Source organism: Acinetobacter sp. GW821-FHT09D10, assembly GCF_059416285.1.
The window spans coordinates 115,344-230,686 of record NZ_JBWKOW010000006.1 but is presented as its reverse complement, the minus strand read 5'-3'; the positions used below and the strand labels follow the sequence as shown (position 1 = coordinate 230,686).

The 115,343-nt window shown below is 38.6% G+C and carries 109 protein-coding genes, 1 tRNA gene and 3 pseudogenes (1 of these 113 only partly in view); 55 read left to right on the top strand and 58 right to left on the bottom strand.

Features of this window, described 5'->3' with window-relative positions; translation table 11 throughout:
* Together AC07M3_RS14630 and AC07M3_RS14625 are read right to left on the bottom strand one after the other, a co-directional pair.
* Positions 1-1,199, bottom strand: partial view of a pyridoxal phosphate-dependent decarboxylase family protein gene (locus tag AC07M3_RS14630; RefSeq protein WP_307011497.1) — the 5' portion only. 334 nt of this gene lie to the left of the window's left edge; the window shows 1,199 of its 1,533 coding nt (coding positions 1-1,199); the start codon lies at positions 1,197-1,199; its stop codon lies off the left edge, out of view.
* A gap of 2 nt (positions 1,200-1,201) precedes the next feature.
* Complete coding sequence (locus AC07M3_RS14625) at positions 1,202-2,575, bottom strand: diaminobutyrate--2-oxoglutarate transaminase (RefSeq protein ID WP_017391890.1); 1,374 nt, start codon at positions 2,573-2,575, stop codon at positions 1,202-1,204.
* 466 nt (positions 2,576-3,041) lie between these two features.
* On the opposite strand from AC07M3_RS14625, the gene AC07M3_RS14620 reads away from it, so the two are divergent.
* Positions 3,042-3,743 (top strand): SIMPL domain-containing protein, encoded by a 702-nt coding sequence (locus AC07M3_RS14620; protein WP_494567627.1) that lies wholly within the window; start codon positions 3,042-3,044, stop codon positions 3,741-3,743.
* 62 nt (positions 3,744-3,805) lie between these two features.
* Here AC07M3_RS14620 and AC07M3_RS14615 read toward each other — a convergent pair whose 3' ends face one another.
* Positions 3,806-4,429, bottom strand: coding sequence for a TetR/AcrR family transcriptional regulator (locus tag AC07M3_RS14615; RefSeq protein WP_494567626.1), 624 nt, complete (start codon positions 4,427-4,429; stop codon positions 3,806-3,808).
* A 117-nt stretch (positions 4,430-4,546) separates the two neighbouring features.
* On the opposite strand from AC07M3_RS14615, the gene AC07M3_RS14610 reads away from it, so the two are divergent.
* The gene (locus tag AC07M3_RS14610) at positions 4,547-5,011 is read left to right on the top strand and encodes a hotdog fold domain-containing protein (protein WP_199990387.1); all 465 of its coding nucleotides are present in this window, start codon (positions 4,547-4,549) and stop codon (positions 5,009-5,011) included.
* 35 nt (positions 5,012-5,046) lie between these two features.
* Here the strand turns inward: AC07M3_RS14610 and AC07M3_RS14605 are convergent, their stop codons facing one another.
* Together AC07M3_RS14605 and AC07M3_RS14600 are read right to left on the bottom strand one after the other, a co-directional pair.
* Complete coding sequence (locus tag AC07M3_RS14605; RefSeq protein WP_494567625.1) at positions 5,047-6,141, bottom strand: fatty acid desaturase family protein; 1,095 nt, start codon at positions 6,139-6,141, stop codon at positions 5,047-5,049.
* A 12-nt stretch (positions 6,142-6,153) separates the two neighbouring features.
* On the bottom strand, positions 6,154-7,221 hold the full coding sequence (locus AC07M3_RS14600; RefSeq protein ID WP_494567624.1) for a ferredoxin reductase: 1,068 nt from the start codon (positions 7,219-7,221) through the stop codon (positions 6,154-6,156).
* Positions 7,222-7,362: 141 nt separating this feature from the next.
* Between AC07M3_RS14600 and fabR the strand changes: the two genes are divergently transcribed.
* Both fabR and AC07M3_RS14590 read left to right on the top strand, forming a co-directional pair.
* Positions 7,363-8,058, top strand: a complete 696-nt coding sequence (fabR, locus tag AC07M3_RS14595) for an HTH-type transcriptional repressor FabR (RefSeq protein ID WP_005038992.1) — start codon at positions 7,363-7,365, stop codon at positions 8,056-8,058.
* Positions 8,059-8,224: 166 nt separating this feature from the next.
* A complete protein-coding gene (locus AC07M3_RS14590; protein ID WP_494567623.1) occupies positions 8,225-9,241 on the top strand; it encodes an AI-2E family transporter in 1,017 nt (338 codons plus the stop codon).
* A 57-nt stretch (positions 9,242-9,298) separates the two neighbouring features.
* Here AC07M3_RS14590 and rapA read toward each other — a convergent pair whose 3' ends face one another.
* The 6 genes and pseudogenes from rapA to AC07M3_RS14560 form a co-directional block, all read right to left on the bottom strand.
* A complete protein-coding gene (rapA, locus tag AC07M3_RS14585; protein WP_004643602.1) occupies positions 9,299-12,136 on the bottom strand; it encodes an RNA polymerase-associated protein RapA in 2,838 nt (945 codons plus the stop codon).
* Between the two features lie 145 nt (positions 12,137-12,281).
* Entirely contained in the window at positions 12,282-12,920 is a 639-nt protein-coding gene (locus tag AC07M3_RS14580) for an RluA family pseudouridine synthase (RefSeq protein WP_045125816.1), read from the bottom strand.
* 132 nt (positions 12,921-13,052) lie between these two features.
* Positions 13,053-13,757: pseudogene (locus AC07M3_RS14575) on the bottom strand (acyl carrier protein).
* A gap of 61 nt (positions 13,758-13,818) precedes the next feature.
* The gene (gene hemL / locus AC07M3_RS14570; protein WP_045125817.1) at positions 13,819-15,117 is read right to left on the bottom strand and encodes a glutamate-1-semialdehyde 2,1-aminomutase; all 1,299 of its coding nucleotides are present in this window, start codon (positions 15,115-15,117) and stop codon (positions 13,819-13,821) included.
* 42 nt (positions 15,118-15,159) lie between these two features.
* Entirely contained in the window at positions 15,160-15,771 is a 612-nt protein-coding gene (gene thiE / locus AC07M3_RS14565) for a thiamine phosphate synthase (protein ID WP_494567622.1), read from the bottom strand.
* A gap of 116 nt (positions 15,772-15,887) precedes the next feature.
* Complete coding sequence (locus AC07M3_RS14560; protein ID WP_017387907.1) at positions 15,888-16,271, bottom strand: Mpo1-like protein; 384 nt, start codon at positions 16,269-16,271, stop codon at positions 15,888-15,890.
* A 165-nt stretch (positions 16,272-16,436) separates the two neighbouring features.
* On the opposite strand from AC07M3_RS14560, the gene AC07M3_RS14555 reads away from it, so the two are divergent.
* Positions 16,437-17,900 (top strand): CYTH and CHAD domain-containing protein, encoded by a 1,464-nt coding sequence (locus AC07M3_RS14555; RefSeq protein ID WP_494567621.1) that lies wholly within the window; start codon positions 16,437-16,439, stop codon positions 17,898-17,900.
* Between the two features lie 35 nt (positions 17,901-17,935).
* On the opposite strand, the gene AC07M3_RS14550 is transcribed toward AC07M3_RS14555, so the two are convergent.
* On the bottom strand, positions 17,936-18,568 hold the full coding sequence (locus AC07M3_RS14550; protein ID WP_092706471.1) for a hypothetical protein: 633 nt from the start codon (positions 18,566-18,568) through the stop codon (positions 17,936-17,938).
* Positions 18,569-18,671: 103 nt separating this feature from the next.
* Here AC07M3_RS14550 and AC07M3_RS14545 point away from each other — a divergent pair, with 103 nt between their 5' ends.
* Positions 18,672-19,055: a DUF3144 domain-containing protein gene (locus tag AC07M3_RS14545; RefSeq protein WP_004643612.1), complete on the top strand. Its 384-nt coding sequence runs from the start codon at positions 18,672-18,674 to the stop codon at positions 19,053-19,055.
* A gap of 62 nt (positions 19,056-19,117) precedes the next feature.
* On the opposite strand, the gene AC07M3_RS14540 is transcribed toward AC07M3_RS14545, so the two are convergent.
* The 4 genes from AC07M3_RS14540 to AC07M3_RS14525 all read right to left on the bottom strand — a co-directional run bounded on the left by AC07M3_RS14540 (position 19,118) and on the right by AC07M3_RS14525 (position 25,450).
* Positions 19,118-21,880 (bottom strand): M16 family metallopeptidase, encoded by a 2,763-nt coding sequence (locus AC07M3_RS14540; RefSeq protein WP_494567620.1) that lies wholly within the window; start codon positions 21,878-21,880, stop codon positions 19,118-19,120.
* Positions 21,881-22,002: 122 nt separating this feature from the next.
* The gene (locus tag AC07M3_RS14535) at positions 22,003-22,821 is read right to left on the bottom strand and encodes a PhzF family phenazine biosynthesis protein (RefSeq protein ID WP_494567619.1); all 819 of its coding nucleotides are present in this window, start codon (positions 22,819-22,821) and stop codon (positions 22,003-22,005) included.
* Positions 22,822-22,968: 147 nt separating this feature from the next.
* A complete protein-coding gene (locus AC07M3_RS14530) occupies positions 22,969-24,360 on the bottom strand; it encodes an L-cystine transporter (RefSeq protein ID WP_004643616.1) in 1,392 nt (463 codons plus the stop codon).
* Positions 24,361-24,568: 208 nt separating this feature from the next.
* On the bottom strand, positions 24,569-25,450 hold the full coding sequence (locus tag AC07M3_RS14525; protein ID WP_494567618.1) for a LysR family transcriptional regulator: 882 nt from the start codon (positions 25,448-25,450) through the stop codon (positions 24,569-24,571).
* Positions 25,451-25,498: 48 nt separating this feature from the next.
* Between AC07M3_RS14525 and AC07M3_RS14520 the strand changes: the two genes are divergently transcribed.
* A complete protein-coding gene (locus AC07M3_RS14520) occupies positions 25,499-26,725 on the top strand; it encodes a YbfB/YjiJ family MFS transporter (protein ID WP_494567617.1) in 1,227 nt (408 codons plus the stop codon).
* Positions 26,722-26,847, top strand: coding sequence for a hypothetical protein (locus AC07M3_RS14515; protein WP_494567616.1), 126 nt, complete (start codon positions 26,722-26,724; stop codon positions 26,845-26,847). The genes AC07M3_RS14520 and AC07M3_RS14515 overlap by 4 nt, the downstream gene beginning before the upstream one ends.
* A gap of 35 nt (positions 26,848-26,882) precedes the next feature.
* On the opposite strand, the gene icd is transcribed toward AC07M3_RS14515, so the two are convergent.
* Complete coding sequence (icd, locus tag AC07M3_RS14510; RefSeq protein WP_494567615.1) at positions 26,883-28,139, bottom strand: NADP-dependent isocitrate dehydrogenase; 1,257 nt, start codon at positions 28,137-28,139, stop codon at positions 26,883-26,885.
* 196 nt (positions 28,140-28,335) lie between these two features.
* Here icd and AC07M3_RS14505 point away from each other — a divergent pair, with 196 nt between their 5' ends.
* On the top strand, positions 28,336-29,124 hold the full coding sequence (locus AC07M3_RS14505; RefSeq protein ID WP_003650388.1) for an rRNA large subunit pseudouridine synthase E: 789 nt from the start codon (positions 28,336-28,338) through the stop codon (positions 29,122-29,124).
* A gap of 112 nt (positions 29,125-29,236) precedes the next feature.
* Here the strand turns inward: AC07M3_RS14505 and AC07M3_RS14500 are convergent, their stop codons facing one another.
* A complete protein-coding gene (locus AC07M3_RS14500) occupies positions 29,237-31,474 on the bottom strand; it encodes an NADP-dependent isocitrate dehydrogenase (protein ID WP_017391874.1) in 2,238 nt (745 codons plus the stop codon).
* Positions 31,475-31,872: 398 nt separating this feature from the next.
* Positions 31,873-33,576: a M61 family metallopeptidase gene (locus tag AC07M3_RS14495; protein ID WP_494567614.1), complete on the bottom strand. Its 1,704-nt coding sequence runs from the start codon at positions 33,574-33,576 to the stop codon at positions 31,873-31,875.
* Between the two features lie 170 nt (positions 33,577-33,746).
* On the opposite strand from AC07M3_RS14495, the gene AC07M3_RS14490 reads away from it, so the two are divergent.
* The 9 genes from AC07M3_RS14490 (at position 33,747) to AC07M3_RS14450 (ending at position 44,442) form a co-directional block, all read left to right on the top strand.
* Positions 33,747-35,066, top strand: coding sequence for a D-alanyl-D-alanine carboxypeptidase PBP6B (locus AC07M3_RS14490; protein ID WP_494567613.1), 1,320 nt, complete (start codon positions 33,747-33,749; stop codon positions 35,064-35,066).
* Positions 35,067-35,165: 99 nt separating this feature from the next.
* On the top strand, positions 35,166-36,452 hold the full coding sequence (locus AC07M3_RS14485; protein ID WP_092706488.1) for an NAD(P)/FAD-dependent oxidoreductase: 1,287 nt from the start codon (positions 35,166-35,168) through the stop codon (positions 36,450-36,452).
* A 136-nt stretch (positions 36,453-36,588) separates the two neighbouring features.
* Positions 36,589-37,071 (top strand): FKBP-type peptidyl-prolyl cis-trans isomerase, encoded by a 483-nt coding sequence (locus AC07M3_RS14480; protein ID WP_003650377.1) that lies wholly within the window; start codon positions 36,589-36,591, stop codon positions 37,069-37,071.
* 116 nt (positions 37,072-37,187) lie between these two features.
* Complete coding sequence (locus AC07M3_RS14475; RefSeq protein WP_494567612.1) at positions 37,188-38,630, top strand: cryptochrome/photolyase family protein; 1,443 nt, start codon at positions 37,188-37,190, stop codon at positions 38,628-38,630.
* 193 nt (positions 38,631-38,823) lie between these two features.
* A complete protein-coding gene (locus AC07M3_RS14470; RefSeq protein ID WP_494567611.1) occupies positions 38,824-39,567 on the top strand; it encodes a hypothetical protein in 744 nt (247 codons plus the stop codon).
* Positions 39,567-40,463, top strand: a complete 897-nt coding sequence (locus AC07M3_RS14465) for a hypothetical protein (RefSeq protein ID WP_092706494.1) — start codon at positions 39,567-39,569, stop codon at positions 40,461-40,463. The genes AC07M3_RS14470 and AC07M3_RS14465 overlap by 1 nt, the downstream gene beginning before the upstream one ends.
* Positions 40,450-41,703 carry a glycosyltransferase family 2 protein gene (locus AC07M3_RS14460; protein WP_198495337.1) on the top strand — a complete coding sequence of 418 codons (1,254 nt, stop codon included), beginning with the start codon at positions 40,450-40,452 and terminating at the stop codon, positions 41,701-41,703. The genes AC07M3_RS14465 and AC07M3_RS14460 overlap by 14 nt, the downstream gene beginning before the upstream one ends.
* A complete protein-coding gene (locus AC07M3_RS14455; protein WP_494567610.1) occupies positions 41,700-43,544 on the top strand; it encodes a hypothetical protein in 1,845 nt (614 codons plus the stop codon). The genes AC07M3_RS14460 and AC07M3_RS14455 overlap by 4 nt, the downstream gene beginning before the upstream one ends.
* Positions 43,522-44,442, top strand: a complete 921-nt coding sequence (locus AC07M3_RS14450) for an alpha-amylase family protein (RefSeq protein ID WP_494567609.1) — start codon at positions 43,522-43,524, stop codon at positions 44,440-44,442. The genes AC07M3_RS14455 and AC07M3_RS14450 overlap by 23 nt, the downstream gene beginning before the upstream one ends.
* On the opposite strand, the gene wecB is transcribed toward AC07M3_RS14450, so the two are convergent.
* A complete protein-coding gene (gene wecB / locus AC07M3_RS14445; RefSeq protein WP_494567608.1) occupies positions 44,427-45,569 on the bottom strand; it encodes a non-hydrolyzing UDP-N-acetylglucosamine 2-epimerase in 1,143 nt (380 codons plus the stop codon). The two genes, AC07M3_RS14450 and wecB, sit on opposite strands and share 16 nt — an antisense overlap.
* A 1-nt stretch (position 45,570) precedes the next feature.
* Positions 45,571-46,791 carry a tetratricopeptide repeat protein gene (locus tag AC07M3_RS14440; RefSeq protein WP_494567607.1) on the bottom strand — a complete coding sequence of 407 codons (1,221 nt, stop codon included), beginning with the start codon at positions 46,789-46,791 and terminating at the stop codon, positions 45,571-45,573.
* Positions 46,792-47,041: 250 nt separating this feature from the next.
* Between AC07M3_RS14440 and AC07M3_RS14435 the strand changes: the two genes are divergently transcribed.
* Positions 47,042-47,743 carry a VIT1/CCC1 transporter family protein gene (locus AC07M3_RS14435; protein ID WP_133747112.1) on the top strand — a complete coding sequence of 234 codons (702 nt, stop codon included), beginning with the start codon at positions 47,042-47,044 and terminating at the stop codon, positions 47,741-47,743.
* Between the two features lie 117 nt (positions 47,744-47,860).
* Entirely contained in the window at positions 47,861-48,907 is a 1,047-nt protein-coding gene (locus tag AC07M3_RS14430; RefSeq protein WP_494567606.1) for an NAD(P)H-dependent flavin oxidoreductase, read from the top strand.
* Between the two features lie 37 nt (positions 48,908-48,944).
* Here the strand turns inward: AC07M3_RS14430 and dusB are convergent, their stop codons facing one another.
* The gene (dusB, locus tag AC07M3_RS14425; RefSeq protein WP_307011442.1) at positions 48,945-49,970 is read right to left on the bottom strand and encodes a tRNA dihydrouridine synthase DusB; all 1,026 of its coding nucleotides are present in this window, start codon (positions 49,968-49,970) and stop codon (positions 48,945-48,947) included.
* An 83-nt stretch (positions 49,971-50,053) separates the two neighbouring features.
* Here dusB and AC07M3_RS14420 point away from each other — a divergent pair, with 83 nt between their 5' ends.
* Complete coding sequence (locus tag AC07M3_RS14420; protein ID WP_494567605.1) at positions 50,054-51,262, top strand: DUF1615 domain-containing protein; 1,209 nt, start codon at positions 50,054-50,056, stop codon at positions 51,260-51,262.
* Entirely contained in the window at positions 51,229-51,885 is a 657-nt protein-coding gene (locus tag AC07M3_RS14415; protein WP_494567604.1) for an HAD-IB family hydrolase, read from the top strand. The genes AC07M3_RS14420 and AC07M3_RS14415 overlap by 34 nt, the downstream gene beginning before the upstream one ends.
* A gap of 27 nt (positions 51,886-51,912) precedes the next feature.
* On the opposite strand, the gene proB is transcribed toward AC07M3_RS14415, so the two are convergent.
* The 8 genes from proB to uvrB form a co-directional block, all read right to left on the bottom strand.
* Complete coding sequence (gene proB / locus AC07M3_RS14410; protein ID WP_494567603.1) at positions 51,913-53,046, bottom strand: glutamate 5-kinase; 1,134 nt, start codon at positions 53,044-53,046, stop codon at positions 51,913-51,915.
* A gap of 15 nt (positions 53,047-53,061) precedes the next feature.
* On the bottom strand, positions 53,062-54,282 hold the full coding sequence (gene cgtA / locus AC07M3_RS14405; RefSeq protein WP_494567602.1) for an Obg family GTPase CgtA: 1,221 nt from the start codon (positions 54,280-54,282) through the stop codon (positions 53,062-53,064).
* 182 nt (positions 54,283-54,464) lie between these two features.
* The gene (locus tag AC07M3_RS14400) at positions 54,465-55,139 is read right to left on the bottom strand and encodes a hypothetical protein (protein WP_494567601.1); all 675 of its coding nucleotides are present in this window, start codon (positions 55,137-55,139) and stop codon (positions 54,465-54,467) included.
* A gap of 11 nt (positions 55,140-55,150) precedes the next feature.
* The gene (locus tag AC07M3_RS14395) at positions 55,151-55,876 is read right to left on the bottom strand and encodes a hypothetical protein (protein WP_004643644.1); all 726 of its coding nucleotides are present in this window, start codon (positions 55,874-55,876) and stop codon (positions 55,151-55,153) included.
* Positions 55,877-56,025: 149 nt separating this feature from the next.
* On the bottom strand, positions 56,026-57,483 hold the full coding sequence (locus tag AC07M3_RS14390) for a glyceraldehyde-3-phosphate dehydrogenase (protein WP_003650341.1): 1,458 nt from the start codon (positions 57,481-57,483) through the stop codon (positions 56,026-56,028).
* 216 nt (positions 57,484-57,699) lie between these two features.
* Positions 57,700-58,647 (bottom strand): EamA family transporter RarD, encoded by a 948-nt coding sequence (rarD, locus tag AC07M3_RS14385; protein ID WP_494567600.1) that lies wholly within the window; start codon positions 58,645-58,647, stop codon positions 57,700-57,702.
* A gap of 111 nt (positions 58,648-58,758) precedes the next feature.
* Positions 58,759-59,346 carry a lipocalin family protein gene (locus AC07M3_RS14380; protein WP_005038917.1) on the bottom strand — a complete coding sequence of 196 codons (588 nt, stop codon included), beginning with the start codon at positions 59,344-59,346 and terminating at the stop codon, positions 58,759-58,761.
* A gap of 93 nt (positions 59,347-59,439) precedes the next feature.
* Positions 59,440-61,461 carry an excinuclease ABC subunit UvrB gene (uvrB, locus tag AC07M3_RS14375; protein WP_494567599.1) on the bottom strand — a complete coding sequence of 674 codons (2,022 nt, stop codon included), beginning with the start codon at positions 61,459-61,461 and terminating at the stop codon, positions 59,440-59,442.
* A gap of 180 nt (positions 61,462-61,641) precedes the next feature.
* Between uvrB and AC07M3_RS14370 the strand changes: the two genes are divergently transcribed.
* A complete protein-coding gene (locus AC07M3_RS14370) occupies positions 61,642-62,433 on the top strand; it encodes an A1S_2505 family phage non-structural protein (RefSeq protein WP_494567598.1) in 792 nt (263 codons plus the stop codon).
* A gap of 175 nt (positions 62,434-62,608) precedes the next feature.
* A pseudogene (locus AC07M3_RS14365) lies at positions 62,609-64,045 on the top strand (sensor domain-containing diguanylate cyclase); the annotation flags it as partial.
* A gap of 32 nt (positions 64,046-64,077) precedes the next feature.
* Here AC07M3_RS14365 and AC07M3_RS14360 read toward each other — a convergent pair.
* On the bottom strand, positions 64,078-64,257 hold the full coding sequence (locus tag AC07M3_RS14360) for a hypothetical protein (protein ID WP_005038911.1): 180 nt from the start codon (positions 64,255-64,257) through the stop codon (positions 64,078-64,080).
* Between the two features lie 207 nt (positions 64,258-64,464).
* Here AC07M3_RS14360 and AC07M3_RS14355 point away from each other — a divergent pair, with 207 nt between their 5' ends.
* Positions 64,465-65,700, top strand: a complete 1,236-nt coding sequence (locus tag AC07M3_RS14355) for a pyridoxal phosphate-dependent aminotransferase (protein ID WP_092706516.1) — start codon at positions 64,465-64,467, stop codon at positions 65,698-65,700.
* 89 nt (positions 65,701-65,789) lie between these two features.
* Here the strand turns inward: AC07M3_RS14355 and AC07M3_RS14350 are convergent, their stop codons facing one another.
* Positions 65,790-66,206, bottom strand: coding sequence for a GFA family protein (locus AC07M3_RS14350; protein ID WP_092706518.1), 417 nt, complete (start codon positions 66,204-66,206; stop codon positions 65,790-65,792).
* A gap of 186 nt (positions 66,207-66,392) precedes the next feature.
* Here AC07M3_RS14350 and AC07M3_RS14345 point away from each other — a divergent pair, with 186 nt between their 5' ends.
* Positions 66,393-66,830 (top strand): PaaI family thioesterase, encoded by a 438-nt coding sequence (locus AC07M3_RS14345; RefSeq protein ID WP_005045861.1) that lies wholly within the window; start codon positions 66,393-66,395, stop codon positions 66,828-66,830.
* 15 nt (positions 66,831-66,845) lie between these two features.
* On the opposite strand, the gene AC07M3_RS14340 is transcribed toward AC07M3_RS14345, so the two are convergent.
* Together AC07M3_RS14340 and AC07M3_RS14335 are read right to left on the bottom strand one after the other, a co-directional pair.
* Complete coding sequence (locus tag AC07M3_RS14340; RefSeq protein ID WP_494567597.1) at positions 66,846-67,277, bottom strand: hypothetical protein; 432 nt, start codon at positions 67,275-67,277, stop codon at positions 66,846-66,848.
* 83 nt (positions 67,278-67,360) lie between these two features.
* Positions 67,361-67,459: pseudogene (locus tag AC07M3_RS14335) on the bottom strand (hypothetical protein); the annotation flags it as partial.
* Positions 67,460-67,511: 52 nt separating this feature from the next.
* On the opposite strand from AC07M3_RS14335, the gene AC07M3_RS14330 reads away from it, so the two are divergent.
* Positions 67,512-67,587 (top strand) — tRNA-Asn (locus AC07M3_RS14330).
* Between the two features lie 187 nt (positions 67,588-67,774).
* Here AC07M3_RS14330 and AC07M3_RS14325 read toward each other — a convergent pair.
* The 13 genes from AC07M3_RS14325 to AC07M3_RS14265 all read right to left on the bottom strand — a co-directional run bounded on the left by AC07M3_RS14325 (position 67,775) and on the right by AC07M3_RS14265 (position 78,682).
* Positions 67,775-68,533 carry an SDR family oxidoreductase gene (locus AC07M3_RS14325; RefSeq protein ID WP_494567596.1) on the bottom strand — a complete coding sequence of 253 codons (759 nt, stop codon included), beginning with the start codon at positions 68,531-68,533 and terminating at the stop codon, positions 67,775-67,777.
* A gap of 298 nt (positions 68,534-68,831) precedes the next feature.
* A complete protein-coding gene (locus AC07M3_RS14320) occupies positions 68,832-69,476 on the bottom strand; it encodes a MiaE family protein (protein WP_494567595.1) in 645 nt (214 codons plus the stop codon).
* A 6-nt stretch (positions 69,477-69,482) separates the two neighbouring features.
* Complete coding sequence (pdxJ, locus tag AC07M3_RS14315; protein WP_483901863.1) at positions 69,483-70,208, bottom strand: pyridoxine 5'-phosphate synthase; 726 nt, start codon at positions 70,206-70,208, stop codon at positions 69,483-69,485.
* Between the two features lie 13 nt (positions 70,209-70,221).
* Positions 70,222-70,935, bottom strand: a complete 714-nt coding sequence (gene recO, locus AC07M3_RS14310; RefSeq protein WP_056481428.1) for a DNA repair protein RecO — start codon at positions 70,933-70,935, stop codon at positions 70,222-70,224.
* 9 nt (positions 70,936-70,944) lie between these two features.
* The gene (locus AC07M3_RS14305) at positions 70,945-71,142 is read right to left on the bottom strand and encodes an NF038104 family lipoprotein (RefSeq protein WP_004643661.1); all 198 of its coding nucleotides are present in this window, start codon (positions 71,140-71,142) and stop codon (positions 70,945-70,947) included.
* Positions 71,143-71,159: 17 nt separating this feature from the next.
* Entirely contained in the window at positions 71,160-72,182 is a 1,023-nt protein-coding gene (era, locus tag AC07M3_RS14300) for a GTPase Era (protein ID WP_080028321.1), read from the bottom strand.
* 11 nt (positions 72,183-72,193) lie between these two features.
* Entirely contained in the window at positions 72,194-72,886 is a 693-nt protein-coding gene (gene rnc / locus AC07M3_RS14295) for a ribonuclease III (RefSeq protein WP_004643662.1), read from the bottom strand.
* On the bottom strand, positions 72,858-73,232 hold the full coding sequence (locus AC07M3_RS14290) for a DUF4845 domain-containing protein (RefSeq protein WP_004643664.1): 375 nt from the start codon (positions 73,230-73,232) through the stop codon (positions 72,858-72,860). The genes rnc and AC07M3_RS14290 overlap by 29 nt, the downstream gene beginning before the upstream one ends.
* Before the next feature lie 24 nt (positions 73,233-73,256).
* A complete protein-coding gene (gene lepB / locus AC07M3_RS14285) occupies positions 73,257-74,084 on the bottom strand; it encodes a signal peptidase I (protein ID WP_056481432.1) in 828 nt (275 codons plus the stop codon).
* Positions 74,085-74,159: 75 nt separating this feature from the next.
* On the bottom strand, positions 74,160-75,977 hold the full coding sequence (lepA, locus tag AC07M3_RS14280) for a translation elongation factor 4 (RefSeq protein WP_003650302.1): 1,818 nt from the start codon (positions 75,975-75,977) through the stop codon (positions 74,160-74,162).
* 183 nt (positions 75,978-76,160) lie between these two features.
* Positions 76,161-76,709: a GNAT family N-acetyltransferase gene (locus tag AC07M3_RS14275; protein ID WP_494567594.1), complete on the bottom strand. Its 549-nt coding sequence runs from the start codon at positions 76,707-76,709 to the stop codon at positions 76,161-76,163.
* A 20-nt stretch (positions 76,710-76,729) separates the two neighbouring features.
* On the bottom strand, positions 76,730-77,182 hold the full coding sequence (locus AC07M3_RS14270) for an acyl-CoA thioesterase (protein WP_494567593.1): 453 nt from the start codon (positions 77,180-77,182) through the stop codon (positions 76,730-76,732).
* A gap of 123 nt (positions 77,183-77,305) precedes the next feature.
* Positions 77,306-78,682: a Do family serine endopeptidase gene (locus AC07M3_RS14265; RefSeq protein ID WP_309949390.1), complete on the bottom strand. Its 1,377-nt coding sequence runs from the start codon at positions 78,680-78,682 to the stop codon at positions 77,306-77,308.
* 230 nt (positions 78,683-78,912) lie between these two features.
* Between AC07M3_RS14265 and nadB the strand changes: the two genes are divergently transcribed.
* Entirely contained in the window at positions 78,913-80,556 is a 1,644-nt protein-coding gene (gene nadB / locus AC07M3_RS14260; protein ID WP_133747128.1) for an L-aspartate oxidase, read from the top strand.
* Between the two features lie 57 nt (positions 80,557-80,613).
* Here the strand turns inward: nadB and AC07M3_RS14255 are convergent, their stop codons facing one another.
* The 4 genes from AC07M3_RS14255 to pabC all read right to left on the bottom strand — a co-directional run bounded on the left by AC07M3_RS14255 (position 80,614) and on the right by pabC (position 83,661).
* Entirely contained in the window at positions 80,614-81,030 is a 417-nt protein-coding gene (locus tag AC07M3_RS14255) for a PaaI family thioesterase (protein WP_003650294.1), read from the bottom strand.
* Positions 81,031-81,167: 137 nt separating this feature from the next.
* Positions 81,168-81,767, bottom strand: a complete 600-nt coding sequence (tmk, locus tag AC07M3_RS14250; RefSeq protein ID WP_057106502.1) for a dTMP kinase — start codon at positions 81,765-81,767, stop codon at positions 81,168-81,170.
* Between the two features lie 9 nt (positions 81,768-81,776).
* Positions 81,777-82,847 (bottom strand): endolytic transglycosylase MltG, encoded by a 1,071-nt coding sequence (gene mltG / locus AC07M3_RS14245; protein WP_133747130.1) that lies wholly within the window; start codon positions 82,845-82,847, stop codon positions 81,777-81,779.
* Position 82,848: 1 nt separating this feature from the next.
* Positions 82,849-83,661: an aminodeoxychorismate lyase gene (gene pabC, locus AC07M3_RS14240; protein ID WP_494567592.1), complete on the bottom strand. Its 813-nt coding sequence runs from the start codon at positions 83,659-83,661 to the stop codon at positions 82,849-82,851.
* Between the two features lie 263 nt (positions 83,662-83,924).
* Between pabC and AC07M3_RS14235 the strand changes: the two genes are divergently transcribed.
* The 6 genes from AC07M3_RS14235 to AC07M3_RS14210 all read left to right on the top strand — a co-directional run bounded on the left by AC07M3_RS14235 (position 83,925) and on the right by AC07M3_RS14210 (position 89,391).
* The gene (locus AC07M3_RS14235; RefSeq protein WP_004643674.1) at positions 83,925-84,932 is read left to right on the top strand and encodes a sulfate ABC transporter substrate-binding protein; all 1,008 of its coding nucleotides are present in this window, start codon (positions 83,925-83,927) and stop codon (positions 84,930-84,932) included.
* Positions 84,933-84,962: 30 nt separating this feature from the next.
* Positions 84,963-85,571 carry an alpha/beta hydrolase gene (locus AC07M3_RS14230; RefSeq protein WP_056481452.1) on the top strand — a complete coding sequence of 203 codons (609 nt, stop codon included), beginning with the start codon at positions 84,963-84,965 and terminating at the stop codon, positions 85,569-85,571.
* Between the two features lie 80 nt (positions 85,572-85,651).
* A complete protein-coding gene (gene cysT / locus AC07M3_RS14225; protein WP_003650283.1) occupies positions 85,652-86,485 on the top strand; it encodes a sulfate ABC transporter permease subunit CysT in 834 nt (277 codons plus the stop codon).
* Positions 86,482-87,366 (top strand): sulfate ABC transporter permease subunit CysW, encoded by an 885-nt coding sequence (gene cysW, locus AC07M3_RS14220; RefSeq protein ID WP_133747132.1) that lies wholly within the window; start codon positions 86,482-86,484, stop codon positions 87,364-87,366. Before cysT ends, cysW begins: the two co-directional genes overlap by 4 nt.
* 11 nt (positions 87,367-87,377) lie before the next feature.
* A complete protein-coding gene (locus AC07M3_RS14215; protein ID WP_003650279.1) occupies positions 87,378-88,439 on the top strand; it encodes a sulfate/molybdate ABC transporter ATP-binding protein in 1,062 nt (353 codons plus the stop codon).
* A gap of 28 nt (positions 88,440-88,467) precedes the next feature.
* Positions 88,468-89,391 (top strand): CysB family HTH-type transcriptional regulator, encoded by a 924-nt coding sequence (locus tag AC07M3_RS14210; RefSeq protein ID WP_003650277.1) that lies wholly within the window; start codon positions 88,468-88,470, stop codon positions 89,389-89,391.
* Between the two features lie 92 nt (positions 89,392-89,483).
* Here AC07M3_RS14210 and carO read toward each other — a convergent pair whose 3' ends face one another.
* On the bottom strand, positions 89,484-90,224 hold the full coding sequence (gene carO / locus AC07M3_RS14205; protein WP_307011405.1) for an ornithine uptake porin CarO type 3: 741 nt from the start codon (positions 90,222-90,224) through the stop codon (positions 89,484-89,486).
* Between the two features lie 286 nt (positions 90,225-90,510).
* Here carO and dapD point away from each other — a divergent pair, with 286 nt between their 5' ends.
* The 8 genes from dapD to AC07M3_RS14165 all read left to right on the top strand — a co-directional run bounded on the left by dapD (position 90,511) and on the right by AC07M3_RS14165 (position 95,589).
* Positions 90,511-91,332, top strand: coding sequence for a 2,3,4,5-tetrahydropyridine-2,6-dicarboxylate N-succinyltransferase (gene dapD / locus AC07M3_RS14200; protein WP_307011402.1), 822 nt, complete (start codon positions 90,511-90,513; stop codon positions 91,330-91,332).
* 78 nt (positions 91,333-91,410) lie between these two features.
* Positions 91,411-92,121 carry a 7-carboxy-7-deazaguanine synthase QueE gene (queE, locus tag AC07M3_RS14195; protein ID WP_017387867.1) on the top strand — a complete coding sequence of 237 codons (711 nt, stop codon included), beginning with the start codon at positions 91,411-91,413 and terminating at the stop codon, positions 92,119-92,121.
* Between the two features lie 40 nt (positions 92,122-92,161).
* Positions 92,162-92,830 (top strand): 7-cyano-7-deazaguanine synthase QueC, encoded by a 669-nt coding sequence (queC, locus tag AC07M3_RS14190; RefSeq protein ID WP_004790702.1) that lies wholly within the window; start codon positions 92,162-92,164, stop codon positions 92,828-92,830.
* 16 nt (positions 92,831-92,846) lie between these two features.
* The gene (locus tag AC07M3_RS14185) at positions 92,847-93,263 is read left to right on the top strand and encodes a hypothetical protein (protein ID WP_307011398.1); all 417 of its coding nucleotides are present in this window, start codon (positions 92,847-92,849) and stop codon (positions 93,261-93,263) included.
* A 96-nt stretch (positions 93,264-93,359) separates the two neighbouring features.
* Positions 93,360-94,046 carry a Dph6-related ATP pyrophosphatase gene (locus AC07M3_RS14180; RefSeq protein WP_494567591.1) on the top strand — a complete coding sequence of 229 codons (687 nt, stop codon included), beginning with the start codon at positions 93,360-93,362 and terminating at the stop codon, positions 94,044-94,046.
* Between the two features lie 18 nt (positions 94,047-94,064).
* Positions 94,065-94,526, top strand: a complete 462-nt coding sequence (locus tag AC07M3_RS14175) for a peroxiredoxin (protein ID WP_017387864.1) — start codon at positions 94,065-94,067, stop codon at positions 94,524-94,526.
* A 118-nt stretch (positions 94,527-94,644) separates the two neighbouring features.
* Positions 94,645-95,214 carry a CAP domain-containing protein gene (locus AC07M3_RS14170; protein WP_151743896.1) on the top strand — a complete coding sequence of 190 codons (570 nt, stop codon included), beginning with the start codon at positions 94,645-94,647 and terminating at the stop codon, positions 95,212-95,214.
* 12 nt (positions 95,215-95,226) lie between these two features.
* Positions 95,227-95,589, top strand: a complete 363-nt coding sequence (locus AC07M3_RS14165) for a glyoxalase superfamily protein (protein WP_004643686.1) — start codon at positions 95,227-95,229, stop codon at positions 95,587-95,589.
* A gap of 11 nt (positions 95,590-95,600) precedes the next feature.
* Here the strand turns inward: AC07M3_RS14165 and AC07M3_RS14160 are convergent, their stop codons facing one another.
* Positions 95,601-96,176, bottom strand: coding sequence for a nicotinate-nicotinamide nucleotide adenylyltransferase (locus tag AC07M3_RS14160; protein WP_133747140.1), 576 nt, complete (start codon positions 96,174-96,176; stop codon positions 95,601-95,603).
* A gap of 109 nt (positions 96,177-96,285) precedes the next feature.
* Between AC07M3_RS14160 and AC07M3_RS14155 the strand changes: the two genes are divergently transcribed.
* Positions 96,286-97,086, top strand: a complete 801-nt coding sequence (locus AC07M3_RS14155) for an enoyl-CoA hydratase (RefSeq protein ID WP_198079578.1) — start codon at positions 96,286-96,288, stop codon at positions 97,084-97,086.
* Here the strand turns inward: AC07M3_RS14155 and AC07M3_RS14150 are convergent.
* From AC07M3_RS14150 to purL, 4 genes are all read right to left on the bottom strand, one after another.
* A complete protein-coding gene (locus tag AC07M3_RS14150; protein WP_092706553.1) occupies positions 97,079-97,399 on the bottom strand; it encodes a YqfO family protein in 321 nt (106 codons plus the stop codon). The two genes, AC07M3_RS14155 and AC07M3_RS14150, sit on opposite strands and share 8 nt — an antisense overlap.
* A 69-nt stretch (positions 97,400-97,468) precedes the next feature.
* Positions 97,469-97,594 carry a KGW motif small protein gene (locus tag AC07M3_RS14145; RefSeq protein ID WP_265092361.1) on the bottom strand — a complete coding sequence of 42 codons (126 nt, stop codon included), beginning with the start codon at positions 97,592-97,594 and terminating at the stop codon, positions 97,469-97,471.
* 207 nt (positions 97,595-97,801) lie between these two features.
* Positions 97,802-99,007: a multidrug effflux MFS transporter gene (locus AC07M3_RS14140; RefSeq protein WP_494567590.1), complete on the bottom strand. Its 1,206-nt coding sequence runs from the start codon at positions 99,005-99,007 to the stop codon at positions 97,802-97,804.
* A 76-nt stretch (positions 99,008-99,083) separates the two neighbouring features.
* Complete coding sequence (gene purL / locus AC07M3_RS14135) at positions 99,084-102,917, bottom strand: phosphoribosylformylglycinamidine synthase (RefSeq protein ID WP_494567589.1); 3,834 nt, start codon at positions 102,915-102,917, stop codon at positions 99,084-99,086.
* Between the two features lie 309 nt (positions 102,918-103,226).
* On the opposite strand from purL, the gene AC07M3_RS14130 reads away from it, so the two are divergent.
* The 10 genes from AC07M3_RS14130 to pal all read left to right on the top strand — a co-directional run bounded on the left by AC07M3_RS14130 (position 103,227) and on the right by pal (position 112,948).
* The gene (locus AC07M3_RS14130; RefSeq protein ID WP_003650236.1) at positions 103,227-104,567 is read left to right on the top strand and encodes a deoxyguanosinetriphosphate triphosphohydrolase; all 1,341 of its coding nucleotides are present in this window, start codon (positions 103,227-103,229) and stop codon (positions 104,565-104,567) included.
* A 93-nt stretch (positions 104,568-104,660) separates the two neighbouring features.
* A complete protein-coding gene (gene ruvA, locus AC07M3_RS14125) occupies positions 104,661-105,260 on the top strand; it encodes a Holliday junction branch migration protein RuvA (RefSeq protein ID WP_209734191.1) in 600 nt (199 codons plus the stop codon).
* A gap of 7 nt (positions 105,261-105,267) precedes the next feature.
* Positions 105,268-106,272 carry a Holliday junction branch migration DNA helicase RuvB gene (gene ruvB, locus AC07M3_RS14120; RefSeq protein ID WP_004643694.1) on the top strand — a complete coding sequence of 335 codons (1,005 nt, stop codon included), beginning with the start codon at positions 105,268-105,270 and terminating at the stop codon, positions 106,270-106,272.
* 204 nt (positions 106,273-106,476) lie between these two features.
* Positions 106,477-107,799, top strand: coding sequence for a M20 family metallopeptidase (locus tag AC07M3_RS14115; protein WP_494567588.1), 1,323 nt, complete (start codon positions 106,477-106,479; stop codon positions 107,797-107,799).
* 222 nt (positions 107,800-108,021) lie between these two features.
* Entirely contained in the window at positions 108,022-108,429 is a 408-nt protein-coding gene (gene ybgC, locus AC07M3_RS14110; RefSeq protein WP_004643695.1) for a tol-pal system-associated acyl-CoA thioesterase, read from the top strand.
* Positions 108,430-108,452: 23 nt separating this feature from the next.
* Complete coding sequence (tolQ, locus tag AC07M3_RS14105) at positions 108,453-109,151, top strand: protein TolQ (RefSeq protein ID WP_003650232.1); 699 nt, start codon at positions 108,453-108,455, stop codon at positions 109,149-109,151.
* The gene (tolR, locus tag AC07M3_RS14100; RefSeq protein WP_003650231.1) at positions 109,151-109,603 is read left to right on the top strand and encodes a protein TolR; all 453 of its coding nucleotides are present in this window, start codon (positions 109,151-109,153) and stop codon (positions 109,601-109,603) included. The genes tolQ and tolR overlap by 1 nt, the downstream gene beginning before the upstream one ends.
* Positions 109,604-109,606: 3 nt before the next feature.
* Positions 109,607-110,986 carry a cell envelope integrity protein TolA gene (tolA, locus tag AC07M3_RS14095; protein ID WP_494567587.1) on the top strand — a complete coding sequence of 460 codons (1,380 nt, stop codon included), beginning with the start codon at positions 109,607-109,609 and terminating at the stop codon, positions 110,984-110,986.
* Between the two features lie 93 nt (positions 110,987-111,079).
* On the top strand, positions 111,080-112,360 hold the full coding sequence (tolB, locus tag AC07M3_RS14090; RefSeq protein WP_004643698.1) for a Tol-Pal system beta propeller repeat protein TolB: 1,281 nt from the start codon (positions 111,080-111,082) through the stop codon (positions 112,358-112,360).
* Positions 112,361-112,387: 27 nt separating this feature from the next.
* Positions 112,388-112,948, top strand: coding sequence for a peptidoglycan-associated lipoprotein Pal (gene pal / locus AC07M3_RS14085; RefSeq protein ID WP_009393712.1), 561 nt, complete (start codon positions 112,388-112,390; stop codon positions 112,946-112,948).
* A 58-nt stretch (positions 112,949-113,006) separates the two neighbouring features.
* Here pal and AC07M3_RS14080 read toward each other — a convergent pair whose 3' ends face one another.
* A complete protein-coding gene (locus AC07M3_RS14080; RefSeq protein WP_003650227.1) occupies positions 113,007-113,192 on the bottom strand; it encodes an NF038105 family protein in 186 nt (61 codons plus the stop codon).
* 184 nt (positions 113,193-113,376) lie between these two features.
* Here AC07M3_RS14080 and AC07M3_RS14075 point away from each other — a divergent pair, with 184 nt between their 5' ends.
* A complete protein-coding gene (locus AC07M3_RS14075) occupies positions 113,377-114,348 on the top strand; it encodes a class 1 fructose-bisphosphatase (RefSeq protein ID WP_092706565.1) in 972 nt (323 codons plus the stop codon).
* 59 nt (positions 114,349-114,407) lie between these two features.
* On the top strand, positions 114,408-115,184 hold the full coding sequence (locus AC07M3_RS14070; protein WP_494567586.1) for a TrmH family RNA methyltransferase: 777 nt from the start codon (positions 114,408-114,410) through the stop codon (positions 115,182-115,184).
* Positions 115,185-115,343: the final 159 nt, after the last annotated feature.

Below are 115,343 nucleotides of genomic sequence, written 5' to 3'. Positions count from 1 at the left end.
GTAAGTTTTACACCATGGTCAATCATTGAACCATATAGGTCTTCACCAAGTGATTCGATTGTCATCCACAATTTCAATGCATCAAAACGACGAGTCGTTTGTAATGACTTAGAAACAAGGTTTGGTACACCATGTTCTTCGTCATAAGCAGAGTTCAAATATTCAGCTTCGTAGTGCATAAAGCGATAGTTCGCTTCGTCTTTTAACAAGAACGCGCCACAGCTAATACTTTGGAAATAGTGCTTATGGAAGTCGAGGGTAATCGAATCTGACAATTCAATACCATCAAGCATTGCACGATAGTCTGTTGACAGAATTAATGCACCACCCCATGCCGCATCGATATGCATCCATGAACCATATTTATGGGTAATTTCACGGATTTTTTTCAATGGATCAATTGCACCAGCATCAGTTGTACCTGCTGTCGCAACGACACAAGCAACTACTTTGCCTTCTGATTGCAAATGCGCCATCGTTTTTTCGAGCGCATCTACATCCATCTGTGCATTTTCATTCACAGGAACAGTAACAACTGACTGGAAGCCCATGCCCATCATTGCCATGTTCTTTTGCACAGAGAAATGCGCATTTTCAGAACAAATGACTTTGACGTTTTTCATTGCATCAGCTGGAATACCATCACGCTGTACAGACCACGGATTACCGTTTTCGTCTTTCCAGTTTTTCGAAATGCACCAGTCACGAGCAAGCAATACACCCATTAAGTTAGATTGAGTACCGCCAGAAGTGAAAACACCCGCCTGACCAGAACCATAACCTACTTTTTGGCGTAACCAATCAATAAGCTGAACTTCCATTAATGAACCGGCTGGGCTTTGATCCCATGAGTCCATAGACTGGTTAGTTGCATTGATCAGTACTTCCGCAATCTGGCTCATTACCATCGTTGGACAATGCAAATGTGCCAATGAGTGCGGATGATGTACTTTTAAGCTTTTATTTAAGAAAAGCTCAATCATACGTTGAAGTGATTCTTGTACACCCATACCTTCTTTTGAAGGCTGGAAAGAAATCGCTGAACGCAATTCTTTAATGCTACCGCCTGTGTACATCTTTTCATTTTGCAACCATGCTGAAACGGCTTTTACCGCTTCGCCCATTGCTGACTCATAGTCAGCAATGGATTGTGCATCATTGCAGAGTAACGCTTTACGATGTTCTGCAAAATCCACCATGCTTATGCGCCTCGTACTGCAACCAATGCTTCTGCAATTGCTTTCTTAAAGCGAGCAATTACCTCAACACACTCTTCTTGAGTGATAATAAGCGGACAAAGTAAACGAATTACTGTACCGTTACGGCCACCTTTTTCAAGCAATAGTTTATTGTTGAAACAAGCAGTTTGAATTGCAGCAGCTAATTGTGAATCCGCAGGAAGCGAACCAATACGGTCAGCTTGTTTACGCTCGTCAACAATCTCAACACCGATCATTAAACCACGGCCACGCACGTTACCAATACATGGGAATTCTTGAGCTAATTTTTTAAATTCAGCTTGTAGATAGTCACCACGTTCTTGCGCATTTTGAGCAAGATTTTGTTCAGTAATCGTTTTTAATACGACAAGACCTGTACCCATAGCAAGTTGGTTACCACGGAAAGTACCCGTGTGACCTGCAGGTTGCCAAGCATCAAATTTACGTTTAATACCTAATACTGCAAGTGGTAAACCACCACCCACTGCTTTAGACATTACAACAACATCAGGTTCAATACCTGCATGTTCAAATGCAAACATTTTGCCTGAACGTGCAAAGCCAGCTTGAACTTCGTCTAAAATTAAAACGATGTTGTGCTTTTCAGTCACTTCACGGATTTTTTGCAACCATTTTACTGGAGCTGTAACTACGCCGCCTTCACCTTGAATCGCTTCAAGAATAACAGCAGCCGGTTTTGTTACACCGCTTTCAACATCTTCGATAAAGTTTTCAAAGTAGTAAGTTAAAGCGTCAACGCCAGCTTCACCACCTAAACCAAGTGGGCAGCGGTATTCATGCGGATATGGCATGAATTGTACGCCTGGCATTAAACCGTTAACTGCATTTTTCGCACTTAAATTACCAGTCATAGCAAGTGCACCATGGGTCATACCATGGTAACCGCCAGAGAAACTGATCACTGAACTACGGCCAGTGTAAGTCTTAGCAAGTTTAATTGCTGCTTCAGTTGCGTCTGCACCAGCAGGACCACAGAACTGCAAGCAATATTCTTCTTTACCACCAGGTAAATATGCTAACAATGCTTCAGTGAATGCATCTTTTAAAGGTGTGGTTAAGTCTAAAGTATGCAATGGCAAACCACTTGCCAATGTATCTTGAATACTTTGAATCACCGCAGGATGATTATGACCTAAAGCCAATGTACCTGCCCCAGCTAAACAATCAAGGTACTGTGTACCTTCAACATCAGTAACCCAGCATCCTTGTGCTTTCGCTATCGCTAACGGTAATTTACGTGGATAGCTACGAACATTTGATTCCATTTGACTTTGGCGAGTCAAATAATATTCGTTAGTAGCATTAGTGGCAGGGTTAACGGAAGTAACGCTCATATCGGATTACCATCTCTGATAGGGGTAGAAAGAAATAAGTCTGGTGACGATGGGTCCTTTGACTCGGTGCTTTATAGAACTAGTAAAGACACTTATTTTATATCTTGTAACTAGGAGCGCGATGATACCTAATTTTACAAGAAAAAAAACGTCTTTTATGTACTTTACTCATCTAATCTTATTGAAAAAATGTATCATCCCAATAGTTAAGATGAATTATCATCATACTATGTGACAACCTAAAGAAAATATTCTTTTTTTATATTACTTTGATTTTTTAAGTTACATTGACACACTTTAATTTTAAGTCTTTATTTTTAGAGAACTTTATATTTACCAAAATTTAAAAAACCTGATCTAAATATTACAAATACGCCACAAAATCTGCAAAAGTTATGCACAAGTTATGTTTAACATTTCTTAATGAAAAAAATTAAATTTATATTAATTTTTAAAGGAAAAAATTATGCGTACTTTAGCTGTCTCAACCCTTCTTTTAGGTTCTCTCCTTAGCCCTTTAGTTTTTGCTCAGGATGATAACGCTTTGAACTATAATATTGTGAATGTACAAGCTGAAGCTTCTCGTCAAGTTTCTAATGATGAAATGCATGCAACTTTATATATTGAAAAAAGTAATAAACAACCAGCCGAACTTTCAAATCAAATTAATCAACTCATGAATCATGCACTTGCCGTTTCTCGTAAATATCCGCAAGTAAAAGTGGAAACTGGTGCACAAAGTACTTATCCAATTTACGATAATGACAGTAACAAGCTAAAAGAATGGCGTGGCCGCGCTGAAATTCGTCTTGAAAGTAAAGACTTTAAAGCAGCAAGCCAGTTAGTAAATGAATTACAGCAAGGCTTCCAAACTCAATCAATTAATTTTACAGTTTCAGATGAACAACGTAAAAAAGTTGAAAACGAGTTGATGGTCGAAGCTTCTAAAAACTTTCAACAACGTGCTCAAATGTTGACGCAAGCATGGAATAAAAGCCAATACTCGCTCGTTAACTTAAACTTAAACACTAACAACTATTTCCCACAGCCTGTAATGCGTGCAAGCATGGCTAAGTTTGCTGCTGCCGAAGCGGCTCCTGCTCAAGACATGGCGGCTGGTGAGTCTAAAATTACTGTAAATGCAAACGGTTCAATTCAATTTAAATAATTTCTTTTCATCAAAAAAAGCCGCATGTAATATGCGGCTTTTTTTATTACTGATCAAAATATTCAACTCAAGTTTTGCAAAGAATCCCAAGCCGCTTTTGCCAAAATATCTTTATAAATTTTAGGGTTGGAAGGAACTCGTTGGGACAACCATGCACGACAGTAATTTTCTGTAGATCCAATCACTAATGAAAGTAATAGCTCATGAGGTATAGATTTTAAAAACTCAGAATCTGCATAATTTGAAATTTCGCTAAAGATCTTTTGATTTCTTGATTTATTTTTCTGAACAAGACGTTCTTGGTCTTCACCTTGCATCACACTAAAACGAGCAGATATTAAAAATTTAGCAAACTCTGGCTGTTCACTTACCCAATCAATGTAACTATGAATAAAAGCATATAAAACGTCTTGAAAGGATTCTGTGCCCTCCAGATAGTCATCTCTTCGTGCCGCTTGGTCATCTAAAGCTGCAAAGAATAAAGTCGCAACAATCCCTTCTTTATTTTTAAAGTGATGATAAATAGCTCCTACACTACTGTCAGATTTCGCACGAATCATCTCAATGCTTGTAGTTTCAATTCCATTTTCTAAGAAACAAGACAAAGCATCTAATAAAATCTGTCTTTTTAAAGCAGCCCTTCTGCCTGCATATAACCGTTCTAATAGCTCTTGTGCAGATTGCATTGTTTGTTCCCTAACCAGTTATCGGAGATATTCTGAATGACTTGACTCTCTTTTGTAAACAGAATTATATTCTTTAACAGAACAAAATTCTGTTTTCTTAATATGGAGCTTTAAACCATGGCAACTACTTTAGAACTTTGGAACAAAGTCTCTGCTTTTCCTAAGGGAAAATGGACTTTCTCACGCATGCTATGTTTAAAAGCACCTTATTTCGGCAGTGTTTCACCGCTCTTTATCGATTTAAAACCTAATTATTGTGAAATAGCGATTAAGAAAAAGCGTTCTGTTCTCAACCATATTGGAACAGTTCATGCGATTGCGATGTGTAATATGGCTGAACTCGCAGGTGGCACAATGACAGAAGTTACTGTGCCTTCCACACATCGCTGGATTCCCAAAGGTATGACTGTCGAATATTTAAAAAAGGCAGAAACAGACTTAATTGCAGTTGCAACGCCTGTAGAAAAAAATTATGACTGGGATAAAGCTGGAGAATATTTAGTGAATGTAGAAGTCTATGATTCTCAGAAAGAGAAAGTCTTCCAAGCTACGATTACCATGTGGATTTCTAAAAAGAAGTAATAAAAAAAGCCCTGAACTGATCAGGGCTTTTTTATTTATTTTTTAAATGGTAAGGCATATTTCAAGATACGACCTACAACCTGACCAAACTGTTTGGTCAAACTTGCGTTGTTATAGTTCAGACCATATTTTTTACATACAGCTTCAACTTTTGGAGCCATTTGGCGATAACGGCGCGCTGGAACATCAGGATATAAATGATGCTCAATCTGATGACTCAAATGTCCGCTTAAGATATGTAATGCTTCTGAACCTTTTAAGTTTGAAGAACCACGAATCTGGCGCATATACCAATGACCACGGCTTTCGTCCTGTAAAACAGACTTTGGAAATACTTCTGCATCTTTAGTAAAGTGACCACAGAAAATAATCGTAAACGTCCAAATATTACGAAGGCCATTCGCAACCAGATTGCCAGTAAATACAGGTAAAGCTGCTGGGCCTGCAATTAATGGGAAAAAAACGTAATCTTTGAAGAGCTGAGTACCAATCTTTTTATTCACTGGTTTTAACTCTTCTAAAAACTTTGCTTTGGTCTTACGTTTGTAGAGAACACGACCAATTTCAAGGTTCTGAATGGCTACGCCCCATTGGAACAATAAGCAAAATGGAATGCTATAAACCGGTTGAAGCAAGAAACCTGGTTTCCAACGTTGCTCAGGGAATAAGCGAAGCAAACCATAACCAATGTCATCATCTATACCTTTGATGTTGGTATAAGTGTGATGTTTATAGTTATGAGTTTGACGCCAGTTATCAGAAGTACCAACGGTATCCCATTCGTAAGTTTGACCATTAAATTTAGGGTCGTTCATCCAGTCATACTGGCCATGCATGACATTATGACCCAATTCCATGTTCTCCATAATTTTAGAAAAGCCTAACAGACCTGTTCCTAAAACCCATGCTGGTGGGAACCAACCTGCAAACAAACATGCTCGGCCTAAAAAGCTACTGTAACGAATTGCAGCATAGACACGGCGGATATATTTTGCATCTTTCTCACCTAAATCATCCAATACTTCTTGTTTGATCTGATCGAGCTCTTTTGCAAATGCGTCAAGTTCTGCAGGCGTCAAATCTCGATTTTTAGGATTTTTAAAATATTCGACTTTCACTGGCATATTCATAAGAGTTCTCTCTTAAAGATCAATAACTAGATCGGATTGTGCTGAGTTCACACAAATTTTGAGTAATTGGCTTGGCTCTGTATTTTCACTACCATTGAGTAAGTTACGAGTAAAACCTTGAGCTTTGCTACAAACACACTTATTACAAATTCCCATACGGCAGCCATGTGTTGGCTTAATGCCTTCATGTTCCAGACTCACCAAAATTGATTGGCCTTTTGGAATTGCAATGACCTTATTAGACTGGGTTAATGTGACATTTACATAACCAACTTCAGCCGTACTATCTTGAGTTAAGCTAAAAGCTTCTGTTAATAAAGCGGGCGCTTTTTCAAAAAGCTGTTGCACTGTCGAAACAAAACCTGAAGGCCCACAAGCATATACGGTGCTGTTTTCTAAATCGTCTACTAATGATAAATGCTCTGGATTTAAACGCTCATCATTTGGTGTTTCTTGTGTATAAAAAATCTGATAACTAAAATTTGGGAATTGCTGTGCAACTTGTTCAAAATATTCAATAAAAGCGACATCAGAACGCTGTTTTACCCAATATAGAAGTTGTACTTGAACTTTATCTAACTGCTGACTCTGTTTAATTGCAGTGATTAAGCTCAACATTGGTGTAATACCACTACCCGCAGCAAGCATAATTAATTTTGGTGTTTTGATGTTTTGTTGCATGTCGCCATAAGGCTGACCAAGCTCAAAAACATCACCAATTTGGCTTTCAGTCATAAACCAGTTACTGACAATACCATCAGTCACTTTTTTAATCGTTAAACGTAAATGTTGTTCGTCAATTTGCGTCAAGCTATAAGTACGTTCATAACGACGTCCAGCAATTTCAACAATGACAGGATGATGTTGACCAGCAACACCAATTTTCACTAAACGGTTACATTTTAATGTGAGACTCACCATGTCATGAGCCACAAATTCTTTTTTTACAATTTGAACAAGTCCATGTTTTACGGACCATAAAGGATTAACTTTTTGTAGCCAGAAGTTAGCCGTATCTCTATCAAAGATGGCTTGTGTCAATGAATTGAATAGAGAATTTCTCTTTTCGATTACGTGCATAGCTGGAGGCTCTATCGCTCTTTTTTAATTATTATACACATGTATATATATTTGTATATACACCTGTACTTTTAATTACAATTTCACAAGTTCACCTTCTTAAGGCTATAATCCTGACAGTTTATAAATATATTGAACAGCATGACCCAATCTTCACTTTCTCAGAGCCTGAATGACACATCTCGACAACAAGATGTCATTGAAATTAAAACAGCTACGCGTTCTGTAGGAAGAAAAGCGACGATTACTAAAGAAGAACTTTTTCAGGCTGCTCTGAATCTTATTGGTCCACAAAAAAGTATTGCTTCATTAAGTTTACGTGAAGTAGCACGAGAAGCCGGAATTGCGCCAAACAGTTTCTATCGACATTTTAAAGATATTGATGAGTTAGCGATTTCTTTAATTGATCGTGCTGGTATTGTCTTACGTAAAATTATTCGCCACGCTCGCCTACGCGCATCCTTACAAGAAAGTATTATTCGTAGTTCTGTCGATATTTTTCTTCAGCAGCTCGATGCCGATGAGGGTAATTTAAGTTTATTACTACGTGAAGGTTTTACAGGCTCTGCCTCTTATAAAGCCGCAGTTGAACGTCAATTAAATTTCTTTCAACAAGAGCTACAAGAAGATTTAATTCGGCTGGAGCGCTTAAATAACAATCACCTCTACCACCCTGAACTTGTTGCAAAAGCAATTACTCAACTTGTGTTTCACATGGGCGCAAAAGCGATTGACCTTCCTATTGAGCAAAGGTCAGAACTTGCCGAACAGACCATGATCATGATTCGAATGATTTTAGAGGGTGCACGTCATTTGGATGAAGCAAAAATTCGTTAAAATTATCTACAGAATGGCTTGTTGATGAACAGGCCATTTTTACATCTAACTCCTCTATTTTCCAATAAAAATATAATTCACCGATTGAAGCGAATAGCTTGCGAGAGTATAAATAATTATTCCATTTGCTCTTTCTCCTATATTCCCAACGATCTCAGGGATCAACATGCAAAATTTGAATAATCGTCAAAGTCTGATTGCAAGCTACATTCTTATGGGCATCTTTTTGCTTTCGGTTATCCCATTACATCTATTAGCAAGTTTTTTTGCAGGCTTTCTTATTTATGAAATTATTATTAGCTTAAGCTCGGTTGTAGAACGTTATATTGATGGTCAAAGAGCCCGTATTTTTATTAGTATTTTATTAAGTATTGTCACTATTTCACTTATTGGTTTTTTCATTACGAGTCTGATTAGCTTTGTAGTTCATGATTTAAAAGGTGTAGGCATCCATAATATCAACAGCAAAGTCGATCAAACCCTACTACATTTACAAGCTGAAATTAGCAAATATCTTCCGGGCTATATTCCCGATAGCGTGACAGAACTAAAAGACGAAATCTTTGCGTTTATGAAAGATAACGTGACCATATTAAAAAATACCAGTTCCGATATTTTACATAACTTCGTGACTATGGTGATGGGCCTCATTATCGGTATTTTGGTCGCTATACATGGTTTTCACCACCGTAGGCCGCAGCCTGTTTTTAAATCTCTTCTGATTCAACGTATTCAAAAATTATCAATTTCATTTAAAAATGTTGTTTTTGCACAAATAAAAATTTCAGCAATTAATACCCTGCTCTTTATTTTGTTTGCGTTTATTTTATTACCGCTTTGGGGAGTCCACCTTCCTTTTGCCAAAACTCTCACTATTTTGACCTTTATGTTTGGATTGATTCCAATTTTAGGTAATCTTATTTCCAATACTTTAACGTTCATTGCCGCTCTTACTGTTTCACTCGGACTAGCAGGAGCAGCATTACTTTATCTCGTTCTCGTTCATAAACTTGAATATTTTATTAATGCTAAAATTATTGGCCATAAAATCAATGCAAATGCATGGGAAATTTTATTGGCAATACTGGTATTTGAGTCAATTTTTGGCTTAGGTGGTTTAATCGCGGCTCCAATTTTTTATGCATATTTAAAACTAGAACTAAAAGATGCTGGTCTCATCTAATTCAAAATCGATCTATAAAAAAAGCGCCCTCTAGGCGCTTTTTTTATTTAAAATTAATTATGGCTTAACCACAACTAATACTTGAATTGCTTCTGGTGTAACAGTTAAACCATCCAGCAAGCTCAAGCCTTCTTTTTGCAACTTTTGTAAGCGTTCAATTTCATCTTGACGAATACTTGGGTTGAACTGTTTTAGATAAGTTAAACGGTCAATTTCATATTGCCATTTATTACCATAGTGTTCTTTTGCTTGCTGCTGAAGCTGTGGCAAATCAACTTTCGCGATATCTAACGCTTGTTTATAACGTTCCTCAATGATATCACGGCGAGCTTTAACCACCTGACGACAGCTATTGCCATCTAAATGGTGTAAATATGGTTTTAAGATAGTCGGATCAATTTTCTCAGACAAATCTTGACCATTTTCGCTTAACAGTACACGAATTAATTGCTTAGGTAAGCTCGATGGTAAATTCAATGCCTTAGGCGCCACCACATCGACTTTAAACCACACTTCAATTAATACTGAACCCTGCTTTAATGCATTAGATTTGAGTACAGCAACATTGGTACTACCAAATGATTGTGTACGGATCATTTCCATTACACTTTCAATGAATGGATGTTCCAAAGTTAAATATTGAGCATCTTCACGAAGCTGTGCTTGATCGCGATAGAACGTTGCTGTCATGCCCTCTTCGTCTAATGCTAAACCTTGCACTTGCATCTGGTCTGTTGGACGAATAATCACAGTACCGTTACTTTGCTCATCAAAGTCGATATTGGTTGATGACATGAAACGCTTCACAAACATCGGAAGCGTTGTGTTGTCATCATAATCTTCTAATGCCTGAACAATCTCTTGCGCCACGATAGGACGACATGAGTTATATTCAAGTAAACGATCTCGCCCTGCTTGAAGTTCAGCTTCTAAGGCTTGACGTTGAACATTCACTTCTTCAAGCAAATCTTCAAATGTTTGGCCTTGGTCGGCAAGCAAACAATCTTTTAATTCAACAATAAAGTTTTCTTGCAACGTTTGCGCTGTTGGCGAAATATTGCTGAAAATATTAAGTGCTTCATTGTACCAACGGAACATACGTTCTTGAGCTGTTCCCACAAGATATGGCACATGAATCTGGATTCGGTTTTCTTGACCAATACGGTCTAGACGCCCGATACGTTGCTCTAAAACATCTGGGTTAGCTGGTAGATCAAATAAAATTAGATCACTGGCGAATTGGAAATTACGGCCTTCCGAACCAATTTCCGAACACAGTAGAATTTGTGCGCCATAGCTTTCTTCAGCAAAATAAGCAGCAGCTTGGTCACGTTCAAGTAGGCTCATGCCTTCATGGAACATGGCTGTACGGATGCCCGCATGCAAACGCAACACATTTTCTAAAGCTTCAACAACTGGCCCACTACGCGCAATTAAAAGCACTTTTTTATGCTTGAGATCTTTACGCAGAACTTCCATTACCCATAACACACGTGGGTCATTTTGCATCCATGAACCATCAAGATGTGCTTCTTCTGGCCACATTTGCTCACGCAGCTTTCCATCTTTTGACCAATCTTCTGGTGCTGGTAATGGTGCTGGCTGACAATCACGCCCTGGGAAGCCTTGAATTGCTTCACGCGTATTACGGAATAAAATACGTCCAGTACCGTGACGGTCTAATAATTCGTGAATTGCTCTAAAGCGCTGTTCAGGCTGATCTTCAATACTATGACCTAACAAGCCCTCTAAAGCAGATAAATGCTCAGGCGCTAAAGGCTGATCAGACATCAGCACTTCAGCAATTTTTGCAGTCTGCTGGTACTGAGTTTCTTCATCCAAGAAGCGCTCTAAACTGCTAAAACGCTGCGGATCAAGTAAACGTAAACGTGCGAAATGACTTTCTACACCAAGCTGTTCAGGTGTTGCTGTAAGCAATAACACCCCAGCGGTATTTTCAGCTAGCTCTTCAATTAAATCGTAGCGGTCATTCCCGCCTTCTTCTTCGCTCCACATCAAATGATGTGCTTCATCGACCACGAGTAAATCAAACCCAGCTTCAATGGCTTGCTCGCGCAAATCATCATGGTCAACCATTAAATCAACGCTGGCAATAATGCATTGCTCAGTTAAGAATGGATTGAGTTCTGGATCATGTTCTTTAATAGATGCGGTACGTGTTAAATCAAACAGAGAGAATTGCAAGTTAAAACGACGGCGCATTTCAATCATCCACTGATACTGTAGAGAATCAGGGACTAAAATAAGAATTCGTTCTGAGCGACCGGTTTTAAGCTGTTGGTGGATAATTAAGCCAGCTTCAATTGTTTTACCCAAGCCCACTTCATCGGCAAGTAAAACACGAGGTGCAAAACGCTTACCAACTTCGTGTGCAATATAAAGCTGATGCGGAATTAAACCAACTCGCGCACCAATCATACCGCGTAGAGGGCTATTCTGCATTTGTGCTTGCATGAGCATCGCTTCAATACGCAGGTCATACCACTCTTTATAGTCGACCTGACTTGCAAGCAAACGATCTAGAGGTTTCGACAACTGAATTTGCGCACCGATACGTGTTTCATTCAGCGCTTTACGATCTTGTTCACCATTTTCTAAGGTACGAACAACGTTGTAACGCAAAACGCCATGTCGGTCTTCAACAGATTCAACAATCCACTTCTTGCCTTCTTGATCTTGAACTTCATCATTTGTGTTAAAGATGATACGAGATAGTGGAGCATTATTACGTGCATATACACGTGTCTCATCACTTTTGGGGAATAAAATGCTGACAGATCTTTCATCTACATCAATAAGTACACCTAAACCGAGCTCAGTCTCTGTGTCTGATAGCCAACGTTGACCAATAGCATACTGCTGCAATTTTTCCACCTTTCTCTCAAGTTCGCACTACATATTGTACGATGCAAATTAGCTTATTTTTGCATCTTTTTATGTAGTCTTTAAAGCAAAATTTTGAAGCAAAAACCAATTAAATCGTTTTGCTACAAAAAATCACGCATTAAAATTTTTTACATTAAAACGGTACAGGACAGTCAAAAGTTAATATTTCTGCTGTGACAGGATGATTAAAACTTAACTGTTTGGCATGCAAACACAAACGCGGAACAAGTTGCTGCTCCGGTGTTGCATACAGCGTGTCACCTACAATTGGATGCCCAAGATATTGCATGTGTACACGGAGTTGATGGGATCGACCCGTAATTGGTGTTAATTTCACACGCGTTACAGGTTGTCCCTGAATCTGAAAATTTTCTAGAACCTGCCAATGGGTTAAAGCAGGCTTATTGTGAGAAGCATCGACAATATGTAAAGGTGGTCGGCTTGGATCATAGATAACGGGAATATCTACAGTCCCCTCACCCTCTAAATGACCAGCGACGAGTGCTTCATATATTTTTGAAGTCTGACGGTCTTGGAATTGGCGTGCAATCGCACTTTGACCACGCTTAGATAAACCAAATACCAAAATACCGGAAGTGTCTCGATCTAGACGGTGAATGAGCAAAGTTTTAGGCTCAATCGCAACCAACCTTGTCAGAACGCTATCATGTAAATCACCCTTACCCGGAACACTCAAGATGTCCGAAGGTTTATGAATCACCATAAAATCATCATCACGATAGATCAGATGTTCACTTAGAAAATCACTCAAAGTTGTATTCCCAAGGTAAGATGAAAAACAAGCGGGCAATAATAAAAAGCTTACGTCCGAATTACAATGCCGTTCGGGTAAATTAACAGCATAATTTGCAAATATTATGGCGCACGTTGGGTCTATGGTGAGTCAATGCTTCAATAACTGCATAATATGTTGCAAGGTAGGTGCTTGCATCACCTCTTCAGCGCTCAGGCTTGCACCGTTCGCACGCCATAGGTCGACTAGATAATTCACAGCAGATTGATTTAATTCGTAGTTTCCTAGATCAATTTCAGGGTGAATTTCCATAGGGTGCCGTCCAATCTGTTCAGCAATCACCAATAAAATTCCTTTATCCGACAGAATATATTCAGACGGCGCACTTAAAGACCATGAGCGCATTAAGGTCTGTGTATTTAAATGTTTTATATGGTCAAAACTGATCTTTTCAACCCATTGGATATGTTGCTCTAGATTAGCCGCCAAGATCGCATCATTTACAATAGCTACATAATCGGTAATAGATAAAACAAGCTGCATGACCTGTTTAAAAAGAGGTGACAAATTGCCTGCCATCACAACTTGGGCTTTACTATTTGATGACAGCCGCTGACCAAGCTGCAACATGGTTTGCTGAAGCTGAGATGCATCAATAAAAATAACTGGAATTTCGAGCGCCTGTGCTCATTTACTTAGCAATTCTAAATGATCGGCTAGTGGCTGCCCTGCCCAATCCGGTAAAACTTTAAATTCATTTAGCCCAACCATCAACAAAATACTTTGCGTAGACTCAATTGACCAATTTGAAGTATTTGCTGCTAATTGGATTTTTCGAGGTAAAGGATAAAACATTGTTCTCTACAAATAAAAAATAGCTCAAATTAAAAAGCCCGTTTTAAACGGGCCTTTTTGCTTACTTCATTTCAGCGAATGTTTCTTTTGCAGCCTGAATCGTATATTCGATATCTTCATCAGAATGAGCAGATGAAATAAAACCTGCTTCAAATGCTGACGGTGCCAAGTTTACACCACGCTTTAACATGCCATGGAAAAACTTTTTGAAAGCTTCAATATCACACGCCAACATAGAGTCGAAGCTTGTAATGTCTTCTTGATCGGTAAAATACAATCCGAACATTGCACCAGCTTGCTGAGTTTTAAATGGAATACCCGCCTCATCAGCTGCTGCTTGTAAACCTGCAAGTAACTTTTCAAGTTGAGCTGATAAGTTGCTGTAAAAGTCTGGTTGACGTAAATGTTTGAACATCTCAATACCAGCACGCATAGCGAGTGGATTACCAGATAAAGTACCTGCTTGGTATACGCCACCTAAAGGTGCGATGCATTCCATGATTTCACGTTTACCGCCAAATGCACCTACGGGTAAGCCAGCACCAATAATTTTACCCAAAGTCGTTAAGTCTGGTTTAACGTTATAAACCGATTGAGCGCCACCCAAAGCAACACGGAAACCTGTCATGACTTCATCAATAATAAAGACAGATTTATATTCATCACACACATCACGAATGGCTTGTAAGAAACCGTCAATTGGTTTCACCATATTCATGTTACCTGCGACAGGCTCAATAATTACACCAGCAATTTCATGACCGAACTTAACAAAACATTCTTTTAATGCAGCAATATCGTTGTATGGTAGCGTTAAAGTGTGTTTAGCAAAGTCAACCGGAACACCTTTTGAAGTTGGTTCACCTTCACCCAAAGTGAGTAAACCAGAACCTGCTTTTACTAACAGCGAGTCAGAATGCCCATGGTAGCAACCTTCAAACTTCACAATTTTGTCACGGCCAGTGTAACCACGCGCTAAACGAATAGCCGTCATGGTCGCTTCTGTACCCGAGTTCGTCATACGCACCAATTCAATTGATGGCATGATTTCACAGATAATATCTGCCAATGTTGTTTCGTGTACGGTCGGTGCACCAAAACTTAAACCATCTTCTGCGGCTGTTTGTACTGCTTTAATAATTTCTGGATGAGCATGGCCCAAAATCATTGGTCCCCAAGAACCAACATAGTCAACATAACGCTTACCATCCACATCCCACAAATATGCACCTTTGGCTTTCTCGATGAAAACAGGTGTTCCTCCAACGCCATTAAAGGCACGTACCGGAGAGTTCACACCACCTGGAATGTGTTTGCTGGCTTGTTTAAATAACTGTTCTTGCTTTGGAGATAAACTCATGGAAATGCTCGTCTTAAATATCTAAAAAATAATTTTGAAAGCTTAAGAAAATAATTGTGCCCACGCCTGTACACGGGCAGGAATTTCAGCAGTTGATCGGCCTAATATATCACTAATGACGGCACACAGGTCAGCCCCAGCCTCAATCACAGGTTTTGAGTTTTCAACAGTTAAACCGCCAATAGCACAAATCGGTAGATCATATTGAATCGCTGCCTGCTTAATCACTTCTATGCCAACATTACCTGCTTCAGGTTTTGTAGAGGTCGCATAGACAGCACCAAATGCAATATAAGTTGCACCATCTGCAATCGCCTTTTGGGCAAGCTCTAGAGAGTTCAAGCAAGTACGACCGATAATGACATTATGTGGTAACTGAGATTTTGCATCTGTAATTTCACCGTCACTTTGCCCTAAATGCACACCTAAACCAAACTGAGCAGCCAGTTCTAGGTCATCATTAATCACAAAAGGAACCTGATATTTTTCACATAAAAGTTTGATCTGTTCAACTTCAGCAGGTTGGTTGGATTTTTCTATTTTTTTACGGCGGTACTGTAAAATTGCGACCTGTTTAGTTGCGAGCGCGACATCTAGTTTTTCTAATAATAATTGGATTGGGTCATCGTTGGTAATGAGATATAAACCGCGCATACTCTACTCTTGCTTTAAAAAACTTCGCTAGTATAACGGATTTATGGGTCATCATAAGTACCGATTGATATGGGCTTACCAGTACCAATCGGTCTATTAAGAATAGAAATAAAAAATTAACTTGGAATTTTATCGTGTTTGCGATCAATCAAACTCAAACGACCACGTGCAACATCAGATAACATGCGCCAATCTGAAATAAAGCTATAAAAAGGTTGCTTAAAACTCGCAGGTTTATTTTTTTCAAACACAAAATGTCCAACCCAAGCGTTTGCGTAACCCGCTACCAAACCATAGAGTACATATTTGGCTTGTTTTTTACGAATGGCTTTAGAAAAAAAGTATATGCCAATGCTACTACCCACCACATGTAAGCGTCTGCTCATGATGTTACGGTGTTCAGTTAAGTAAAAACGATAAAATTCCTGATAATTTTTAATCGGTAATTCAAACTCTGGCTGAGCTTCATGATTAAAGTTTATGGGTGCATTCACGATCATCTTCCTGATTTTTATTTGATCAAAACGTCACCTGATTATATACCGAAATAAAAGTGTAGCGTCATATGTTTGATTGTAACTTTCTCTATCAAAACCATTACTTTTAGTACTAAGCTATTATACTCATTCAAGATAGTTTAAATAACTGATTCAGGGAGATACATTATGGTTGAAGTTGAGCTTAAGTTTCAGTTACCTGAATCGAAGAAAAAATCTGTTCAACAATACTTAAAAAAGCATAAAGCACAGCAGATTCATCTACAGGCAAAATATTACGACACCCCCGATCGGTTACTCGCAAAAAATGGCATGGCGCTACGTTTGCGTAAAGAAAATGATCTTTGGGTCCAAACCTTTAAAGCTGCTGGTCAAAGCCATTTACACCGTGTTGAAGAAGAAATTTTTTTAGGCAAATGTGACCAAGAACCTGATTTAAACCTTGAATTATATCAAGACAATAAAGTAGTGACTGATTTACTTAATACAGCCCTAGGCAAAGAAGCTAAAAAATTAAGTTTGCAATTTGAAACGGATGTACAGCGCACTTATCATATGTTTGAAGCAGACAATACAGCGATTGAAGTTTGCCTTGATGACGGTGTAGTAAAAACCGCAACTGCTCAAAGCATAATTTGCGAAGTTGAATTTGAACTCAAGCAAGGCGCAGTGAAAACACTTATTCAGTTTGCACAGCAATGGATTAATCGTTATACGCTTTGGCTTGATGTAAGAAGCAAAGCCGAGCGTGGTAATTTATTAGCGCTGGAGCAAGCTGTTTCACCAGCTGTTCATGCCAAAGCGCTAACATTAAATAAAGATATTACTGCTGAACAGGCCCTCAAAAAGATTGTCGAAAACTGTTTAGGACAATTCTTACCGAATATGGCAGCAATTGCCGATGGCATTGCCGAAGCTGAACATATTCATCAGGCACGTGTGAGTTTGCGCCGTTTACGTAGCGCACTTAAACATTTTTCTAGCTGGTCAAACGAGGTAAATCCTCTTTGGGAAGAACAAATTGCTGAGCTTTTCCGTCAGCTTGGAGACACTCGTGATGAAGATGCTATTCGCACCGAAGTGTTACCAATCATTAAGCAACACGGTTCACCTGAGCTTTTACTACCCGTTTCAGCACAGCCATTAAAAGACCTCTCAATACTCTTTACATCTTCGGACACGATTAAACTATTACTCGATTTATTAGCATTTGCGTATTCAGAAGAAGATCCAAAGTCCAAAACAGGTGGCTTAAAAAAACATATTAAAAAGAGTTTAGATAAGTTACATCATAAAGTGATCAGCAATGCTGAACATTTCTCTGAGCTTGAAGTTGCTGAACAGCACAAAATACGCAAGACAGCTAAGCAATTACGTTATTGTGTTGAGTTTATTTCAAGTCTTTATCCTGACAAAAAAGTACAGCAATATTTAAAACAGCTACAACCTGTACAAAATACTTTAGGTCAATATAACGATTTGTTTATTGCTGAAGGTATTTTTAATAAAGCTGTCGAAAATGACTCGTCTTTCTGGTTTGCATTAGGCTGGGTAAAAGCCAAACAGCCTCACTTACAAAAGCGGTCCGCCAAAGCTTTACAAACTTTTAGTCAGGCTGAAACGTTCTGGTAATTTATAAAAAGTCGCTGTAAACGTGCAGCGACTTTTTATCGATACTTACCAAATACTTTCCATACACCGTTATCTGCTAACGGGTCATTATAGCTATCACTACGTTGCTTTCTTGGCTTATCACGGGCATCGACCAATTTAAAATGCGGCTCAACCCCTAACACAATACCATTGGTATAAAAACGTGAACGGGTATATTCACTTTGGCCATGTTGGAATACATAAGTTCTTAAATCGATAAACTCACGATGAGCTACCAGTGCAGCAGTATCATCACTCTGCAACCATTCTTGCATCGTAAAAATCTGGTCTGTTTCGAACTGCCCACATTTTTCAATTAAGCTTGCAACACCACGGAAAGTCTTAGATTCCTTAGCTCGTGTTTTATTAATCCGAATTCGGTCTACATGAAAAAAGAACAACGGTAAATTTAAATGACTTGGCAAATGAATCGCATCTGGTAATTCATCTTCCATAAATGGCTGAAAAAGTTCTTGTGCCCTTTCAATTAAACCTTGCCATTGTTGATAATAGGTTTCGACTTCTTGTTGTAAACCATAATAGATCGGCAGCCCTTCCACATGTTCTAAATATTGAGGCGGGAAAATATGCTGTCGTAATAAAGCGATATCCGTTTTTAAACTTTGAATAGCAATTGCATCTTGCATATTAAACCTCCCGATACTTAGGCTATTTACAGACTAAGGCAAAGGTTTTGTTTCCGCAAGGCTTTGCCTATAATAAGCAGCTCTATTTTTGCGGGAATAAGTCATGTCTCAAAAGATCAATGCAACAGATGTTACTGAAGAAGAAGCTTTAAATGCGGTTTTCTTTGAGCGTGCGGATGAATTTATCAAACAAGCGAATGATTTTTGTCGCCCGCCAAAAGGTGAAAAACCAGATCCAGCTGAACTCCGTGGTCAAGTAAGTGCGGCAATGTTATTTGCTAGTGCCCGTTTTAACACATGGGTAGCAGCAAATAACTTTAAAGATGGCGATGAAATGCGTGATGCTAAAGATCAAGTCATGTCTTATCTTGTGCAACAATTTCAAATGATGCTTGAAGATAATTTCGATGAATATTGTGAACAATTCGAAAATTATTTACGTTTCCGTAAAAATGAAGATTTTCACGCGCATAAACATGATCATTAATATGATTTAAATACCCAAATAAAAAGCCACGATTGAGTGGCTTTTTATTTATAAAGAAGACTTTATTTTTTTGCTGCCTGACCATATTGGTCAGCCATAACCTCGACTAAATGTTCAGGTTTAATATATTTTTTAATTGCTGCATTTACGTCTGCAACAGTCAGTTTAGTTAACTCTTGGTCATGTCGAACACGGTCTTGTAATGTTTTACCAGACTCAAGCTGGAGATTTAACATACCATGAATATTACGTTCATCTTCTAATGCCGTAACTCGTTTCTTCATGATATCTGCTTTAGCAGCTTCAAGCTCTTGCTCTGTCACACCATTTTTCAACAAGTCATTTAACACTTTATGTATTGAGGCAGAAACTTGCGCTGAGCGACCCGAAGTGTAATTTGCGCTAATGCTTAAAGCCCCAACATTCGTATCACGATCAAGTTGCAACCCACTTCCAAAACCATACACTAATGCATTTTTCTCACGAAGCTCTTGAGCCAAGCGTGATGAAATTTGAGACTCACCTAAAATATAATTCAGTAAAATTAAAGCAGATGCATCTGGATGGTTTTTCCCAACTGGCAGTGAAAGCACGCTTTGGTAACTACCAAATTCGCGCTGCTCAGATAAAACATGAACTTGCTGTGCTGGAAAATCGACATGATTAATCAAGATTTTTTGATAAGGCTGTTTACCATTCCAACGACCAAATTCCTGATTAAGTAATTTCTGCATTTTTTTCGCATCAAACTTGCCCGTAATCGCGATTTGAGCATGGTTCATTGCAAAGAAACGCTCGTACAACTCTTTCACTTGCTCTTGAGTTGCGTTTTTCAATTGCTGTTTTGCCAGTTCAGGTTCAAAGTGATAACGCAAATCACCTGGTTGATATTCTTCAAGCAAACGTGAAAGTGTTAAACCAGCCACGACATCTGGCTCGGTATAAGGACGATCAAGGCTTGATAAACTTTGCGATTTAATTAAATCAAATTGAGATTGCTCAAATTTCGGATTTTTCATCACATCAAGAACAAACTTGAAATACTCATCAAATTTTTCTGATTTAGATTGAATGTTAATGGTCATGCCATTGCCATCGGCACTTGCATAAGCAGCCCCGCCCGCATCAATCGATTTATCGGCAATATCCTGCAAGCTATATTTATCGGAACCACGTAGTAATAAATATGAGGTTAAATCGACTACCGTACCTTTATTAAATAAAGATTTCTCTGTTCCGAAATCCATCGTAATTGTGGCATAAGTACGATCATCACGTGTTTCAACTGGGAATAAAGCATACTTCATTCCATTTTTCAGCTTTCCACGGATAATCTTTTTCTCATTACTTTCTACATACTGTTTTGAAGTTTTTAAAAACTCAGTAACTTCTTGTTGATAGGCTTTCGGGTCTTTTAAAGGTTCTGCCTGTGCTTCCACCTGATCTAAGGTTTTAGGCGCATCTTTTGAGTTTTGTTGTTGAGCTTTCTTCTGGTCTTCAGGTGTTGGCAAAATATCACCGTCAATACGATGCTCAGCAACAAGGAACTGTTTTAAAGTTTGATTCACATCATCTAGCTTAACGTTTTTTACCGAATCTAGATCTTTAAAATATTGATCCCATTGCTCACCAGCGACCGTGTAATCACTTAAACGCGACCCAAGTGCTACCGCATCTTTAGTGATTAAGTCGCCTTGAGTTTTCATTAAACTCTTAACACGATTTAATTCAACTTCAGTAAAAGGCTTTCCTTTTTCAATACCCGCTAGCAAAGAGCTTTCAACTTTTTTAGGGTCATTACTTGGCGCATAAATGGCGCCCAGGAATACCACATTAAAATCTTGGTCTAACCAAGTACTAGCTTCAACATTTGTGGTAATGCCTGTTTCAACCATGTTCTGATATAAATGACCACTTGGTTGCATGGTATATAACAAAGGAGCTAAAGCGAGTGTCGGCTGAATTTTGGTATTTTTACCATTCATATAGATATGGAATTTAGCGAGATCGCTCCCCTTTTTCACCACGAACTGACGATTTTTTATTTTTGTAGAGTCGAGTACAGGAATCTGTACAGCCTTCGGAACTTCTCGTGCCACGATTGGACTAAAATATTGATCAATTGTTTTTAATACATCTGTTTTATCGAATTTACCCGAAACAACCATGACAGCATTATTCGGTGCATACCAGCTACGATAAAAACGGTCTAGCTCAGGCATTTTAATAGATTTAAGCTCAGGTAAATCACCAATCGGTAAACGACCTAAATATTGATTGCCATAAGCCGATTTCCACATTTGGTCCATTAAAACAGCAAAAGGCTGATCCATGCGGACTTCACGTTCACGCTTTACGATTTCAATTTCAGAAGGAACAAATTTTTCTTGTAGAACCAATTTATCCATACGTTCAGATTCAAGATACAACACTTCATTGAGTGCAGTCTTTTCCGGACGAACGATATTGGTATACTTGGTCGAATAATAATCTGTGCTTGCGTTCGTCATCAGCGTATATTGATCTAAACGACGCTGGAATTCTTCCCCTTTAACATTTTTTGTCCCCTTAAAAGCCAAGTGTTCAAGTAAATGAGCTAAGCCGCTTTTACCTTGCGGATCATTTAATGAACCTGTTAAATAAATGGTATTAATAAAGATTTTATTTTCTTTGTCATTCGGTGCAAGTACAATCCGAAAACCGTTATCTAATTTATATTCCTCAATATTTTGCTTGCTTTTTACTAGTGTGGTTTGTGCCCAAGACGCAGCACTTAAACTAAGAATACATAGGGAGAGAGTCAGTTGTTTAAACTGCATAAACATATAAATACCAATTAATTTGAATAATAAAAAATCAATAGTTGTGGGACTATAGTAGGAAATTTAAGCTGACATTAATAGTAAAGTTTTGAAAAAAAAGCCGTTTATTTAAACGGCCTTATATTTTAAAGAAAAATTTCAGCTTGCATATAAAGTTTCCCATATCCTGAAATTTCAATACGTTCTTCAGACAGAACATTGCAATATAAAATGCCTCCACGACTAGAAGCCTGATAAGCCAAAATATTATTTTTCCCAAGCTTTTCTACCCATAACGGCGCTATTGCCGTATGAATTGAACCTGTAACCGGGTCTTCATCGATGCCCGCGACAGGTGCAAAATAGCGAGAGACACAATCATATTGCTGGTCGGCTTTTGATGTTATTGCAACATCCACATCATTTGCTGTAACAGCAGTACGTAACTTACCTAATTTTTTTAGCAAATTCATGTCTGGTTTTTCATCTAATACATCTTGAACTGACTCATATTCAATGACGTAGGCGTAAGGATTTTGATAAACCGCTTTAAAAGGTTTGCTTAAAGCTTGACGTAAAATAGCCGGATAATCTTCAACTTGATGAGCTTTACAAATTGGAAAATTCATTCTAATTTTGCCGTCTTCATCTTGATGAACCACAAAAAGACCTAAGTTTCGTACATGAAAATTAATCGTCTTTTTCTTAGTAAAATCTTTAAATATTACAAAAGCACTTGCAAGGGTGGCATGCCCACAAAAATCAGCTTCAACTGTTGGAGTAAACCAACGGATTTCATAATTTTCAGAGTCTATGATTTTTACAAAAGCAGTTTCAGACAAGTTATTTTCAAGTGCTATCTTCTGCATTAAATCTGTATCTAGCCATTCTTTTTCAACAACCACAGCGGCGGGATTTCCACGAAATAACTCTTTTGTAAAAGCATCGACTTGATACATTTTCATGATATTCAACTCTTTTAAATTAATTCATTGTCTTCAATTTTTTTAAATATAAACAGACACAGATTTTTAAAAATTAGCATTACAGCCATTATTCACACATAAAAAAACGACCCAATCCAATGAGATTGAGTCGTCTCTTACAGTTTATTAATGATGTGTTAATTCAATTTCATCTTCACTGTTTAATATTTCTTTATCTGTCTGGCCCATAAATTGACTGGTAACAACACCCGCAGTCATTGAACCATTTACGTTTAACGCAGTACGTCCCATATCAATTAATGGTTCAATTGAAATAAGAAGCGCAACCAAAGTTACAGGTAAGCCCATTGCAGGAAGTACGATCAGTGCAGCGAAAGTTGCACCACCCCCTACTCCAGCTACACCAATTGAACTTAAAGTCACAATACCGACTAACGATGCAATCCACATTGGATCTAGCGTATTAATTCCCATTGTTGGCGCAACCATTACCGCTAGCATTGCTGGATATAAACCAGCACAACCATTTTGGCCAATTGTCGCACCAAAAGAAGCAGAGAAACTTGCAATAGATTCAGGAATACCTAAACGACGAGTTTGTGCTTCGATACTGAGCGGAATACTTGCAGCGCTTGAACGGCTGGTAAATGCAAACGTTAAAACTGGAGCAACTTTCTTAAAGAATTTAAGTGGAGAAACACCGGTAAGCGTCAAAATAATGGCATGTACGACAAACATAATCGCCAAGCCTAGATAAGACGCCACCAAGAAACCGCCTAAGTTTAAGATATCTGCTACGTTAGAACTTGCCACAACTTTGGTCATGAGTGCAAAAACACCATAAGGTGTAAGCGTCATCACCAAACGAACCAATTTCATTACCCAAGACTGTAAAGTCTGGATTGCAGTTAAAATACGCTGACCTTTTTCTTCATCATCTTTCATTAGGTTGAGTGCTGCTATACCTAAGAAGACGGCAAAGATAACCACACTAATAATTGAAGTTGGGTTGGCACCAGTTAATTCAGCAAATGGATTACTTGGAATAAAGGAAAGAATAAATTGCGGCACACTTAAATCGGTAACTTTGCCTACATAATCTGTATTAATGGCAGTTAAGCGTGCAGTTTCAGCAGCACCTTGCACCAAGCCTTTTGCCGTTAAGCCAAACAGGTTAGTAACAAATACTCCTACGAGTGCAGCAATCAGCGTTGTAAATAGTAAAGTACCAATCGTGTAAAAACTGATTTTGCCTAAAGACGATGCTTGGTGTAATTTTGCAACCGCTCCCAAAATAGACACAAATACCAAAGGCATGACGACCATTTGTAAAAGTTTTACATAGCCATTTCCAACGATATTAAACCAGCTAATAGATTCAGCAAGAATCGGATGGCCACCGCCATAAATCAAATGTAGTCCTAAGCCAAACACCACACCTAGAATTAAGCCAGCCAGAACTTTTTTTGATAAGCTCCAGTCCGTTTTACGTGTTTGGGCGAGTAAAAATATTAACCCGACAAAAACCACAATATTGATGATTAAGGGTATATTCATTCCCAAACTCCAAATTATTGCTTGTGTCATCTTTCAAGGGGGCATATTTGACCATAGCCGGCCTATATAAACTACCCTTTTCAACAATTTTATAGCATCAAGATGATTACAAACCTGCGTGAGAATATAAAATGACTTTTTAATACATATATATCACTTTTAATTTATAAATTACGTAAGATATTTATGTATAAAAATCAGCCTCTACTTAAGCAACCTTTAATTCAAATTGTTGCTCAATAAAATAAATAAATTGCTTTAAATTAGTTCCCCATGTTTCTGGTAACTGGGCAACTAAATATGTAGTGAAAAAAGCAGACTCCGTATTTAGTCCAAAACAATTGATGGACACTTTATCTGCAACTTTTGCCAGATAAGACTTAGGTAATAAAGCAAAACCTACACCCAATTCTACACAACTCACAATTCCGTCAAGACTGCCCATTTCCATAATTTGCGAAGGTGGAATACTAAAGTCATTCAAGAAAAGTTCTATAGCATGTCGATATGAGCAACCTTGCCGAAATGCTATAAACCTTGTTTTTGCAAGGGTTGCCATGTCTGGAAAGCTCTCTTGTTGCTTAGGGCAAACCAGAACCAGCTCTTCATGCCACACAGGAAAACTATATAACTCAGGAATGGAATGTTTAGAAGCCACAAAAGCACAGTCCAATTTCCCCTGATGTACAGCATTTAATAAATAACGTGTCGGATGAGTTTGGAGCTCAATCGGTAAAGTAGGATATTGCTGCATACATTGATTGAGTAACTGTGGCAAACGTATTGCAGCAGTAGTCTCCATACTTCCAAGTCGGATTGATTCAGCAGGATCAATTCCACCTTCTTGAAAGATTTTTTTAGCTTTATGGTGTAGTGCAAGCATTTGAACAGCATAACTATGTAGCTGTTGTCCTGCATTGGTTAGTGTCACTGGGTTATGGCGATTTAATAAAATCACACCCAACTCTTCTTCAAGTTTTTTTATATGGCTCGTGATATTCGATTGAACGGTATACATTTTTTGTGCAGCTAATGAAAAACTTCCACTCTCTGCGACCGCCAAGAAAAACTCTAGTGACTTTAATAACATTACACTATCTCAAAACAAGATAACTATCATCTTATTAAATCATTTTTAATGATGACAAAACTAGCTTTTAATAATAAAAAAATTGAGAGTCTTCTCATGTCTACGTTTTATCGAATGAGCTTACTTGTCTTTTTGGCAACTTGTTTGGGTATTGGAGTGTTCAGATTTTCCTATACTGCGCTCATGCCCATCATGATTGAGCAATATCACTGGACCCATGATTTTGCCAGCTTCTTAGGGAGTGCAAATTTATTGGGATATCTCATTGGTGCCTTATTGGCGTTATTGAGTATTAAAGAAAAGTACATCCCATCCATGATCGTACTCTCAACTATTGCCGGTAGCCTCAGCCTCCTATGCTGCTCATTCCTGGATATGCCTCTAGCATGGTTCATTTTCTGGCGTACGGTTTCTGGTATTGCTGGCGGCTTACTTATGATTTTAGCCCCAAGCTTTGCCATGAAATACATTCCCACCACGCAAAGATTAAAAGTTAATTTTTTAGGATTTAGCGGGATTGGCGTGGGTGTGTTATCTGCCACCATTATTATCCCTGTACTTGAAAATATACCTGTGCATTATGTTTGGGATATTTTTGCGGGCATCTCCATATTAGGAAGCGTACTGCTTTATCAATTATTAAGTCGTAATTCTGCTCAGGTGATTAAGCCGCATTCTACCAACCTGCAAGTCTCACAAAAATCACGTTTAGGTCTTGTCATTATTATTGCCTATATGTGCAGTGCCTTTGCTTATATTCCTCACTCTCTATTCTGGATGGATTATTTATCTGGAACTTTGCATTTTTCATTAGAGCAAAGGAATTTATTTTGGGTTCTCTATGGAGCAGGAAGCTGCATTGGTGCATTTGTCGCTTATTGCTTAAGCCGTCTAATGGGATATTTACACACCATTAAATGGTTATATGCCATTTACTGTCTAGCTGTTGTTTTACCTTTCTTTTCCCAGACCACTTCTTTGCTCGCTTTATCTTCCCTTCTTACAGGATTGCTGACTCCCGCAACGGTGTTTATTAGCTCTTATAGTCTGCTACAGATTTACGAACAGCGTTATCAAAAGCTCTGGAGCCTTGCCACGATTGGATTTGCTAGCACTCAGCTTTTAGGTGGTGTCGTCATTAGTACTTTGCATCATTTGCACTGGTCTTATGCACATCTCTTTCTTCTGGGTGGAATCGTTCTACTCTTTGCAGTTTGCCTTTTACTTCCTGTACGTCCTACTTACATCTCAATTCTCGGAGAAACCGAATCATGAAATCTCTGTTCTTCCCCCTATTTTTAATTGCCTTTATTCTTTTTATTCAGGCCCTAGATCAGAGTTATCAAAAGAAAGTCGGCATCACGAAGACCACGAAGCACCCTGAATTTTTGCAATAAAAAAAGCCCTCAACCGAGGGCTTTTTTATAGAAGATTACTCTCCCATATGTTTTATAATCGCATCACCAAATTCAGAACAACGTAACAAGGTTGCACCCGGCATTAAACGCTCAAAATCGTAAGTTACGGTTTTAGCGGCGATCGCTCCAGAAATTCCTTTAATGATCAGATCAGCAGCTTCTGTCCAGCCCATATCACGTAACATCATTTCCGCAGACAAAATGATAGAACCTGGGTTTACTTTATCTTGACCTGCATATTTAGGCGCAGTGCCATGAGTTGCTTCATAAACTGCAATTGCACCACCAATATTTGCACCCGGTGCAATACCAATGCCACCTACTTCTGCTGCCAGCGCATCGGAAATATAGTCACCATTTAAATTAAGCGTTGCAATAACAGAGTAATCAGCTGGGCGCATTAAAATTTGTTGTAAGAAAGCATCTGCAATCACATCTTTAATGATGATGTCTTTACCAGTTCTTGGGTTTTTAATTTTAACCCATGGGCCGCCATCAATCAGTTCTCCACCAAAACGATCAAGCGCCAGCTCATAGCCCCATTCTTTGAATGCCCCTTCGGTATATTTCATGATATTACCCTTGTGAACAAGCGTCACCGAAGGCTTATCATTTTCGATCGCAAACTGAATGGCTTTACGTACTAAACGCTGTGAACCTTCTTTCGATACGGGTTTAATTCCAATACCACAGCCTTCTGGGAAACGGATTTTTGTCACACCCATTTCTTCTTGAAGGAATCTAATGACTTTCTTAGCCTCTTCTGAATCAGCTTTCCATTCAATCCCTGCATAGATATCTTCCGAATTTTCACGGAAAATGACCATGTCTGTTAATTCAGGATGTTGAACTGGTGAAGGTACGCCTTCAAACCAACGCACTGGACGTACGCAAACATATAAATCTAATTCTTGGCGTAAGGCAACGTTGAGTGAACGAATACCGCCACCCACTGGTGTCGTTAAAGGACCTTTGATTGAGACAACGAACTCACGAAGTGCTTCAAAAGTTTCTGCCGGCATATAGCTGCCATAAATTTTATTGGCTTTTTCACCGCAATACACTTCCATCCATTCGATTGAGCGCTTGCCACCATAAGCTTTTAAAATAGCAGCATCTACGACTGCTTTCATGGTTGGTGTAATATCCACACCAATACCATCACCCTCAATGAAAGGAATAATTGGATGATTTGGTACATTCAGTGACAGGTCTGCATTTACTTTAATTTTGTCGCCATCTGCAGGAACCACGATCTTCTGATAACCCATTATGTGAATTCTCCCTTTTATAATACTTAATTAACTAAAAATAATTATCGATACACAATACTTTCAACTCTTCTTAACGCATAATAGCTTAATTGAAATTAATCATTTTTGGGATTTATATGAGAAATAATAAGATTTCTCACTTAAATAAACCTCAATGTTTTCTCTAGTTATTTGAAAGAAGAAGTCATTTTTTATGAAAATTGTCATTCTCAACAAACCATATGACGTTCTCTCCCAGTTTCGTAAAGACGAAGCGCATATGACCGTCTCTGACTTTGTTGATGACCCGACTTTGCGTTTGGCAGGCCGTCTTGATATGGACTCTGAGGGTTTAGTTTTTTTAACTGATCATGGTGGTCTGAATCAGTTCATTACTAACCCTGCAAATAAAAAATACAAAACGTATTTAGTTCAAGTTGATGGCGATGTAACTGAAGAAGCGCTTGAGCAGCTTCGTAAAGGTGTAGAACTTAATGATGGTATGACGCTTCCTGCTACAGCCATTAAAGTAAGTGAACCAGAATGGTTATGGGAACGTAACCCGCCTGTACGTTTTCGTGCAAACATTCCAACATCTTGGATCGAAATTTCAATTTGCGAAGGCCGTAACCGTCAAGTTCGTCGTATGACTTCTGCGGTAGGTTTTCCAACTTTACGTTTAATTCGTACGAAAATTGGTTCAATTGATTTAGTTCAACTCGGTTTAAAACCTGGTGATGTTAAAGAAATTGAGCCTTTGCTTTACCCTGATTTTAAAGATGTTCCAGCTGAAGAACCTTATCGTTCACGTTCATACGTGAAAAAACCAGGTGGTACTGGCGGTAAACCAATGGTTCGTAAGAATAAAGACGGTTCTACGAAAAAGTCTGGTACAAAACGTATTTGGCAAATGGATGAAGGTGAAAAACCTCGTCGTAAAACCAATGGTACAACTCGTCCAAATGCTAAAGCACCACGTGGTCGTGGCCGCAATGATCGATAAGATTTAAACTTTTAAAAGCTCACATCAGTGGGCTTTTTTAATGCCCTTTATTTTTCTAAAAAAACCGGTGCATATGCACCGGCCTTTAAGCTATTTACTAACGAGTTAGTAATTAAGCCTCAACAGTTGCAAGAGCTGCATTAAATGTAGCACTTGGACGCATTACAGCATCTACTTTTGCTTTATCAATTGCATAGTAACCACCGATGTCAGCAGGTTTACCTTGCACTTGAGCAAGTTCAGCAACAATCTTCGGTTCTTCTTCAGCTAAAGTTTTTGCAAGAGGAGCAAATTTAGCTTTCAACTCAGCATCTTCGTCCTGTGCAGCAAGCGCTTGAGCCCAGTAAAGTGATAAGTAGAAATGGCTGCCACGGTTGTCAATCTCACCCGTACGGCGTGATGGTGACTTACCATTGTCAAGTAACTTGTCAGTCGCTTCATCAAGAGTCTTCGCAAGTAACTTAGCACGAGCATTATTTTCTTTAATACCCATCTCTTCTAAAGACGCTGCTAAAGCAAGGAACTCACCAAGCGAATCCCAACGCAAGTGGTTTTCTTCAACAAGTTGCTGTACGTGTTTTGGCGCTGAACCACCCGCACCAGTTTCGTACATACCACCACCCGCCATAAGCGGAACGATAGACAACATTTTCGCAGAAGTACCAAGTTCCATAATTGGGAACAAATCAGTTAAGTAGTCACGTAAGATGTTACCAGTCACAGAAATAGTATCTAGACCACGTACTACACGCTCAAGTGTGTAACGCATTGCACGAACTTGAGACATGATCTCAATATCCAAGCCATTCGTGTCATGATCTTTTAAGTACTTTTGTACTTTCTTGATCAATTCATTTTCGTGTGGACGGTACGGGTCAAGCCAGAAGATCGCAGGCATGCCTGAGTTACGTGCACGAGTTACTGCAAGTTTTACCCAGTCACGAATCGGAGCATCTTTAACCTGACACATACGCCAGATATCGCCTTCTTCAACATTTTGAGTCAATAACACTTCACCAGTGTCAAGATCGGTAATGTTTGCAATACCAGCTTCTGAAATTTCAAAAGTCTTGTCGTGAGAACCGTATTCTTCAGCTTTTTGAGCCATCAAACCAACGTTCGGTACAGTACCCATAGTCTTCGGATCGAAGTTACCATGCCACTTACAGAAGTTGATCATTTCTTGGTAAATACGAGCAAATGTTGATTCAGGCATAACAGCTTTAGCATCATATTGCTTACCATCAGCACCCCACATTTTACCACCAGCACGGATCATAGCTGGCATAGAAGCATCCACGATGATGTCGTTTGGTGAGTGGAAGTTTGTGATGCCTTTTGCTGAGTCTACCATTGCAAGTGCAGGACGATGTTCTTGACAAGCATGTAAATCTTCAATGATTTCTTCACGTAACGACGTTGGAAGAGTTTCGATTTTCTCGTACAACCCAGCCATACCGTTATTAACGTTAATACCTAATTCGTCAAATAACTTACCGTGTTTTTCGAAAGCTTCTTTGTAATAGATTTTCACACAGTGACCGAAAACAATCGGGTGTGAAACTTTCATCATTGTCGCTTTTACGTGTAGAGAGAATAAAATTCCCGCTTCTTTACAATCATCAAGTTCTTTTTCATAGAAATCACAAAGTGCTTTCTTGCTCATGAACATTGAATCAATGATTTCGCCGTCTTGTAGCGCAACTTTTGGCTTAAGAACAATGCTCTTACCACTGTTCGTGATAAGTTCCATTTTCACATTACGTGCGCGATCAAGTGTCATTGATTTTTCACCATGGTAGAAGTCACCTTCTTCCATATGTGAAACATGAGTTTGTGACCACTGTTTCCATTCGCTCATTGAATGAGGGTGTTTTTTGGCGTAATTTTTAACTGCTGCTGGAGCACGACGGTCAGAGTTACCTTCACGAAGGACAGGGTTTACTGCTGAACCAAGGCACTTGCCATAACGAGCTTTGATTGATTTTTCTTCTTCGGTTGCAGGATTTTCCGGATAATCAGGAATTGCATAACCTTTTGATTGAAGCTCTTTGATACATGCAGTTAATTGCGCAACAGACGCACTGATATTCGGGAGTTTGATAATGTTAGTATCTGGATCTTGTGTAAGACGACCTAGCTCTGCAAGGTTGTCGGATACCTTTTGCTCTTCACTTAGGTATTCAGCGAATTCTGCGAGCACACGTGCAGCTACAGAGATGTCACTTTTAATAATCTCGATGCCAGCTGGCTTAGTAAAGGTCTCAATGATCGGCAGTAGCGAATAGGTCGCCAATAGTGGCGCCTCGTCAGTCAGTGTGTAAATAATAGTTGACTTTTCACCAGCCATATATAGCCCCTTCCGTTTGATTGAGTGTTGAGGACCGAGCTTTTGGCCCAGTGCCTACGAACCGATATGCTTAAATAAAACCCTGAGAGTATCGGCTCTCATTGCCTTCCAGTCAACGAAATATCCAGTGATAACGACATTTCGTAGCGAAATAATACATAATTCAAATATATAGATAATTTTCTGATATCTAAGTCATTGTAATACGCATATTCAGATCACTTTTCAGGCATTAAACATGATTAACTTACATGAGATATCTTTCAGTGTTCTGACAATTATTATACTTTTCATTCAAAATAAACTCAAAGGTAAAACGGATTTCACCATTTGGACATACTTAAAAGTAAAAACCGATGTGCAAAACATCGGTTTTTTATAAACTATTTAGCTTTAATCTAAGCTTTTAACCATTTTTCAGTTTTAGCTTGATCTTCAACGACAAGTTCAACTTCGGTTAAATCAGTTGTAGCGCAATCGACTTCAAAAGATATTAACTCATCACGACGGAAAGCAAATACAGTATAAGTACCACCCTGTTTTGCATACTTCTCGATAAGCTTAGTGGATGCTTTTAAACCATCAATTGCAATAATCACATCATTGGCAGAAATACCTGCTTTTGCTCCAGCGCTCTCACGGCGAGCACTTTGTACAAGCACGCCTTCTGGCTTATCGACAAGTTTCAAGCCTAATGGCAAAGATTTGTCAGTTTTAACTCTATAGCTTAAGCCAAATTCAGGAAGCAACTGATCAAGTGGTAATTCATCAGTCGTGTTAATCAAATGATTAATCTGTTCAGTCCAGTTATCACCCGTCAGTTCTTTACATAAATCAAAAATGGTTCGCTCATTTACTTGCATACCATTTTGAGTATTTTCATATAACCGACGCATTAAAGCATCAAGACTAGAGCCACGTAGGCGTAGACCTAAATCTAGGCACAATGCAACCAAAGCACCTTTATTGTAATAACTGGTACCTGCATTATTTGAGTTTTCATCTTGACGATAAAATTTGATCCAAGCATCAAAACTTGATTCGGCAACTGTTTGAACAAAACGACCTGGGTTTTGTAAATAGCGATCAATTTGTGCTTTGAGTAAATCAAGATAAGACTTCTGAGAAATTACGCCACTGCGCAATAAAATTAGGTCATCGTAATATGAAGTAAAACCTTCAAATATCCAAAGTAAAGAGGTGTAGCCTTCTTGATGCAAATTATAATTTGCAAAGTTTTCTGGACGGATAAACTTTACTAACCATGAATGAAAATATTCATGACTACATAAGCCTAAAAAGCGTTGATAATCTTTAGAAGGTTCAGTTGGTTCATTCGATTTTGGCAAATCGTCGCGTGGTGTAATCAGACTTGTACTATTGCAATGTTCTAATCCACCATAACTATTCCCTGTTGCCATCGTCATAAAGGTATAGTTTTTAAATGGTGCCGAACCGAACATATTTATTTCAGCTGCACAAATCTTTTCAATATCAGCTTTTAAGCGATCAATATTGGTCGTGTGCGAACCAGAAATCACGAACTCATGTTCAATACCATGCGTTTCAAAATTAAAGCGTGTTTGATCAGCCAGTTCAAACGGGCTATCAATCAGTTGATCATAATGATCGGCTTTTAAAGTAAAGCGCCCTTTGACTAGACTTTTTGAAGCTAAGCCGGTTGCTAACTGAAAATGCTTTAACTCATCTGGCAAGAAAACTTCGACTTCACAAGCAGACTGTTCTTGCCCATCTAAAGCCAAACAGACACACGCCGGATTAATATATAGACGCGTCTGGTCTACATATGCACCACGTACAGACAAATCATATGCATAAACATCATATTCAATCGTCATTAATTCGTGATCTGTATTAAATAAACGCCAGCGATTCTTGCTCGTTTTTTTAATGTCTAGCATACGTCCAGCTTCATCATAAGCTTTAACGGATTCAATATGTTTTGAGAACTCTCGAATTAGATAACTACCCGGAATCCACGTTGGCAGCCAAAGTTCCTGATTCGGATTGGCTAAAAAACGAATTGTCACGTGAACAAGGTGTTGTTTGTAATCATCGAACTCAATTTGATAATGCAACATAAATTCTTCAATTTAAAATAAGAACGGCTTCACATTAGATTATCACTTTTTTGTATCGTCTTGCGTAGATGTATTTTTTGGCAACAATTCCCACTAGCCTTCCATAAAAAAAAGGCATAGCATGCTGTTCATCTGTGTCCCGTATTTGCCAGTAAAAGTTAAGGTCATCCGTGAAATTTTTTCTATCTCTTTTTACCCTCTTCAGTATTTTCTGCACCACCCTAACCAATGCTGCGTTACTCAATATTGCACCTGAAAGTGTTGAAGCCGCTGCATGGACTATTGTAGATACTCAATCGGGTCAAATTATTGCCGAGCATAATAGCCATGTGCAGCGCGCACCAGCATCTTTAACCAAAATGATGGTTGCTTATATTGCCTTAAAAGAGATTAAAGCTGGAAAGCTAAAAAAAGAAGAAATCATTACTGCAACACCGGTAGTAAGTGTAGTGCAGTGGGATGAATCACAAATGTATCTTAAAGCTGGTGAACAAATTTCAGTTGATCAGCTATTGGCAGGTTTAATTGTGATGTCTGCGAATGATGCAGCAGTGACTTTAGCTGAAAAAATTTCTGGTGATGTGCCTCACTTTGTACAACGTATGAATCAGGAAGCTCAAGCTTTGGGTATGAAAGATACTCATTTTAGTAATCCTCCCGGAATTACGATGCCTGATCATTACACTACGGCTCATGATTTAAGCTTATTAGGTCAGGCTTTAATTAAACAAACTCCTGAATATTTACATTATTCAAAAATGCCAAGCTTTAGCTACAACCAACGCTTCCATCATGCAACAAACCTTGCATTGAAATATGACCCATCTGTTGACGGTCTAAAAACTGGTTACACTAAAGCAGCTGGTTATAATTTGGCATTAACGGCTTCACGTCCTTCATTCTCATCTGACTTAGCTCAAAGACGTTTATTGGTAATTGTTTTAGGTACACCGAGTGCGGTAAAACGAGCTGAGATTGCAGATAAATTAATGAATCTTGCTTATTCCTATACACGCGATGAAGTCATCATTCCTGAGCAGAAATTAATTGCCGAACTGCCTGTTGTAAAATCGACTTTAAAAATGTTTAAGGTCGCAACAAAGCAGCCGACGATTGTAACGACGTCGCTATATGCAGACCCAGCACCAATTGACTTAAATACTTTTGACAATGTGACTCAACGCATTCAAGTACTTGATAGTAATTTACAGCCAAAAGTGATTGCTCCACTCGAAAAGACTCAAACACATGTAAACATTGAACTAAATGAAAAACAATTAACCGCGCCATTAATGAAAGTCATGAGTTTGGCAACAGTATCTATTTATCAAAACAACCAGCTGATCCGTAGTCTTCAAATTGAAGATAACGTACATATTGAAGAAGCCAATATTTTCCAAAGAATCATGATGTGGTTTTCTAGCCTCTTCTCTATTTTTTCATCGAGTGAACATAGTTCTGCAAAACTCTACCCTGTAGATTCACACTAAAAACATCAAATTGTGCACAGATGCACAATAAATTTTATAAATAAAAGATGGCATAATTCAGCCATCTTTTTTTTATAGAAAAATAATTAGGTGATAAAAATGACCCAAAATTTACATCATATTGTAATTGTTGGTGGTGGTGCTGGAGGCTTAGAGCTTGCGACACAACTCGGTGAAACTTTTGGGAAAACTCATAAAGCGAAGATTACGTTAATTGACCAAAACCTGACGCATATCTGGAAACCTTTACTTCATGAAATTGCTGCCGGATCTTTAAATCCACACGAAGAACAAACTAACTATTTTGCACATGCAGAAAAGCATCACTATGAATTTGTGCTTGGAACATTAGTTGGGGTCAATAAAGATAAAAAATTAATTGATTTAATTCCCCCTCAGGTTTCTAAAGAACAAAATACCAATATTCAGCAATTGAGTTACGACACGCTTATTTTAGCGCTTGGTTCTGTGTCAAATGACTTTAATACGGCAGGTGTCCGTGAAAACTGTCATTTCCTCGACAGCAGAAAACAAGCCGATATTTTCCAGCAAGATTTATTACATCTGTACATTGAAGCTCAAAATCAACCAAATCAGCGGACTTTAAATATTGGGATTGTGGGTGCTGGTGCAACAGGTGTAGAACTTGCTGCCGAGTTAATTGAAACCACTAAAAACTTTTATCGATATGGTTTAAAAAAGATTCACCCAAACCAAGTCAAAATTACATTGATTGAAGCATCCGAGCGTATCTTACCTGCCCTTAGTGAAAAAACAGCTGAGCATAGTGCAAAACAGCTCAAAAAAATGGGCATTGAAGTTTTAACCAAACATCGCGTTGAAAAAATTGATGAGCATTCCATCTATTTTAGTAATGGTGATCAATTAAAAAGTGATATTACCGTCTGGGCTGCTGGTGTAAAAGCACCAAAAGTTTTAGAAAGCTTTACTGATTTTGAACGCGATAATATTAACCGCCTGATGGTCTACGCAACATTACAAACCTATTCCGACCCAAATGTATTTGCTTTTGGTGATTGCGCCCGTTGCCAACTTGATGCAAGACATCCTCCACTTGGACCGCGTGCTCAAGTTGCAAGCCAACAAGCGAGCTTTTTAGTCGATGCTATGGCTGCTCGACTTAATGGCCGATCACAACCCATGTTTAGCTTTAACGACAAAGGTTCGCTTGTGTCTTTAAGCCGTAATAAAGCCGTTGGAGAATTACTTGGCGATGTAAGTGTGCAAGGATATATTGCCAAAACAATGTACGTATCTTTATATCGTTTACATCAAGCAACGATTCACGGGTACACCCAAGCTGGACTACTCACAATGAAAGATTTACTTACAAGACGTGTACGTCCAAAAATTAAACTATATTGAGTTGAATTTTTTAAGTTCATCCCTATTTAGATAAAAACGCATTATATAAAAGTGTTAAAGATTCAAATTTTGTAGTCTACAAAATTTATTTTTCACTTTATGATGTACGCTTTAATTGATTGAATGGATCAAAAACATGACTGCTATTGCAAATAACCACGTGGTTTCATTCCACTACAAATTAACAAACGCTGAGGGTGAAACACTTGATCAATCTCAAGGTGAACCACTTGCCTATTTGCACGGTGCAGGCAATATCATTCCTGGTTTAGAAAATGCATTAACAGGTAAAACTGTTGGTGAAAAATTTACTGTTAATGTACCAGCAGCTGAAGGTTATGGCGAATATAACCCAGATCTAGTTCAAGAAGTTCCAGCTCAAATGTTCCAAGGTGTTGAGAACATTCAACCTGGTATGCAATTCCAAGCGCAAACAGACGACGGCGTACAGATCGTAACTGTTAAAGCGGTTGAAGGCGACAACATTGTTGTTGATGCTAACTTCCCACTTGCTGGTCAAGATTTAACTTTTGAAGTTGAAATCGTAGAAATCCGTGAAGCTTCTGAAGAAGAATTAGATCACGGTCACGTACACGGTGCGGGTGGTCATCACCACTAATTCATCTGTAAAGATGATAAGAGCAAAGCTTCGGCTTTGCTTTTTTTATGTCTTTATTTTATATAATATCTTGATAACAAAAATCTAACTCACTCAACTTTATAAAGGTATCTTTCATGTCAAACGTAAATCAGCTTATTTGGTTTCGTCAGGATTTGAGAGTTCGGGATCATGCTGCGTTATGGCATGCCTGCCAACAAGGCCCTTCGATTGGGTTAATTATTTTGTCGCCTGAGCAATGGAAAATACATCACGATGCGCCTATAAAAATTAATTTCTATTTACGCCAGCTTCAACAACTCAAAAAAGAATTAGAACAGCTTAATATTCCACTTATCATTCAAGTCATTCCCTACTGGAAAGATATTGCAGACTATATTTCTAAACTCGCTCAACAACTCAATATCGAAAATGTTTACTCAAATATAGAAGTAGGCGTGAATGAATTGAAAAGAGATAAAACTGTACAACAGGCTTTAAATCAGCAGAGTAAAGAGCTTTTTTTATTTCATGATCGTACGATTTTTCCTTTACGTTCCATTCGCAATCAGTCACAGCAACCATATCAAGTTTTCAGTGCATTCAAAAAAGCTTGTTATTCAAAACTAGATATAAGTGGTTTGCCTCAGTGCTATCCAATTCCTGAGAAACAAAAAGCCTATCCAGAGTCTTATTCAAATATAAAAAGTTTAGATCTAGAAGATGTTGACGCTTTTTTTGACTCATCAATTTCGAAAGACCAACAAGATTTATGGCCGACTGGAGAAGATTTTGCTCTGGAGCAGCTCGATTTATTTATTGAAGATCATTTATCTGATTATAAATTAGAACGTGACTTTCCAAATGTAAAAGGAACCAGCCAACTTTCTCCGTATTTAAATCTTGGAATTTTATCTATTCGTCAATGTTTACAAGCCCTTTTTCGAGCTGAACATGGCAACTTTCATATATCAAATGAAGGCCAGCAAATATGGTTAGATGAGCTTCTTTGGCGTGAATTTTATCAACATATTTTATTTGATTTTCCGCACGTCTCTAAACACTATCCTTTTAAGAAAAATACTCAAAATATTAAGTGGGAAAATAATCAAGAGCATTTGGTCGCATGGCAAAATGGCCAAACAGGCATACCGATTATTGATGCAGGCATGCGCCAGCTACAAAAAACAGGATGGATGCATAATCGTGTCCGCATGATTACCGCTATGTTTTTGTGTAAAAACCTACTCATCGATTGGCGAGTTGGTGAACAATGGTTTATGGAACACTTAATCGATGGTGATTTAGCTGCGAATAATGGTGGCTGGCAATGGTGTGCATCGACTGGAACTGATGCTGTACCGTATTTCCGAATTTTTAACCCTATTGCTCAATCTAAGAAATTTGACCCAAATGGAGATTATATTCGTCAATGGGTGAATGAATTAGCTCATCTGGACAATAAAATAATTCATGAACCCTACTCAACCAAAACTAATCTTCAATTGAATTATCCAAAGCCAATTGTTGATTTAAAAGAAACGCGTATCAACGCAATTGAAACATTCAAGAATCTTTAGACGCCACTTCTGTCTTTTGTGTTTATTTTTGATTAAAAAAAAACGAGAAATTTGACTATATTGTGACTTTACTCTAAAAATGATTATAAAGGGATTTATAAAAGGACAAACACAACAATAAATTCAAAAAACATCACAGTTCATTAGAAAAGTATAAAAATTAACATTACAAAAAAAGGTAGCCAGAGCTCGCATGCAACAAAAGAACCCAGGTAGAACACTCGTCTTATGGATTATTGCAGCTCACCTCTTTATGGGAATGGTGGCATATGAGTGGTTGCCTGTAAGCTTTAGAGGAAGCTGGATTTTTATTCTTATTCTTTTAATTTCGGGTGCTTTTTTAGAAGTCGGCGCATCTTTAATTGTTGGTTTAATCGCTTTCGTAGGCGTTGCAGTATATTTTCTACTCGACTTGGGTGCACAAACTCATATTGAACGTCAGCTCCTTTTACTTTTTATTATTCCCCTTATTCCTCTTTTTCTTAGTGCTGTACGCCACAATATTGAAATTAACGTTCAAAAATATCGTGATATACAGAGTTATGATCGAAATTACCGCCGTGATATTTTCCCGCTTAGCGCACTCAAATATTTCCAACGTAGTTTCTTTAAACTTCTTGATCATCATAACATACAAGACTATGAAGTCTTTGAAATTAGAATTCTCAACCGAAGCTTAATTAAAGAAATGTTAGGCGATGATGTATGGAAAACCACTCAAAATGAAATGATTAAAATTTTGAGCCAGCATCATCCACAAGAAATTGTTTTCCAGTTTGCAGATGATGATCTAGAAACGATATACAGTATTGTTATTCGCAAGCAAAAAACTGAGGAAGAACCTGAATTTATTAAAAAGCTAAAAGAAATTATGACTTTGCGGCTTGAAGTCGAATATAAAGTTATTCAGATTCCACCTGAAGAGGAGATTACTTAATGTCTAATCTTCTTAATATTTGTGGAATTATTATTGCATCTAGCCAATATCCAGATGGCACTTTGCAGCAGTTCTATCGTCAATATTATCATTGTGAAATTAAAGCTGAACAAACAAAAACCGAAGTTCAGAATATTAATGACCTTTCCATGTTTTTCCCATCACAGGACACATGGTGGCCTGTCTTTACAATTGACCAGATCAGTTCGGATAGTTTTCAAAGGCTTATTCATACAGGTATAAAGCCCGGCATCATATTACCAGATGAAGTTTTTAGCTTTTCTCATTATTTCTTATTAAAAGAAGCTGTCACTCAAGGTGCAATTCCTATTGTACTTTTCAAACCTGAACAGCCTAAATATTTTGCAGCAAAAGCGACATTTTCCACCGCAATTGGATTACGACCAATGGCTGCTTTTGTTTCTACAGGTTGGGATGAAAACCTAATTTCACAAACTGCGGGCAGCTATATTGTTCAGTTCAATCCTTCGATACTTCCTCTGCCCTCTAGAGAGATTAGACAAAAACAGCACTTATTTTATTCGGCTAAAAGTTTTGATGGTCATGTTTCGGGTTATGAAATTATTATCAATCCTCCTGCTGATTTACCAACCACAAATATTCGATACCCTCAACTCGGAATATCATGGCGATTTAATCATATCAATTACATAAGTACGCCCGAACATGTAAAAACTAGTTTTATTGGATACATCTTTATTGCTTTAAGCACAGTCGTAGTACCACTCGATTTGATTTTAACCAGTACCTATCCTGACCTTCTTGGTACCTTCGGCAGCTATATTTCATGGATCTCTTTGGTAGTTGGGCTGATTTTATTGTTATTGCTGATCTCGTCTATTATTAGGAGGGTTAAATCAAATGGCCCCCATTGATATTCTCTTCCTATTTGGTTTTTTGGGAATCTGGATTCCACAAGCATTTTGGGCTTGGTTAAGTTATCAAGCTTGGAAATATTCAAAAACAGCAGAAAAAGAGTTGCAGAACCTTCCTGTGCCAGATAGATGGCCTGTTTTGAGTGTTTTGATTCCTGCCTATAATGAAGGCGTAGTAATTGAAGATACTTTACATGCAATCGCTCAGCAGGATTATCCAGCCGAAGCATATGAAGTTTTGCTCATTAATGATGGTTCTAAAGATAACACCCTAGAAATTGCCGAAAATCTAGCGCAGATTTATCCTTGCATAAAAATTGTCAATGTTCCTAAAGGAATGGGAGGCAAAGGTAAATCTAGAACGCTTAATAATGGCTTACCCCATGCCAAAGGTGAACTCATTGTTGTTTATGATGCAGATAGTACACCTGAGCCTGATTGTGTACGTCTCTTAGCTCAAACGCTAATTGCCGATAAAAAATTAGTGGCTGTAAATGGCAAAGTCAGGACTCGTAATTGGCAAGATAGTATTTTGACTCGCTTTATTGCCATTGAGTTCATCTTTTTCCAATGGATATTTCAAGGCGGCCGCTGGCAACGTTTCCAACTATCGACATTGATGGGTACCAACTATGTCATTTGGCGTGATGCATTAGAAACCTTAGGTGGTTTTGATGAGAAATCATTGGTCGATGACACTGAAATGAGCTTCCGGATTTTTATCGGCCAAAAACGAATTAAATGGGTACCCTACGCAATTGGTTGGCAGCAAGATCCACCATCTTTGAGTGTATTTATTAAACAGCGCTCACGTTGGACTCAAGGTAATTTTTATGTGACTCGTAAATATTTACCTGTAGCGTTAAGAACACCTTTTCCTATCGGAATTGAAATTCTGAATAACATTATGTGCTACGTACTTTTCGTACCCGCATTACTCTGGAGTCATATTACTTTAGCCCTTGGGTTACTCGGTATTGCAGGTATTTCGGTTCCTGGTCCATTCACATTATTGTGGGGCCTCTCGTTTTGCCTGTACGTTGCACAAATGTGGTTTACCCTATCTTTAGAAAGGGCCAAACCAGAACTCTATTTTTACTCTGTTTTATCTTATGTAACTTACTCACAAATATTTCTATTTATTGTATTTAAAGCGGCATATGACATGCTTAAAAATAAAATACAGGGCAACTCCCTTCAATGGTACAAAACGGAACGTAGCAAGGAGAAAAAAAAATGAAATACTCTTCTAATTTCTACAAAATGGTTCAAGCACTCCTTGCCAGCACCAGTTTCATGTTTGTGGCTTCTAGTTATGCAAACACATGGGAACTAGACGATATTAGTACCTCCACTAAATATACGGTCGAGCCCCATTTTTTCTATATTGGAAAAGGTGCTCAGTGGCAAAACATTCAGTTTTCAAGTGATTATTCCACTGAAAGTGAAACAACTTTACTCGTAAAATATGATGATAAACTCATTTATAACACTACGCTGAGTGGGGACGGTCAATTCAAATTTGATATCCCAGCAAGTCAGAGTGGCTTTCATCGTTTAGATTTTATTATTCAGCAATATGCGAAACCCACCACTCTGAATCAAACTAAGGATTCTTTTTGTTCTGAAGATATTGATCACTTAACTTATTTAAGTAATTCTCAACTCGATTTTACGCCTATTCGTAATGAATACCGTTTGAAAGACTTACCAGATGCTTTAGCTAATCCACAAGCGAGACGGCCTACTCCATTTGTTGGTATTTTAAAATATAACCGTAAAGAGATTGTAGAAGCTTCCATGCTGGCTAGATTAGCAAGTTCGTGGACCTCAATAACGCCAATTGAATGGGTTGATTCAGGTCAAACCAACTTAAACCCTGAAACAAATTTTATTATTGAAGTGATTCGCTCAGCTACGCCACTCAAAGGGGGTGCCTTAGTACAAATTGCAAAACCAGCAGAAGGTGTGCCGACTCTTTCAATTACCTATCACACGCCACAAGAACTCACTGCGGCCATAAATGGATTAATTAATCCCTCTTATGTGCAGCAACTTAATACAGGAAGTGCGATTTTTCCAACGACTATTTCAAACCCAGCTTGGGCCCAATTTAAGAAAATTAATACACTTGCAGACTTAGGCATTGAAGATTTCAGATTGAACCATGCTGAAAAAAACTTATTTCTTGATTTCCCTGCTGTATGGCAACCCACTGATATTTTGCAAGGACAGATCGCTCTTCGTATTCAAAGTGGTTTATTACAAGGTTCAAATATTACAGCCTGGCTTGATGGTGGGTTAGCAGGAAGTATGAAAACAGCTGACCTTGCTTCAGACCCAGTAAATCGACAATTCAATATTTTTGCAAAAGCGATTTCAAATACAACCAATTTCAGCCTAAAACTTGAAAACTCAGTGATCGCCAATTCTCAGTGTTTACCTAATGCTCATGGTTCACTCTGGATTGATACAGCCAAATCGACAGTAAAACTCCCACATAAACTCAAAAATGGAGTAGCTGCAATTTCTATGACTCTGGCCACTACTCCGACCATTGCCATTGATGACCAATCTGGCGCTTTAAATATTGCTATTATTCTGGGCCAAGTTGCTAAAAAAATGTTGTTAACAGACGCTCCTATTCCGCTAAACCTTGTACGTTTCTCACCAAATGCACCTCAATCCATAAATGTCCGTGTGAATAAAGATATTTATCGACAACAGGTATTAATGCATCAAGATATTATTTATGCACCTGCTGCTGTTAATGGTTTTATTGTGAGTTATAACAATAACCGTTTTGATGTGATTACCGACTCAGAAGGTGGCGCACAAAGCTTTATGCATCTTTGGGAGAAAATACAGCATAAAATTCCAAATAACGTGACAAAAATGTTGGTTTCAGAAAATGGAAATATTTATGTTTTACAAAAACTCATTGTCGGAAATCAAAAAGCACCTTTAGTCCAACAATCTTCTTTCTTCTTATTAGTTGTGATTATCTCTGCAATTATGATAATAATTATCTTCTTGTGGTACTGGTTAAGACGAAATAATGAAAAAACAGATACCAATTAAAATAGCTGCTTTTATTATTTTAATTATATGTAGTGTTATGGCTGGTGCGGGGTTGTTCAGACATCAAGGACAAGCCCCTCGTATTGAAGGAATTTTTTGGCAACCTGACAATAACACGACACCACCAGAGGGAAACTGGCATTATTTGGGTGTTAACACATTTGTCCCTCAATGGTCTGTTGTTGAGTCTAAATCATGGTGGAAAGAATCAAACTTTCCTCAATGGGAAAAAGCAATTAATTTAGAAAAAATTAAACAAGAGCCGTGGGCTAAAAATCTAATCTTAGGCTTAGCAGGCGAATATAATGAACCTAAAGCTCGGGCAAATGTAACTGAGTTAGGCGAAAAATCTACCGAAATTATAAAAGAGCAAAAAACGGTGCCTAAAGGTTATTATTTTCCGGTAGAAGCAGATCCGACTTGGCTACGAGTCAGTGCTTTAGGTCAGGTTTTAGCTAAACTTCCAGTACCAGTTTGGGTAAGTATTTATAGTGGTGAAAGCGAACCTGAAAATTACGATTTATGGGTTAAAAGCTGGTTACCGGAACATAACGGTGTTTTCTTCCAAGATGGGGTTGGCGTAGGTGTAAGGTCCCCTCAGCAAGCCAAACATATTTTAGACCAGCTTGAACAAAAGCTTGGAAAAGATAAAGTCATTATAGTGCTAGAAGCTTTTAGAGTTAAAAAAAATGGACAATTTAGAGCTGCCTATCCTTGGGAAATTATTTCTCAACTGAAAGCATATGAAGGAAAAACTGTCTACATTTTTGATGGGCCACACTATATGAACCGTTGGTGCGTCAATATTGTGAGCTTGTGGTATCGCCTCACTTATGGTGGTAAGAATACCTCCGTAAGTGAGAATAAACCTTTAATTCACAATTATGTTAATTCATAAGATTGTGCAATTTGGTCAAGAATACGCCGAGCAGCTTGCCCATCACCAAATGGATTTTCTACATGCGCCATTTTTTCATAGTGCTGTTGGTCGGTGAGTAACTTTTCGGCTTCCTCAATAATTCTTTGTTGGTTGGTCCCGACCAAAACACCTGCTCCAACTTCAACAACTTCAGGCCGTTCTGTGGTATCTCGCAAGATTAAAACGGGCTTATTAAATGATGGGCTCTCTTCTTGCAAGCCACCCGAATCGGTCAAAATAAATGTAGATCGGTCTATGACTGCTAATAAACTTGGATAGTCTAGCGGCTTAACAAGATGAATTTGAGCGTGGTCTTTAAATTTCTCATGGACTACATCATGCACGGCAGGGTTTAAATGAACTGGCCAAATAAAATGTAAGTCAGGATGCCCCTTTGCTAAATGCTCAACTGCATTACAAATGTTTTGAATTCCTTCACCAAAGTTTTCACGGCGATGGGCCGTAATCAGCACAACTTTGTCATCTTGCTTTAATTGAATTCCATAAGGTTCAAGCTGGTTCTTCAAACCAGATTTTTCAGAAATTAATTTACGTCCTAAATACACCGCATCTACAACCGTATTGCCTGTAACAGTAATCAGTTCTGGCGATATTTGTTCATTGAGTAAGTTCCGTCTTGATTGTTCAGTCGGAGCAAAATGCCATTTTGTAATACGGGAAACTAACTGACGGTTCCCTTCTTCAGGAAAAGGATGATCTAAATCATAAGAACGTAAACCCGCTTCGACATGCGCAACAGGTACTTTCATAGAGAACGCGACTAAACCTGCCGCTAAAACAGTCGTTGTATCCCCTTGGATAACAATTGCATCTCTTTTCTGACCATCTGTATATACTTGTTCGATTTGGCTTAAACCATGTATTAATAACTGATTTAGACTTTGTCCCGCATTCATAATTTTAAGACGATGATCAATTTCAACCCCAAAGAAATCTATCGCATCCCTTACCAACTCATCATGCTGCCCCGTAAAAATAACCTCAACTTGAAAACGTGAATCTTGTTTTGCCAATAAAATAACAGGGGCAAGTTTGATTAATTCAGGACGGGTTCCAAATACAATAGATATAAAAATTTTCTTCATTTTAGAAATCCTTATAAAAAACGAGTTCTACTCGCGTATTGTTGTAATGATCTTTCGTATTTACTGGCACATCTTTAAAGTAATTGCCATATAGTCGTTCAACACGTAATTTTATAGGTTGATAATTAAAAGGCTGCCATGAAATCCCTGGGCCATATTCAAATAAGTTATTGTAATATTCATCTTTACTATCAGCTAAGCCATGCAATTTCACATAAGCTTGGACAGTTCCATTCTCACCCTTATATACATTTAAACCCGTACGTAAGCGTAAATCCCCAATAACGTTATAATCCTCTCTCGAATAAGTTGCCGCGTTACCATACAAGTCGGTGAAGTAATCATTAAAGCAAAGTGAATTATTACAATTATTTTGAGAATTCCACTCTTGGTAACCTGTCACCCCACCAACTACACTTTCACGAAATTTATCTCTATTTCGGTCAATCAGATCATAACTTCCGCCAACTTCTAGATATGCACGTATAGGGATTGAAGTCCAAGGTTGATAATTAGCGCCTATCCCTAGCGTCACTGCATTTTCATCAATAATTTCAGGACGTACTCCGCCTTGAGACTGAGTATCACGGTTTAAGTTTAAAAAGCCATAAACTTGTGCTCGGCCATTATCAAAGTTTTTACCATAACGGGCTTTGAGTGGGAAAATCACATCGTCATAACGTGACTCATATGAAGGCGCAAAATAAACATCACGGAAGTAAGTTTTCACCTCTCCTCCACTTAGGTTTTTTACGGCTTGTGTCGCTTTATTGGCAATATCAGCATCTTTAGATGTTGTAAGCTCTTTGAAAACCACCAAAGCTTCTTTATTATTTTTTTGCGAATTGAGTAGATAGGCTTCTTGTAGTTTTAAAGTGTCATCTGCTGGATCTAATGCCCCTGCTTTTCTTAGACTTTGTAAAGCAGCGTCTTGTTTACCTAGCCTAATCTGCAAATAGGTTAGGCTTTTCCATACCTTAATATCTTGTGGAGTCATCTCTCCAAGTTCGAGTAATAATTTCTCAGCATTCTCAGGCTGAGTCTTCTCAATTTTATAAAATTGGTCCCATTTATCATAAATCGGGTTACCGGGTTTATATTCTTGATTAACGATTTCTTGGGCAAATGTAGTTTCAATAGTTAAGAAGCCTAAAGTTGGACAAAGCGAACCGATAACGATAAAGGAACGGGTTAGAGATTTTATTGTTTTGCTATTTTTCATTTTCACCTCTACAGTAAATTAGAGTTATTAGGGGGCAATTTTTTTAAATGATCAATAAATATCATAATTAAAAATAATGAGTTACATCGTTAATTTAGGTTAACGATGTTTTATATAAATAACTTAGTCTCCATTTTTTGTTATTAATCTATTCTGTCTTATCGCTAAAATCTCTATAATAATGACATATTTTTTGATCAATAAATTGTAAAATTTCATAGCATCTATAAAGAATTTATAAGGAAAAATTATGGCTTTTCCACATCATGTAGAACATCATGCTATTCACCGTTCAGGCTGGTTAAGAGCTTCCGTATTAGGAGCCAATGATGGAATTATTTCTGTTACTAGCTTAATTATGGGAATGGCAGCTAGTGGAGCCAACTCACACACTCTATTAATTACATGTATTGCCGGATTAATTTCTGGTGCAACCTCAATGGCTGCCGGAGAATATATTTCCGTTAAATCTCAAGAAGATATTGAAAAATCAGATTTAGCAATTGAAGAAAAAGAATTAAAAAAATATCCTCAGAAAGAATTAGATGAGTTAACTCAAATTTATATCTCTAGAGGGCTTTCAAGTGAATTAGCAAAAGAGGTTGCGATACAGCTCACAACACATGATGCTTTAGGTGCGCATGCCCGTGATGAAATTGGTATTCATGAAAATACGGCTGCAAACCCAGTTCAAGCCGCTCTTTCATCCGCCGCATCGTTTTCTTTTGGCGCTTTTTTTCCGATGCTCGCAATCTTATTTACTCCTGAACATTTAATTATGCAAAGTGTTCTCGTTACAGGGATTATTGCTTTAGCTATCTTAGGTGCCCTTTCAAGTTATTTTGCTGGCACATCTAAACTTAAAGGCAGTTTACGCATTACATTGTGGGGTATTCTAGCAATGGCTTTTTCAAGTTGGATTGGCTCATTATTTAATGTTACTCCACTTTAAAAAAATAGAACTTATGAACGTTCAATAATTAAATATTTAAAAACTAAATAGCCAATATTATTTGCTCTTGATTCAAATTTCACGTTATGGTGAACATAAAGAAATGAGGTGAATAAAATGACCCTGTTACAACAACTTGAAATTAAACATCCAATTTTTCTTGCACCCATGGCAGGTGTATCTACCCCCGAACTTGCCGCGGAAGTTTCTAATCAAGGTGGACTTGGGTCATTAGGACTCGGAGCAAACACGGCACAAAGTGCGCGCGAACAGATTTTAAAAACCCAAACACTTACAGAGAAACCTTTTCAGGTTAATTTTTTCTGCCATCAACCAGAGCAACTTAATCCTCAGACTTCAGCACAATGGATTGAATATTTACGTCCACAATTTGAAAAGTTTGGTGAGCAACCTCCTCAAAATTTAAAATGCATTTATCCAAGCTTTCTTGATAACGATAACTTTTTAAATGTCGTACTAGAAACAAAACCTAAAGCTGTTAGTTTCCATTTTGGTATTCCCCATTCCCATCAAATTCAGGCTTTAAAAAATGCAGGAATTTTAACAATGGTTTCTGCTACCAATTTGGTTGAAGCACAAGCAATTGAAGCTGCTGGCATCGATATTATTATTGCTCAAGGTATTGAAGCAGGTGGTCATCGAGGAATCTTTAATAAAACCTTTGATGCAGCCATCAAAACCAGCGATTTAGTCCAGCTTATTGTAAAACACTGTAAGTTGCCTGTCGTAGCTGCTGGTGGAATTATGAATGGAGCACAAGCGCGCCATATGTTGAGCTTAGGAGCTGCGGCTGTTCAACTCGGGACCGCTTTTGTTCAATGTCGATCATCCAATGCATCTACTGAATATCGTAAAGCTTTATTTAATGAACCAGTAACACAAATTAGTGCGAGTCTTTCTGGTCGTCCAGCCCGTGGTCTATTGAACCACTGGCATACACAAATTGATTTACCAAATCGCCCTCCTCAACCAGAATATCCATATGCTTATGATTTAGCGAAACAGTTAAATGCGATTGCAAGCAAACATCAAGACTATGGATATGGTGCTTTTTGGGCAGGTAGTAATGTATCGCAAATAAGAGAACTAGATGCTGCTGACCTGATTAACCAGTTAGTGGTAGAAATATTAGAAGATGAGTAAGACCTTAAAAAGCCAGTGAAGATACTGGCTTTTTTATTTAATGAGTTTGCAATAAATTAACCTGCTCAACTTGCACATCACTCATCAAATCACCTTGAGCCAATAACTGATTAAAATAGTTTTCAACCACTATTGCTTGCTCAGCCGTACTTTCAACTTTATACATATTTTGGCGGAATTCGTTACTTGAACGCAATCCTTTTGTGTACCAAGCAATGTGTTTACGGGCAATACGGCATCCTGAGTATTCACCATAAAATTGATAAAGTTCTGATAAATGTCCAAGTAACACCTGCTTAACTTCTTCAATATTAGGTGCCGCTAAATGCTCTCCAGTTTTCAAATAATGAGCAATTTCACGAAAAATCCATGGTCGGCCTTGAGCAGCACGACCAATCATAATGGCATCTGCACCAGTGTAATCGAGTACATATTTTGCTTTTTCAGGGCTATCAATATCCCCGTTTGCAATAAGTGGAATATTGATTAATTCTTTGACATGTTTTATCAAATCATACCGCGCTGTATTTAAATACATATCTTCACGTGTACGACCATGTAAGGCGAGTGCAGCAATTCCTGCCTCTTCTGCCCTTTTTGCTACCCTTAAAATATTTTCTTGACCATTTAAAAATCCCAATCGGGTTTTCAATGTAACAGGAACATCAACAGCAGCGACTACCGTATCAAGAATTCGTGCCACCAAATCTTCATCTTGTAATAAAGCTGAACCTGCGAGTTTATTACATACTTTTTTAGCAGGACATCCCATATTAATATCAACAATTTGGGCGCCATTTGCCACTTGATGACGTGCAGCCTCAGCTAACTGCTCAGGATCAGAACCGGCAATTTGTGCAGAGATTGGAGCAAGTTCCCCATCAAAATTTGCACGGTAGAGGCTTTTCTTGCTCATCTGCAAAGTCTTATCGGCAGTCATCATTTCACTGACTGCATGGCCTGCGCCAAAATACTTACAGAGCGTTCTAAATGGACGGTCAGTGACTCCAGCCATAGGAGCAACGATTAAATTATTTGACAGTTGATAGGGACCAATATACATATATATTCATACAATTGATGATCAACATAGTATACTTCATCCGCTTAATCGGCTCATCTTTTTATGCAGGTGCTTTCCTCGCCATGAACAAACCGTTGTCTTCCCGTTTTTTATTAAAATCATTCGGTATGGCTGCCGTGTGCATGAGTTTAGCTGCTTGTGGTGATAAAGCTTGGTGGTCAAACAATGATGAGCCTGAACTAGAAAACAAACAGATTAAACGTCTAATTCCATCACGTGTGCATGACCGTGAATCATGGGCTAAAGATATTGACGACATTATGAAAGACTTGGATATTCCTAAAACCAAGACAAATGTCTGTAGTATTGTGGCAGTAGTAGATCAAGAATCTAACTTTGTCGCCAACCCTCAAGTGCCAGGATTAGGTCAAAAAGCAGTTGAAGAAGTTAGCACACGTTTAAATGAAAAATTTGAAGATAAGCTTGGCAAAACCATTGGTGGAACAATTGCTGGTTATTTTGAAGAAGTGCTAAAAACTCAGCCTTCTCCTGATAACAACTATATGAGCCAAATGCGTAAAGTTAAAACCGAGAAAGACCTCGATTTACTTTATCGAGAAATTTTCGATTTTATGGCTAAGCATTACCATGTGAGCGCATTAACGGGTGCTGCCAAATTGGTTGGTCAAGATATTGGCGAGAAAATGAACCCTATTACGACCTTGGGTTCTATGCAAGTCCATATTAATTATGCGAAAGCCAATAAACGCTCAAGCATGAATACTGCTGCACTTCGTGATGACTTATATACGGAATATGGCGGTTTATATTATGGTATTCATCGTTTAATGGTGTATCCAGCTAATTATGATAAAGCCATTTATCGATTTGCAGACTATAACTCAGGCATGTATTCTAGCCGTAATGCTGCATTTCAAAGCATGCTAAAGGACCTAACAGATACAGAAATCAGTCTTGATGGCGATCTACTTCTTTACACAAAAGATGGTGATCCACGCCCGACTAAGAGCCAGTCAGAAAAAGAACTGATTACTGTATTTGCAAAAAATAATGTATTAGTTACGGCCAGACAAATTCGTGATGATCTTAAATTAGAAAAAGAGAAAAAGTTTGAAAGTACACAAACCTATATTGCCCTGACTAAACTTTATAAAACGAAGACAGGTAAAGAACCTATCTATGCAATTATGCCGCAAGTCGTTATTTCTGGGCCAAAATTAAGTCGTGACTATAATACCAACTGGTATGCAACCCGCGTAAACGGACGATATGAATCATGTATGCAACGAGCGAAACGAATAAGACTATAAAAAGTCTCGCCCTGTTCGATTTTGATGGAACCTTGTGTAGCAAAGACAGTTTTACAGGGTTCATCTTTTATGCTTTATCTAAGCGCCACATTGTTAAGCAAGGCTTGAAAATCCTGCCATGGATTCAAGCCTACTATCTTAACTTTTATCCAGCCCATGCTATGCGCGCCAAGTTATTTCGCAGCATGTTCAAAGATACCTCCGCAATTGAACTGCAAAGATTAGGTGAAGAATACGCACAAGAGCTAGTCTCTGCGCTCTCACCTGAACTTTTCGCACAGTTACAACACCACCAGTTACGTGGTGATCGTGTGGTACTGGTTTCTGCTTCAATCGATGTCTACCTTGCCCCACTGTGCAAGTTACTAGATATCGAATTAATTTGTACTGAAACTCAAATTAAAAACGGCATAGTGACGGGTTACTACTCCACCCCAGATTGTAGTAGTGAACAAAAGAAGTTAAGAATACATCAGCAATATACACTACAGCATTATCATCAAATTTATGCTTACGGTAATAGCTCGGAAGACCTAGATATGTTGAGTCTCGCCACACATCCGTACATGGTGGGTGAAGATCGTGTTCTACCTCGTTTAGCGCCAGAAAAAAAGCTCGCATAAAGCGAGCTTTTTTAATTTTACAGCAATCTAGTAAATCGCCATATGATCACGATGAATCATTTCAAGTGAACGAGCTTCACCAAGCACTTGATAAACCTTATCAGAGGCTAAGCCTTTAATAATCTCAGCAGATCGTGAGCTAAAATTCACTCGACCCACTGCAATACGCTTACCTTGTTTATCGACACATTCAACCACATCACCACGATCAAAATGTCCTTCAACAGTTTTAACCCCAACAGGGAGTAAACTGCGATGTTTCAATTTAATCGCTTCAACAGCACCATCATCAATTACAAGACGGCCTGCTGTCTGTAAATGAGCAGCGAGCCATTGTTGATGAGCAGTCATACGGTCTTTATCTGTAGTAAACAACGTACCTAGCATTTCACCCGACATCGCACGTGATAAGACATTATCACTTTCACCACTTGCGATGAGCGTTGGACAACCCGACTTGGCAGCTAAACGTGCAGCACGAACCTTAGTCACCATACCGCCTCTACCGAGTAAACCACCACCGCCAGCCATTTCGAATAAAACATCATCCATGGCACGAACAGTAGAGAGTAGTTTAGCATCAGGGTTATGACGTGGATCTGAGTCAAACATACCCTGCTGATCCGTTAAAATGATCAGCAATTCTGCATGAACCTGACCTGCAACCATCGCAGCTAGAGTATCGTTATCACCAAAACGGATCTCATCGGTAGATACCGTATCATTTTCATTAATGACCGGAATCACACGCCAATCAATCAAGTTTTGCAAAGCATCACATGAGTTTAAATAACGACGGCGGTCCGCTAGATCATCATGTGTCAGTAAAACCTGAGCAGTACGAATACCATGTTCTTCAAGCACACTAGACCAAGTATGAATTAAACCCATCTGCCCAATCGCAGCACAGGCTTGTAGACTGGGTAGATCGGTGGGTCGACTCGCAAGCTTCATACGAACCATACCTTCAGCCACAGCTCCAGAAGACACTAAAATAATTTCGTGTCCGGCATTGTGTAGATCTGCAATCTGTTTCGCCCAATGCGAAATAGCATCCAAATCTAAACCTTGCCCATTGGCTGTGAGTAAAGATGATCCGATTTTAACAACGATTCGTTTACACTCACTGAGCTGACGTTGCCCATCGACCACTTCTATCATGTTTTCCTCGGTTTTCTAGTCACGAACGTAGACGCTTTCTACATCATTGTCGTCTTCATCATCGTCAAAATCATCATCATCGCCTAACATGCCTTCAAGACGTTGTGCTCGACGCATAGCGCGATATGCTTCTTTTGCCGCAATGGTTTGTTCACGTGTTTCAACTTCTAGTTGTTCACGGAAAGCTCTTACTTCTGCTGCATATTCAGGATCTTCAACTTCGCGTTCACGTTGTTGTTCAAGCTGATCCATGAGGTAATACACAACCTCTTTAGTTCCTTCACTTAATAAGCCTGATGTCTTAAAGACAGGTCCAGTCCACTCTAGTTCATCTAGAATATGCTTACACCACTCTTCACGACTTTCTTCAGCAATCTGATCAAGTTTATTCAGTACCAAAACAATCGGTAATTTAGCCAAAGTAGGTGAAAACTTAGCTAACTCGTTCATAATTGCTTTTGCATTATGCGCCGGATCGGAACCATCAATTGGTTGCACATCAATAATGTGTAAAAGGATACGCGTACGTGCCAGATGTTTAAGGAAACGAATTCCCAAACCTGCACCTTCTGCTGCACCTTCAATCAACCCAGGAATATCGGCCATTACAAATGAACGATGACGGTCAGCATCTACTACACCTAGGTTTGGAACCATGGTTGTAAATGGATAGTCTGCCACTTTTGGTTTTGCAGCACTTACAGCACGAATAAAGGTTGATTTACCAGCATTTGGCATACCCAATAAACCAACATCTGCCAATACTTTTAATTCAAGGCGAATTTCACGAAACTCACCTTTTATACCAGTCGTACATTTACGCGGAGCACGGTTAGTTGATGATTTAAAGTGGGTATTCCCCAAACCACCATCACCACCACCTGCAACCAGAATTCTTTGGCCGTCTTCAACCAAATCGCCAATAATATCGCCTGAATCTGTATCAACAATTGTTGTACCAACAGGTACTTTTAAAACCACATCTTCACCACCACGTCCGGTACAGTTAGCACCTGCACCATTCTTTCCGCGCTCAGCACGGAACTTACGTGTGTAACGGTAATCGACTAGCGTACTCGTATCATCATCAGCTTGAATATAGATACTTCCACCACGTCCACCATCACCACCATCTGGACCACCAAATGGTACAAATTTTTCACGGCGAAAACTGGCTACGCCATTGCCACCGTCGCCAGCCTCTACGGTAATGACTGCTTCATCAACAAAGCGCATCTGCCAATCCTCTAAAAACTCTAAAACCGCCTATTCTGCCATATTTTCATAAAATTCTCGAATATAAAATGGGACAATTCCTATTTATAACGATCTGTTTTTATATTTAAGTCATCAGAAGCATTTTAGATCCACAAATACAGCTTATATTGAAAATAAAATGCAGGATGACTATTTAATTTTTAAGGATGAACATTGCGTAGAGGTAAGGTCATTTGCATATCAAGATTTGCTTTTGTTTTTGGAACCGAATTATACATAATGGCATTAAATGAAGAGACATTCCCCATTTCCATAGGGTCATTCACTTGTAGACTTGGTTTAAACTGATGTTTAACCGATAAATTTACTGGCTCATCGAATTCAAAATAAACAGGACCATCAAAAACAATTTTAATCGGAATGGTATAACTACGCTTTAACTGAAAAGGCACATCTAACTTTATGGGGATATCAAGTTTAAGTGGAAATTTAGGTAACAACTTATTTTGATAGATCAAGTCTGTAGTTGTTTCAAGAGGCATAACCTGATCAATTTTTAGAGTCGTTGTATAATCAACATTTACTGTAACGGGTGTCTCTACAGCAAAACTGATATCTGCTAAATATTTCCCTTTCAGCGGTAGAGTCAGTTGGCGGTCTATATCCAATGTTGTATCAAGTTTACCAATAGATTGGACATGCAAAGTGTTGCCAACTTGAATCTTTGTTTCTAAAGAGTCAGGTAAACTAATATCTGCGTTATGAGCCGAAACCACTACATTTGCTTGAATATTGAGGTATACCCAAAACATAACAGCGGCAAGTATCATCATTAAAATGAAACTGATGAGCATACTCTTGAGTGAACGAAACATTACCATCCACCCTATTGATCAGCTGTCGTCTGCGACGTTTCTGAACCTAATACCCGATTTAATCGCATACTGGACAGAGGGATTTTTAACTCACCATTTGCAATCTTCACAGGTAAAGTATTTTTCACATCAACCGAAGCATTTAGCGCTGTTTTAACAGGGACACTCAAATTACCCTCAATTGGAATATTTGTATCTAATCTTGCTTTTAGAGGAATATGTAAATTTTCTTTTAATACTGTCCGCACTGGCGCATCAAATTTCAAATGAACCTTTTGCTCAAGCGGAACATTAATATCAATCGGAACATCAAGTTTTAATGGAATTGATCCCTTTAACGGTAAGGTAATATCACGCCCTAAAACTCTGACTTGAACCTTCGTATCAATTGGTAAATTTTGCTCAACTTTTAATACTTCTTTGACAGGAATTGTTGTGCTAATGGGCACCATATTATCGAAATAAACACGCGGAGTTAACGTTTGTGTTAATGGAATATTTAATTGCTCATCAATTGGAATACTGGCATTTACCCGCCCTTTTACATCAACATTTAAAGCATCTTGTACTTTAACTTTAACCTGTAGGGGTTCTTGCAAATCAATAGCAACTGCCTGATTCTTCAATGGAATATAAATATTAAAATGCTTAAACACCCATATTGCAATGAGTACACCACATAAATTGGCAATAATGATGAATATAAAAACGACCAACAAACGTTTAAACTGCGACAATTCCAATCCCTTACTATTTTCTTTTTTTCCTTAATTCATATTCTCATTTATTTACAAAAAATAGTCAGCATATATTTTGTACGGTTGTAAAAAAACCCAGTCTAAACTGGGTCTTTTTGTGAAAATCTTTTATAGATCGTTAAGTGATCTTAAGCATTCAATTCTGCTGGGATTTTTTTGTAGCTTACGCCGCACATTTGTTCAGCGATACGTAATACCTGACAGCTATAACCTACTTCGTTATCGTACCAAACATAAGCAGTTAAACGGTTACCAGAAGTAATCGTTGCTTGAGCGTCATATACACCAGCAGTACGAGAACCGATAAAGTCACTCGATACAACTTCAGTCGAGTTGGTATAACCAATTTGACCTTGAAGGCTAGAGTTAATTGAAATTTGACGAATGTATTCGTTCACTTCTTCGCGATCAATTTCTTTATCAAGCGTTAAGTTCAAGATAGCAAGAGATACGTTTGGTGTAGGAACACGTACAGAGTTACCAGTTAACTTACCTTTTAATGCAGGTAATGCTTTAGCAACTGCTTTAGCTGCGCCAGTTTCTGTAATTACCATGTTTAAAGTAGCAGCACGACCACGACGATCTGCTTTATGGTAGTTATCAATCAAGTTCTGGTCATTTGTAAATGAGTGAACAGTTTCAACATGACCATTAAGAACTTTATATTTGTCATCCAATACTTTAAGAATTGGAGTAATTGCATTTGTTGTACAACTTGCAGCAGAGATGATTTTGTCTTCATCTAAGATGTCTGTGTTGTTTACGCCAAATACAACGTTTTTCATTTCGCCTTTACTTGGTGCAGTCAATACAACACGTGCAACGCCTGGGCATTTCAAGTGTTGGCTTAGACCTTCAGCATCACGCCATTTACCAGTATTGTCGATTAAAAGTGCATTTGAAATACCGTATTCAGTATAGTCAACTTCACTTGGGCTAGACGCATAAATCACTTTAATGAAGTTACCATTAGCAATGATTGCTTCGTTTTCTTCATCAACAGCGATTGTGCCAGCGAAAGTACCGTGAATAGAGTCACGACGAAGTAAAGAAGCACGTTTTGCTAAATCACCATCAGAAGATTTACGCACAACAATTGCTTTAAGGCTTAAACCACGACCTAGACCTGATTGGCTAATAATCAAACGAGCCAAGATACGGCCAATACGACCAAAACCATAAAGAACGACATCTTTAGGTTGTTCAGAAGTTGCGCTACCTTTGATTGACTCAACTGCTTGAGCAACAAAAGCATCAACATCACCGCCTTTTTCTTTATATTCAACAGCAAGTTTACCGATATCAACTTCTGCAGAACCAATATTTTCAAGCTTAGCTAAAGCTTCTAAAATTGGGAATGTATTTACAACAGAAAGCTCAACGTCTACAACACGTGTACGGCGGTGAGTTTTCAAAATTTGGATAACAGAACGGTTAATTAAAGAGCGACCGTAAACAGATACGACAATATTTTTTTCACGGTATAATTGTCCGATTAATGCAATCATACGTTCCGCGATTTCTTCACGGTTTTTCCAACGGCCTTGGTGTTCAGCATGCAGGGCGATGATAGTGTCTTTGCTCACAGATACGTCCTCTAATTAATTATATCTAGGCGTGATTTTTTAAACCCCGTAATTGTAATGGAATTATTGGCAAGAATGAATCAAAAGCTGACGTTAGTGATTAGATTTTCCTAAAATTCATCATAAATTCATAAAATACCTATAATTATTTTTTATTATTTTATTGTTTAAAGCAGCTAAATTTTTGCTTTTTCTTACTTTTTAGATTCTGAGCCTCTAATCAAGCTCATCATTTTTTAATCTTTTTTGATATTTCGCGATGTTGAGCTGCAAATTTTTGGCTTTTTGACGTTGCTGATAAAGGTGAACCGCCCCTTCTAAAACTAACACAAATACTGCACACCAGATCGGAATATAAGTGAACCATTCTTCTTGGCCAATACTCTCCCCTAAAACTAAAGAAGCTAGAGCAAGTAATACAGGTTCCAAATATCCTAAAAGTCCAAACACAACTAACGGTAAAAAGCGACTTGCCAGAATATAACTTCCTAAACCAATAGCACTTAAAATTCCAAGCCCAACAATGACCAAAGTAAGACTCGGCTGGTCTATAAATTTGCTATAAGGGAGTAAACCCGTATGGGTCAAATAAATCGCAATCGGCAGAATAATAACTAAGTCCCACCAAAAACCGCCTAAATTGTCTGTTTTAATGGTCTTACGTAATAAAAAGTAGGCAGAATAACCAACTGCAACCAGTGCAGTCTCCCAAGCGATACTTCCTAAACGCCAGATCTCATGGCCCACTCCAATGACAGCAAGAATAATTGCGACCCATTGAAATTTTGATATTTTTTCGCCATACAGCACACTTCCAGCCAAGACAAGAACAAGCGGCAATAGAAAGTAGCCTAAAGATACTTGTAAGCCACGCCCATGCATTGGCCCCCATAAAAACAGCCAAAGTTGTACTGAAGTTAAAATAGAGGTTGTGATTAACAACAATAATAAAAACGGCTTTGCCAAAATACGCTGGTAGATATTTTTTATATATCCTAAATCACCGCTCCACCACATAAACAAAGTGAGAACTGGTAGTGTTGCAATAATCCGCCATCCAAAAGTCTGTTCACTATCAAGCTGACTTAACAATTGAGTATAAAAATAAAGTACACCAAAAGTGATAGATGCCATGACAGACAAGCTCACGCCCTTAAACATCATCACCCTCTTATACTTTAGTAAAAACAGCTCACCACAATACTTGATTTATCCACTATAAAAAAGAAAAAAACCATGTAAAAACATGGTTTTTTATTAATCAGACATCTACAGCTATTCTTTATGTTCTGTATGAATAATATCGCGAATATCAAAACCTAATGTTTTTGCATAATTTAGATATTCATCAACCACTTCTTGTTCAGGATGAGGTGTTCTTGATAACACCCAAAGATATTTACGAGAAGGTTCTCCTACTAAAACAGTTTGATAGTCTTCATCTATTTTTAAAATCCAGTAATCTCCACGAATAACTGGAATCCATCTCACAGCTTCCGGTAAGAAACTCACCTTCAATTTCGTGTTATATGGCGGATTTACGACAAAGGCTTCACCAATAGATTGCTGTAATTGTTTTCTATTGTCATAACAGCGATTATCTACAACCACATTTCCATTTTCATTTAAGGTATAAGTTGCAGATACGTTGTAAGCACATTTTTTTTGAAAAAAAGCAGGCTTACGGGCGACCTCATACCAGACACCTAAATATCGGTCCAGTTCAACTTTATAAACGGTTTGCAAAGGTTTCGGCTGAGCATAGACATACGTTCCAACAGCTAAACCAGCCAAAACAACACCGCCCAACGCAATTTTAGCCAAACGCCAACTGGCTTGCGGAACATTATTTCGAAATGCCATTGTTGCCCTCAACGATTAGTTGTGAATACAAAAGAACTCAAACATCTACAGTAGCTTGTTTTTTAAACACATTATGTAGCGTTATGTATTCGTTTATTGCAACATTTGCGCTTTTAATCGAATGATTTCATCACGTATCCGCGCTGCCTGCTCGAACTGTAAATCTTTCGAGGCCTTTAACATATCTTTTTCAAGCTTAGTAATATGCTTACTAAACAGTTTAGGATCCGAAAGAATATGTCTTTCGTCGGCACTCAATGCTTGTGCTTGCTCAAGTACTTTTTCATCAATCTCGTCATCTGAAAGTACCTCACCCGAGTCAATTTCTTTGACAACCTGACGAACAGCACTACGTGGCGTAATACCATGCAGCTCATTAAATTCAATTTGTTTGGCTCTACGACGATCAGTTTCATCTATTGCTTTTTGCATAGAATCGGTAATTCGGTCAGCATATAAAATTGCTTTACCTTTCACATTACGCGCAGCACGACCAATCGTCTGAATAAGTGAGCGTTCCGAACGTAAAAAGCCTTCTTTATCTGCATCTAAAATAGCAACCAAAGAAACTTCCGGCATATCCAGACCTTCACGTAACAGGTTAATACCGACTAAAACATCAAATACACCTGTACGTAGTTCATGAATAATTTTGACGCGTTCAACCGTATCAATATCTGAGTGGAGATAAGCGACCTTAACGCCATATTCTTTTAAATAAGAAGTTAGGTCTTCTGCCATACGCTTGGTTAAAGTGGTAATTAATACCCGTTCATTCAAGTTTTTACGAATATTAATTTCAGAAAGAACATCATCTACTTGGGTTAAGACAGGACGAATCTCAATTTCAGGGTCGATGAGACCTGTTGGACGTACCACTTGTTCAACGATTTGATCTGACTTTTCTAATTCATATTTAGCAGGTGTTGCACTTACAAAAATGGTCGTCGGTACAATACGCTCCCACTCTTCAAATTTCATTGGACGGTTATCAAGCGCACTTGGCAAACGGAACCCATAATTCACTAAGTTTTCTTTACGTGACCGGTCACCTTTATACATCGCTCCAATTTGCGGAACAGTAACGTGTGATTCGTCAATAATGAGCAAAGCATCTTCCGGAATATAGTCGAATAAAGTTGGCGGTGCTTCACCAGACGGACGCCCAGACAAATGACGCGAATAGTTTTCGATACCATTGGTATAACCCAACTGCTGCATCATTTCCAGATCGTAACGTGTCCGTTGCTCAATACGCTGTGCTTCAAGCAATTTGTCATGTTCACGGAAGAATTTGAGCTGATCTTGTAATTCGTCTTTAATTGTATCAATAGCACGGGTCAAATGATCTTTTGGTGTCACATAGTGGCTTTTCGGGTAAATCGTTATCCGAGAAACTTTACGAACCATTTTACCAGTTAGCGGGTCAAACCAACGGATTGAATCGACTTCATCATCAAATAGTTCAATACGAATCGCATGTTGATCAGATTCCGCTGGGAAAATATCAATAATTTCGCCGCGAATACGATAAGTACCACGTAAAAATTCAAGTTCATTCCGCGTATATTGCATTTCAACCAATCGGCGGATGATTTCATCGCGACTTACTCGGTCGCCCTCAACCACATGCAGCAACATTTGCATATAAGCATTCGGGTCACCCAAACCATAAATTGCAGAAACTGATGCCACAATAATTGCATCACGACGTTCTAATAAAGCTCGTGTTGCTGATAACCGCATCTGATCAATGTGATCATTAATGGCTGAATCTTTTTCAATAAACGTATCCGAAGATGGAACGTAAGCTTCTGGTTGGTAGTAATCGTAATAACTTACAAAATATTCGACCGCATTATTGGGGAAGAAAGATTTAAACTCACCATAAAGCTGGGCAGCCAAAGTTTTGTTATGAGCCATCACAATTGCAGGTCGCTGTGTTTGGGCGATTACATTTGCCATGGTATAGGTTTTACCTGAGCCCGTTACCCCTAGCAATAACTGATTACGAAAACCATGCTCGATACCATTGACCAGCTTTTCAATTGCCTGTGGCTGATCACCTGCTGGCTGATAATGAGTGACCAAATCGAAAGGTTGATTTTCGTTCAAAGTTATCTCTCTTTATGAAAAAATTGAATTTAACGTCTCCCCCATTAATGGGGATTTTTATCTTAATTTAAAGTGCAAATTGAGTTGGAAATTCAATGTAAAAGATTAAGCATCTTAACACTTGACCAATACCCTAATCAGTTGCAACATGAAGCTATCCATTAAATAAAAAGCATAACCATGACCTATCAATATCATGATGAAAGTATTGTAACCGAACTTCCCGAAGATACAGTTTTTGTATTTGGAAGTAACCTTGCTGGACAGCACGGTAGCGGTGCAGCACGCGTTGCCAGTCAACACTTCGGAGCAGTTGAAGGTGTAGGTCGCGGCTGGGCTGGTCAAAGCTTTGCAATTCCCACCTTAAATGAACATATTCAACAAATGCCTCTTTCACAGATTGAGCACTATGTTGAAGATTTTAAGATATATGCAAAAAATCATCCTAAAATGAAATATTTTGTCACGGCTTTAGGTTGTGGCATCGCAGGTTATAAAGTTTCTGAAATTGCGCCACTGTTTAAAGATATTCATCACAACGTTATCTTTCCAGAATCTTTTAAACCTTATGTTGAAGATAATGCAGTTTCTGAATTTCCGACATTAACCCAAAAGATGGTGAAAAGTTTCATTAATGATGATGTTATTTTTTACTTTAATCATGGAAGTGAATCTTTTGAAGAAGCCTTAGATAAAACAGATTTATCAAATGCCGAAAAAGCCATTGCTCTTATTGTTTTAAATGAAGAGCTATACCCTCGGGATCGTTATGGACGAGGCCGTGATCATGAGCTGAGTGATATTTTAGGTAAGCTCAATGGTAAAATTTTCGACCTGCACGGAAACTCTGAGGGCGCCATGATTTTTGTAAGTGCTGTGGTTGCACTCATGGAACTTTATGATTTTGACGAGCAAGACTTTATCAAACTATGGCGTGGTGAAAAGAATATTGATCACCCCATTAATCGTTAATTTTTCTTATAAATTTATGAGTTAAGCAGATAATATCTGCTTTCTCATTATTTGATTTTCACTTACATTTAATCTTTATATTTTTAATTATTCTAATAGATTTAAGTTCTTTATCTTCCCAAATCTTAATTTTTCTCATTATACTTTAAGGCAAACTGAATACTTAAAGAAACATATGGAAACTTTAGATTCTTCAATTTTTGACCTTAGCCCAATTCCAATGTGGATTGAGGATTTCAGTGAAGTTAAACAACAATTTGATTTATGGAGAAATCAAGGTATTGAAAACCTCCATGAATTTTTAAGTCAAAATAAAAACTTAATCAGTGAATGTGCACATAAAATTAAAATTGTTCGTGTTAATCAAAAAACATTAGAACTTTTTGAAGCCAAAACTCACGAAGAGCTATATTCGAATTTAAATCTTATTTTTAAAAAAGAAATGTTCGAATCACATATTCATGAACTGGAAGAACTATGGAATGGTAAAACTCACTTTTCAAGTACGACTGTAAATTACACCTTATCAGGCAAACGTATTGATGTTCAGCTAAGAGGCTCAATTTTACCCGGCTCTGAATCGACCTTTGAGCGTGTATTAATTACCACCGAAGACATTACGCCCTATCAAAATGCACTTCGTGAGGAAGCAAAAAATCGTCGATTAGCTGAGTCTATGTTTATCTATTCACCCACTTCTCTTTGGGTCGAAGATTTCAGCCGTATAAAAAATAGAATTGATCAACTCAGATTATTAGGTATTGAAGATTTTAGAACTTTTCTAGATGTCCATCCTGAATTTGTCCGTCAGTGTGTAGAAGATATTCTAATTTTAGATGTTAATCAGGCAACTCTTGATTTATTTAAGGCTCCTGATAAGTCGACACTTTTAAGAAATACACATAAGATTTTTGCTGAAGAGATGATTGAAACTTTTCGGGAACAACTCATCGAATTATGGCAAGGTAATATTCATCATAAGCGTGAAGCCATTAACTATGCTTTAGATGGGCAAATGAGAAATGTCTTACTTCAATTTACTGTTTTCCCAGGTTATGAAGACACTTGGGGACTGGTACAGGTTGCACTGACCGATATTACGGCGCGAAAAAAAGCGGAAAACTATCTTGAATATTTGGGGCAGCACGATGTCCTGACCAAACTATATAATCGCGCTTTTTTTACAGAGGAATTGAACCGTTTAAACCGAAGTATTATCCGACCTGTTTCTTCAATTTTCTTAGATATGAATGGATTAAAAGAAACAAATGATCAGTTTGGTCATGATATTGGGGATGGCTTATTGCGTCGCGTCGGAAATATTTTAAGTCAGGCCATTTTAAATACAGCATATACGGCTTCTAGAATAGGTGGCGATGAATTCGTAATTTTAATGCCAGGGGCAGATGAGGCGAATGTTCTAATTATGCTTCAAACCATTCAAGAGCTTTTTAATATCGACAATCAATATTATTCAAGCCACCCAATTAGCATTGCAATTGGACATGCAACCACTCAAACAAATGAACAAATTGAGGACATGTTAAAGCGAGCTGACCATCACATGTACCAAAAGAAAAAAAGCTATTATCAGGAAATTTTATTTAATCAATAAAAAAACAGGCATATTGCCTGTTTTCGAGATTAGCGTTTTCCCATAGAACGACGAGTACCACGCGGAGGCATCCACGTTCTATCTGCGTATTGCTCTGGTTTTGGACGCACTTGGTTGTGTACCGCGTCGTCGGCTTCATTGCTATCATTCGGCATTGGGAATGGCAATTTCACCAAAGCCTTTTTCTGTTTTGGCTGTTGCTCAGTCATGATTCATTCTCGAAATTTCGATTGCGACCTATTATAAATGATTTTCTCATTTCTTTCTAAAAAAGCTTCAATTGAATAAATATTGCTTAAGGTGATTACTAAACTAAACTTTTTTACATCTGAAAAGGTTCACATCCGCAAATTACTTAATTTTTGCGATAAGATAGTATGCTTTTTATTTTTTAATCCCATAAGAGGAATATTGCCGTGGACGTACGTCTTTCTGATCGTGTCAATGCCATCAAACCGTCCCCTACACTTGCTGTAACCAACAAAGCTGCTGAACTTAAAGCTGCTGGCAAGAATGTGATTGGTTTAGGTGCTGGCGAACCAGACTTTGATACCCCTCAACACATCAAAGATGCTGCAATTGAAGCGATTAATAATGGTTTCACCAAATATACGGCTGTAGATGGTACTCCTGGGTTAAAAAAAGCAATTATTGCTAAATTTAAACGCGATAATAATCTTGATTATCAAGCGAATCAGATTTTGGTTTCATGTGGTGGTAAGCAAAGCTTCTTTAACTTGGCTCTTGCTCTATTAAACAAAGGCGATGAAGTTATCATTCCAGCACCGTTCTGGGTAAGCTATCCAGATATGGTCATTATTGCTGAAGGTACTCCAGTCATTGTGAAATGTGGCGAAGACCAACGCTTCAAAATTACTCCTGAACAATTAGAAGCGGCTATTACCCCTAACACTCGTTTAGTTGTATTAAACAGCCCATCTAACCCGACAGGAATGATCTATAGCAAAGCTGAATTAGAAGCTTTAGCTGAAGTATTACGTCGCCATCCACAAGTGTTTGTTGCATCTGACGATATGTATGAACCAATTCGTTGGGAAGATGAGTTCTACAACATCGCAACTGTTGCTCCAGATTTATATGATCGTACGATTGTTTTAAATGGTGTTTCTAAAGCATATGCGATGACAGGTTGGCGTATTGGCTATGCAGCCGGCCCAGCAAAAATCATTGGCGCAATGAAAAAAATCCAGTCTCAATCAACTTCAAACCCAACTTCTATTTCACAAGTTGCTGCTGAAGCTGCATTGAATGGTCCTCAAGACGTCCTTCAACCAATGATTAAAGCGTTCAAACGCCGTCATGACTTAGTCGTAAACGGCTTGAATGAAATCAAAGGGATTTCTTGCTTGCCTGCTGACGGTGCTTTCTATGCCTATGCAAACATTCGCCCTCTTATTCGTGCAAAAGGCTTAAAATCTTGCACAGAATTCTCTGAATGGTTACTAGAAGAAACTGGTGTAGCAGTAGTGCCTGGTGATGCATTTGGTCTAGGCGGTTTTATGCGTATTTCATATGCAACAGCTGACGAAGTACTCGTTGATGCGTTAGCACGTATCAAAAAAGCTGCTGACTCAATTGACGGTGTAGATGCTGCTATCGCTTCTATTGAAGCTGAAAAAACAGCTAAGTAATTTGTAATTTTAAAAGGAGGCTTCAACTTCAAGTTGAGGCCTCCTTTTTTTATGAATAGAAAATTAAAAATTTTATTCTTAGCTACTATTTATGACTCAGCAGAATTAAATAAAGCCATGACCTCAGCTTCAGTCATTTTTTTTGTATTATTTTGAAAGGCATAAAAACCAGGTTTTGAATCAATAAAAATTTCCAGATCTAACTTTAAGTCATTTACGGGTTCATCTAAAGAAAATGCATTAATGTTGCAGTAGCCTTGATCCTTAGTTCTCCAAAAAATTGTAGTTCCGCAGGCGTTGCAAAAGCCTCTTTCTCCCCATTCGGAAGAGTTAAAAACACTGAGATGTTCTTGATGAATAAACTTTAGACTACCTTGTACAACATCAATCGTCATAATAACACCACTGGTTTGTCGGCGGCACATCGAACAATGGCAAACATGGACATCATGATTTTTTAGCTCTACCTCAAATGTAGTCTTACCACATAAACATTGACCGTTCATTATTATTTCCCATTGATAAGTTTTATATTTTTAATTTCATAAAATATTCTGTCTAATTAAAATTTACAAGTTTGTAAACTATAACTGAACTTATCACTTCATTTTTCTAACTTGACAATAGTACTTTTACATCATAATTTAAATACAAGTTCCATTTAAGAACTTATAGAATTAAAGGACTCAAAAATGAAAAATCCCATGGAAATGACTGGTCTTGAATTTTTACAAGCGATGATTGATGGCCATATTCCAGCAGCAAGTATTAGTAAAACCATACCTATGCAACCTACTGAAATTTCAGAAGGATCTGTTACGTTCAAAGCCCAAGCAGATCATAATCATCTAAACCCGCTAGGCGGCGTACATGGGGGCTTTGCTGCTACAGTTTTAGACTCTGTGACTGGCTGTGCCGTACACACTATGCTACCTGCTGGCGTAGGCTATGGAACCATCGACCTCAATGTAAAAATGTGTCGTCCAATTCCAAAAAACCATCCTTTAATTGCAACAGGTAAAGTCATTAACATAAGTAAAAACTTAGGAATTTCCGAAGGAAAGATTATTGATGAGGAAGGTAAACTTTATGCTTATGCAACAGCAACCTGCATGATTATTCGCCCATAGTCATAAGAGGCAGCCTTAAACCGCTGCCTTTTTTATTGAGTAATATTGGTTATTTGGACGATCACAGGTTTGCGCCACTACATAAGGTGCCCAAATACTCTTGAGTTGAAGCTCTACCACCTCTTGATATTCAAAAGACCAAGCTAGAGCTTTATTTTTACCCAGTAGTAACTCCCCTTCTAATTGAAAAATATATAAGGGTTTAGAGGGATTTAATAGTTTTGAACTTTTTAAAACTTTTAGTGAACTATGCACATCCCATTTAGAACTGAACCAAAGCTGCAATAAATCACCTAAGTACAAGTCCTGCTTTTTAAAAGGATAAGCATCAATCGACGCACCCTCTACAGGTGTGTAATAAGATTCTGTTCGACTTAAGATATTGAGATAATTGCGTTGATAAAAATCAAAATTAGAAAAAATAGAGGCAATAGTAAGTGTTTTCATACTTATCTCCGATTTAGCCATTTTAGTGCTGGCAAGTTGGTTTAAATCCACACTGTTTGAATTTCTTCAAACGCTTGTTCTTATTTAAATCTAGCAATTGAATTTCTAAAGTGCAAGTAATTTACTCCAACACCGTCCAACTGATCAAATAAAAAGCATACAACACAAAAATGAAGGCAACATGGCGATTTTCACTTGACCCTTCTCAAAATCTCCTTATAATCGCATGCAGATTCTCCCATAGCTCAGTCGGTAGAGCGACGGACTGTTAATCCGCAGGTCCCTGGTTCGAGCCCAGGTGGGAGAGCCAAATACTAAAAAGCCCGCAGCATTAAAGCGGGCTTTTTTTTGCCATAAATTTATCAATAACTATAAAAAAATCCCCTATCATGACGTAGAGGATTTAATGATTAATCTACTAGTTTCATTCAATGACCTAATCTAAATCTAAAAGAAATATCACCATCAATCCTCTTCTTAGGTCATTTTTAAACTTATTATTCTACTTCAACAACTTTTAGGGGATTAAAGGACTGAGTAGTCGGCATAATTTCAATACGGTTAATATTAATATGTGGAGGCTGTGATGCAACCCACGCTACCGTATTTGCAATATCTTCAGGCAAGATTGGGTTCTTTTTATCATACAGACTATTTACCTTTTCCTGATCGCCCTTGAAACGCACCAAAGAAAATTCTGTACCACCACAAAGACCTGGCTCAATATTAGTTATTCGAATACCAGTACCTGACAGATCAGCTCGAAGATTTAAACTAAATTGCTCCACAAATGCTTTGGTTGCACCATAAACATTACCACCCGGATATGGGTATGTACCTGCAATTGATCCCATATTGATAATTAAACCGGACTTTTTCTTCACCATATTCGGTAAAATTAACCGCGTAACAGTAATCAATCCTTTAATATTGGTATCTACCATGGTGTACCAATCATCCAAATCTGATTTATCTGCTGGCTCTAGGCCTAATGCTAATCCGGCATTGTTAACCAATAAATCAATTTGACTGATTTGAAATTCAGCTGGTAAATCAACCAATGCTTTATTTATATTTTCTACTGTATCCGTCATATCAAATACGAGTGGATAGAATTTTTCACCAAGCTCTTGCTGTAATTCTTTTAGTTTTTCTGCTCGTCTTCCACAGCCAATAACCTTATAACCCAACTCAATCAGTTTTTTTGAAATACTATAACCAAAACCCGCAGAAGCGCCTGTAACTAATGCTAACATTCTTATATCCTTAAAATATTCGACTACTTTAGTTGAACCGATTATGAACAAACCTATCTTTATATTTACATAATATTCGTTATTACTTTCAAAAATAAAAGAATTTTCTAAAAAATTTAATTATGGATAACAATATTTAAGGAAATTAATTATATAGATATGATTTTATCAGGAGTATCAGGTAATAAATACCACATCCCCAGATACTAACCACTTATAAAAATAATTAAAAATTAAAGAGTTAAAATAAAAAAAGTTTACCTAGGAAGATAAACTTTTTTATTTACAACTTTTTTAATTATGCAGGCACGCCGCTGTGAAAACGAAAGGTATCGTCAGGCGTTAAAATCAGATTCTTTTCAACCTCACGAATATGCTCAATGCGCTGCTGAATATCCTCTTTAGGATTTTTCATTTTTGCAGTTTTTGCAACATCGAGTGCAAGTGCCAAATAATCTTCAAAATGACGAGACTCTGACTTAAGCAAATAGCGATAGTAGCGCCCCAACTCTTCATCTACGCGCGGAGCAAGCGCATGAAAGCGTTCGCATGAGCGCGCCTCAACAAAAGCACCTACCACAAGTACATCAATTAAAGCTTCCGGCTCATAAGTACGAATCTCTTTACGCAATCCACCTGCATAGCGCCCCGCACTTAAGCCATCCCATTTCTGACCACGCTTGGCCATTAGCTCAAGCACCTGTTCATAATGGAGCATTTCTTCCCGTACTAGTTGTGCAAGCTTTACTTGCAAATCAGGGAAAAAACTATAGCGGAACATTAAGTTCATTGCTGTGCTAGCTGCTTTTTTTTCACAATTAGCATGATCTTGCATCAAGATATCTAAATTATTGACCGCCTCATCTAGCCATGCATTTGGCGTTTGACATCCTAAAAAGGCCAAGACAGGTTGCATTAACTCATCGTAATTGATACTCGACATAACCAATTAACCTGCCACCTGAATTGCTGCTTTCATATCTTTGACAGCTTGAACAAGACCTACAAAAATGCTTTCAGCAATAATTGAGTGTCCAATATTTAACTCATGAATTTGTGAAATAGCAGCAATTGGAGCAATATTTTTAAGGTTAAGGCCATGACCAGCATTTACCACCAAACCTTTTGAAGCTGCGTATTCAACACCTTTGACAATACGCGCCAACTCAGCCTGTTGATCTTGCTCCGTTGCCGCATCTGCATATGCACCCGTGTGCAACTCAATCGTAGGTGCGCCACATGCAACTGCTGCATCAATTTGAGCTAGATCAGCATCAATAAATAATGATACATCACAACCAATAGCGGCTAAGGCCTGAGTTGCAGCTTTAACTTTTTCAAAGTTACCTACTACATCCAAACCACCTTCAGTTGTTACTTCTTGGCGTCTTTCAGGAACGAAGCATACATGCTGTGGCTGAATTTCTTTCGCAAACTCGACCATTTCATCAGTAACAGCCAACTCTAGATTCATGCGTGTTTTTAGTAATGGTCGCATGCGGCGTACGTCATCATCTTGAATATGGCGACGATCTTCACGCAAATGCAAGGTAATTCCCTCTGCACCAGCTTGTTCACAAATAAGAGCAGCTTCTACAGGGTCTGGGTAAGTAGTACCGCGCGCCTGTCTTAAAGTAGCAACATGGTCTATGTTTACACCAAGCAATGCAGCCATAAAAAAATCCTAATTACGATTGAGTTTGAGTATTTTGAATCCACAATTGTCGACTTTTTAGGGGACGATCTCCTAAAAGCGATGTAATCATTTGACGGTATAGTTTACCTAATAATTGTAATTGTTCGTGAGAAAAATCCTGTCCTTGCTCATAATCCACCATAGACAAAATCGCTTTTCCTGACAAAGAGGAACGACTCGCCTGCGCAACAGGAGCAAAACCTTCGGTCACTTGAAATTGATAAAACTGATGAGCCTGTATTGGCTGCTGCTGAGTATCAATTGAAAAATCAAGTGCGTACCCAAGTTCAGGCAAAAGCACATGTTCGAACTGACGCAATATCTGTCTTAAAAAAAGATCGGGCTGATCATTAGAAGCGAGCTGCTGTAACTGCAATAGAGTTAACTGATATTGCTCAAAAGATTGAGGCATTGCCTCTTCAAGTGGGCATAGCCGAAGAATGATTTCACTTAAATAAAATCCGGCAAAAAAGGCGTCACCAAAAAAGAAAACAGGCTGATTTAATATTTCTAACTTAGTAAAGTTCTTCAGCTCACTTTTACCAGTTGCTTGCAATCGGATAGGTTGATACTGAGGGGGCGGAGTCTGTCTTAAAATACCATCGACTCGCCCATACTCCTGAGTAAAAAGATGCACAATATGACTTTTTTCACGGTACTTACGGTGATGAATCATATATCCATGAAGGACTTCATTGCGCATCATAAAAAGAAACTATTCCTCAGATTCTTTTTCTTTTTTATCATCATCACCATCAGGGATCACCGCACCTACAACAGCTGCTGTACCTTTGACAACACCTTTTGTAGTTTTATAAGCGATACCTACTGGTACGGTTACAAGCTTATATACACAACCTTGTAACATCAATGTACATCCAATTATAGCGACCAATGATGTAATTGTTTTCATACCAGTATCCTTATCCTTTAGATATCACTATATCCTAAGCTTTTTAAAGCACGCTCATCATCAGACCAGCCACCCTTCACTTTTACCCAAAGTGTGAGCATAATTTTTTGCTCAAACATCTTTTCCATGTCTTTTCGAGCGTCCATACCGATTGTTTTAAGCTTGGCACCTTTTTCACCAATCACAATCGCTTTTTGGCCCGCACGATCTACAAAAATCGTTGCATCAATATAGGTACAAGCTGGTTTTAAACGACCAGTTTTCTCATTAACAGCAGCCTCTTCCGTTTTGAAAGATTCAATTTGTACTGTTAAATCATAAGGTAGTTCTTCACCTAACTGGCGCATGATTTTTTCACGAATAATTTCGCTAGCTAAAAAGCGTTCAGAACGGTCAGTAATCTGATCAAATGAATACAAAGGCGCTTGATAAGGAAGATACTTCTCAATCGTTTCACTCAAGTGTTCCAGATTTGCTCCGCGTAATGCAGATACAGGAACAATCTCGGCAAAATTCATAAGCTTGGCACGCTCTTGAATTAAAGGAAGAATATCTCTTTTATCTTCAAAAGTATCAGCCTTATTAATCACCAAGATAACTGGCATTTCAGCATTCTTAAGTTTTTCAAGCACTAAGTCATCATTTGGGGTCCACTTATAAGCATCAATAACAAATAAGACCAAATTGACGTCACGTAATGCAGAATGAGCTGCACGGTTCATCATTTTATTAATAGCGCGTACTTCTTTTTTATGCATACCTGGGGTATCTACATATACCGCCTGCATTTTTTCACGCGAATCAATACCAATAATTTTATGACGTGTTGTTTGAGGTTTACGCGAAGTAATAGAGAGCTTTTGACCTAATAAATGGTTCATGAGGGTAGATTTACCCACATTTGGACGTCCTACAATCGCCACAAATCCGCTCTTAAAATCCGAAGGAATTGTCACGCCTTTGGAACTAAAAAATTGATCAATCAGATTATTAGGATCTTGGTTATCATTTGAATCTGGATTGATTTGATCAGAATGCATCGACATGCAGGTTATTGCTCCAATAACTTTAAAATTTCCGCCGCTGCTGCCTGCTCGGCAAAACGACGACTTGAACCCTCACCATAAATCTTTGATAAACCATCTATCAAACATTCAACTTTAAAGTGCTGGTGAGGTGCATCACCCTGAATATCTACAACCTCGTAAACAGGGAGAGGTTTTTTACGTGCTTGTAGATACTCTTGTAAACGTGATTTCGGGTCTTTAAGTTGATCCGTAGGTTCAATATGGTCTAAATAGGGTACATACCATTTTAGCACAATATCTGTAAGTAAGTTGAGATCACCACTATCAATATAAATTGCACCAATAATGGCTTCTACCGTGTCAGCTAATATTGACTCACGATGATGACCACCAGATTTCAATTCACCCGTACTTAATATTAAACACCGACTAAGTTGCAAATCGGTTGCAATCTTACCTAAAGCTTCCTGACGGACTAAAGTCGCTCGCATACGCGTTAGACGACCTTCGTTTTCATTTGGATAGGCATGATATAGATAATTGGCAACAATCATGCCCAATAATGAATCGCCTAAAAATTCCAAGCGCTCGTAATTGTATTTATGACTCACCGAACGATGAGTCAAAGCTAACTGTAACAACTCAAGCTGCTTGAATTGATATCCGATGCGACTCAATAAGCGAGGATCACTTAGTTTGAACTGATGTTTTATCAAAACTCTTCTCAAATGTTAAAACTAAATCAATATTTGATAAGAAAGGTTTTCTTACTTCATATTTCTTTTTGACTGTCAGACCAGACTGATTAAACACTTGCGCAATCTCTTTAAAGTGGAGATCACGAATATTGTTCATTTCCAGTCGCTGATCCATTTGTGTCACAAATTTCTGTGGTGTGATCTCAGAAGAGCTTTCTTGTAAAAGCTCCTCTATCTGATTATTAATCAGTCGATCATCCCAATATGCCGGCCAAACTGCAAGTACAGCTTTTACTGCAACTGCAAATATAACCACCCCAAATAAAATTGCTAAATACGAAGTACCTTGTTGTGCCTTACGCATTTCTTTTTTTCCTAATGGTTGTTTTTAATCTATTTTTCCATTTCGGCCAAAGTTAGGAAGATGTAAGCCCGGTTCTTTATGCATCCAGACATAGAATGCTCGTCCTGTTAAATTTTCCTCAGGAACGAAGCCCCAGAAACGACTGTCTGCACTTTGGTCACGGTTATCCCCCATTGCAAAGTAATGTCCTTTTGGAACAGTCACTTCCCAATATAAACCGTCTTGGTTTGCATATTTACCATTTTCAACATAGTTGATAAACGGTGCTTGACGTGCCACATTTACGCCTTCAAGCTCACGCATCGTAAAGGTGTGTTCACCAACCGTCTCTTTATGATAAATAGACGTTGGGGTATCTAACACATCTTTTTCGCGACTAAACTGTGTTAATACTTTCGGTACTTTTTGTCCGTTAATAATCAATTGTCCATGATCATAAACAAGATGATCACCCGGCAAACCGATTACACGTTTAATATAGCTAATGGTAGGTTGAGGTGGATAACGGAATACAATCACATCACCACGCTTTGGTTCGCCCACATCAATAATCTTCTTATTGACGATAGGTAAACGCACACCATAATCAAATTTATTAACCAGAATAAAATCACCAGTTTCTAGGGTAGGTACCATAGAGTCTGATGGAATATTAAATGGTTCATAAAGAAATGAACGAAGTACAAGTACTACAGCTAAAACTGGCCAAAAGTCATAGGCCCATGTAATAACAAAATTTTCGTTCCCGCGCCCTTTATTTGCACGCTGTTTGAATACAAATTTATCTAACAACCACACTGCAAATAGAATCAGCGTAACTGGAACAAGAATTAAATTAAAATCAAAATCCACACGACCTCACTCGCAGCCTAGCTGCTTGTCTTAAAGTGGGGAAAAAGTAATATCTTACTTCTCCCCCCTCATTTCTTATCTTTCTACTTTCAATACAGCCAAGAACGCTTCTTGTGGAATTTCAACACTTCCCACTTGTTTCATACGTTTCTTACCTTCTTTTTGTTTAGAAAGTAGTTTTTTCTTACGTGAAACGTCACCACCATAACATTTCGCTAATACGTTTTTACGCATCGCTTTTACAGTAGAACGAGCAATAATTTGTGCACCGATAGCTGCTTGAATAGCAACGTCGTACATTTGGCGAGGAATCAAATCTTTCATTTTCTCAACCAATGCAATACCACGATGACGCGCGTCATTACGGTGACAAATCATAGCCAAGGCATCAACCTTGTCACTATTAATTAATACATCAACCTTAACTAAAGCTGAACTTTCGAAACGCACAAAGTTATAGTCTAGCGATGCAAAACCACGAGAACATGATTTTAATTTATCAAAGAAATCCATAACGACTTCAGCCATCGGGATTTCAAAGGTAATAGAAACTTGATTACCCAAGAATTTCATATCTTTTTGAACACCACGGCGTTCAATACATAGGGTCATTACATTCCCTAAATATTCTTGAGGAACAAGGATATGACATTCTGCAATCGGCTCACGCAAATCTTCTACAGTAGATCCGTCTGGCATTTTTGATGGACTATCGATATAAATCGTTTCGCCCTTCTTGGTTAATGCTTCATAAATTACGGTAGGTGCAGAACTGATGAGATCAAGGTCATACTCACGCTCTAAACGCTCTTGTACAATCTCCATGTGTAGCATTCCTAAGAAGCCACAACGGAAACCAAAACCTAATGCATCTGAGCTTTCAGGTTCAAAGAACAAAGCCGAGTCATTGATCTGTAATTTTTGTAACGCTTCACGGAATGGCTCAAAGTCACTCGCATCAATCGGGAAAAGACCAGCATAAACCTGTGGTTTAACCTTTTTAAAACCCGGTAAAATTGCAACATCAGGTGTAGCAGCAAGGGTAATAGTGTCACCTACTGGCGCACCAAAAATATCTTTAATACCCGCAATAACAAAACCTACTTCACCAGCTTCAAGAATATCTGTTTCAGTATGCTTAGGATTAAATACACCCACTGAAGTTACCGGATGAGTTTGTCCTGTCGATTTAACCAACATTTTGTCGCCCTTACGGATACGACCTTGTTTAATACGTACAAGAGAAACTACACCTAAGTAGTTATCAAACCATGAGTCGATAATTAATGCTTGCAATGGAGCATCACGATCGCCTTCAGGCGCTGGAATAACATCGACTAAACGTTCTAAAACACCTTCAACACCCAAACCAGTTTTTGCTGAACAAGTCGGTGCATCTGTCGCTTCAATCCCGATGATTTCTTCAATTTCATGAATTACACGTTCAGGTTCTGCCTGTGGTAAATCAATTTTATTTAAAATAGGAAGAACTTCGAGACCTTGTTCAATTGCGGTATAACAGTTTGCAACTGATTGTGCTTCTACACCTTGTGCAGCATCTACAACCAAGAGTGCACCTTCACATGCAGCTAATGAACGAGAAACTTCATACGAGAAGTCTACGTGTCCAGGAGTATCAATAAAGTTAAGTTGATATTCTTGACCATTCGGATGAGTGTAATACAGCGTGACAGAAGCGGCTTTAATGGTAATCCCACGTTCACGCTCAAGCTCCATTGAGTCTAATACTTGGGCTTGCATTTCACGATCTTGTAGACCACCACACATCTGAATAAAGCGGTCAGCCAATGTAGACTTACCATGGTCAATGTGAGCAATAATCGAGAAATTTCGTATATTTTTGATATCGACGGATTTTTTAGCTTGCGCCATGGGTTACCTTGAGAAAATATAGAGTGCTATGTAGCTTGTTTTAATACACAGCCAAAGCAGTTAAATTAATTGCGTGCGATTATAACAGATTGCAGATATGAAAAAGACATAAATTCTTTCTTTTAAAAAAGCTTTTTAAACTTCTCAACATAACAAACTATTTCTCTTTGAAGAGTATGTAAATCAGTACAGCTTTAGCTCAAACCTAAGCAGGCTTGCAGATAAATTATTGCCAGTATGATTAGCGATCTTTTCAATCAATTTGAATCCAAGTTTGTGAACAACTTGCTGGGATCTAATGTTGGGCTCAAATATCTCAGCCCAAACATATTTTATTTTTCGTTGGAATAATCCCTCTTGTTTCAAATAGTGAATTAGCCCTGTAAGAGCTTCATGCATATATCCCGAACCCCATGCATGAGGATGAAGCTCATAACCAATGACTACCGCAAAATCATCACCAATCGGTTTGACAGCATTTACTCCACATGTTCCCAACATAGTTGCATCTTGTTTAAGACGAATAGCATGTCTAAAACCTAGCCGTTGGTCCCATTTTTTATGCATTTTTTCAATCAGAGCCTGAGCTTCTTCTAATGAAGTCAAGGCTTGTAAATCATAAAATTCGAGTACGCTTGAATTTGAAAATAATTCAAAGACAAAATCTTTATCATCATCTGTAAGATCACTTAAAACCAACCGATCAGTTTCTATGGAAAATGAATACTCCAAATTTCAGCCTCTCTTTTTTACTAGCTAACATATGAAACAGTAAAATCATAAGCATTTATGCTTGAATCAAGTGGCTTGTATGCATGGGTAAAAGTTGGAGACATTCGTTTTGGGCGCCCTGTGGCAATTTCAATACATGCCCATTTTGTATTTCCAACAAATAATACAGCCTGATCTGATGGACGGAAAAATACATACTGGCGGAAAGAATAAAGAGCGTTGATATCATCTAACCATGTGCGTAATACAATTTGTTCGCCTTCAAATGTAGCTTTACGATATTGCACATGATGCTCAACCGCGACCATTGCATGTTTTAACTCGAGGTATTTAGTGACCCCTACTCCTAATGTTTCAACATGAGCAGCTGCTACATCTTGCATCCACTGTACATACATCACATTATTCACATGTCCTAACGCATCAATATGATGTGGCTGTACCTGAATATGTAAATCAAAAATACTACTCACGAATGTTCACTCTTATTTATTAACTTTTAAACTGAAATAAGTGTAGGTAGATATCACTATACGCTCAAGATAAATAACAAAAAACCACCCATGTTTAGGGTGGCTCATTGTTTCTTTTTAAGTTTACTGGATACGTAAACCAAGCATCGCGCGTTGTCCCTGACGAATAATCGCAACACGTGCTACGGTATTTTTTTGCAAGTTAGAAACAACTTTTGCAAAATCCTGACTATTTAAAATCTGGTTATTGTTGACTTGAATAATCACATCACCTGGGATGATATTTGACAATGATGCCAAACCGCCACGGCGGACATCTTGTACATAGATGCCGCCCTTTACACTTAAAGCACTTTTTTCTGGCTCAGCTAAATCACGAATGCTCATTCCTAAAACTGGTCCTTTAGATACAGCACTTTGTGCACCTGTGGCAGGTGTTTCATCTGGAGCAGTAGTTAAAGTTGCTGAAATATTACGGGTTTTATCATCACGTAATACTTCAAACTGAACAGTTTGATTTGGTTGCACCTTATTCAATGCATAGAGCAAATCACTGGTACGAAGTACAGATACGCCATTTAATTTTAAAATGACATCTCCAGCTCTCAGTCCTGCTTTTTGTGCAGGTGAGTTCGGAGAAATTTGAGTAATTAAAGCACCTTCAGGTTTTGGTAATTTATAAGCATCAGCAAGGTTTCGGTCAATGTCTTGCATCATCACACCAAGATAAGAGCGTGTTACCTTACCTTTAGTTTTAAGCTGTTCGGCAACATCCATCGCTACGTCAATAGGGATAGAGAAAGACAAACCCATATAGCCGCCAGTACCACTAAATATTCGAGAGTTTACCCCGACCACTTCACCATTTTGGTTAAACAATGGACCACCGGAGTTACCTGGGTTTAGCGCAACGTCAGTTTGAATAAACGGTACCGAAGTTTCACCACTCATATTTCGTGATTTAGCACTGACAATACCTGCCGAAGCTGAATAGTCAAAACCAAACGGCGAACCAATTGCTAAAACTGGCTCTCCCACCCGTAAGCGGTCAACGTTTCCTACTCGTAAAGCTGGATAGCTATTTCCGGTCACCTTTAATAATGCAACGTCTGTACGCTCATCACTACCTACCACCGTTGCATCAATTTCACGACGATCATTTAAAGTGATACTGATGCGTGAGGCATTTTCAATCACATGATGATTTGTCAGTAAATAGCCATCTTTACTAATAAAAAATGCACTACCGTATGCGGTTTTTTCTTGTGGACCTTGTTGCTGCGGAATGATGACCTGATTTCCAAAGAAACGTTTTAAAATTTCAGGAACTTGCTGCTGCAATAGTTCATCCTGAGTCATTTTTTTTACGACGTTTACACTCACCACGGCTGGACTAACTTGTTCAACGAGGTTTGAAAAATCAACAGTAGCATTTGCTTGAACAGCAGCAACTGTAAATACCGCTGCATACATTCCTTGTTGTAAATAGCGAGTTTTCATTCGGTGCTCACCCACAATTGGTCTACGAGAATAAGAATAAAACTGTTGTATCACAACGCTTTGGGGTTGTGCGTAACAATATGTTTATTTGTAAGGCATCATCACAATGATTATTTTACGCATTGCAACTTTTTAAGCCAATTGCAATTTTTCTCTGAGTTAGAGCGCTTAAGCTCTTGCCTTTTTAGATAAAAAGGGGTGTCATTAGCGGACGTTTTAAATTGTTGCGAATGGACATGCCTAATTTACAGACAATTCACCACTTTGACGTGATTATTGTGGGCAGCGGCGGCGCTGGTTTAAGTCTGGCTTTATCGTTACCAAATCATTTTAATATTGCAGTTTTAGCCAAAGCTGCTTTAACTGAAGCAAGTACCTTCTACGCCCAAGGTGGTGTTGCTGCTGTTCTTGACGAGACTGATTCTATTCAACAGCACATTAATGACACTATGATTGCAGGTGCTCATTTGTGTGAAATGGATGCGGTACAACATACCGTAGAAGGTGGTCGCCCTTCTGTAGATTTTCTTTTAAAGCAAGGCGTGCAATTTACCTTAGATGAAGATGAACAACTTCATTTAACCCGCGAAGGCGGTCATTCACAGCGTCGCATTATCCATTCTGCTGATGCAACAGGCAAAGCCATTTCAACCACCTTGGTTGAACGTGCCCAAGAACGTAAAAATATTACTATTTTTGAAAACTATATTGCGATTGATTTAATTACTTCGCAAAAATTAGGCCATGTTGACCAAACCAATCGCGCTATTGGTTTATATGCATTAGATGAAAACACAGAAAAGGTTCATACCTTCCTTGCACCATTTACCGCGCTTGCTTGCGGCGGTGCAATGAAAGCTTACCTCTACACATCTAATCCAGATATTGCCACTGGTGATGGTATTGCCATGGCTTACCGCGCAGGTTGTCGTGTTGCGAATATGGAATTTAATCAGTTCCATCCAACTTGTCTCTATCACCCCCAAGCTCGCTCATTTCTAATTACCGAAGCGATGCGTGGTGAAGGTGCTTATTTACGCTTGCCAGATGGCGAACGTTTCATGCTGCGTTTTGACGATCGTGCAGAACTGGCTCCACGCGATATTGTGGCACGTACCATTGACCATGAAATCAAACGCTTAGGTATTCGCCATGTGTGGTTAGACATCACGCACAAATCACCAGAGTTTATTAAAGAACACTTCCCTACACTTTATGCGCGATTGCTTGAATTGGGCATCGACATTACCAAAGATATGATTCCAGTAGTGCCGGCAGCTCATTACACCTGTGGTGGTGTTGTGGTTGACTCAAATAGCCAGACCGATATTGAAGGCTTATATGCTATTGGGGAAACGTCTTATACGGGTTTACATGGCGCAAACCGTATGGCGAGTAACTCATTACTTGAATGCTTCGTCTATGGCATGAGTGCAGCAAAAGACATCGAAAATAAATTTGATAAAGATTTAAAACTACCAGAAGTGCCAAGTTGGGATGATTCTCAAGTCACCAATCCAGATGAAGATGTGGTGATTTTACAAAACTGGGATGAGTTACGTTCCACCATGTGGAACTACGTCGGTATTGTCAGAACCACGAAACGTTTAGAACGTGCTTTACACCGTATTGAAATGTTAAAGCGTGAAATTACTGAATACTATCAAGACTATCGTGTAAGCAAGAACCTGATTGAACTGCGTAATCTTGTACTCGTATCTGAAATGATTGTCCGTTGTGCGATGCAACGCAAGGAATCACGTGGTCTACATTACACACTCGATTATCCTGAAACTTCGAGTGAGATTCGTAAAACAGTTTTAACTCCTCCAAATTTTGCAGTAGAACAGCCATTGGTTAATACAGAGCTGTAATTCTTATAAAACAAAAAAAAGCACAGTTCAGGCTGTGCTTTTTATTTGGTTTGATATTTATGATTTAGGTGGAATTGAGTAAGTCGCGGTTACATGTGCAACAGGTTCATCCAAACCGACTGAATAAATCCAGACTTCCCCCACAACCAGACTCTTTCCGACTTTCATGAGCTTACACTCACTGCGTAAGTCTTGATCACCCGCAGGTTTACGTAAAAAGTTAATATTAAAGTTGGTAGTCACAGCTAAACCAATAATTCCAATTTCACCTAATATTGCAATATATAAAGCAAAATCTGCCAAAGTCATCATAGTTGGACCAGATATGGTACCACCAGGGCGTTGATGTCTTTGATCGACATGATAATAAACAACCGCAGCTTTGGGCGTGACTGATTCAATGGTGCAATGTTCAAGACTTGGCGGAAATTCCTTTTCAAGAAATGCCACGATTTCTTCTTTTGAGCTTTTCATCCTTGTTATTCTTCAATCTATAAATCATATGTAAGATAGCATAAGAAAATAACAGATATTTTCTATGACGATTCAAACCAGAATTGTCGTCATTTTTCACCACTCCCATAAATTATAAGAGTGGCTCATCCAATTGCTTATCCTAAATATTGCAAAGCTTGCTCAAACACCTGATCAGGACTTTGGGTTGCATCTATTCGCTTAATACGTTCAGGTTCAGCTTTCCACAAGGTTTCATAACCTTCACGAACCTTAGTGAAAAAACTTAACTTTTCTTGTTCAAAACGGTCTAAAGCTCCACGTTCACGCGCACGGTTCATACCGAGTTCAATCGGTGCATCTAACCAGAAAGTCACCTCTGGCATGCGTGAAACAAAGTTCTGATTTAAAAGCTGTAATTTATCTTGGCTCAAACCTCGACCAGAACATTGATAAGCAAAGCTTGCATCTGTAAAACGATCGCTTAATACAATTTTATTAGACTCTAGAGCTGGCAAAATGACCTGTTGTAAATGTTGAGCACGTGCCGCATAAATGAGTAATAGCTCGGTATCATGGCTCATATTTTCATCATGATTCACAGCCAAAAGCATCGAACGAATTTGTTCAGCTAGCGGAGTACCACCCGGCTCTCGCGTTAAAACAACTTGTTTGCCTTGCTCTTCAAAATGCTGATGAATTTTTCGAATAAGCGTAGTTTTACCTACACCTTCCGTGCCTTCAAAGCTAATAAACATCTCTTTTCCTTATTTCTTCGATCTCAACACGGATAAATAGTCTTGCACCGCTTGATTATGCGCTTGCAAGCTTGCCGTAAATTTATGACCACCATTGCCAGTTGCTACAAAATAGATGTTGTTTGAATCATCTGGATGCAATGCAGCTTCAATTGCTTTTTGGCTTGGCAAAGCAATTGGAGTTGGCGGTAAGCCATTAATAGTATAGGTATTATATACTGTTGGGGTACGCAGGTCTTCTCGGGTAATGTTACCTTTATAGTTATTACCCATACCGTAAATAACAGTTGGATCCGTTTGTAAACGCATACCAATTTTTAAACGGCGGACAAAAACCCCAGAAACTTGTGTAAGTTCACTATCTAAACTTGTTTCTTTCTCAACAATAGAAGCCATAATTAATGCTTCATATTTATCTTTATAAGGTAAATTCGGTGCACGATTTGCCCAAGCTGCATCTAGAGCTTTGATTTGACGATGATATAAATCGGTAAGAATTTTCTTGTCAGTCTCACCTTTTGCAAAGAAATACGTATTAGGTGCAAACAAACCTTCAGGGTGTCCATAAGGAATGCCAAGCGCCTTCATCAGCTGATCATCAGGTAAATCTAATATTGTATTTTTTACGTTTTTATCATTTTTTAATGCAGTAATGAGCTGTTTAAAAGTTGTACCTTCAATAACCAAAACACGGTTCATCTGAGCATTATCTGCATCAGATAACATCTCTAATACTTCTCTTACACTCATTCCCTGTTCAATTTCATACACACCAGCTTTCATGCTGTCATGAATCATAAATTTCTGATAAAGCTTTAATACCACTGGAAAGCTAATTTTGCCTTCTTTCGCCAACCGATCAATAAAACCAGAATAGGTTTCACCAGATGTAATGGATAACATCTGTTTTTTGCCTTCAATCGGATAAGCTTTAAATAGACTCGACCATAAAATGGCAAAAGTAGAAATTAAAACAATAAACAGGCCAATTAGAACCAATCGCTTAGAAAATTTTGGAGCTTGTTTTTTGTTATTTTTCTTGGCGTTTTTTGCTTTCGCATTCACAGGTGGCTTCGGCATATTAATGAATCTGATTTAAGTTAAGGAGATGAAATAAATCTATGCATGCCTGTGTTTCTAACGTTTTCTCTCCTAAATGAGTGACCACTCGCATAGGATGTAAAGCATTACAAAAGAATAGACTTTGTATTTCAGATACTTCATCTAGCTCAATTATACGTACTTCACAGGCAATACCATGGTGCTGCATACGCGCTAAAATTTCCGCCCGCATTACACCGTGGACGCCATTATAACGAAGTTCAGGAGTAATCCATCTATCATTTAAACGAATAAAACAATTACTACTGACCCCTTCAACAATATAACCTTGTACATCAGTAACTAATGCTTCAGCCCACCCAAGTTGATCTGCTTCTTTTTTTAGCAATACTTGTTCAAGACGGTTTAAAGATTTAAGCCCAACTAAGCTTGGCATGGTTAAACCTAAAGCCTGATTTAAAACACCACACTGAATAGAGTCTGGCTGAAATGGCTCTGAAGCCTTCGGATAGAACCAGATATAAATATCAGCATTATGCTTTGGCAAACTATAACCACGGTCACCTATCCCACGACTAATCACAATTTTTAAAGTGCCATTGAGCACAAGATGCTGTTTTTGTAGTTGCTGCAAACTCTGTTCTATTAATTCAAAATCTGCAGTTAAAAACAGTTTTTGACATGCAAGTTTTAGGCGTTCCCAATGTCTTTCTTTAAGCTCAATCTGGTTTTGAAAAACACGAATTGTGGTGAAGCACCCATCTCCATAATGAAATGCTCGATCCAGTAAAGGAATGGTTTCAACAGATTGACCATTTTTAAAACACCACATGTTTAATCCACCCTTTGCTTAAAACGATCCAACAATACAACACCTTTCATTTAAATAATAAATGACTGATTTTAAAAAATTATACCGATTTAGTATCTACTTTTGAAACTTGTTGTATATCAAGATTTAAGAATAACTTATCTGTTTTTACTATTTCTATTTTTTTCATATTAAATTCGTTTTTTATTATTTTTTTAGAATAAAGACTAGCGCTATTCTGCGTTCATGTTTTGAACATTTCATATTTTTTGAGGGATTATCTCATGCGTTTTTCTCAGTTAAAAGTCGGGGTTATTGCTGCACTTCTTTCAGTTTCATCATTTGCAGCTCAAGAATTTTTAAACGTCTCTTACGACCCTACTCGTGAGTTATATACAGATTTCAATAAACAGTTCGGTACTTACTGGAAACAACGTACTGGTCAAGATATTGAGTTCAAACAATCACACGGCGGTTCTGGTAAACAGGCCCGCGCGGTGATTGATGGCTTAAATGCAGATGTAGTGACATTAGCACTTGCAGCAGATATCGATGAAATTGCTGAAAAAGCAAAATTACTTCCAACTGACTGGCAGAAAAAGTTGCCGCAGAACTCTACCCCATACACCTCAACAATTGTGTTTTTAGTGCGTAAAGGTAATCCAAAACAAATTAAAGACTGGGCTGATTTAATCAAACCGGGTGTAGAAATTATTACACCAAACCCGAAAACTTCTGGTGGCGCTCGTTGGAATTATCTTGCAGCTTGGGCTTGGGCAAAACATCAACCAGGTGGTAATGATGCAAAAGCACAAGAGTATGTTCGTCAAATTTATAAACATACTAAAGTTTTAGATTCGGGTGCTCGTGGCGCAACCACGACTTTTGCTGAACGTGGCATTGGTGATGTGTTACTGGCTTGGGAAAATGAAGCACATTTAGCGCTTCGCGAACAGCCGGGCAAATTTGAAATTATTACCCCTTCTCTTTCGATCCTAGCTGAGCCTCCAGTTGCAATTGTTGAAAAGAATGCAACTAAAAAAGGCAACCTCACGATTGCAAAAGGTTACCTCAACTACCTGTATTCACCAGCTGGCCAAGAAATTGCAGCACGTAACTTCTACCGTCCACGTAATGCAGCCGTTCTTAAGAAATACAGCAATGTATTTAAGCCATTGAAGCTTGTAACCATCGACAAAGAATTTGGTGGTTGGACGAAGGTACAAAAACAACACTTTGACAATGGTGGTGTTTTCGATCAAATCGTGAAAATCAATAGTACAGAGAAGTAATTCTTTGTACTAAAGATAAGGAGAACAGACATGATTCACACTGTAATTGTTCCGGGTGTAGGTGGAAGTGAACATCAGCATTGGCAATCTTGGTTGCAGCGTCAACTCGTGTCTAGTTCTCGTGTTGAGCAAAAAAACTGGGATAGACCAGTATTAAGTGAATGGGTTGAACAATTCGTTAAAACAGTTCAAGTAGCGCAAGCTCCTGTACAAATTGTTGCGCATAGTTTTGGTTGCTTAACGAGTGTTGCTGCTTTAGCTGAATATCCAGAGTTAAAGAGCCAAGTTAAGAAACTTATTTTGGTTGCTCCAGCAAATCCAGCACGCTTTGGGGAAGCTGGTTTTGCCCGCCATAGTTTGACCGACTACAAAGCATATTTTCATCAGTTAAAAATTGATGTCCCAACATCTCTGCTCATTAGTGAAAATGATCCTTGGCTCGGCTTTTTTGATGCTTTACAACTTGCTAAGTCGTGGAAATTAAATCCAGTTAATCTTGGTGAAGTCGGCCATATTAATGTTGCTTCAGGTTTTGGACCATTTCCAGATTTGCTGAATTATCTGATTCCAGAAGATTCGATGTGTAGTCACTCATCTATCGACCCGGTAAAAACTCATTTCTCTTTGAAATTTGCTTAATACCCATCTTTATATCGCACCGTTTATCTTTATTTATTCGCTTACTGGTTTCAGCAGGCTTTTCTCTTTGAGGAAATATCATGTCGCAGCGATCCCGAGTGCTGCCTGGGTTTGGTCTATCTTTGGGCTTCACCCTCGCCTATGTGTCTTTTATTGTGCTTATTCCATTAGCCGCAGTCTTTATCAAATCATTTGGAATTGGATGGGACGGATTATGGGAAATTTTAACGTCTGAACGTATTTTAAAATCGCTTCAACTCAGTTTTAGTTCAGCTTTAATAGCAGCATTTATTAATGTTGTATTTGGCTTACTTCTGGCTTGGTGCCTTGTACGTTACAACTTCCCAGGGAAACGTCTGGTTGATGCATTAGTCGATCTACCTTTTGCTCTTCCAACTGCAGTTGCAGGTATTGCACTTACTTCACTCTATGCACCTACTGGCTGGATTGGTCAATATCTCGAACCTCTAGGCATTCAAGTCGCATATAGCCCAATCGGCATTACGTTGGCATTGGTCTTCATTGGTATTCCATTCATTGTAAGAACAGTTCAACCAGTACTCAGTGATATCGAAACTGAGCTTGAAGAAGCAGCTTCAGCACTTGGTGCAAATCGCTGGCAGACGATTACTAAAATTATTTTACCGATATTACTACCAGCTTTGTTCACAGGTTTTGCTTTAGCATTTGCCCGCGGTGTGGGTGAATATGGTTCAGTTATTTTTATTGCAGGTAACCAGCCATTTAAAACAGAAATTGCTCCACTCATGATCATTTCACGTCTTGAAGAATATGATTATGCAGGCGCAACAACGATTGCTGCGGTCATGTTAGTTCTCTCTTTCATCATTTTATTTGCCATTAATTTACTTCAAGCGTGGGCAAACCGTCGTACAGGGAGAAATGTCACATGAACCTACATACTGACAGCAATGCACTAGCGTTTAAATTGCAATCACGAGATGCGACACGTGAACCAACTTGGGTACGTTACACGCTCATTACCGTGGCTCTGATTTTTTTCTTAAGCTGCCTGATGTTGCCACTCATTCTGGTTTTTGTAGAAGCATTTAAACAAGGACTTGAAGTCTATGTTCAAGCGTTGATTGATCCAGACACGCTATCGGCAGTGAAATTGACCTTATTAACCGCAGCAATTGCTGTACCAATTAATGTGATATTTGGTGTTGGCGCTGCATGGGCTGTGTCTAAGTTCCAGTTTAGAGGTAAGGCAATTTTAACAACCATCATCGATATGCCTTTTTCGGTTTCACCCGTTATTGCCGGTTTAATGATTGTATTGATTTTTGGTGCCCAAGGTTGGTTTGGCGGTTGGTTAATGGAACATGACATCAAAGTTTTATATGCCGTACCTGCAATTGTTTTAGCCACTATTTTTATTACTGTTCCATTTGTCGCACGTGAGTTAATTCCACTCATGGAGGCTCAAGGAACTGAAGAAGAAGAAGCAGCGATTGTACTCGGCGCATCAGGATGGCAAACCTTTTGGAAAGTCACACTACCAAACATTAAATGGGGTTTGATTTACGGCGTGATCCTATGTAATGCCCGTGCAATGGGTGAGTTTGGCGCAGTATCTGTAGTTTCTGGCCACATCCGTGGTGAAACCAATACCCTGCCACTTCATGTCGAAATTTTATATAACGAGTACACCTTTAGCGCAGCGTTTGCCGTGTCCTCATTACTTGCTTTCTTAGCCCTATTAACACTGGTATTGAAAACGTGGTTAGAAATACATCAAGACAAACCAGAACCACATTCAACTGATTCGTAAGGAATGAAATCATGAGTATTCAAGTTAAAAATATTGAAAAACACTTTGGTGCATTCCATGCGCTTAAAAATATTTCCCTAGATTTTCCTGAAGGTGAACTGGTTGCCCTACTCGGCCCATCTGGTTGCGGTAAAACAACCCTACTTCGTATTATTGCGGGCCTAGAATCAGCTGATGGCGGTCAAGTGTTACTTGAAGGCGAAGATGCAACCAATGTACATGTGCGTGAGCGTCAGGTCGGTTTTGTATTTCAACACTATGCTTTATTCCGTCACATGACTGTATTTGACAATATTGCCTTTGGTTTACGTGTTCGTCCACGTGCAACACGTCCTTCAGAAGCTGAAATTAAAAAACGCGTTACTCGTTTACTTGATCTAGTTCAACTTGGATTTTTGGCAGACCGCTACCCTGCTCAGCTTTCGGGCGGACAACGTCAACGTATTGCTTTAGCCCGCGCCTTGGCAGTAGAGCCACGAGTATTATTACTTGATGAACCATTTGGTGCGCTAGATGCCAAAGTTCGTAAGGAATTACGCCGCTGGTTACGCAACTTACATGATGAATTGCATATTACTTCAATTTTCGTAACCCACGATCAAGAAGAAGCACTTGAAGTTGCCGATCAGATTATTGTAATGAATAAAGGTAATGTAGAGCAGATTGGTTCACCTCGTGAAGTTTATGAAAAACCATCAACACCATTTGTATTTGATTTCTTAGGTCAGGCAAATCGTTTTGAAGGTGAAAACACAGGCGGTATTATCCGTATTGGCAATGACCGTATTCAATTACCAACGTTAGTTGAGGCGCCTCAAGGAAAAGTGATTGCTTTTGCCCGTCCAGATGAGTTACATATTCACTCGCAACCGCAGGCGAATACTATTGAAGCGACTTTTGTACGTGAAATCTGGATTGCTGGAAAAGTTGTGGCGGAATTACAAGACCGTAATGGACGTTTAATTGAGATTGCTCTAAGCAATGAAGCTGCAAAATTACATGCGTTTAAACCGAATCAAACCGTTTGGGTAAGTGCATCTCAACTGCACTTATTTGCAGATCAAGTTGCTTAAGAAATATATTTGGTAAGGAAAAGTGTGAATGAACTTTCAACAATTAAGAATTATCCGAGAAACTGTACGCCAAAACTTTAACTTAACCGAAGCATCAGCTGCGCTCTACACGTCCCAATCAGGCGTAAGTAAACATATTAAAGATTTAGAAGACGAGCTAGGTGTACAACTTTTTATACGAAAAGGTAAACGTCTTTTAGGTTTAACCGAACCAGGACAATCTCTTCTTGGCATCGTTGAACGCATGTTAGTTGATGCTGAAAATATTAAACGTCTTGCGGAAGACTTTAATAAAGTTGATGAAGGGACATTAACGATCGCGACGACCCATACTCAGGCACGTTATGTACTGCCTCCAATCGTCAATCAATTTAAGAAGTTATTTCCTAAAGTTCATTTGATTTTACAACAAGCCAGCCCTGTTGAAATTTCAGAAATGCTCTTACAAGGTGAAGCAGATATTGGGATTGCTACAGAGTCTTTAACGACTGAAGAAAATCTAGCGAGTATCCCTTACTATCAATGGCAACACAGTATTATCACACCGCAAAATCATCCTTTAGTGAAGGCGGACAAGATTACGCTTGAACTTTTAGCGGACTACCCTCTCATAACTTATCATGGCGGTTTTACAGGTCGATCTAAAATTGACAAAGCTTTCGAAGAAGCTCACCTCGATGCAGATATCGTGATGTCAGCTCTTGATGCGGATGTTATCAAGACTTATGTCGAATTGGGCATGGGAGTCGGAATTGTCAATGCCGTAGCTTATGACACAGAACGTGATCATCGTTTAAAACAAACTAAAACTGATATTTTTGGTGTCAATACGACATGGATTGCCGTTCGTAAAGGTCATCTATTACGCGGTTATGGTTATGAGTTTATTTCTTTATGCTCACCTGATGCCGATATTAAAGCACTTAAGAAAATTGCTTATCCGGATGAATAAAAAATTAAGGAAAAAATAAAAGAGCTTTTTAGCTCTTTTATTTTTATTAAACACAAAAAAAACGAGCCGTAGCTCGTTTTTTCTTTAGGATCTTACCAGTAGAAGTTCACACCAACTTTACCAACTGGTAACCATTGGTATTTATCGTCATTCGCGATTTTACGAGCTTCCGCATTTACTGCTTCTTCAAGTGACTGGTCACCAGTTGTAACTGCTGAACCTGTTGAAACAAGTTTAACTGATGGGTTACCAGTGTAATAAGCACCTACTTCACCGAATACACCCCAGTTTTTATTGATTTTAGGTGCAAAACCAAAACCTAAATATGGAGCGATGTCATTTTTGTAAGACATTTGACCATTAATTTTTACACCATCGGCGCCCGCAATAAAGTCTTGGTTATTGACACGGAATGAACGAGTCGCATCAACGTTACGAGTCAAATCATAATCGTTATCAAGATATGCTGCACCAGCTGCTACATATAGGCCTTGAGCCCAACGGTTAGTACTTGCACCCCATGGACGAATTTCAGCATTTAAATAAACGTTGTTATTATCCATATCAATGTCATAAGTTGAACCATTGACTTTTACGTCATCAGACCAAGAAATGTCACCACCATTATAACCAAGTGCCAAACCTACATATGGGTTTGCTTGCCATAATAAAGCACCACCGTAACCAGTTGTACCTACCTCTGCACGCGCCCCTACAGGAATTAATTGGTTTTTGTCAAATGCGTAGCTGTCATGAACAACAGCTTCATCTGCCATTGCAGCACCAGCAGCAAATAAAGCTGTTGTTGTTACTAAAACACGTAATGCTTTCATAGTTTTCTCCTCAAAAAGGCTCTGTTTTTAATTTTGTGACTAAAATCATAATAAAAGAGCTTAGAGTCTTTTTTATACAAAAAATGCTAGATTTCTGTTATTTTTTGATACAAATTGAGTTAATTTTTTATTTTCAAATCATTTTTGTGTAAAAAACACTTGATTATCTAATAAGCTTAATTTCATTTACCTCATTTATACCCTCGATTAAACGTAACACGTTTTTTCAAAGATTCTTGTCACAAATTAGTGTAAAATCTTTAAAATTTTTTATGGAAGGAAGATCATGTCTCAGCTTTCTACGATCATTGAGCAAGCATTTGAAGACCGCGCAAATTTTACTGCAGCAGATTGCTCAAGCGAAATCCGCCAAGCTGTTGAAGAAGCAATTGCTGGTTTAGATAACGGTACACTTCGAGTTGCTGAAAAAATCAATGGTGAATGGGTTGTTCACCAATGGTTAAAAAAAGCTGTTTTATTATCATTTAAACTAAATGACAATAAACCAATCGAGTCATGTGATCTTCGTTTCTACGACAAAGTTGAAACTAAATTCTCTGGTTGGACTGAAGAGCAATTTAAAGCAGCAGGTGTTCGTGTTGTTCCTCCTGCTGTAGCACGTCGTGGTAGCTTCCAAGCTAAAAACGTAGTGTTAATGCCATCTTATGTCAACATCGGTGCTTACGTAGATGAAGGCACAATGGTTGATACATGGGCAACTGTAGGTTCATGTGCTCAAATCGGTAAAAATGTTCACTTGTCTGGTGGTGTAGGTATCGGTGGTGTTTTAGAACCATTACAAGCTAACCCAACCATTATTGAAGACAACTGCTTTATCGGTGCGCGTTCAGAAATCGTTGAAGGCGTTATTGTTGAAGAAGGCTCAGTAATTTCAATGGGCGTTTTCATTGGTCAATCGACTAAAATTTATGACCGCGCAACTGGCGAAATCCATTATGGTCGCGTTCCAGCAGGTTCAGTTGTTGTAGCAGGTAGCCTGCCGTCTGCTGATGGTAAATACAGCTTATATGCTGCAATTATTGTGAAAAAAGTTGATGCAAAAACACGTGCAAAAACAAGTTTGAATGATTTGTTACGCGCTGACTAATTTCAGTTTGATCAAACATCTCTACGGTCAACACTGATCGTAGAGATTTTATTTTTTATATAGTGTGGTATTTCTAGAATGGCTTCCTTACGTTCCTCTGCAATCCCTGTCTCAGACCCTGCGTCCGGTTTACGCATTACCGAGATTTTTTACTCGTTGCAGGGTGAAGCAAATGCCTCTGGCCTACCGACTGTATTTATTCGTCTAACGGGCTGTCCATTACGTTGTAGCTATTGTGATACCACTTATTCTTTTGAAGGTGGTGAACGTTTTTCACTTGAACATATAATTGAAACAGCTACACAATTTCAAACACCTTATATTTGTGTAACTGGTGGTGAACCTCTTGCACAGCCAAACTGTTTGATTTTATTACAACGTCTATGTGAAGCTGGCTTTGATGTTTCTTTAGAAACCAGTGGCGCGCTCGATGTCTCAAAAGTAGATTCGCGTGTTTCTAAAGTTCTCGATTTAAAAACTCCAACTTCTGGTGAGGAACATCGTAACCTCATCAGCAATCTTGATCATTTGACTGCGCATGACCAAATTAAATTCGTCATTTGTAACCGCGAAGATTATGAATGGTCAAAGCAACAAGTTGAAAAATATCAACTGCATAAAAAAGTCAGTACCGTTTGGTTCTCCCCTGCCTTTGCAGTTGAAAAAGGTGCTGTTGGCCTGCCACGTCTAGCGCGTGATCTGGCACAGTGGATACTGGATGATAAATTACCTGTTCGTTTCCAACTTCAGTTACATAAACTGCTGTGGAATGACGAATCAGGTCGCTAATCACTCAATAAAATAAATCATTCCGAATATGGAGAAAAATATGCGCCCTCGTGCCATTGTTTTACTTTCAGGCGGCTTAGACTCAACCACTTGCCTAGCTTGGGCACAAGCACGCTATGAATGTATTGCTATTAGTTTTATGTATGGTCAACGCTCAACCACTGAACTCGATGCAGCAAAAGCATTAGCTCAACGTGCAGGTGTTGAACATCGTGTAATTAATATCGATTTGGCTAATTTAGGTGGATCTGCACTTACAGACCACAACATTGCCGTACCAGAACAGTTACAAGAAGGTATTCCTGTAACTTATGTACCAGCACGTAACACTATTTTCCTCTCTTATGCCCTAGCAGCAGCAGAAGTATTCAATGCTGAAGCGATTGTTATTGGTATCAATGCCGTTGATTATTCAGGATATCCTGATTGTCGCCCTGAATTTATTGACGCTTTTGCCAATATGGCACGTTTAGCAACGAAAGCTGGCGTGGAAGGAAAACCACTTAAATTTGAAACACCGCTGTTACATTTATCCAAAGCGAATATTATACGTTTAGGGATTGAACATGGCGTAGACTATAGTCAAACGGTATCTTGCTACCAAGCAGATGCTCAAGGACGTGCGTGTGGCAAATGTGACAGTTGCCGTTTGCGTAAAGAAGGCTTTATCGAGGCCGGTGTTGCCGACCCAACACGCTATATACCGTAATAAGTAGGTAAAATTTATGAAGTTGTTAAAATCAAATCTTATTCTTTCATCTTTGTTTTCAACTGTTGCTCTTATGGCTGGTGCAGCACATGCTGCGGAAAACCCAGTACAAGCAGCATATAAAAGTACTAACGTTAAAGGTTCATTAGTTAACGTTTGTAAAGATCAAACAGCTAAAGGCGGCAAACTAAGTTCATCTGAAGTTAGCAAATTCTGTAGCTGCCAAGTTGAAGCACAAGGTAAAGTAACTGAAGCACAAAAATGGGAAATCCAAAGTGCAATCAATGCGAAGAAAAGCCCAAGCTCTCTAGGATTTGTACAACAACAAAACCGTGATCTTAAAGCATGTTTCGGTCCTCAGTTAACAACTAAACTTGAAAAATTAACTGAAGATGCAATGAAAGCAGCTCAACAACAAGCTCCTAAAAAATAAGCTTTTGTTCCTCCAAATTAAGCCTGCATTTATGCAGGCTTTTTTGTAGCTCTGTTAAAATAAAATCGATCTTGACCAATTCATTTGAAATAAACCATGCAAGAACAATGGAAAACCAACGCAATTAACAAACAGTCTATTGTCTCATTTAGTGGGGGCAAAGACAGCTCCCTTGCACTCTACCATGCAATGCAAACTGGTACGGTTAGTGGACTCATCGTCATGCTAGAAGAACAAGGCCAGCGCTCTCGTTCACATGCTATGCCACTTGATATTATTCAAGCACAAGCTAAAGCAATCGGCCTACCCGTATTTATGACCTCATCAAGTTGGAATGACTATGAAGCTAAATTTATTGAATTACTAACTCATGCAAAACAACAAGGTGCCGAGGTACTCGTTACAGGTGACCTTGATATGCCTGAACATGGATGTTGGCATGATCGGATCACTCAACAAGTAGGACTCAAATTAGGCATGCCTCTTTGGCTACTTCCACATCGTGAGGTTGTTGAAGAGTTTATCAATCTTGGTTTCCATAGTGTCATTGTGACAGTGAACTTAAAACTAGGCATGACAATTGGAGATCTAGGGAAAACTTTAACCTTAGAATATATCCAAGAACTTGAGAATCGCGGTATTGATCCATGTGGTGAAGGCGGTGAATTTCATACCACTGTGATTGACGGTCCAATTTTTAACAAACCAATTCCTGTAAGAAAGCTCGATATTGTTTATCATGAAGAATATGCTTTTTTACCACTTGAATTAGATCAAATTTAGCTTTTTGAAGGATGAGAAATGACTGAGAATATTCAATTACCAAATCAGGTTTTCCCTACTACCCACGGTGAAGTGAACTTGGCCGAGGTCGAAAATGAATGGTTAATCATTTATTTCTACCCAAAAGATTCAACCCCTGGATGTACAACACAAGCAGTCGGTTTCTCTTGTTTAAAAGACCAATTTGAAGCTTTGGGTACACGTATTTTCGGTGTTTCACGCGACTCGGTAAAGGCACATCAAAACTTCACTGAAAAACAAGCGCTCACGATTGACCTCATTAGCGACAAAGAAGAAGTACTTTGTAATCATTTTGATGTTATTAAAGAAAAAAATATGTATGGCAAGAAAGTTATGGGAATTGAACGCTCTACTTTCATTTTCCATAACAAAACCTTAGTTAAAAGCTACCGTAAAGTCAAAGCAGCAGGACACGCTGAACAAGTACTTGAAGACCTAAAAGCCCTTCAATCGGCTTAATAAACGTATGCAATAAAAAAGCGAGTATCGAACTCGCTTTTTTATTGCAAAGAATTGCTCAATAATTTTACTTTGGCGTATGATAAAAACATTAGAATAATTATTTTAAGGCGTTCACATGAGTCTACTCAAAAATTACTCTTTACTGCCTTTGACTCTTTTTATCGGTGCATGTAGTGCAAATACATTACCCATGCCAACCGACACCACCCCATCAATTGCTCAAATTCAGAAAACTGCCATTGAAATAAGCTGCCAAGATTTACAAAACCCAGCTTATCAACAGGCCATACTTAATACAATTAACCAGATCCGCCAACAACCACGCCAGTGTGGTCAACAATTTTTCCCTGCTGCTAAACCGCTAAGTTGGAATAATAATTTATATAAAGGTGCACTTTCTCATAGTGAAGATATGGCAAAACATAACTTTCTGGGACATGTGAGTTCAACAGGACTAGACTTAAAGTCACGTTTGAAAATTTATAATACACTCGGTAAAGCCAATGGTGAAAATGTCGCTAGCGGCCAGAAAACTTTGAGTGAAGTTATGTCTAAATGGCTGCCGAGTCCTCTACATTGTAGTAATCTAATGAATCCCAAATTTACAACTTACGCAATCGCTTGTGCTTCCGATCAGTCTGCAAAACAAAAGAGCTATTGGACTCAACAATTTGGTACACGTTAAAAGGAAAAAATGATGCAATCAGGTTCAATCACCCCAATTTTAAGAATTTTTGATGTTGATTTGGCCCAATCATTTTATCTTGAATTCTTAGGTTTCCAACTTGATTGGCAACATCAATTTGAAGATAACTTTCCGTTATATCTACAAATTTCCAAAGATGATTGCGTTATTCATTTATCTGAGCATTTTGGAGATGCAAGCCCACATAGTGCAATCCGCATTTATTGGGAACCTATTTATGAGTTGCATAGCGAATTGAGTCAAAAAGATTATAAGTTCGCCAAACCTCAGGTTGAAAAAACAGATTGGGAAACACTTGAACTCAGTATCACCGATCCGTTTTCCAACCGAATTATCTTTTGGGCAGATGCTTAAGCTATATGCTCTTATTCAAACTCATCTAGATTAGAGAGATCGTCCTCTTCAAATCGTTGCTGCAATTGCTGATAAACACGTGTTTTTTGAAATTCATCCAAAAACTGAATGGTTCCTACAGGAAAAAATTCAGTTTGGATTTCACCACGATAATAAGCTTCACGCATCGGAGTAGCCGAAATAGAATCTTTTAAACTATCGAGTTCAACCATAATCCATTCAGGGAAAAGTTTTAAATAATAAGAAGACTCATCTTTAAAATGTCCAATCAAACCTACTTTTGAGTTCGGTTCAATCACACCATTCACTAAAGATTTGACTTGTTTCACCCATTTTTCATCATTATAAACATCAACCACATGCACAAATTTAATACGTTTTTGCTCATCTAATGAGAAATTAGATAAAATCATTTGCTCTCGTTCAATCGCAAGAAATGGATTTTTAATATTGCGTTCCATTTGCGCAGAGCCTAATGCCAAAACCACATAGTGGCTTTGCTGTAAGGCAATTTCAATTGTCTGCATATGAGCCAAATGAAATGGTTGAAAGCGACCTATAAAAACGAGATAGTCAAATTTATACATAATTAGATTTTCACTTTTTATGAACTCATCAGTAACGCTCATTACAAAAAATATGCGCCATAATGAGAACCTAAAAATTAACAACGTGGTTTAAAGCAAGGATAGTACGATGACACTTAGCTGTATTCAACAACCTCATCAACATTTAAACGCAAATTTAGAAGGTGGCGTACTCACCTTAGCCATAAATCGCCCAGATGCAAAGAATGCATTGTACGGCGAACTTTATTTATGGATTGCCAAAGCACTGAATGAAGCCGATCTCAATAAAGAAGTTAGAGTAGTCGTTCTACGCGGTGTAGAACAAGATTTTACAGCTGGCAATGACATGAAAGATTTTATGGGTTTTGTACAAAATCCTAACATCGGCCCAGCAGGAGACGTCCCACCATTCGTTTTACTTAAAGCGGCTGCCAAATTATCAAAACCACTTATCATTGCGGTAAAAGGCGTTGCAATTGGTATTGGCGTTACAATTTTATTGCATGCAGATCTAGTTTTTGCTGACAACACCGCTCTTTTCCAAATTCCATTTGTAAGCCTAGGTCTTTCTCCAGAAGGTGGTGCAAGTCAATTACTTGTTCAACAAGCTGGCTACCATAAAGCAGCTGAGCTGCTATTTACTGCGAAAAAGTTTAATGCAGAAACTGCGGTGCAAGCAGGTTTAGTCAATGAAGTAGTTGAAGATGCTTATGTTTCAGCTCAACAAACTGCTCAACAATTAACGGCCTTGCCTCTTGCATCATTGAAACAAACCAAAGCACTCATGAAGCATAATTTAGAACAGATTATCGAATGTGTTGATCATGAAGCTGAAATCTTTATGCAACGTGTGCGCTCACCTGAAATGCTAGAGGCTGTTCAAGCATTTATGCAAAAACGTAAACCAGATTTCTCTCAGTTTAATTAAAATCAATTTCTATGATTTGAATAAACTCAAAGGCAGGCTCTTCATAAGGATGGCTTGCCTTTAATGCTTTCGCTACCGCATTTGCTTTTTCTTCAAGCACAATTGTTTCAACACGCCACTCATCAACTTGTTCAAGTTCTTCTAGCTGCCCAATATAGGGAGCAGCCCCTTTAACTGGCTTAAACTGCCCTATTCCTTTCACTTGCCATGCGCAGTGTTCATAATTACCGATACCACCTGCACCAGCAGAAAAAATGGCTTGTTTAGTTAATTCAAGATGTGACTCAGGTACGTAATAAATCAGCTTTAACATAACAAGAATGACTCAAAACTTTATGAATTAGATTTAGATCATACCGTTAAGAAAGCTTTAGAAGCAAAGTCAGCTCATCATTGCTAAATAATTTGCTCCAATAAAGAGTATTTGAATAGCAAGCGCCAAGCCAAATAAGCGCCAGCCTTTATCTTTATTATAAAACGTTCTTATGTGATATTTGTTTTTCATCATTTTGATCTCCGATTTTTATCGTTGTTACAGAGAAAGCAAAAACTGAACCAACCTCGAACGGACCAAGCATACGGGGATAAATAGCTCTATGTCTATAGTCTCATAAGTTGTCTAAAATGCTCAAAAGAGCTGCACTCATCCATATGCAAATCTTAGTCTGAAGAAAATTTTAAAATTCAGTAATCTATCTTCATCTTTAATATAATTTTAAGCATTCGATTTCTTTAAATATCTATTCTCATATATTGTCATAGCAAAAGCTAAACCACACAAAATGACAAAACCACAGGTCATTGGAATCAATGTGCCGTTATATAACTGCCCAATGATAGAAGCAAGAATAAGTGACAATACAGAAGAAGCTGCACCAATAATAGCCGATGCCATTCCAGCAACATGTCCCATCGGTTCCATTGCAATCGCATTTAAATTACCAAAGAGGGTTCCAAACAATAAAAACAAAATGCAGGCATAAAGCATAAACATCCAAAATGATACCGTTACACCCGCAAGTTGAATCAACAAGAAAATCAAAGAAATTAAGCACAGTCCAAGAAAGCCATAAATACAGATTGGACGCATACCAAACTTCATAACAATTTTAGAGTTTGTAAATGATGCAATTCCCATTACACCTGCCAGTACAGCAAAATAAGCACTAAACTCTTGCCCTGTTTTCCCAAACTGCTGCATAAAAATTTGCTGTGACGTACCTAAATAACCAATAAATCCACCAAAACAGAAGCCAGCACACAATAGATAGCTCATGGTGGTTTTATTACTCACAACTTCTTTAAAGCCTTCTTTAAATGCTTTTATACGCATAGGTAAACGATTTTCGGGAAGTAAAGTCTCTTCTAGTCGTAAAGCGACCCATGCTCCCACAACTGTCGCATAGACCATATATAAAACAAAGATTTCACGCCAACCAAAGAAATGAATAATGAGTTGCCCCAAACTCGGTGCAATTGCTGGAGCAACCATAAATACCATCATAATTAAAGACATGATGCGAGCCATTTGAGCTCCGCTGTATTTATCCCGCACGATGGAAATAGAGGCAACATAAGGCCCTGAAACACCGATACCTTGAATAAAGCGCCCAACTAAAAACCACTCAAAACTTTGTGTGGAAAAGCACAATAAACTTCCCAGAAAATAAATAATAATTCCTGTGAATAAAATCCGTTTACGCCCGATTGCATCAGATAACGGTCCCGCAATGAGCTGCCCGATTGTCATTCCTGAAAAAATACCAATGATGACCCATTGTGACTGGTTATTATTTTTTAATTCAAAAATACGTCCAATCTCACCTAAAGCTGGTAAAACTGCATCAATAGAAAAAGAAACAATCGACATGAGTAATGCCATGAGCAGTGCAAACTCACGAAAATGGATTTTTGATTTCATTTTTCTTCTCCACTATTTTTAATATTCTATTACACATAAATAAGCCACCTTACGGTGGCTTATTTCAATCTTTACATTAACCAATAAACTTACGTGCGTTACGGAACATACGTAACCATGCACCATCTTCAGTCCACTCTTCTGGTTTCCAAGAATGCTGAAGCGCACGGAAAGTACGTTCTGGGTGTGGCATCATAATCGTTGCACGACCGTCTTTAGAAGTAACACCAGTAATCGCTTCAGGCGAACCATTCGGGTTCAATGGATAGTGCTGAGTTGGGTTACCAAGGCTGTCAACATAGCGTAATGCCACTTGGTTACCTGCATTTAAACCAGCAAGAGCACTTTCACTTGCAACAGCACGACCTTCACCATGTGCAACAGCAATCGGTAAGATTGAACCTTCCATACCATCAAGCAATACAGAAACAGATTTTTCAACACGAACGTTTACGCTACGAGCTTCAAAAACTTCTGACATATTGCGGTGGAAACGTGGCCAGTGTTCAGCACCTGGAATAAGTGGCGCTAATTGTGACAACATTTGGCAACCATTACAGATACCTAAGCTGAACGTTTCATCGCGATGGAAGAATTGTTCAAACTGATCACGTAATTTAGCGTTGAACAATACTGATTTTGCCCAACCACCACCAGCACCCATTACGTCACCGTAAGAGAAACCACCACAAGTCACCAAACCTTCAAAATCACTTAGGCTAACACGACCAGCAAGTAAATCGCTCATGTGCACATCAACAGTATTGAAACCAACCTTATCAAAGGCTGCTGCCATTTCAATATGACCATTTACACCTTGTTCACGTAAGATTGCCATATTTGGGCGACGTGTGTTGATAAACGGCGCTTCAACAGGTTCATTCAAATCGAATGTTGGTTTAGCAATCAAACCTTGATGTGCATTATCAGTAATTAATGAAAATTCCTGATCAGCAGTTTCTACATTATCACGTAGACGTTGGATCTGATGAGATACCTCAGACCAAGCTTGTTGTAATTCAGCACGATCTAGAGTTAAACCATTTACAGATAATTGATCTGAGTTATTTACACGACCAACTACAGCAATTGCATCTTTCAAGCTAGAAGCAGCGATTTCTGCTTGTAAAGCTTCCCAATCAGTTGCTTTGATTTGAAGTACTGCACCAATTTCTTCTGCAAACAAACTTGCTTGAGTTTGGTCTTCTAATGCAACACCTAAACGCGCAGCAAACATCATTTCAGCTACAGAGGCTAATAAACCACCATCACCGATGTCATGGTAAGCCTGAATCAAGCCACGGTTGTTCCAGTCTTGGATTAAAGCAAAGAACGCTTTGAAATCATCAAAACTATCAACGTCTGGAGTGATTGAACCAATTGCTTTATATACTTGCGCAAGAATCGAACCGCCTAAACGGAACTGACCTTTAGATAAATCAATACGTACAAGTACTGAATCTTCCAGATTTTTAAGTTCAGGTGTTAGGGTCTTACGAACATCAGTCACTGGAGCAAACGCAGTGATTACACCTGTCATTGGAGAAGTGACGGCTTTATCTTCACCGTCGTCATTCCAAGTTGTGCGCATTGAAAGTGAATCTTTACCTACTGGAATCGCAATTCCTAAAGCAGGACACATTTCCATACCAATTGCTTTCACGCCTTCAAACAATGCTTGGTCTTCACCTTTTTGACCAGCAGCAGCCATCCAGTTTGCAGAAAGTTTGATATCGCTAATTTGTTCAATGTTCGCACATGCAATATTGGTAATTGCTTCAGCAACTGCTAAACGAGCAGATGCCGCTGGATTTAACAATGCAACTGGTGGACGTTCGCCCATTGCCATTGCTTCACCAGTGAAACCTTGCAAACTTGTTGTCGTTACTGCTGCATCTGCAACAGGAACCTGCCAACGACCAACCATTTGGTCACGTGCAACCATACCTGTAATTGAACGGTCACCAATGGTAATCAAGAATGATTTAGACGCAACTGTAGGGTTTTTCAATACGCGGAAAATCGCATCTTTCAAATCAACTTTTGAAGCGTCGAAATCATCACCACTACGTTCAATAGTTTCATAAGAACGTTGCATACGTGGTGTACCACCAAGCATTACTTGCATTGGGATATCAACAGCATCGTTTTGGAACAATGGATCTTCAACTGTTAAGTGACGTGCTTCAGTTGCTTCACCTAACACAGCAAATGGACAACGTTCACGCGCACAGATTGCTTCGAACTGATCCAATGATTCTGGGCGAATTGCGAGAACATAACGTTCTTGTGCTTCATTTGACCAGATTTCCATTGGGCTCATGCCCGGCTCTAATGAAGGAATCTTACGAAGATTAAGTACAGCACCTAACTCATGATCATTCACAAGTTCAGGCATAGCATTTGATAAACCACCAGCACCAACATCGTGTACAGAAACGATTGGGTTGAAGTCTTCTAAACGCCAGCAAGTATCGATCACTTCTTGACAACGGCGTTCCATTTCTGGGTTTTCACGTTGTACAGAAGCGAAATCAAGGCTTTCACCCATTGTACCGCTATCTACAGAAGATGCAGCACCACCACCAAGACCGATCAACATTGCAGGGCCACCCAATACAATGAGTAAATCACCTGGTTGAATCGCATCTTTTTCTACATGGTCTGGACGGATATTACCGTAACCACCAGCGATCATAATTGGTTTATGGAAGCCTTTCACTTCACCATTTACATTCTGTTCGAAAGTACGGAAATAACCATTTAACGCAGGACGACCGAATTCATTGTTAAATGCCGCGCCACCTAATGGACCTTCAATCATGATTTGTAATGGCGATGCCATACGTGAAGGTTTACCGTAGTTTTCTTCCCAAGGTTGTTCAAAACCAGGAATGTTTAAGTTTGAAACTGTAAAACCTGTTAAACCCGCTTTTGGTTTACCACCACGACCTGTTGCACCCTCATCACGGATTTCACCGCCTGAACCAGTTGCAGCACCAGCAAATGGAGAAATTGCTGTTGGGTGGTTGTGGGTTTCAACCTTCATTAAAATATGAGCAGCTTGACTCTTATATTTATAAATAAAGTGACCATTTTCATCCGCTTTCGGATAAAAACGCATCGTGTCATAACCTACAATCACTGAAGCATTATCTTTATATGCAGATAACACATCAGTTGGAGATTCTTTATAAGTGTTTTTAATCATCTGGAACAATGATAATGGTTGTTTTTCACCATCAATTGTCCATTCAGATCCAAAGATTTTATGACGACAGTGCTCAGAGTTTGCCTGTGCAAACATCATTAACTCGATGTCATTTGGATTACGACCCAGCTTACCGAATGCTTCAGTTAGGTAATCAATTTCTTGTTCAGATAACGCAAAACCGAACTCATTATTCGCCTTAACCAAAGCTTCTTTACCTTGACCTAAGATATCAATTGAATTTAATGGTTTTGGTGCCGTTTCTGAAAATAATGCTTTTGCATCATCAATTTGAGCAAAAACTGTTTCTGTCATACGATCATGAAGTACTTGTTTAACTTCATTAGAAAGTTCAGAAACACCTTTTAACGTAAATAAAAGACCACGTTCTAAACGATGTACTGGCGTATTACAGTTTTTGAAAATATCAGTTGCTTTAGAAGACCAAGGTGAAATAGTACCCACACGTGGCGTAACTAAAATCTGAATCTCATCACTTGCAGATTGACGAAGTTCAAAAGACGCACCGTCATTCAATAATTGCAAAGCAGATTGATGTTGCTGCTCGTTGAGCGCTTGATCAAACAAATAGACCCATTGGCTGTCAAAAGATTGAACAGAACTAATTGACGATAAACGTGTTAATAGTTGAGCTTTCTTAAAAGAAGAATGTGCTGCTGCACCGGCCACGATAAACATGTTGATTTTGGCTCCACGGGCAGGTCTTGTGAACCTTACCGCAATGTGACTTTAGAGAGAGCGCATATTCTACTGCTTCTTGCTAAAATCAGCTAGATGTAGAATCAGTATTCTGTAACCTAATTCTGCAAGAAGTGATTAGTTTTTTGTTCAAAATCATTTTTTTAGGCATTCTAACTAAAAATAAATTGTTTCATGTTTATTCAATAACATAATAAAACCTGAACTAAGACAAACTATGTCGCACCAAGCTAGTGCTTTTAACTTTTTTTTGGCATGATCAGGTTTTACATTTTTGAATAATGATAAATGGAACAAATGCGTTGGTTAGAGCTGCTTTCTGCAGTTCGTTTAGGTAGTAAAAAAAGCAGTACAGAACTGGCTCGTAGCCCATTCCATAAAGATTATGACCGCATTATATTTTCTCAAAGTTTTCGTCAGCTAAATCGTAAGACACAAGTTCACCCACTCGCACAGCATGATGGCATTCACACTCGCCTAACCCACTCACTTGAAGTTTCCTGTATTGGCCGCTCAATGGGCATGCTCGCAGCAGAAAAAATAAAAAATGAATTACCTGTCTGGATTTCTCCTGCCGATGTCGGGGCAATTATTCAAGCAGCCTGTCTGGCTCACGATATCGGTAACCCACCTTTTGGGCATGCAGGTGAATATGCAATTCGCGAATGGTTCGATGATGCCTCACATGATGATTTCTTGAAGAAACTAAGCCCCGAAGAAGAAGCCGATGTTCGTCAGTTTGAGGGTAATGCTCAAGGATTACGTTTGTTAAGTCGCATTGACTATCATCCAAATGATGGCGGGATGCGCTTAACCTATGCAACCTTAGGCGCTTATTTAAAGTATCCATGGCTTTCAAAAACCATTGCTTCACAAGGTGATCGCCCTTCCCATCAGCGAGCAAAGTTTGGTTGTTATCAGTCTGAAAAAGAAATTTTAAAACAGATTGCTGAACAACTCGGGCTTATTCAGTTAGGTGAATATCATTATTGTCGTCACCCACTGACTTACTTATTAGAAGCCGCTGACGACATTTGCTATGCCTTAATTGACTTAGAAGATGGCATTATCTTGAATATGCTGAGTTACCAAGAAGTTGAGCCAATTTTCTTAAACCTTATTGCCGATTATGGTCAGCCTGAAGAATTGTCACACCCAGACAGTACGTGGCAACAAAAGATTTCAGCATTACGTGGTCGTGTTATGAAACGGCTTGTGGATGAAGTCACCACAGCTTTCGCTAAACATCATTATGAAATTATTACCGGTCAGCTTAAAGGCAACCTTTTACAATATTGTTCCCCCGATATTGCAATTGGTATCGAAACAGCCAAGAATCTGGCACGCGACAAAATTTTTGAACATCCCCAAAAGTCTGGTTTAGAAATTATTGCGCATCAAAGTTTGCAAACAATTTTGGATGCATTTGTACCTTTGACCACGCCACATAAATCTTTGAGCTTTAAAGAACAACGTTTAATGTCTATCCTTAATCTGTATGGTGCTAACTTTAGCAATAATCACTACAGTAATATTATGCAAGTACTCGATATTATCAGTAAGTTCTCAGATCATCAGGCTTATAGCTTGGCTCAAGAGTTACAAGGTAATAAAATTGGCTTGTTTTAAGCTGGCTTGATATAGAAAGAAATAAAACCTGTGTCGTTTTCAATGAATGTTAGAACGACCAGATTTACAGTTATGAATAAGTGAAATTACTCTATGATCGGATGTTTAATTGGCGAAGTGTTTGCCCTGGAAGCCCCTACTGTCTTACTGAATGTAAATGGTGTGGGTTATGAAATTGATACGCCACTTTCAACATTTTGCCAATTACAAAAAGGCCAAAAAGTTACGTTATGGACGCATTTGGTTGTCCGTGAAGATGCTCAACAGCTTTACGGTTTCAGTGATGCTCAAGAAAAAATAATTTTCCGCACCTTATTAAAAGTAAATGGTGTCGGCCCGAAAATGGCATTAGGGATTCTATCGACGTTAAGTGTTGAGTTACTTGTGCACACGATTGAACATGACGACATCAACACGTTAATAAAAGTCCCAGGCGTTGGCAAAAAAACAGCCGAGCGTTTAATGATTGAACTTCGTGACCGTTTCAAAACATTGGCTCAAGGAACTTCCTCTTCAGCTACCCTACCTCAAATTCAGTTTACTGCAAACTCACCTGTGGCAGAAGCAGAAGCAGCTTTGCAATCTTTAGGTTACAAGCCACTTGAGGCACAAAAAGCTGTTGCTGCTGTTAAAGCCGATTACACCGAATCAGCCGATATTATTCGCGCTGCTCTAAAATCAATGATGAAGTAAAACAATTATGCAAGACCGTTTAATCAGTGGAGCAGAAAAACCAGAAGATCATTTTGATCGGGCGATTCGACCAACTTCACTTGCCGACTATATTGGGCAACCTGTAGTACGCGAACAAATGGAAATTTTCATTGGCGCTGCTCGCGGTCGTGGTGAAGCACTCGATCACACGCTGATTTTTGGTCCACCCGGCTTGGGTAAAACCACACTTGCCAACATTATTGCGCGTGAAATGGGCGGTAATCTTAAATCTACTTCGGGCCCGGTTTTGGAGCGTGCAGGCGACTTAGCTGCAATGCTTACCAACCTTGAAGAAGGCGATGTCTTGTTCATTGACGAAATTCACCGTCTTTCTCCAGTTATTGAAGAAATTCTTTACCCAGCGATGGAAGATTACCAACTGGATATCATGATTGGTGAAGGTCCTGCTGCTCGTTCAATCAAACTGGATTTACCACCTTTTACACTCGTCGCTGCGACTACACGTGCGGGCTTGCTTACCTCGCCACTACGTGACCGTTTCGGTATTGTACAACGTCTTGAGTTTTACTCTGTAGAAGACCTCACTCATATTGTGTCGCGTTCTGCAAACTTAATGAATGTGCCAATTACAGTTGAGGGTGCAGAAGAAGTTGCACGCCGTGCACGTGGAACACCTCGTATTGCCAATCGTTTATTACGTCGTGTGCGTGACTATGCACAAGTAAAAGGTACAGGTGAAGTGACCCATGACATGGCGCAACGTGCTCTTGATATGCTCAATGTTGATAAGGCAGGCTTAGACACCCTAGACCGACGTTATTTGAGCATGCTATTAGAGCGCTTTGATGGTGGTCCTGCTGGAGTTGAAGCGCTTGCAGCAGCAATGGCTGAAGATAGCGGCACTCTTGAAGACGTTCTTGAACCTTATTTGATTCAACAAGGTTATGTGATGCGTACTGCTCGAGGTCGTATTGCAACCAATCAATCTTATTTACAGTTTGGATTGACTCCACCTGAGCCTAAAAACTAGCCAAAGGAAGAGAATTTTCTCTTCCTTTTTTTAATTCAACTATTCTATTAACTAAAATAATAATTGTCTTATCAATCAATTAGCAACTCGATACCTTTTAAGTCTTTCTTTATACCTTATTGATTTTTTAATATTTTTAAAAACTGCATTATAAGAAATCTAGCTATTAAAGCTTATGAACAATAATATTTTTAGGATAAGGACATGTATAAGAAAGCCGCTTTATTTTTGCCACTCGCCCTCATGAGTCAACTAAGCCTAGCAGATTGGGTCAACGATGCTGCTCAACAAAATGAAAATCAGATTATTCAGTTAAGACAAAACATTCACCAACATCCTGAACTGGGCAATATGGAATTTAAAACATCTGCCCTTGTTCAAAAAGAATTGAAATCTTATGGCGTTCAGGTCAAAACTGGTTATGCAAAAACTGGTGTAATCGGCATTTTAAAAGGCGACAAACCTGGGCCTATCATCGCACTTCGAGCTGATATGGATGCTCTGCCGATGGAAGAAAAAAGCGGCCTACCCTTTGCAAGTAAACAAAAAGCAATTTATCAAGGCAAAGAAACTTATGTGATGCATGCTTGTGGACATGATGCACACACTGCAATGTTATTAGGCGCAGCAAAAATTCTGGCTGCTAATAAAGATAAAATATCGGGCACAGTTGTTTTTCTTTTCCAACCTGCTGAAGAAGGTGGTGCAGATATAGATAACTTTATTCATGGCGATCAAATCGGTTCTAGAAAAATGATCGCAGACGGCGCCTTTAAAGACTATAAGCCAGAAGCTATTTTTGGAATGCATGTCATGGCAGGTATGAAAAGTGGACATCTTTACTATAAAGATGGGGCCATTTTAAATAGTGCAGATCACTTACGTATTCAGGTCAATGGCAAACAGGTCCATGGCTCTACCCCATGGTTAGGCAAAGATCCAATTTATGCATCTGCACTGATGATTAATAATTTACAAAGTCTTATTAGCCGAAGAACAGATCTGACTGAAGGTATGGGTGTAGTCAGTATCGGCAATATTCAAGGTGGTACAGCAGGAAATATTATTCCTGAACAGGTCAATATGATCGGGACCATTCGCTCTAATAACGAAAAGATACGGGCGAATATCTTAAAAAGTTTACCGGTCATGATAGAGCATAACGCTCAAGCCAATGATGTAACTGCTAAAGTTGAAATTGCACCTTATGCACCAGTGACCATGAATGATAAAACCCTTACTCAACTTATTCAGCCAACTTTAGCCAAAGTTGCTGGAGATTCAAAATTACATGTTTTAGATCATAATGCGAGTGCAAGTGAAGATTTTGCATATTATGGCAAACTGATGCCTTCATTCTTTGTTTTCTTAGGAGCTACACCAGAAAATCAAGAGGTAAGTCAGGCTGCACCGAATCATAATCCTTATTTTATTGTAGATGACAAGGCCTTAAAAACAGGAACCGAGTTACATGTAAGGTTCGTATTAGATTATCCGAATATATCAAAACAAGTTCAAACCACATAGAAACCGTCATAATTTAAAAGCATGCTAGCCATAAGTTGGACCGTTTTTAGACTAGAAATACAGCAATCGCAATTGAAAGGTTGTGCCATAGGACTTAGTATGCAATCTGCTAAACTGCCCCGTATTTAAAGCATATACGTGGCTTCGAATAAAATTGATGTTTTATTCAGCAGTCATATTTTAAATGCAAAGCTCTATAGTGAACTAAAACGGAATCCTCTCATGGCGAATCATTTTGAATTCAACATTCGTGTTTATATTGAAGATACGGACGCAGGTGGTATTGTTTACCATGCCAACCACATTCGCTATATGGAACGTACCCGTACTGAATGGCTCCGTGCTTCTGGCGTTGATCATTACTGGCATCAAAAAGACTACAACTTTGTCGTACATAAAATTGATGTAAAATACATGCGTCCTATTTTAATGGATGATTTAATTACTGTTACAGCACGTGTAGTTTCATGTAAAGCTGCGTCATTTGTGTTGCAACAAAATATTTATCGTGGTGAAATCTTGCTTGCTTCTGGCGAGGTTGAGTTGGCATGTTTAAGCAAAGAACTGATAGCTCGTCGTCTTCCAGAAGAAATACGTGATCTTATTCGTAAAGAATTGGAACAAGACTAAAAAAACAACCGGCATATGTAACTATGGCAACAAACATTGAATCAACCCTGCATATTTCTGACCTTATTTTACAGGCAAGTCCAGTCGTTCAGTTGGTCATGCTAATTTTATTATTAGCATCAATCTTTAGTTGGTATCTGATTGCCAAGTTACATATGAGTTATAAAAAAGCACATCAAGAAGATGAACATTTTCAGAAAATGTTCTGGTCTGGTGCTGAACTCAATACGCTTTACAACAATGCTCAACTCAACTCAAAACGCTCAGGTCTTGAAGATATTTTTTATCAAGGGTTAAGTGAATTTTTTAAACTTAAAAAACGTCAGGCTCCTGTTTCACAAACAATTGAAGGAACTGAACGTATTTTACGTGTAGGTTTGAGTCGTGATCAGAGCCATTTAGAATATGGCTTAGGTAGTTTAGCAAGTATCGGTTCTGTAGCTCCTTATATTGGTCTATTCGGAACTGTTTGGGGCATTATGAATGCCTTTATCGGTTTAGCCGCTGTTGATCAAGTTACTCTGGCAACTGTTGCGCCGGGTATTGCCGAAGCACTTATTGCAACCGCAATTGGTTTATTTGCTGCAATTCCTGCTGTATTGGCTTTTAACCATTTCACGTCTAAAAGCGAAAGTGTTTACTCTGATCGTGCTTTATTTGCTGAAGAGATGATTGCTTTATTGCAACGTCAGTCTGTGGGTTCATCACAGGAAGATGCATAATGGCAATTCAGCGTTCAGGGCGCTTTGAGCGCATAAAAAAACCACTGAAAAGTGATATGAACGTCGTACCTTATATTGACGTTATGCTCGTACTTTTGGTTATTTTCATGGTAACTGCTCCCATGATTACCAGTGGTATTAAAGTCGATTTACCTCAAGCAAATAATCATCCAATCGAATCAAAAGATATGCCAGCTATGGTAACGATTGGTAAAGATGGCAATATTTATCTTCAGTATGAAGATTACAAAGATAGTGAGCCATTATCTCGTGAAAAACTTGAAGAAGTTTTAAGCGATGCTCAAAAACAAGCTGAACAAGAAAATAAACAACTCACAGTTTTAGTCAATGGTGATAAGTCTCGTCCTTATGGAGAGGTCGTATCACTGATGGCAAGTTTACAAGAAGCAGGTTTAACTCAAGTTGGCCTTCTGACAGAGCCTTTAAAATAAGCTATGAATAAAAATCAAAAGCCACACTTTAAACAAAATGCGATTGCATTGAGCTTTACAATTGGAGTTCATGCAATTGCCATTGTTGGCTTGCTTTTTTTAGGCTTGAGTAAACCACCTGAACAGCCAAAAAAGCTAACAACTATTTTAGTTAAGCCAGAAGATTTACCCCCGCCTTTAGCAAAAGAAATTGAACAAGAGACAACTGCTACAAATGAAGCAAAAGAGGTATTAAGCCCTATTGTAGATGAAACTCTTCCTCAAAATCTTCCAGCAGTGCCCCCTCCTCCGACTGCACAGCAGCTCGCTGCTGAAAAGCAAAAAGCTGAACAGGCACAACAAGCAAAATTAGCTGAACAAAAACGCAAGGCTGAAGAAGCGGCGAAAGCTAAACAAGCAACAGAGCAGCAACGTGTAGAGGAAGCACAAAAGCAGCAGGCTGAAGCTAAACGTCAAACTGAAGCTAAAGCAAGAGCGGAAGCTGAACAAAAACGCAAAGCCGAACAAAGTGCGAAAGCTGAAGCAGATGCTAAGGCTAGACAAAAAGTCGCTGAAGAGGCTAAGCGTAAAGCTGAAGCTGAGGCAAAAGCCAAGCAGCAAAAAGCCAATGACGATGCTAAGCGTAAAGCTGAGGCAGATGCTAAAGCTAAGCAACAAAAAGCTAATGACGATGCTAAACGTAAAGCCGACGCCGATGCAAAAGCTAAGCAACAAAAAGCTAATGACGACGCTAAACGTAAAGCTGACGCCGATGCAAAAGCTAAGCAACAAAAAGCAAATGAAGATGCTAAACGTAAAGCTGACGCCGATGCAAAAGCTAAACAGCAAAAAGCCAATGACGACGCTAAACGTAAAGCTGATGCCGATGCAAAAGCTAAACAGCAAAAAGCCAATGACGACGCTAAACGCAAAGCTGATGCCGATGCAAAAGCTAAACAGCAAAAAGCCAATGACGACGCTAAACGCAAAGCTGACGCCGATGCAAAAGCTAAGCAGCAAAAAGCCAATGACGATGCTAAACGTAAAGCTGAAGCAGAGGCTGAAGCAAAAGCTGCATCTGCTCAAAAAGCACAAGAAGAGGCAGCTCAAAAGAAAGCTGATGCTAAAAAAGTTGCTTCTTCAGCTAGACGTGATTTTGAGCAAAAAATTCGACGCTCTTGGGATGTTCCGACGGGCAGTAGTGGTAAAACAGTTGGTGTTCGTTTTACCCTCTCAGATTCGGGAAGTGTCAATTCAATTGTAATCACGCGTTCAAGCGGAGATGATGCTTTAGATGCAAGTATTAAGGCCGCAATTCAAGCCTCTGCTCCATATCCTATGCCATCAGACCCAGATGCAAGGCGCGAAGCAAGAAGTGTTAATTCTACATTTAGAGCGCAATAATTTTGAAAGAGTTACATGCTTTAAATAGTTTAAGGCATGTAACTATGCTACAAAATCAACAGTCACAAAAATACCAGCTATGACTTTAAACTTATGAATACGAGCCGCAAACACCTGCTATCTTTAGCATTGATCACCGCATTAAGCCCTCTAGCTTCTACAACTGCTTTTGCCCAGTTATATCTGGAAATTGCTAAAGCACCAGATCAGGCACCTAAAATTGCTATTGTCCCGTTTAATAATGACAATGGGCTCTCTCCTATTGTTGAAACTGACTTAAACCGTTCAGGACGCTTTACAAGCTCATCTAAAAATTTACCTGCTAATGCTGCAATCAATCAGATCCAAGCTTCTGACTGGCAAGCTGCCGGAATTCCATATGTAGTTACTGGACAAATTAAACAAACAGCTACAGGTTTTGAAGTTCATTACCAACTTTATGATGTGCAAAAGCAGCAATACATTTTAAATGAACTTTTAAATGTACCTGCTTCACGCATACGTCAAGCTGGCCATATGGTAAGTGATGCTATTTATCAGGCACTTACAGGCATTCCGGGTGATTTTAGTGGCCGTATTGCATATGTTCTCAGAAATCCGGCAACTCCTGCTGAACGTTATACTTTACAAATTGCAGATACGGATGGTGAACAACCAAAAACTGTTTTGTCATCTCGTGATCCAATTCTTTCTCCGGCATGGACACCTGATGCCAAGAAAATTGCTTATGTTTCGTTTGAAACCAAACGTCCAGCAATTTATTTACAAGATTTATCTACAGGGACGCGTGAAGTACTCACAAGCTTTAAAGGCCTAAATGGCGCACCGAGTTTTTCACCTGATGGCCAATCAATGCTATTTACAGCATCTATGAATGGTAACCCTGAAATCTATCAAATGGATTTATCAACTCGCCAAGTCAAACGTATGACAAACGACTCGGCAATTGATACTGAAGCACGTTATACACCAGATGGAAAATCGTTTATTTTTACTTCTGACCGTGGTGGTTCTGCCCAAATTTATCGTTATACCTTTGCTGATGGCTCAGTAAAACGTCTAACGTTTAAAGGTTCATTTAATGCACGTGGAACTCTGAGTGCAGATGGCAAAAAGATTGCTCTTGTTCATCGCCCAAGTGGCAGCAGTTATAAAGTTGCAATTCAGGACATTAATACTGGCATCACCAATATTCTTACCCCAACCAGTTTAGATGAATCACCAAGTTTCTCACCAAATGGGCAAATGGTGGTCTACGCAACTCGTGAAGGCAACCGTGGGTTGTTGTCTATTATGTCTACTGATGGACGTTTCCGTATGAATTTACCAAGTGAACAAGGTGAAGTACGTGAACCGGCATGGGCACCAAAATAACTTTTAATTCCATTGATGGAGATGATCATGAAATCAATCAAATATTTAGCTTTACCCTTTCTTAGCGTAGCACTTGTGATGACAGGTTGTGCTAGCCGCAAACCGGCAGCGACTACAACAACTGGTACAAATCCAAGTACGGTAAACACTTCTGGTTTAAGTGAAGATGCAGCATTAAATGCTCAAAATTTGGCAGGTGCTTCATCGAAAGGTGTAACTGAGGCAAATAAAGCTGCTTTGGCTAAACGCGTTGTTCATTTTGATTATGACAGCAGTGACTTATCTACTGAAGACTATCAAACTCTCCAAGCTCACGCACAATTTCTTATGGCAAATGCAAATTCAAAAGTTGCTTTAACTGGTCATACAGATGAACGTGGTACACGTGAGTACAATATGGCATTAGGTGAGCGTCGTGCTAAAGCTGTGCAAAGTTATTTAATTACCAATGGCGTAAACCCACAGCAACTTGAAGCTGTAAGTTATGGTAAAGAAGCTCCTGTTAATGCAGGACATGATGAATCTGCGTGGAAAGAAAATCGCCGCGTTGAAATTAATTATGAAGCAGTGCCTCCTTTATTAAAATAAAGAATACGCATAAAAAAACGCTCATATTTTTATGAGCGTTTTTTTATAACAACAAAACTTAGGAAGATTTCTTTTCTTCTTCAGAATGTTGCATCGATTCAATCAAATCATGCTTATTAAAATCTTTATATTCAGGTTTTGCCTCATAATCTTTCCAAGCATCCTGAACATTCTCTTTCGAAATTTCATCTAGATTGATTGGTTCACCTGCCGTTGGGGTCGCATCAAACTTCTTTGTTGTCATTTCGATTCTCCTAAAATATACAGTCCGTTGTTATATAATCAACATACCACTTAAAATGGGGGTTGTAAGCATAAATCCAACACAAATAAAGTAAGATAATTTTTATTTTGTGACATTCTCATCTAGAATATGCCACGTATTTATCTGACTCATTTTGATGCTTGAAGCACAGGAGCTATTTTCTATGTCCAACCTCACCTTGTCCCAATTTTTAGAACAACAAAAAGGGAATCTAACACCGGAGTTGGCTCAAGTCATCGATACTATCGCCACTACCTGTAAAACTATCGATCTAGCCTTACAAAAAGGCGCGCTCGCTGGTATTTTAGGAAGTGCTGGCAATGAAAATGTTCAAGGTGAAACACAGAAAAAACTTGATGTGATTTCTAATGACTATTTAATCGATGCATTAAAAGTTCATCCACAAGTAGGTGGTCTTGCTTCTGAAGAGCTTGATGAATTCACACCAGCCCAAGAAAATGGTAAATATCTAGTTTTGTTTGACCCATTAGATGGTTCAAGTAACATCGATATTAATATGTGTGTAGGTACAATTTTCTCTATTCTGCCGGCAAAAAATGCGGTAACACAAGCAGAAGATTTCATGCAAGCTGGTACACAGCAAGTTGCTGCTGGTTATGTACTTTATGGCCCATCAACCATGATGGCTTTAACAGTTGGAAATGGCGTAGCATTCTTTACTTTAGACCCAGAAACTCAAACATTCTTGCTCACTACTGACAATGTTCAAGTTGCAGCAGATACTCAAGAGTTTGCAATTAACGCTTCTAATCAACGTCATTGGGAAGATCCTGTAAAACAATATATTGATGAATTACTTGCAGGTAAAACCTCTGTTCGTGAAAAAGATTTCAACATGCGCTGGGTAGCATGTATGGTGGGTGATATTCACCGTATTTTATGCCGCAGTGGTATTTTCCTTTATCCATATGACTTAAAAGATCCGAAAAAAGCGGGTCGCTTACGTTTAATGTATGAAGCAAATCCAATGAGTATGCTCATTGAACAAGCTGGTGGTGCATCAACTACAGGCCGTGTTCGCATTTTAGACATTGAACCAACAGAACTTCATCAACGAGTTCCTGTGATTATTGGTTCTAAAAATGAAGTTGAACGCGTAACAAGTTATCATTAATAATTTTAATTACTTAGGGCATCATAGTATGATGGTGCCCTTTTGTTGGATATTTCCTTATGGCTGTTATTTTTTTAGAATCAAAAGACAATGCAAAAATTAAACATTTGCGTGGATTAATCGAACTTAGTAACGCCCGAAAAAAACACCAGCAAACAGTCCTTGAAGGTACCCATCTTTGTTTAGCTTGGCTACAGCAACAGAAGAAGCTTTTCTCTTTATTTACGACAGAACAAGCATTAGAACACGCAGATTTAAAAGAAATAATCGAACTGCATCAAGGTCATATCTTTGTTATTAGTGAAGTTTTATATAGAGATTTGAGTACATTAGGTACGAGTCTTCCTTGTTTGGCTATTATCGATCTGCCTAAAACTTCATCAACAATCGATTACAACGTAGATACCCTGATTTTAGAAAATATCCAAGATCCTGGTAACGTAGGCACCTTACTACGTTCAGCAGCAGCAGCAAATATTAAACAAATTATTTGCACACAAGGCTCTGCATCACTTTGGTCTCCACGAGTTTTAAGAGCAGGTATGGGAGCTCATTTTAGCTTACATTGTTTTGAAAACTTCCAACTCACAGATATTCTTCCAAAATTTCAAATTCCAGTTTTTGTTACGAGCTCTCATCACTCAACAAGCCTCTATTCACAAGATCTTTCAAAACCCTGTGTATGGATTTTAGGAAACGAAGGTCAAGGTGCTAGTGATTACGCATTAGATCACGCACAATCAGTGACTATTCCTCAACCAGGTGGGCAAGAGTCATTAAACGTAGCAATTGCAGGATCTATTTGTTTTTTTGAGATGGTTCGTCAACGCCAATAAAACGTTAATTTATTTTACATCTCACATATTTGTGAAAAAAATCAATTACACTAGTAAAAAATAGCCGATTGTTGTCAACCTCCCACCTCTTTTCAACGTTATATAAGAGATATATTGAAGATAAGGTGGGTATGTCCAATGACAGGATTTTCCATCTCC

Excerpts from the sequence above, each read along its gene's own strand:
- AC07M3_RS14625 (WP_017391890.1), bottom strand. The coding sequence starts at position 2,575 with ATGAGCGTTACTTCCGTTAACCCTGCCACTAATGCTACTAACGAATAT.
- AC07M3_RS14620 (WP_494567627.1), top strand. The coding sequence starts at position 3,042 with ATGCGTACTTTAGCTGTCTCAACCCTTCTTTTAGGTTCTCTCCTTAGC.
- AC07M3_RS14615 (WP_494567626.1), bottom strand. The coding sequence starts at position 4,429 with ATGCAATCTGCACAAGAGCTATTAGAACGGTTATATGCAGGCAGAAGG.
- AC07M3_RS14610 (WP_199990387.1), top strand. The coding sequence starts at position 4,547 with ATGGCAACTACTTTAGAACTTTGGAACAAAGTCTCTGCTTTTCCTAAG.
- AC07M3_RS14605 (WP_494567625.1), bottom strand. The coding sequence starts at position 6,141 with ATGAATATGCCAGTGAAAGTCGAATATTTTAAAAATCCTAAAAATCGA.
- AC07M3_RS14600 (WP_494567624.1), bottom strand. The coding sequence starts at position 7,221 with ATGCACGTAATCGAAAAGAGAAATTCTCTATTCAATTCATTGACACAA.
- fabR (WP_005038992.1), top strand. The coding sequence starts at position 7,363 with ATGACCCAATCTTCACTTTCTCAGAGCCTGAATGACACATCTCGACAA.
- AC07M3_RS14590 (WP_494567623.1), top strand. The coding sequence starts at position 8,225 with ATGCAAAATTTGAATAATCGTCAAAGTCTGATTGCAAGCTACATTCTT.
- hemL (WP_045125817.1), bottom strand. The coding sequence starts at position 15,117 with ATGAGTTTATCTCCAAAGCAAGAACAGTTATTTAAACAAGCCAGCAAA.
- thiE (WP_494567622.1), bottom strand. The coding sequence starts at position 15,771 with ATGCGCGGTTTATATCTCATTACCAACGATGACCCAATCCAATTATTA.
- AC07M3_RS14560 (WP_017387907.1), bottom strand. The coding sequence starts at position 16,271 with ATGATCGTGAATGCACCCATAAACTTTAATCATGAAGCTCAGCCAGAG.
- AC07M3_RS14555 (WP_494567621.1), top strand. The coding sequence starts at position 16,437 with ATGGTTGAAGTTGAGCTTAAGTTTCAGTTACCTGAATCGAAGAAAAAA.
- AC07M3_RS14550 (WP_092706471.1), bottom strand. The coding sequence starts at position 18,568 with ATGCAAGATGCAATTGCTATTCAAAGTTTAAAAACGGATATCGCTTTA.
- AC07M3_RS14545 (WP_004643612.1), top strand. The coding sequence starts at position 18,672 with ATGTCTCAAAAGATCAATGCAACAGATGTTACTGAAGAAGAAGCTTTA.
- AC07M3_RS14540 (WP_494567620.1), bottom strand. The coding sequence starts at position 21,880 with ATGTTTATGCAGTTTAAACAACTGACTCTCTCCCTATGTATTCTTAGT.
- AC07M3_RS14535 (WP_494567619.1), bottom strand. The coding sequence starts at position 22,821 with ATGAAAATGTATCAAGTCGATGCTTTTACAAAAGAGTTATTTCGTGGA.
- AC07M3_RS14530 (WP_004643616.1), bottom strand. The coding sequence starts at position 24,360 with ATGAATATACCCTTAATCATCAATATTGTGGTTTTTGTCGGGTTAATA.
- AC07M3_RS14525 (WP_494567618.1), bottom strand. The coding sequence starts at position 25,450 with ATGTTATTAAAGTCACTAGAGTTTTTCTTGGCGGTCGCAGAGAGTGGA.
- AC07M3_RS14520 (WP_494567617.1), top strand. The coding sequence starts at position 25,499 with ATGATGACAAAACTAGCTTTTAATAATAAAAAAATTGAGAGTCTTCTC.
- AC07M3_RS14515 (WP_494567616.1), top strand. The coding sequence starts at position 26,722 with ATGAAATCTCTGTTCTTCCCCCTATTTTTAATTGCCTTTATTCTTTTT.
- icd (WP_494567615.1), bottom strand. The coding sequence starts at position 28,139 with ATGGGTTATCAGAAGATCGTGGTTCCTGCAGATGGCGACAAAATTAAA.
- AC07M3_RS14505 (WP_003650388.1), top strand. The coding sequence starts at position 28,336 with ATGAAAATTGTCATTCTCAACAAACCATATGACGTTCTCTCCCAGTTT.
- AC07M3_RS14500 (WP_017391874.1), bottom strand. The coding sequence starts at position 31,474 with ATGGCTGGTGAAAAGTCAACTATTATTTACACACTGACTGACGAGGCG.
- AC07M3_RS14495 (WP_494567614.1), bottom strand. The coding sequence starts at position 33,576 with ATGTTGCATTATCAAATTGAGTTCGATGATTACAAACAACACCTTGTT.
- AC07M3_RS14485 (WP_092706488.1), top strand. The coding sequence starts at position 35,166 with ATGACCCAAAATTTACATCATATTGTAATTGTTGGTGGTGGTGCTGGA.
- AC07M3_RS14480 (WP_003650377.1), top strand. The coding sequence starts at position 36,589 with ATGACTGCTATTGCAAATAACCACGTGGTTTCATTCCACTACAAATTA.
- AC07M3_RS14475 (WP_494567612.1), top strand. The coding sequence starts at position 37,188 with ATGTCAAACGTAAATCAGCTTATTTGGTTTCGTCAGGATTTGAGAGTT.
- AC07M3_RS14470 (WP_494567611.1), top strand. The coding sequence starts at position 38,824 with ATGCAACAAAAGAACCCAGGTAGAACACTCGTCTTATGGATTATTGCA.
- AC07M3_RS14465 (WP_092706494.1), top strand. The coding sequence starts at position 39,567 with ATGTCTAATCTTCTTAATATTTGTGGAATTATTATTGCATCTAGCCAA.
- AC07M3_RS14460 (WP_198495337.1), top strand. The coding sequence starts at position 40,450 with ATGGCCCCCATTGATATTCTCTTCCTATTTGGTTTTTTGGGAATCTGG.
- AC07M3_RS14455 (WP_494567610.1), top strand. The coding sequence starts at position 41,700 with ATGAAATACTCTTCTAATTTCTACAAAATGGTTCAAGCACTCCTTGCC.
- AC07M3_RS14450 (WP_494567609.1), top strand. The coding sequence starts at position 43,522 with ATGAAAAAACAGATACCAATTAAAATAGCTGCTTTTATTATTTTAATT.
- wecB (WP_494567608.1), bottom strand. The coding sequence starts at position 45,569 with ATGAAGAAAATTTTTATATCTATTGTATTTGGAACCCGTCCTGAATTA.
- AC07M3_RS14440 (WP_494567607.1), bottom strand. The coding sequence starts at position 46,791 with ATGAAAAATAGCAAAACAATAAAATCTCTAACCCGTTCCTTTATCGTT.
- AC07M3_RS14435 (WP_133747112.1), top strand. The coding sequence starts at position 47,042 with ATGGCTTTTCCACATCATGTAGAACATCATGCTATTCACCGTTCAGGC.
- AC07M3_RS14430 (WP_494567606.1), top strand. The coding sequence starts at position 47,861 with ATGACCCTGTTACAACAACTTGAAATTAAACATCCAATTTTTCTTGCA.
- dusB (WP_307011442.1), bottom strand. The coding sequence starts at position 49,970 with ATGTATATTGGTCCCTATCAACTGTCAAATAATTTAATCGTTGCTCCT.
- AC07M3_RS14420 (WP_494567605.1), top strand. The coding sequence starts at position 50,054 with ATGAACAAACCGTTGTCTTCCCGTTTTTTATTAAAATCATTCGGTATG.
- AC07M3_RS14415 (WP_494567604.1), top strand. The coding sequence starts at position 51,229 with ATGTATGCAACGAGCGAAACGAATAAGACTATAAAAAGTCTCGCCCTG.
- proB (WP_494567603.1), bottom strand. The coding sequence starts at position 53,046 with ATGATAGAAGTGGTCGATGGGCAACGTCAGCTCAGTGAGTGTAAACGA.
- cgtA (WP_494567602.1), bottom strand. The coding sequence starts at position 54,282 with ATGCGCTTTGTTGATGAAGCAGTCATTACCGTAGAGGCTGGCGACGGT.
- AC07M3_RS14400 (WP_494567601.1), bottom strand. The coding sequence starts at position 55,139 with ATGTTTCGTTCACTCAAGAGTATGCTCATCAGTTTCATTTTAATGATG.
- rarD (WP_494567600.1), bottom strand. The coding sequence starts at position 58,647 with ATGATGTTTAAGGGCGTGAGCTTGTCTGTCATGGCATCTATCACTTTT.
- AC07M3_RS14380 (WP_005038917.1), bottom strand. The coding sequence starts at position 59,346 with ATGGCATTTCGAAATAATGTTCCGCAAGCCAGTTGGCGTTTGGCTAAA.
- AC07M3_RS14370 (WP_494567598.1), top strand. The coding sequence starts at position 61,642 with ATGACCTATCAATATCATGATGAAAGTATTGTAACCGAACTTCCCGAA.
- AC07M3_RS14360 (WP_005038911.1), bottom strand. The coding sequence starts at position 64,257 with ATGACTGAGCAACAGCCAAAACAGAAAAAGGCTTTGGTGAAATTGCCA.
- AC07M3_RS14350 (WP_092706518.1), bottom strand. The coding sequence starts at position 66,206 with ATGAACGGTCAATGTTTATGTGGTAAGACTACATTTGAGGTAGAGCTA.
- AC07M3_RS14345 (WP_005045861.1), top strand. The coding sequence starts at position 66,393 with ATGAAAAATCCCATGGAAATGACTGGTCTTGAATTTTTACAAGCGATG.
- AC07M3_RS14340 (WP_494567597.1), bottom strand. The coding sequence starts at position 67,277 with ATGAAAACACTTACTATTGCCTCTATTTTTTCTAATTTTGATTTTTAT.
- AC07M3_RS14325 (WP_494567596.1), bottom strand. The coding sequence starts at position 68,533 with ATGTTAGCATTAGTTACAGGCGCTTCTGCGGGTTTTGGTTATAGTATT.
- AC07M3_RS14320 (WP_494567595.1), bottom strand. The coding sequence starts at position 69,476 with ATGTCGAGTATCAATTACGATGAGTTAATGCAACCTGTCTTGGCCTTT.
- pdxJ (WP_483901863.1), bottom strand. The coding sequence starts at position 70,208 with ATGGCTGCATTGCTTGGTGTAAACATAGACCATGTTGCTACTTTAAGA.
- recO (WP_056481428.1), bottom strand. The coding sequence starts at position 70,935 with ATGATGCGCAATGAAGTCCTTCATGGATATATGATTCATCACCGTAAG.
- AC07M3_RS14305 (WP_004643661.1), bottom strand. The coding sequence starts at position 71,142 with ATGAAAACAATTACATCATTGGTCGCTATAATTGGATGTACATTGATG.
- era (WP_080028321.1), bottom strand. The coding sequence starts at position 72,182 with ATGCATTCTGATCAAATCAATCCAGATTCAAATGATAACCAAGATCCT.
- AC07M3_RS14290 (WP_004643664.1), bottom strand. The coding sequence starts at position 73,232 with ATGCGTAAGGCACAACAAGGTACTTCGTATTTAGCAATTTTATTTGGG.
- lepA (WP_003650302.1), bottom strand. The coding sequence starts at position 75,977 with ATGGCGCAAGCTAAAAAATCCGTCGATATCAAAAATATACGAAATTTC.
- AC07M3_RS14265 (WP_309949390.1), bottom strand. The coding sequence starts at position 78,682 with ATGAAAACTCGCTATTTACAACAAGGAATGTATGCAGCGGTATTTACA.
- nadB (WP_133747128.1), top strand. The coding sequence starts at position 78,913 with ATGGACATGCCTAATTTACAGACAATTCACCACTTTGACGTGATTATT.
- AC07M3_RS14255 (WP_003650294.1), bottom strand. The coding sequence starts at position 81,030 with ATGAAAAGCTCAAAAGAAGAAATCGTGGCATTTCTTGAAAAGGAATTT.
- tmk (WP_057106502.1), bottom strand. The coding sequence starts at position 81,767 with ATGTTTATTAGCTTTGAAGGCACGGAAGGTGTAGGTAAAACTACGCTT.
- mltG (WP_133747130.1), bottom strand. The coding sequence starts at position 82,847 with ATGCCGAAGCCACCTGTGAATGCGAAAGCAAAAAACGCCAAGAAAAAT.
- pabC (WP_494567592.1), bottom strand. The coding sequence starts at position 83,661 with ATGTGGTGTTTTAAAAATGGTCAATCTGTTGAAACCATTCCTTTACTG.
- AC07M3_RS14235 (WP_004643674.1), top strand. The coding sequence starts at position 83,925 with ATGCGTTTTTCTCAGTTAAAAGTCGGGGTTATTGCTGCACTTCTTTCA.
- AC07M3_RS14230 (WP_056481452.1), top strand. The coding sequence starts at position 84,963 with ATGATTCACACTGTAATTGTTCCGGGTGTAGGTGGAAGTGAACATCAG.
- cysT (WP_003650283.1), top strand. The coding sequence starts at position 85,652 with ATGTCGCAGCGATCCCGAGTGCTGCCTGGGTTTGGTCTATCTTTGGGC.
- cysW (WP_133747132.1), top strand. The coding sequence starts at position 86,482 with ATGAACCTACATACTGACAGCAATGCACTAGCGTTTAAATTGCAATCA.
- AC07M3_RS14215 (WP_003650279.1), top strand. The coding sequence starts at position 87,378 with ATGAGTATTCAAGTTAAAAATATTGAAAAACACTTTGGTGCATTCCAT.
- AC07M3_RS14210 (WP_003650277.1), top strand. The coding sequence starts at position 88,468 with ATGAACTTTCAACAATTAAGAATTATCCGAGAAACTGTACGCCAAAAC.
- carO (WP_307011405.1), bottom strand. The coding sequence starts at position 90,224 with ATGAAAGCATTACGTGTTTTAGTAACAACAACAGCTTTATTTGCTGCT.
- dapD (WP_307011402.1), top strand. The coding sequence starts at position 90,511 with ATGTCTCAGCTTTCTACGATCATTGAGCAAGCATTTGAAGACCGCGCA.
- queE (WP_017387867.1), top strand. The coding sequence starts at position 91,411 with ATGGCTTCCTTACGTTCCTCTGCAATCCCTGTCTCAGACCCTGCGTCC.
- queC (WP_004790702.1), top strand. The coding sequence starts at position 92,162 with ATGCGCCCTCGTGCCATTGTTTTACTTTCAGGCGGCTTAGACTCAACC.
- AC07M3_RS14185 (WP_307011398.1), top strand. The coding sequence starts at position 92,847 with ATGAAGTTGTTAAAATCAAATCTTATTCTTTCATCTTTGTTTTCAACT.
- AC07M3_RS14180 (WP_494567591.1), top strand. The coding sequence starts at position 93,360 with ATGCAAGAACAATGGAAAACCAACGCAATTAACAAACAGTCTATTGTC.
- AC07M3_RS14175 (WP_017387864.1), top strand. The coding sequence starts at position 94,065 with ATGACTGAGAATATTCAATTACCAAATCAGGTTTTCCCTACTACCCAC.
- AC07M3_RS14170 (WP_151743896.1), top strand. The coding sequence starts at position 94,645 with ATGAGTCTACTCAAAAATTACTCTTTACTGCCTTTGACTCTTTTTATC.
- AC07M3_RS14165 (WP_004643686.1), top strand. The coding sequence starts at position 95,227 with ATGCAATCAGGTTCAATCACCCCAATTTTAAGAATTTTTGATGTTGAT.
- AC07M3_RS14160 (WP_133747140.1), bottom strand. The coding sequence starts at position 96,176 with ATGTATAAATTTGACTATCTCGTTTTTATAGGTCGCTTTCAACCATTT.
- AC07M3_RS14155 (WP_198079578.1), top strand. The coding sequence starts at position 96,286 with ATGACACTTAGCTGTATTCAACAACCTCATCAACATTTAAACGCAAAT.
- AC07M3_RS14150 (WP_092706553.1), bottom strand. The coding sequence starts at position 97,399 with ATGTTAAAGCTGATTTATTACGTACCTGAGTCACATCTTGAATTAACT.
- AC07M3_RS14145 (WP_265092361.1), bottom strand. The coding sequence starts at position 97,594 with ATGATGAAAAACAAATATCACATAAGAACGTTTTATAATAAAGATAAA.
- AC07M3_RS14140 (WP_494567590.1), bottom strand. The coding sequence starts at position 99,007 with ATGAAATCAAAAATCCATTTTCGTGAGTTTGCACTGCTCATGGCATTA.
- purL (WP_494567589.1), bottom strand. The coding sequence starts at position 102,917 with ATGTTTATCGTGGCCGGTGCAGCAGCACATTCTTCTTTTAAGAAAGCT.
- AC07M3_RS14130 (WP_003650236.1), top strand. The coding sequence starts at position 103,227 with ATGGAACAAATGCGTTGGTTAGAGCTGCTTTCTGCAGTTCGTTTAGGT.
- ruvA (WP_209734191.1), top strand. The coding sequence starts at position 104,661 with ATGATCGGATGTTTAATTGGCGAAGTGTTTGCCCTGGAAGCCCCTACT.
- ruvB (WP_004643694.1), top strand. The coding sequence starts at position 105,268 with ATGCAAGACCGTTTAATCAGTGGAGCAGAAAAACCAGAAGATCATTTT.
- AC07M3_RS14115 (WP_494567588.1), top strand. The coding sequence starts at position 106,477 with ATGTATAAGAAAGCCGCTTTATTTTTGCCACTCGCCCTCATGAGTCAA.
- ybgC (WP_004643695.1), top strand. The coding sequence starts at position 108,022 with ATGGCGAATCATTTTGAATTCAACATTCGTGTTTATATTGAAGATACG.
- tolQ (WP_003650232.1), top strand. The coding sequence starts at position 108,453 with ATGGCAACAAACATTGAATCAACCCTGCATATTTCTGACCTTATTTTA.
- tolR (WP_003650231.1), top strand. The coding sequence starts at position 109,151 with ATGGCAATTCAGCGTTCAGGGCGCTTTGAGCGCATAAAAAAACCACTG.
- tolA (WP_494567587.1), top strand. The coding sequence starts at position 109,607 with ATGAATAAAAATCAAAAGCCACACTTTAAACAAAATGCGATTGCATTG.
- tolB (WP_004643698.1), top strand. The coding sequence starts at position 111,080 with ATGAATACGAGCCGCAAACACCTGCTATCTTTAGCATTGATCACCGCA.
- pal (WP_009393712.1), top strand. The coding sequence starts at position 112,388 with ATGAAATCAATCAAATATTTAGCTTTACCCTTTCTTAGCGTAGCACTT.
- AC07M3_RS14080 (WP_003650227.1), bottom strand. The coding sequence starts at position 113,192 with ATGACAACAAAGAAGTTTGATGCGACCCCAACGGCAGGTGAACCAATC.
- AC07M3_RS14075 (WP_092706565.1), top strand. The coding sequence starts at position 113,377 with ATGTCCAACCTCACCTTGTCCCAATTTTTAGAACAACAAAAAGGGAAT.
- AC07M3_RS14070 (WP_494567586.1), top strand. The coding sequence starts at position 114,408 with ATGGCTGTTATTTTTTTAGAATCAAAAGACAATGCAAAAATTAAACAT.